Here is a 114,557-nt window from a genome sequence, read left to right as displayed (position 1 = left end):
AACGTGGCGCGTTGTGCCGGGCGCTCCGCTCTGGCCCTTCCCGCTCATTTACGAAAGTCCCATGAGGGTGATCAGGTCATAGGCCACATGGGAGGCGGCCACCGCGGTGATGTCGGCGTGGTCATACGCCGGAGCAACCTCAACGACGTCGGCGCCCACCAGGTTCATGCCGCGCAGGCCCCGCAGGATTTCCAGCAGCTCGCGGCTGGTCATGCCACCGGCTTCAGGGGTGCCGGTTCCGGGGGCGTGGGCAGGGTCCAGGACGTCAATGTCCACCGAGATGTACAGAGGACGGTTTCCGATCCGGTCCCGCAGCTTGGCAACCACTTCATCCACGCCCTGACGGAAAACATCGGAGGACGTCACGATGCCGAAACCAAAGCGGCGGTCATCCTCCAGGTCCCGCTTGCCGTACAGCGGTCCGCGGGTACCCACGTGTGAAATAGCTTCGGTATCGAGGATTCCCTCCTCCACCGCCCTGCGGAACGGAGTACCGTGCGTGTATTCAGCACCAAAGTAACTGTCCCAGGTATCCAGGTGGGCATCGAAGTGCAGCAGCGCCACGGGCTGGCCTGCACGCTCGGTGGCTGCACGCAGCAGCGGAAGGGCAATCGTATGGTCTCCGCCCAGGGTGAGGAGCTTGGACCCGCCCGCGGTCAGATCCAGCGCGTTTGCCTGGATTGACTCGATTGCTTCATTGATGTTGAACGGGTTGACTGCCATGTCACCTGCGTCCGCCACCTGCAGGTTCTCGAACGGCGAGGCATCCTGCGCCGGGTTGTACGGACGCAGGAGCCTGGAAGCCTCACGGACATGGTTGGCCCCGAAGCGGGCGCCCGGACGGAAAGAGACACCGGTGTCAAAAGGCACTCCCACCACGGCAACATCAGCGTGCTGCACCTGGTCCAGCCTGGGCAGGCGGGCATAGGTGGCAGGTCCGGCATAACGCGGCACCAGCGCCGCATCAACAGGTCCGAGGTTGCCGTTGGCGGTAATGCGCGGCGGGTTCTGCATGCTGTTTCTCCAAATCCGGGCCGGCCGGAATCCGGCCTGCCCTTGGCTACGCACCCGGCACACCGACTTCCGGCGGTCTGGAATGCGTTGCCTGTTAGGCATCAAGTGTTTCCCATGAGGCTAAAGTGGAACGTGGGCCGCCGTCAAGACTAGGCTGTTCCTATGGCGGCTCAACAGCACAGTGCGGACAGTACCTACGACGTCGATGTCCTGATCGTGGGCGCCGGCCCAACGGGGCTGGCCCTGGCGGCCCAATTGGAGAGCTTCGGGACGAGTTTCCGCATCATTGACCGCAGCCTCACACGCTCAGAGCAGTCGCGTGCGCTGGCGCTGCAGCCGCGGACCCTGGAAGCCCTTCGGCCTTTCGGGATCAGCTCAGCACTAACGGCAGCGGGCCATTCCGCGCGCGGACTCCTCCTCCACCTGCCCGATCAGACCGTCCCCGTTGACCTGTCCGACGCAGGCATTGAGGATTCCGAATTCCAGCACCTGCTGTTCCTCTCCCAGGCGGAAACCGAACACGCCCTGGCCGCGCACCTGTCCGGCCGCGGAATCCGGGTGGAACGCGGGGTTGAACTGCAGGATTTGGAATTCCTGGACACGGAAGATCCGTTCGCCGGAGTGGAAGCCAAGATCCAGCGCATGGACCGGGGCATCGAACGCATCCGGGCCCGCTACATTGTTGGTGCGGACGGCGCGCACAGCACGGTTCGCTCCAAGGCAGGCATGGACTGGCGCGGCAGCGGCTATCCCGGCACCTATGTGCTGGCCGACCTCGAAGTTGACGGTGCGGAACCGGGCCACATGCACGCCTACCTCAATGAGGACGGCTTTATGTTCCTGTTCCCGCTGGGCCGCCCCGCAACGTGGCGTCTGATCGCCATGAAGGAGGACGGCGACCCGGCGCAGGCAACGCTGGAGTCCCTGCAGAAGACTGCGGACAAGTTCTCCGGCGGGGCACTGACCCTGCGGGATCCCCAGTGGATCAGCGATTTCAAACTCTCCCACCGGATGGCCGAATATTTCCAGAACGGATCCGTCTTCCTGGCCGGGGATGCCGCCCACCTCCACTCCCCCGTTGCCGCACAGGGCATGAACGCCGGCATTCAGGACGCCTTGAATCTTGGCTGGAAACTGTCGCTGGGCGCACGCGGTCTTGCTTCCGAAGAGCTGGTGGACAGCTATGACGCGGAGCGGCGTCCCGCGGACAAAGACATACTGCAGTTCACCGACCGCATCTTCCGCCTGGCCTCGTCCAAGAACGGCCTCCTGAAGCTGCCCCGCACCAAACTCCTGCCGACCCTTGCCCCCAAGGCTTCCGGGTCTAAAGCGCTGCGTTCACGGTTGTTCCGTACGGCTTCCCAGCTGGATACCCAGTACCGCGGCAGCGACATGGTGGACACCGGAGACAGCCGCCTTCCGGCATTCCTGACCGCCGGACCAAAGGCCGGAGACCGGTTGCCGGACGCGGTGGTCCTGGAACACGGACGCGAGCGGCGCCTGCATGAAATCCTCGCAACGCCGGGCTTCCACATCCTCCTGTGCGGTCCGGGGTGGCCGGCGGACACCCAGCTGCGAATCCATGACGCCCTTGGGCGACTCTCCCCGTGGCTCAGCGTCCAGCGCCTGAATGTGGGCAGCCGGCTGGCAGCGGCGGATCCCTCGGAAATCCAGGACGTGAGCGGACTGGCCTTTGAACGCCTCGGACTCAGCGTCCGGCGTCCGGAAATCCTGGTGGTGCGTCCGGACGGACACATCGGATTCCGTTCCCAGGGGACAGACGTCACCGGCGCAGTCCAGTACCTGGACCGGCTGACAACTCCGGCCGCGGGCAATCTGGCCGCCGCAGTCTAGTCTGTCCGGGTCAGCTCGCCGACGGACTAACCAGCGTCCACAGCACCACGGCCTCTTCATCCGCAGGATTGCGCCATGAGTGCGGTTCCTGGCCGGGAAAGGTTACGGTGTCTCCTTCGGAGAGTTCCATGGTTTCTCCGGCAAACTCCAGCACAAAGCGCCCGCGGGCAACGTGGAGTACTTCCACGTCGCAATCCACGGAGTAGAGCTCAGTCTCCCCGGAGCCCCTGGGCTCAATGACTGCGCGGATGACCTGGATTCGGCGTTCGGCACGCGGCGTCACCAGCCGCTCCGTGATCCCCGTGCCGCCCAAATGCACTGACGGTGCATCGCGCCAGCGCGTCAGCTCCGTTGCCGGTGCAGTGAACAGGTCTCCGATGGAGATCGACAGCACCTGGCACAGCGTGAGCAGGGAAGCCACCGACGGCGATGTCAGGTCCCGTTCCACCCTGCTGAGGAACCCCTTCGTGAGACCCGTGGCACCGGCCACCTGCTCGATGGTCATCCGGCGGGCCTGCCGTGCCAGGCGGATCCTCGGCCCGATGGCCACCGGGGCATTGGAGGGCTCTACTGGCAAGGCCTTCATGACGGAAAATGTCCTCTCATTTCTTCTTACCTGCGGAAAAGCCGCCGGTTCCCTCTTCCGAGCATATCGACTGCGGCCCAGCGCCCAGTCCCGCCCTGCGCGGCACCAAGTAACAACTGCCGGAATCATTGACGGCGGCACCGCACTGAATTAGCCTACGGGACAACATAAGTTTACTTGGGGGCATTTTGCTGCCAAGTCTGGCGCAACGGCAGGAATTTCATGGAACACCTGAATACCGTCATCGTGGTGGCCTACCTCGCTGGCATGCTGGCCTTCGGCTGGTGGGGAAAGTCCCGGACCAAGAATGTCAGCGACTACTTGGTGGCCGGCCGCCGTCTGGGCCCGGTTTTCTACACCGGCACCATGGCCGCCGTGGTCCTGGGCGGAGCCTCCACTGTGGGCGGAGTGGGCTTGGGCTACACCTACGGGATCTCTGGAATGTGGCTGGTGGTGGCGATCGGCGCCGGGGTGCTGCTCCTGAGCCTGCTTTTTGCCTCCACTCTGCAAAAGCTGAAGATCTACACCGTCTCGCAGATGCTCACCCTGCGCTACGGAGTCCGGTCCACGCAGGTCTCCTCCATCGTGATGCTCGCCTACACCCTCATGCTGTGTGCAACGTCGACGGGGGCCTATGCGACCATCTTCGTGGTCCTCTTCGGCTGGGAGCGGTGGGCAGCCATCGCCGTGGGCGGCGCAGTGGTGCTCATCTACTCGACCATCGGCGGAATGTGGTCCATCACCCTGGCCGACATGGTCCAGTTCATCATCAAGACCGTGGGCGTTTTTGCCCTGATGCTGCCCTTCACACTCAACGCGGCAGGCGGCCTGGACGGCATCCGGGAGCGCGTGGGAGCCGAGTTCTTCAGCCTCACCGGCATCGGCGCCCAGAGCATCATTACGTACTTTGTGGTTTACACCCTTGGTTTGCTGATTGGACAGGACATCTGGCAGCGGGTCTTCACCGCCCGCACCCCGCTGATCGCGCAGTGGGGCGGCACCGCTGCAGGCATCTACTGCATCCTGTACGGGGTGGCCGGAGCAGTGATCGGCATGGCCGCCAGCGTGGTCCTGCCCGGCGTGGCTTCCAAGGACGACGTCTACGCCGATGTTGCCATCAACATCCTTCCGGTGGGACTGGGCGGCCTGGTCCTCGCGGCGGCCGTCGCTGCCATGATGTCCACAGCCTCCGGCGCACTTATTGCCGCCGCTACCGTGGCCCGTACCGACGTCGTTCCCTTTGTCACCGGTTGGGTCCGCGGACGCGGCACCGCTGCACCCGCTGAGGCAGAAGGAAACCCCGAGCACCTGGTGGCTCAGAACCGGGCCTGGGTGTTGGGCCTGGGCCTTGTGGCCATCGGCCTGGCCATCGCGGTCCAGGACGTGGTGGCTGCCCTGACCATTTCTTATGACATCCTGGTCGGCGGCCTCCTCGTGAGCATCCTCGGCGGGCTCACGTGGAAGCGGGGCACCGGATTCGGCGCGGCGCTGTCCATGGCCGCCGGCACCGTGGTCACGCTGGGAACCATGGTCTTCCTGGAAATCACTGCGGAACAGCAGTACGACGGAATCTACGCCAACGAACCCATCTACTTCGGGCTGCTGGCCTCGGCCGTCGCCTACATTGCCGGTTCGCTGCTCACGCCTCGCACCGACGACGTCGTGATGCGGGCCTGGGAGGACCGGGTAGCCGGCCGCTGGACGGACACCGACGCCGAGACCGCACCGGTAGCCTGAGGCGCCGCCCCCTGCACGGCTCGCCCAGGCCGAAAATCAGTCCTGGGCAGCCGCGCCGGCGGATTCCGCTTCCTCCGGCTCGGGGAGTTCGGGGACTTCCTCCGGATCGCCGTCGTCCTCTCCGATCCAAACTTTGATAATCGCCCAGGAAACCGCAGCGATGGGAACGGAGAGGATGGCGCCAACAATTCCGGCCAGAATTGTGCCGGCCGTCAGCGCCAGCAGAATCACCAGGGCGTGAATACTCAGGGTTCGGCCCATCACTACCGGCTGCAGGAAGTTTCCCTCCAGCTGGTTCACGGCAATAATCACGATCACCACGATCAGCGCCACCAGGGGCCCGTTGGCCACCAGGGCGATCAGGGCCGCCAGCACGCCCGCCGCCGTGGCTCCCACCAAAGGAATGAAGGAGCCGACAAATACAATCACGGACAGCGGCAGTGCCAGCGGCACCTGCAGGATGAACAGAGCCGCGCCGATGCAGATCGAGTCCACGGCGGCCACAATGGCCGTGCCCCGGACGTACCCGCCCAGAACCTCCATGGCCCGGGTACCGGACAGGCGCGCCTTCTGCAGCCGGTCCCCGTGGAACCAGCGCAGGACAAATGCCCAGATCTTGTCCCCGTCCTTCAGGAAGTAGAACAGCACCACGGCCAGCAGGATGAACCCCGTGATGAAGTTTGTGGCCGCACCAATGCCGGCCAGGGCGCCGTTACCCACAGCCGAGCTGGTGGCAAAGCTGATCGCGGCGTCACGGGCGTTTTCAATTGCGGCGGTGTCATGCGGGATGGGGCTGTCCTGAATGAATTCATACAGCTTGTTGAACCCGTCCACGGCCTGGTCCACCAGCGAGCTCCACTCGCTGCGGATGGCAAAAACGATGCCGGTGATGAGTCCGCCGAACACGATGAGCAGGAGCAGGAAGGAAACCCCGGTGGCAAGGGCGCTTGGCCACCCCTTGCGCCGCAGCCAATTCACGAACGGGGCAATGGCTGCGGCCAGAATCAGGGCGAGCAGCACGGGAATGACCACGAGGGTGATCTGCAACAGCCCATAGATGGCGACCACTGCGAGGACGAGCACCAGAAGGATCTGGGCGGCGCGTTGGGCAGCGTGGCCCAGGGAGCCGCTCCAGTACCGCTGAGGTGGTTCCCCCACGGGTCCGCGGTGCTGGGGGGACGGTGTTGTGGACATATCCTTGGTCTTCCTGTTGGCGGAACCGGTGAAGGAATTACTCGGGTGTTGCCTCTACTGTGTTGCCGCTACGGTGCAGTTGTGCCGTCGGTCGAGGCAGCGGACTCGGTCAGGCTGTCCCGGACGTGCCGGCGCAGCACCTTGCCGATCAGCGAGCGTGGCAGATCGGGAATCTGAACGATCCGGCGCGGCACCTTGTAGGCTGCCAGCTCTTTACGGACATACTCGCGGAGATCTTCGGGCTTGAAGTGTGCATCCTCCTTGAGGACCACGGCGGCTACGACGTCCTCTCCGCCGCTGGGCCTGCCAATGCCGACGACGGCGGCTTCGGCAATGCTGTCATGGCGCTTCAGCGCTTCCTCCACCTCGGACGGGGAAACGTTGAAGCCGCCGGTAATGATCAGTTCCTTGATCCGGTCGCGGATCGTGACGAAGTGATCCTCGTCCACGGAAACGATGTCACCGGTGCGGAACCAACCGCCGTCCAGCAGGGCCGCCTGGGTTTCCGTCGGCTTGTTCCAGTAGCCCTGGAAAACCTGGGGGCCGCGGATCAGCAGCTCGCCTTCCTGTCCGGCCGGCCGGTCCACGGTGGGGTCCTCCGGATCCACCACACGGATATCGGTCAGGGGGAACGGCACCCCCACCGTTCCGGGCTTCCGGGTGGGTCCCATCGGGTTGCCGATGGCAACCGGTGACGTTTCGGTCAGCCCGTACCCCTCGATCAGGTAGCCGCCGGTGGCTTCCTCCCAGGCCTGGACGGTTGCAGGCGGGAGGTTCATGGCGCCCGAAATCGCGAAGCGCACGCCCTTCAGGGAAACTCCCTTTTCCTTGGCCCCGGCGGCAATACGGTCATAAATCGGCGGAACGGCGGGCAGGAAGGTGGGCGGCGACTTCTTTGCGGCGTTCAGCACCAGGTCCACATCGAATTTGGGGAACAGGACAAGCTTCGCACCCAAGCTCATTGCGAAGGTAAGGCACAGCGTCAGGCCGTAGGCGTGGAACATGGGCAGGACGGCGTAGAAAGTTTCCTTGCCCGGGCGCAGCCCGGGCACCCAGGCCCTGCCCTGCGCGGCGTTGGCCATCAGGTTGGCGTGGGTGAGCATGGCACCCTTGGGGGCGGCCGTGGTGCCGCTGGTGTACTGAATTGCTGCGAGGTCCGATGCCGCAGGCCGGGGATGCCGGCGCCGCAGCGGACGGTGGTCCAGCAGCTTTTTCCAGGCGACGACGTTCCGCGATCCGCTGCGGGGCGTCCTGGAAACGGTCAGGGCCTCGCGGGCCTTGCGCGCCGCCGGAACCGGAAGCTTAAGGGCCAGCCGGTTTTTCAGCGGCATGCTCTCGATGAGGTTCACCGACACGATGCTGCGCAGCGGGATGTCCGTCGGCATCGCCTCCAGCCGATCCACCGCCTTGTCCCACGCCACAGCAACCGTGGCACCGTGGTCCTCGAACTGGTGCCGCAGTTCCCGGTCCGTGTACAGCGGGTTGTGCTCCACGACTACGGCTCCCAGCCGCAGGATCGCGTAGAACGCCACGATGTGCTGCGGGCAGTTCGGCAGCACCAGCGCCACGCGGTCGCCCTGCTTTACGCCCAGCTTCTTGAGTCCGGAGGCTGCTTGGCGGATTTGTTCGCCAAGGGCTTGATAACTGGTGGTCGCTCCGAAGAACTCGAGGGCGGTTTTGGAACCGTATTTGCGGATTGACTGCTCCACCATGTCCACCAGGGACCCATCTGGCAGGGACAGGTTTGCGGGAACCCCGGCGCCGTAGTGGCGCGTCCAGGGCCGTGGGTATTCGGCAGGGACTGTTGGTGTATGCGTAGTCACGTCCTCGACTTTAGCCGTTGGCCGGAGAGCTCCCGTCCCACGCCCTCCCATTCCGACACCATTGTCTGCTGTTGCCTGCATCCTGTCTTCCTCGGGTTGCACTTTAGTTCTCCGCTACACTGATAGGTCGAAGGGGAGTAGCTCCGGCCCTCCCGCAGAATCCATAGTAATGAACTCAGTCAGCTGTCATTAATTGCCGCTGGTTGACGCGTTCACCGGATCCGCGGAGCAGCCGAGGTCTGTCGACATACTGGCCGCCATGTGGCCCGGCATACCACCCGGTGTGTTCAACGCACGGGCGAGCGAGACCTTCGGTCAGTTTCGCCATCAGCTGACCGGAGCCTCCCCAAACGCTCCGGTCCACGTACCAGGAGCAGTGTTGAACACCCACCCCGAAGCCGAGCGCTCGCCCCAGCCCCGGCCGCCGTCGTCGTCCGACCTCAAACGGTGGCGTCAGTACCTTGCCGACGAACGAGCGGAAGCCGACACTTACCGTTACCTTGCCGAACGCCGCGACGGCGAAGAACGCGACATCCTGCTGGCCCTGGCCGAAGCAGAAGGCCGCCACGAAGCCCACTGGCGGGAGCTGCTGGGTGAAGAGGCCAACCGGAGAACCCGCGCGTCCCTGCGCAACCGTCTGCTCGGATTCCTGGCCCGGCGGTTTGGATCGGTGTTTGTCCTGGCGCTGGCCCAGCGGGCCGAAGGCCGCTCCCCCTACGCTCAGGATCCCAACGCCACGAGCGCCATGGCCGCCGACGAACAAATCCACGAGGAAGTAGTGCGGGGCCTGGCCACCCGCGGCCGCAACCGGCTCTCCGGCAACTTCCGGGCCGCTGTGTTCGGCGCCAACGACGGGCTGGTGTCCAACCTTGCCCTCGTGATGGGCATTGGCGCCACCGGCGTGTCCAGCGGCTTCATCCTCTTCAGCGGCTTGGCCGGCCTCCTGGCCGGCGCGCTCTCCATGGGAGCGGGCGAATACGTCTCCGTACGTTCCCAGCGCGAACTCCTCGAAGCATCCCGTCCCACCCAGATCACGCTGGCCGCCGCCAAATCCCTTGATATTGATGCCAATGAGCTGGTGCTTGTCTACCGGGCGCGGGGCATGTCTCCGGAAGCCGCAGAACACCGTGCGGCCGAGCGCATGGGCCTGTACAGCTGCGACTGTGACCCGAGCTTCTCGCTAAATCCCGAAGCTGCCGTGGAGGGTGTGGACGAGCATGAAACGGTGGGCACCGGAATCGGAGCCGCAACCTCCAGCTTCTGTTTCTTCGCTTCCGGCGCCATCATCCCGGTCCTGCCCTACATTTTCGGGCTCACCGGACTGACCGCCGTCATCATGTCCTGCGTTCTCGTAGGCCTGGCCCTGCTCATCACGGGCGGCGTGGTGGGTTTGCTGTCCGGCGCCTCACCCCTGAAGCGGGGACTGCGCCAGCTGGCGATCGGCCTGGGAGCAGCCGGCGCCACGTACCTGCTGGGCATGCTGTTCGGCACCGGCGTGGCCTAGGCTTCCCCCATGAATACTTCTGTGCCCCTCCTCCCGCTCCGCAGCGGCGCCCTCATCCCCCAGATCGGGCTGGGAACCTGGCCCCTCGACGATGATCAGGCGGCGAGTGCCGTGGAAACCGCCATCAGTCTGGGCTACCGGCATTTCGATACCGCAGAGAACTACCGCAATGAGAGGGGTGTGGGCGAGGGCCTGCGCCGCAGCGGCCTGGACCGCGCAGAAGCTTTCATCACCACAAAGTTCAACAAGGAATGGCACAGTTTCGACGGCGTTCGCCGGGCAGTGGAGGCGGCCACCCAACGGCTGGGAACGGACTATGTGGATTTGCTGTTGATCCACTGGCCCAATCCCGCACAGGACACTTATGTGGACGCTTTCCGAGGTATGCGGGCCGTCCAGGAGGAAGGCCTGGCCAAAGCCGTAGGCGTCTCCAACTTCAAGCCCGCCCATCTGCAGACGCTGGCCGATGCCGGTCTGGTTCCGGAAGTGAACCAGATCCAGCTTGACCCCTACCGGCCGCGCAGGGATGTCCGGGAGGCCAATGCCAGGCTCGGGACGGTGACCGAGGCATGGAGCCCGCTGGGCAAGGGCAGCCGTCTGCTGGAGGATCCCCTGCTCGGCACACTTGCCGCCAAATACGGCAAGACACCGGCACAGGTGGTGCTGCGCTGGGATATCCAGTCCGGCATCGTGACCATCCCCAAGTCCGCCAACCCGGAACGGATGGCGCAGAATCTGGACATCTTCGATTTTGAGCTCGATGACCAGGAGATGACAGCGCTGGACACACTGGAAACCGATGCTCCAGTGACCGATTCGGACGTCTTCGGCCACTAGCTCCCGGGGTTTTCCACAGGCGGGAAGCTCCCGTATCCGAGGCTAACCGGACCGGTTAGATTGAGCTGACCGGCCAGCCGCCGGGCATCGGAAGGGGAACTCGTGGCCGCCTACAACATTGACACCGCTGCGGTCATGGCTGCCCTGCAGGACACGGAAGCAGAGCTCGCTTCGCTGGTCACCCAACAAACAGATCTCCAGGGCGGGGTGGACGCGGTCACAGCCTCGCTCGGCGTCAGCCCGGTGGCACGGGCTTTCACTAACTTTGCGGCCGAAACGCTGTTCCATGACCTCCGTTCCGGACTGGTCAGCTCGGACCGCGCCGTTCGGTCCGTGAAGGCAGCGGTTGCCGAGTACGTCGCCGCCGATGAGGAGATGCGCAGGCGCGCTGAGGCAGCGGCAGCAGCTGTGCCGGCCGCCGGTTCCGGCAACCCGGGGAAAACGCTGCCCGCTGTCTTTCCCGGGGCCGTGCCGGAGGTGGGGCCGGAGGTGGGGCCGCGTGTCGAGCCGGATCGAGGTTCGGTGGTTTCGCCCGCTGTGCCCTTGCCCCGGCCTTTGCCGTCACCGCCCCCGGGCAAAGAGCCGGAGCCGGAACGCGGAGCTGTTGTGCCTCTGCCCGGACCGCCGCCCTGGAAGCCCGTCTGGCCGCGGAAGCCCCTTCCTGTCCTGCCGAACCCGCTGCTGAGAATCCCGTACTGGTGGATGCAGCTGCCGTGGTGGCGGCGTCCGCCGTGGTGGCTCGGCCCGCCACGGTGGATGCGTCCTCCGTGGTTCCCCGGGCTGCCCCGGTGGCCCCACGGGCCCGGCATACACAGATCTCCCTGGCTCTGGGGATTCTGGCCGGTGCCGGGCTGCCCCTGTCCGCATCGGCTGCCGGACATGGGCTTCCTGCCTCCTCCGGATTATTACTACCCCCTGGTCCCGCTGGAGGTTCCCCGGGTGGGCACAGAGCTGCCCGTCGCGCAGATGCTGATTGGCCGCCAGACCATACCCGCCGACGCCGAGACTCCGGCTGACTACGATGCCGGCCCCGGCAGCCGAAAGTGGGGACTGACATGAGCACCTCCATCGACCTGACGGCTACGGCGGGCTTGCCGGCCCCCTCGGAGCTTGAGGAAAGCGCCGCGGCCATCCTGCACCGAGGTTCCATCATCAACGATTCCCTTCAGCGGGCGCATGCCAGGTGGTCGCTTTTGGCCGATGCCTATGAAGCCCCCGAACAGTTTCAGGTCCGCGGCGGCATGGACCTGCCCCGCACCGCAGGGGAAGCAGTACTGCAAGCCGCCTCCCATGCAGCCTCGGCACTGAGGGCCTTCGCGGGCGCTGTCGAAGAAATCCACCGGAAGCGCCTTGAGCTCCAGGCCGAAGCCGGTGAGCTTCTGGAGGAGAACAACTGCCCCGCACCAACCGGCGCTTTGCCTGCCGGAAACGTCCCGACCAGTCTTCCCGCGCTCCTTCTGCAGAGCAGAGCGGACCAATTGGCCCTGGAGCTGAGCGCCGCTGAAGATGAGTGCATGCGTGCCTTGGCACGGTTGGAGCGCAGCCACGGTGCCGAGCGGCGGGGACTGTAGCGGGCGGGGTTCCTGCCTCTGATTTACCTGAGCTCCCGATCACAAAGGTGATGTGTGTTTCCACACCCCGCCCCCGGCCGAAATCGGCACAGGTCCGCGGTTGTGCGCCTTTGTTGGGCAATTTCCGGACAATTTTACTCCTGCGCAATTTGACTTGAATGTACAACCGGGAAAGCCTAAGAAGGACTACGCATCACTACGTATCAGGTGCGGAAGAAACGCAGAAGAGGGGCAGCGTCGCTTTCATCACCCGGTAAAAGCCATGCCCGCAGAGTTTATGCCTGCAGATTCCGGGACCAGCCGCCTCATCCCAGCCGCCCGAAATATCCTTACGAATACCGGGCATTCTTCCGTTAATATCTAGGAAGGCCTATGGCTAACACGACTGAAATTCCGCCCGCCATCCCGGGGGAAGACGCCCTGATTGCAGAAGCTGATCCGGACCAGGAACTGCTCCAGCAGCTCCTGGAAACCGAACGGGCGCATGAAGCTGCCCGCCGGGCCGACGTACCGGCCAAACTGGACAAGGTCCTCTTCGGAATCACCGGTGCACTGGCCATTGCCTTCATCCTGTGGGGATTCGTGGGCGGTGATTCGCTGGCCACGTCGTCCCAGACTGCTCTGGACTGGGTCATGGCCAACACCGGCTGGCTGTTTGTCCTGCTGGCGTCCTTCTTCGTGGTTTACGTCCTGTGGCTCGCCCTGGGCCGTTTTGGCAACATTCCGCTGGGCAAGGACGATGAGGAACCGGAGTTCAAGACACTGTCCTGGATCTCCATGATGTTCGCTGCCGGCATGGGCATCGGCCTGATGTTCTACGGCGTTGCGGAACCGCTGTTCCACTACGTTTCGCCTCCCCCCGGCACCGTGGACGGACAGACTCCGGAAGCCCTGCGCACCGCCATGGCCACTTCAATGTTCCATTGGGGACTGCATCCCTGGGCCATGTACGCAATTGTTGGCATCGCCATGGCTTACGGCAGCTACCGGCTTGGACGCAAGCAGCTCATTTCCTCCACCTTCACCTCCCTCTTTGGCCGGGCACGGGTTGACGGTCCACTGGGCAAGCTGCTGAACGTTTTTGCCATTTTCGCGACTCTCTTCGGCACCGCGGCCTCCCTTGGCCTGGGTGCACTGCAGATTGGCAGCGGCATGGAATCAACCGGCTGGGTCGACACCGTCGGCGCCCCCATCCTGGTTGGCATCGTCGCGATCCTGACGGCGTGCTTCGTAGGCTCAGCCATGTCCGGGATCTCCAAGGGCATCCAGTGGCTCTCCAACATCAACATGGGCCTTGCACTGCTGCTGGCGATCGTCGTTTTTATCGCCGGCCCCACACTGTTCATCCTTAACGTGATTCCCTCCGCCATTGCCGACTACGCCGGCAACATGGCCGAGATGGCGTCACGCACCGAGGCCGTCGGCGACGAATCCATGCGTGCCTGGCTCTCCGGATGGACCATCTTCTACTGGGCCTGGTGGCTTTCCTGGACGCCGTTTGTTGGCATGTTCATTGCCCGCATCAGCCGCGGGCGGACCATCCGGCAATTTGTCAGCGGCGTCCTGCTGGTTCCTTTCGTGGTCACCGTCCTCTGGTTCTCGATTTTCGGCGGCGCCGCCATCGGCACGTCCCAGACTGCCGCTCCGGGCGAGGCAGATGCCCTGACGGCGGCTGCCGGCTCGGACGCAGCCCTCTTCGAGCTGTTTGCCCTGCTGCCCATGCCCAACCTGATTGCTGCGGCCGTCGGTATCCTGGCCATGGTGCTGGTGGGCATCTTCTTCGTCACCGGTGCGGACTCCGCATCCATTGTGATGGCATCCCTGAGCTCCAACGGGTCTGACAAGCCGGCCCGCGGCGTCGTCATCTTCTGGGGTGTCCTGACCGGTGCGGTGGCGGCGGTCATGCTCCTGGCGGGAGACGACGCCGATCCGTCAACGGCGCTGGCTGCCCTGCAGCGGATCACCATCGTGGCGGCGCTGCCGTTCGCGCTCGTCATGCTGCTGATGACCGTTGCCCTCGCCAAGGACCTGACCCGCGACCCGATGGCCCTGCGGCGCCGGCTGGCCAGGTCAGTGGTTGAACGGGCTATCGCCTCCGGTGTGGATGAGCACGGCGGATCGACCTTCGATCTGTCCACGCATGAGCACGAGGCCACCACGCACGACGCCGCCACCCCCGCCCCCGTGCCCGCGCGTTCAGCGCAGGCCGGAACGCCAGCGGGCGACGGCGGACCGCTGCGCCCGCGCAGCTAGCCAGCCGAAGCTGGGGCCCGCGCAGCATTATTCTTGAGAATGCTGCGCGGGCCTCTGCTGTCTCGGCTGGGGGGCAACGCCTCATGTGAAGGCGGAAGAGTACTTGACGACAGAACCTGGCTGAAGACTCCCCGGCAGCGGGAACCGCTAATTCCCCCAATTTGGCCCCACTTTGACCGTCTTCCTTGCGGTACCTCAATCCTCTGCATAGCCTCCCACAAGTTACCGAATGGTAACTCGCTCCACGCCATGCTTTGCGACAATCACGCACAGAGACAATGAGGTCCCTATGAGGAAGCATCTTGGTATTCTGGCCGCAGCAGCAGGACTGCTGGGCTCATCCCTGGCAGCGGCTCCCGCCGTCTGGGCGGCACCGGTTCAAGCAGCCGCACCCGCCGTCCGCACCGACGTCGTCATCACGAGTTTTGACGGCACTCCCATCCACACCAACTTCTTTCCGGCCGCGGGTCTTGCCTCCGGCCAGCAGGCGCCCACTGTAATGGTCGGGCCCGGGTTCGGGCTTCCCGGCGGACGCCTCCCCGTCACTTCCACCAGCACACTCATCGGTTCCATCGGCATCGCTCCCCTGCGCGATGCCGGATATAACGTGGTGACCTGGGACCCGCGCGGCTTCGGCCTCAGCGGCGGCGAGGCCTACATCAACAACCCGCAGTACGAGGGCCGGGACGCCCAGGCCATCGTGGATTACATCGCGGCCCAGCCCGAGGCCCGCCTGGATGCCCCGGGGGATCCGGTGCTTGGCATGGCAGGTGCTTCCTACGGCGGCGGCATCCAATTTGTCCTGGCGTCCCAGGATCCGCGCGTAGACGCCATCGCCCCCACCATCGCCTGGAATGACCTGACCACCAGCCTGTACAAAGAAGGCTCGTTCAAGACTGGCTGGGGTGCGTTGCTCTGCACCGAAGGCACCGCGCTGGGCCAACTGGGTTCGCTCGTTGGCAACCAGGGCGCACTGTCCGCGCCTGTGCGCAAAGCCTGCAAGGAGGGGCTGACCTATCCGAACCGGCTCAGCTCCGAATCCGTGGCGTACTTCGCCTCGCTCACCCCGGACGAGATGTTCACGTCCATCACGGCACCGACCCTGATCATCCAGGGCACCGCGGATACCCTCTTTACGCTCTCCGAAGCCACCCGCAACTATGAACTGATCAGCAGCGCCGGCACCCCCACCAAGATGCTGCAGTTCTGCGGCGGTCACGGTCTGTGCAACTCCACGGCCGGACCGGACCGCATCACGCCTGCGGTGCTGAACTGGTTCGGCAAGTATCTGCAGGATGCACCGGTGGATACCGGAGCGGCGTTCGAGTTCATCGACCAGTTTGGCGTGACCCGGGCGGCTCCGGGTTATCCGGCAGCCACCGGGTCGCTGACCGGGTCCGGCAAGGGGCCGCTGCTGCTGACGCCGGCTGCCCTCAGCGGCGCGGTTGTTGCGGCGGCCGTGGCGCCGTCGGCCGTCAACGTGCCCATCAGCGCGCCGGCGGTGACGACGTCGGTCTTTGGAGCTCCGCAGCTGACCCTGACCTACCGCGGATACGCACCCCAGGGGAACACCCATGTGTATGCGCAGATCATAGACAGGGCCCGGGCGTCGCTGGTGCTGGGCAACCAGGTCACCCCGGTTCCCCTCATCCTGGACGGCCGGGAACGCACGGTGACAGTGCCCTTGGAAGAGGTGTCCTACACCGTAACGTCCGCCAGCAGGCTGGTGCTGCAGGTGACGCCGGCAACGTCCGTCTACGCACTTCCGAAGGCGACGGCCCTGACCAGCTTCACGGCGTCGGTCACGGTGCCGACGGTTGGCGCTTACCCTGTGGTTCCCTAGGTCTTCTGTCCTGCCATGCGGTAACAGCGGCAGAGGACTCTGCCGCTGTTACCGCATCTGACACTTCAGCCGGGCCCCGGCTACTTGGTGCCGGCGGCGCGGAGCTGTGCTTCCACCTGCTCCAGGCTTCGTCCCCGGGTTTCGGGCATGAAGTGCTTCACGAACACAATCGCGCAAAGGCCCAGCGCCACGAAGATGAAGAACGTAGTGGATATTCCGAGGCCGGCCATCAGCATGGGGAAAGAGAAGCCGACGGCGAAGTTCGCCATCCACTGCACGAAAACGGACAATCCCATGCCCAGCCCGCGGACCCGCAGCGGGAAGATTTCGGCGATCATCAGCCAGGTGACCGGAGAGATGGAACCCTGCTGGAAGGCCAGGAACAACACCGTCAGGGACAACACCACGAAGCCGCGGGCCGTCCCCTCGGGCATCGTAATGGAGGCGACGCCGATGAGCAGCAGCGTCGTGGAGGTGCCGATCAGGCCGGTGATCAGCATGGGACGGCGGCCCACCCTGCCCAGCAGCCAGATGCCCAGGATCGCGGCGGCCACCGAGACGACGCCGTTTGCGATGTTGGCGGTCAGCGCGGCTTCGGTGCCGAATCCGGCGTCGGCGAGGATCTGCGTCCCGTAATACACGATGGCGTTGACTCCGGTGATCTGCTGGACCACGGACATGCCCATGCCGATCAGCAGCACCCGGAACAGCCAGGGTTCGGCGAAGTCCTTGAAGGAACCGCGCCGGGTGTCTTCGCCGGCGCCCAGGGCGCGGACGCCGTCGTACTCGGTCTGCGCGTCTTCAGTGCTGCGGATTTTCTGCAGCACCGCCATCATCTGCGGGTAGCGTCCCTGCGCGGCGAGCCAGCGCGGGCTTTCCGGCACAAACTTCATGCCGATCCACAGGGCGATCGCCGGTAGCGAGGCCACGGCCAGCATCCACCGCCAGACGTGGGTCTCCCCGCCCCATGCGTTGCCGATGCCGGCGTTGACCGTGAAAGCAGCCAGCTGCCCGGTGACGATCATCAGCTGGTCCCGCGTCACCATTTGTCCGCGCCGGTCAGCGGGAGCAATTTCGGACAGGAACATGGGCACGACGGCGGATGCTCCGCCCACGGCCAGACCCAGCACCACGCGGGCCACCACCATCAAACCCACGGTGGGGGCAGCCGCTGTACCGAGGGCACCGGCGAGGAAGACTGCGGCCAGGGCCATCAACAGCCGGCGGCGGCCGAACCGGTCAGCGAGCTGGCCTGCGGCCAGGGCACCAAAGGCTGCTCCGAAAAGGAGGCTTGAAGTAATCAGGCCTTCCGTGAACGGGGTCAGGCCCAGATCCTCCGTCATGAAGGGCAGCGCCCCGTTGATGACACCGGTGTCATAGCCGAACAGGAAGCCACCGAGGGTGGCAATCCAGGAGGCACGCCCCAGCACACCGCGGTGGCGGTTTCGGCCCTGCCGTGCGGAGGAGGCGGGGGTAAGAGTTGTGGACATCACGTTCTTTCTGGATATAGCCAAGCGCACAAAAACCCCCGCCCGCCGGAAAGTACTCCGGCGGACGGGGGCTGATGCGTGCGTGTTAGAGCGCTGCGTAAACTTCGCGCAGCAGGGTGGCGGTCTCGGACGGCGTCTTGCCGACCTTCACGCCGGCAGCTTCAAGAGCTTCCTTCTTGGCCTGAGCGGTTCCTGCGGAACCGGAGACGATGGCGCCTGCGTGGCCCATGGTCTTGCCTTCGGGAGCGGTGAAGCCGGCCACGTAGCCGACAACCGGCTTGGTGACGTTGGCCTTGATGAACTCGGCGGCACGCTCTTCGGCGTCGCCGCCGATTTCGCCGATCATGACGATGGCCTTGGTCTCCGGGTCAGCTTCGAATGCGGCCAGCGCATCGATGTGCGTGGTGCCGATGACGGGGTCGCCGCCAATGCCGATGGCGGTGGAGAAGCCCAGGTCACGCAGCTCGTACATCATCTGGTAGGTCAGGGTGCCGGACTTGGAGACCAAGCCGATCGGGCCCTTGGAGGTGATGTTGTTGGGGGTGATGCCAACCAGTGCTTCGCCCGGGGTAATGATGCCGGGGCAGTTCGGGCCGATGATGCGGGTGACCTGGTTGCCGTCGGCATCCACCTTGGACTGGGCGTGGGCCCAGAACTCAGCGGAATCCTGGACGGGAACACCTTCGGTGATGACGACGACGAGGCCGATGCCGGCGTCGATCGCTTCCATGACGGCGTCCTTGGTGAAGGCCGGCGGCACGAAGACGATGGAGACGTCTGCGTTGGTCTTGTCCATGGCCTCGGTGACGGTGCCGAAAACGGGCAGTTCCACGTCGCCGTGGGTGACCGTGGTGCCGGCCTTGCGGGCGTTAACGCCGCCGACAACCTGGGTTCCGGCCTTGAGCATCAGGGCGGTGTGTTTGGTTCCTTCGCCGCCGGTGATGCCCTGAACGATGACCTTGGAGTCCTTGTTCAAAAAGATAGACATAAGGGGATTCTCTTTCTAAAGGTTCGACAGGCTCTGGATCAGCGAGCGGCGTAAGCGAGCTCGGCAGCCTTGTCGGCGCCTTCGTCCATGGTGGTGGCCAGCGTGACCAGCGGGTGGTTGGCTTCGGCGAGGATGCGGCGGCCTTCTTCGACGTTGTTACCGTCCAGACGGACGACCAACGGCTTGTTGGCTTCGTCGCCCAGGATTTCCAGGGCCTTGACGATGCCGTTGGCGACGGCGTCACAGGCGGTGATGCCGCCGAAGACGTTCACGAACACGGACTTGACCTGCTCGTCGTTCAGGATGACGTCCAGACCGGCGGCCATGACGGATGCGGAAGCTCCGCCGCCGATGTCCAGGAAGTTGGCCGGCTTCACGTTGCCGTGCTTCTCGCCGGCGTAGGCGACGACGTCGAGCGTGGACATGACCAGACCGGCGCCGTTGCCGATGATGCCAACCTGGCCGTCAAGCTTGACGTAGTTGAGGTCGTTGGCCTTGGCCTTGGCCTCGAGCGGATCGGCAGCGTCCTTGTCTTCCAGCGCGGCGTGGCCGGGCTGGCGGAAGTCTGCGTTTTCATCCAGGGAAACCTTGCCGTCGAGGGCAACGATGTCACCGGCGCCGGTGCGCACCAGCGGGTTGACCTCCACCAGGGTGGCGTCTTCCTTGACGAAGACATCCCACAGCTTGAGGATCGCGTTGACGACGCCTTCGCGCAGCTCCGGCGCGAAGCCGGCGGCGTCGACGATCTCTTCGGCCTTGGCCTGGTCGATGCCCACGGCGGGGTCAACGGCAACGCGGGCCAGGGCGTCGGGGCGCTCTACGGCGAGGACCTCAATTTCCATGCCACCTTCCACCGAGCACATGGCCAGGTAGTTGCGGTTGGCACGGTCCAGAAGAACGGAGAAGTAGAACTCCTCGGCAATGTCAGCGCCCTGGGCGATCATCACGGTGTTGACGGTATGGCCCTTGATGTCCATTCCGAGGATGTCGGAGGCGTACTGGAACGCCTCGTCAGCGGTCTTAGCGACCTTGACGCCGCCAGCCTTGCCTCGGCCACCGACCTTGACCTGTGCTTTGACGACAACTACGCCGCCAATCTTCTCGGCTGCAGCTTTTGCTTCTTCAGGAGTGTGCGCCACGATTCCGGCAAGCACGGGTACACCGTGCGCCTCAAAAAGATCGCGCGCCTGATATTCAAACAGGTCCACGGGCTAGTGTCCTTCTACGTCGAAGTAGGTTTACATTCGATCAAATGATCGCAGAAGCAGATGCATGTAGCCGGTCTGCCTCTCTGGAACTTTAGTCGCTCAGCGCTCAATGCCGTCCATAGACTACCGCTTTAGTGATTAAGCGCACAGTTCTATGGTTTGTAGAAATCCGCTGCCGTGGAGTATGAGGCGCAGATTACTTTCCCCTAAGACTCCTTTGTCAACGGCGCATACCTCAGCAGCAGGCGCTTCTCGCCGACGTCGAACTTCACCTTGGCGACGGTCTTGTCGCCGGAGCCTTCCACCGCGAGCACCGTTCCGTGCCCGAAGGATGTGTGGTTGACCTTGTCCCCCGGCGCCACTGAAATGACTTCCTTCTGCGGCTGCACCCGCCCAATGGCCTTGGCAACGGGAGCAGCGGAAATGTTGCCGCCGGTGCCGGAGCCCGACGCGGACCCTGCACCCCAGTGCGAGCCGCCGTACCGGCTGGACCCGGCTCCGGAGCTCCCGCCCCAGGCGGGCCGTTCCATCCCTTCGCGCTTCCACTCGATCAGTTCCCCGGGGATCTCCCCGACAAACTGGCTGGCGGGGTTGTACTGGCTCTGCCCCCACATGCTCCGCACTTCAGAACGCGTGATGTAGAGGCGCTTTCGGGCACGGGTGAGGCCCACGTAAGCGAGCCGCCGTTCTTCGGCCAGCTCCGCAGGGTCGGTGGCCGAACGCTGGTGCGGGAAGAGCCCCTGCTCCATGCCGGTCAGGAAGACCACCGGGAATTCCAGGCCCTTGGCGGTGTGCAGGGTCATCAGTGTTACCACGCCCTGGCGGCGGGACTCCTCGACGGCGGCTGCCACTTCCTCGGCCGAGCCTTCCGGCGCGTCTGGGATGGAGTCGGCGTCCGCCACCAGGGAGACCTGCTCCAGGAACTCCCCAAGCGAGCCCTCGGGATTGTCCTTCTCATATTCGCGGACCACTGCCACCAGTTCGGCAAGGTTCTCCACCCGCGATTCATCCTGCGGGTCAGCGGAGGAACGCAGCTGGGCCAGATAGCCAGTCTGTTCAAGCACGGCTTCCAGGGCGGCCGCGGCACCGGAGCCGGACGCCACCTCGGACAGGTCATCGATGAGCTTGACGAACCCGTTGACTGCGTTGAGTGACCGGGTGGCCAGCCCCGGGGCCTCGTCCGCCCGCCGCAGGGCTGCCATGAAGGAAATCCGTTCCCGCTCGGCCAGGGCCGCTACGGCATATTCGGCGCGGTCGCCGATGCCGCGCTTGGGCTCGTTCAGGATCCGGCGCAGGTTCACGACGTCGTCTGAGTTCACCAGCACGCGCAGGTAGGCCAGCGCGTCCTTGATTTCCTTGCGCTCGTAGAACCGGGTGCCGCCGACCACCTTGTAGGGCAGCCCCACGCGGACCAGGACGTCTTCGAGGGAACGGGACTGTGCGTTGGTCCGGTAGAACACCGCGACGTCGCCCGGGCGCAGACCCTCTTCATCCTGCAGCCGATCAATTTCCTCGGCAATGAACCGGGCTTCTTCGTGTTCGTTTTCGCCCACGTAGCCAACAATCTTTTCGCCGTTGCCCTCGGCCGTCCACAGGCGCTTTTCCGGCCGGTTCGGGTTGCGGGAGATGACGGCGTTGGCTGCGTTCAGGATGGTTTGCGTGGACCGGTAGTTCTGTTCCAGCAGGATGGTGCGCGCTGTTGGATAGTCCTTCTCGAAGTCGACAATGTTGCGCACATCGGCTCCGCGGAACGCGTAAATAGACTGGTCCGAGTCACCGACCACCGTGAGCTCGGCCGGCGGGATGTCCACCGTGTTGTGTTCACCGGGCACACCCACCAACTCCCGCACCAGCGCATACTGCGCATGGTTGGTGTCCTGGTACTCGTCTACGAGGATGTGGCGGAACCGCCGGCGGTAATACTCGGCTACGCCGGGGAACGCACGGAACATGTAGACCGTCTGGGCGATCAGATCGTCAAAGTCCATGGCGTTGGCCGACCGCATGCGCTCCGTGTAGCCCTTGTAGACATCGGCGACTGCCTGCTCAAACGGATCGGAGTAGTTGGCCGAGGCGGCAAAGGACTCGTCGTCGATCAGTTCATTCTTCAGTGCGGAGATCTTGTGCATGATCATTTTGGGCGTGAATCGCTTGGGGTCCAGGTCCAGGCCCTTGGCCACCAGCGTGATCAGGCGCAGTGAATCCGCTGAGTCATAGATGGAGAAATTGGAGTTCATGCCCACGGATTTGGCCTCGCGGCGCAGGATGCGCACGCAGGAGGAGTGGAACGTGGAAATCCACATGGTCTTGGCGACGCCGCCAACCAGCGTTTCGATGCGCTCGCGCATTTCCGCCGCGGCCTTGTTGGTGAACGTAATCGCCAGGATCTGGCCGGGGTTGGACCGTCCCGTGGCCATCAAATAAGCAATCCGATGGCTGAGCACCCGGGTTTTGCCCGATCCCGCTCCGGCCACGATCAGCAGCGGTGAGCCGGCATGCTTCACTGCTTCTTCCTGCTGCGGATTCAGGCCCTGCAGCAGGTCCGCTGCCCGCTTTTCATCAACGCGCGACGGCGTGTGCGGGCGTTCGACGTCGCCGCGCCCGTTCTGCGAAGGAGAGTCCGCGGCGGAATCGGCGGCGGCGGTACCTGGCTTGCCGGCGTCGGTCTTGGCGGCTGAAAAGTACGGATCAAAAAGATAGTCCATGGTGCTCTTAAGTCTAGGCGCTGGCGCCGACCATTCCGGCGCTGGCCTTTTGCCGTGGTGGGCTGCGCCTGGCCGGCCCCGTTCAGGCCCGTATGAGCGCGCCTTCGATTTCGCGTACCGCCGACGCCCTACCCGCGATGTGCCACCGGAAACCGTTCACCTCAACCACGGCCGTGCTTCCGCCGGCGGCCCGCACAATGGCCTTGCCCGGCAGCCAGTCCCACTCCGGGCAGCTGTGCTGGAACCAGGCTCCCAGCCGGCCTGACGCTACTCCCCCGAGGTCGCAGGAACCCGAGCCGAGCATGCGGATGGTGGCAGCCCGGGAGGCCGCAGCGGTCCAGGGACCGGCCACTTCGGGGCGGAGCAGCCAGGTGGGATGCAGGTAGGTTCCGGCGCTGAGCCGGTCCAGGGATGCGTCTTCCAGCGGCGGAACCGGATCACCGTTGAGGGTGGCGGGGTGTCCCTCGCCGCCGAGCCACAACCTGTCTTCCTGCGGCTGGAAAATGGCTCCCAGCAGAACGTCAGGATCACCGTCCAGTGATTCCGGCTCGTCCGCCTTCAGGGCAATCGCGGAACACCAGTACGTGGATCCGGCAAAGAAGTTATAGGTCCCGTCCACGGGGTCGATCACCCAGGATCTGCCGGAGGTGCCCGTAACGCTGGCACCTTCCTCCCCCACTATTCCGTCATCGGGGCGGAGCTCGCGGATCCGCTCCACCACCAGCTTTTCAGCAGCATGGTCCGCCGCGGTGACGACGTCGGACACGGTGGTCTTGGCGGTTGCGGTCAGTCCCTCCGAGCGCATGCGCAGGGCCAGTGCCCCGGCATCGCGCACCAGGGAAGCCGCCAGGGAGAAATCTTCGTTCGTCGCGTGAACACTCATTCGGCCAGCCTATCGGGCGCCATCACCTAACCAAAGGAGCAGCTGCCGGCGGCCGGCCGGCTCAGGCTTGCGCGGCTGCGGCGGCGGGTGTTTCCGGGAATCCGTCCGCTGTAGCGGCGGGCATGAGCGGCGCGGCGGGTCCGGCGGAAGGCTCCGGGACGGCAGCGTGCGGTGCCGCAGCTTTTCCGGCCCGGCGGACCGCGCGCATGATGGGCCGCTCCAGCCAGATCCAGGAGCAAATAGCCGGCAGGAACGTGAGGACTCCCGCAATGATGATGTAGGCGGGCAGCCCCCGTTCATGCAGCCCGTACAGCGCCAGCAGCTGCTGGACCGGGAAGGCATAAATGTAGATGCCGTAGGACACGTCGTTTTTCTTGACCAGCTGCGGCGAAGGAAGCCACAGCGAGATCCACAGGAGCCCGTAAGCGATGAACGCCCCGGAGGCGCCGCCGCCCCAGGTCGGAAAGAGAGCGGTGAGGACCGCAGCGGCGGCCAGCGAGAGCACTGCCGGCACCCAGTGGATGCCGATCCGGTGCTTCCAGACGTAGACCAGGGCACCGCCAAGGAAAAACGGCAGCAGATGCATCAGCATCGTGAACTCGTAGTTGCCCTGCGCGTACGGGGCAATGCGCGTCATCGCGACGTTGGCCGCCACGCTCAGGACGAACAGGACAGTGATGGGCCACGGAGACTTGCGCACCAGTGCAAACAGACCGATAAAGGCCACGATGATGTAGCAGCAGAACTCAAAGTAGATGCTCCACAATGAGCCGTTCCACACTCCGGCGTAGGGAACCGCGGCAGGGGTTCCGGCAACGTCGTACGCGTTCATCCGCAGTCCCAGATTGGTGAATACGTAGTTAAAGGGTGTGGTTCCGGTGCCGAAGAAGCCGTCCAGGGAGCCGTTCGCCTTTGCATAGCCGATGGGCGCAAAGACAGCCGCCACCACAATCAGGCAGACGACGAATGCGGGCACGATGCGCGCGATGCGGTGCACGAGGTAATCGCCCAGGCTGTGAGTGAAGCGGCTGTGCGTGATGAGGTACCCGCTGATGACGAAGAAACCTGCAACGGCCCAGCCGCCCAGCGTATCCCCCGCGAAGGACGGCGAGTTTTCAGTCCCCGAAAGCGGCCAGGCATGGTGCACGAGAACGGCAACGGCGAAGATCAGCCGAATCAGGTTCAGGCTGTTATTCCGTGCATCAAACGGCTTGCCGATCCATAGGCTGTCGGCAGCCCGGTAATTTCCCAACATGGCCTCCAGCGGCGTTGACAACCTGCCAATGCTATCTGACCGGTACAAATCCGAGGTGCAGAGGACTCCGTGGCGGTGCAGGTTTTCAGCACGGCCGCTGCGCACTGCGGCCATACTGTTAAGCATGGGAAAAACTCCGGCACAGCGGGCCGCCAAGCACGGCGAGAATGCAGTCGCCCCGCCGCATACAGCGAATATGGCCACTCCGCCCTCCGGGCAGCAGGCCAAGTCCAACGCCAATCTGATCCTGGTGGCGGCGGTTGCCACCACTTTATTCATGTTCTTCTACCTGCACCTGCTGGTGCTGGATCAGATGACGCAGCTCTCCGGTGGCATGGCCATGCCCGATTCGCTGGTGGGCGGCTACAGCATGGAGTACCTGGCGGACCTGCGCTCGGTCATGGACGCCGATGCCCTCGGCCAGCTCAGTTATGTGCACAAGACAGCCGGCACCATCTTTCCCCTGATCTTTGGCTTCACCTGGCTTCTGATCATCGGGCTGAATGCCCGCGGACGGGTCAAACGCTGGATTCTGTGGGCTGCCCCCATCCTCTTTGTCATTGTGGATCTGTGGGAAAACGTTGCCATTGACGCGGCTCTTGGCGCGGACACCCTGACCAGTGCCGATGCGACCCTGGCCAGCGCCCTGACGATTGCGCGCTGGGTCCTGTTTGCCCTGAGCCTGCTGGCATCGCTGGTTGCCGTGTTCAGCAAACGCCGTCCCCCCGCGGCGGACAGCCAGGCTTCGACGAAAGCCTAGCCGCCCACGATCGACTTCAAGCAGAAAAGTGCCTGTCCGGATAGTCCGGACAGGCACTTTTTTGTTTCTTACGGGTGAACCGTCAGCGGGTGGTTGCCCGATGTGCGCCGGCGGGTGCAGGCAGGGACTCCGATCCCGAATCATCACTCGAGGCAGGTGCCTCGTGCCGGCCTCCCGTGCCGGCTTTGCCTGCCGGATTGGACGGCCACCAGAACTTGTCGCCCAGGATGAAGGTCAGCGCCGGAACGATGACCGTGCGCACCACCAGGGTGTCGAGCAGGACGCCGATCGCCACGGTGATACCCACCTGGGTCAGGGTGACCAGCGGCAGCACGCCAAGGACAGCGAAGACGGCAGCGAGCAGGATGCCGGCACTGGTGATCACGCCGCCGGTGGAGCGAAGGGCGCTGAGCATGCCCTGCTTGGTGCCCATGGTCATGGCGTTCTCTCGGGCCCTCGTGGTCAGGAAGATGTTGTAATCCACACCCAGTGCCACCAGGAAGATGAACGAGTACAGCAGCGTGAGCGTGTCCAGGGCCGGGAAGCCCAGCACGTTCACGAACAGCACCCAGCTGAGGCCGGTGCTGGCAACGAACGTCAGGAGCACTGAGGCCACCAGGAGAACCGGAGCCACGATGCTGCGCAGCAGGACCAGCAGAACGAGGAACACCAGGATGATCACCGAGGTGACCACCAGGGTCAGATCATGCTGGTTTGCTGACAGCTGGTCCACGCGTTCGGCGGCTTCCCCGCCCACCAGCGCTTCATATTCAGGGGTTTCCGCCAGATCGTTGCGCAGGTCTTCAATGAACGCGTTGGCCTCGGCAGTGCCGGGCTCGTATTGGTCTACAACGTCGATGCGGCTCACACCGTTGTTTTCGGAGACCACGTCGGCGCTGGACACGCCTTCAACAGCGGCGAGTTCTTCCGCCGCGGCTTCCGCGGAATCGGTATTCACCAGGACAATGACCGGCGAGGTGGACCCGGCGGGGAAGCCTTCGGCAAGGGTTTCGGCTGCGGTGACGGCCTGCGGCTTCTCGGTGAACTGTTCGTTCTCGCTGAGGCCGATCTGGACGTTGAACAGGAGTGCGCCGGCCGCCAGCAGGACGACGACGGCGGTGCCGGCGATGCGCTTGGGGGCACGGGCCGTGGCCTCTCCGAGCTTCCCCCAGAATTTGCCTTCGCGGGCTGCGTCGCCGACCTTGGGCACGAACGGCCAGAAGAGCTTCCGGCCGAGCAGCACCAGAGCTGCAGGCAGGATGAACAGGGCACTGAGGATGGCCAGCACAATGCCGGTGGCTGCGGAGAAGCCCAGGCCGCGGTAGCTCAGGGTATCGGTGAAGAGCAGCACCAGCAGGGCCAGGATAACCGTGCCGCCGGAGGCGATGATCGCTTCCCGGGTGCGGGTGAGCGCTTTGCCCATGGCCTGGTACTTGGACTCGTGGATGCGCAGTTCTTCGCGGTACCGGGCGATCAGCAGCAGGGCGTAGTTGGTGGCAGCACCAAAGACCAGCACGCTGGTGATGCCCACTGCGGACGGATCAACGTCGATTCCCACTACCGGCGCCAGCAGGTCCACCACCTTCAGTGCAGCCTGTTCGATGGTGGCCACCACGGCCAGGGGAACCAGCCAAAGCCACGGTGACCGGTAGGTGATGAGCAGCAGGAGCGCAACGACGCCGGCGGTAACGGTCAGCAGAATGAAGTTTGCTCCGGAAAAAACACCGGCCAGGTCAGCAGTGAACGCCGCCCCGCCGGTCAGTTCAGCCTTGATGCCTTCGGGGGCGGCATCCGAAATGCTTCCGCGGAGGCTTTCCACCTCGGCGGCAACGGCATCGCCGTCGTCCGCGGCCGCTTTCAGGGTGACCGGAACCAGACCGACCAGCTTGTTTTCCGACACGATCGGCGGCACCTGCGGAGGCGGGCCAACGGCCCCCAGCTCCGTGGCAGCGGCATTAATCTCTGCGATCGCGGCCTGATCGGCGTCGGTCAGTTCGCCGCCGTCCTCCCGGGACACCACGATCAGTGCGGTGGATGTCTGCGCATCGGGAAACTCTTCGAGGAGTTCGTTGACCTGCGTGGTTTGGTATTTGTCACTGAGGCCTCCGACGGTGGAGGCCTCGTTCTCCTGCGCCGGCAAAGCAAAGAGGCCAATGACGACCGCAAGGCTCAGCAGCAGCGTAATCCAGGCCGCTTTGGCCGACTTCACTATCCCTGCGTACATGCTCGCTCCTGGTGCACTAAAAATTGTCTCCAGCAAAAAGTATCTCACTTATAGAGATACTTCAATGTCGAGTTACAGTAGGACCGTGGAAGAAATAGACCTGCGGCGCAACATCATCAACGCCATCCGCGGCATGAGCCTTGACGGGCAGCGCGTGGCGGATACTTTCGCGCACCGGCACGGACTCAATAACACCGACATGCGGGCATTGACCCTCATCATGGAGGCTGAGCTGAAGCATGAAGCTCTGACGGCCGGCCGGCTAAGCGCCAAGCTGGGCACTTCCACCGGAGCCACCACTGCGGTGATAGACCGGCTGGAACGGATCGGACACATCCACCGCAACCGCGACCATGCGGATCGCCGGAAAGTAACCCTTCATTTTGAACCGCTGGCGATGCAGCTCGCGGGGGCGTACTTCGGGCCGCTCGGAGCGCTCACCGACGAGGTCATGAACCGGTACACCACGGAGGAACTGGCAACTGTCCACCGGTTCATGGAAGACATGCGCTCTGCCTATGCTGCTCATCAGGCCGCGTTGGCCGATCCTGTTCCGCCGGCGGCAACAGAGCCCGCCGAACAACACGGACCGTAATGCCTGCAACAACACCGCCGCGGAAACAGGTAAGCTGATAACCGCCTGCCGGCCAGTCCGGCAGTCCGCCCTCGTAGCTCAGTAGGATAGAGCGGCCCTCTCCTAAAGGGCAGGTCGTCGGTTCGATTCCGGCCGGGGGCACTTTCTATGCCCGGACGCTTTTTCTGCCCGGACACTTCTGCCCGGGCATATCCTCAGGATGCCGTCGGGCGCTTCCCCGCCGACACAGCGTCCACATCCGCGGCAGGCGTTGTTTCCACCGCGAACTGCGTGCCGTGAAGCTCCGCATAGCGTCCCCCCAGCGCCAACAGCTCAGTGTGGGTGCCCTGCTCCGCGATGAGGCCTCCCTCAATCACCAGAATCTTGTCCGCGTTGCGAATGGTGGACAACCGGTGCGCAATGACGACGGCGGTGCGGCCTTCCAGCGCTTCCCCGAGGGCAGCCTGCACGGCGGCTTCGGACGTGGAGTCCAAAGCCGCAGTCGCTTCGTCCAAAATGACGATCCGGGGCTGGGCCAGCAACAGACGGGCGATCGTCATCCGCTGGCGCTCTCCGCCCGACAGCCGGTAACCGCGCTCCCCCACCATGGTGTCCAGACCGTCGGGAAGGGAGCGGATCAGGTCCTCGAGGCGGGCGCGCCGCAGCGCATCCCACACCTGTTCCTCGCTGGCTTCCGGATTGGCCAGGAGCAGGTTGGAGCGGATGCTTTCATGGAACAGGTGCCCGTCCTGGGTGACCATTCCCAGCGCCTGCCGGATGGAAGCGAAACTGACGTCCCGGACATCGGTGCCGGAAAAGCGCACGGCCCCGGAATCGACGTCGTACAGCCGGGAGAGCAACTGGGCGATGGTGGATTTGCCGGCACCGGAAGTGCCCACCAGGGCAACCGTCTGGCCCGGCTCCACCCGGAACGAAATGCCGTGCAGCACTTCTTCGCCGCCGCGGGAATCCAGCACCGCAACATCCTCCAGCGACGCCAGCGACACTTTGTCCGCCGTCGGATAGGCAAAGCGGACGTCGTCGAACTCCACAGCCAGCGGACCCTCCGGAACCGGAACCGGGTTCTCCTTCTCGCGAATCAGCGGCTTGAGGTCGAGGATTTCGAAAACGCGCTCGAAACTCACCACCGCGCTCATGATTTCCACCCGGGCATTGGCCAGCGACGTCAGCGGTGCGTAGAGCCGGGTCAGCAGGAGTGCAAGCGTCACCACATCGCCTGTGTCCAGCCGCCCGGTCAGGGCAAAGTAGCCGCCCAGCCCATAGACCAGGGCCAGAGCCAGGGCGGAAACCAGGGTCAGAGCAGTGACGAAAACTGCCTGCATCATGGCCATTTTCACGCCAATGTCCCGTACCCGGGCTGCCCGTACCAAGAACTCGGTGGATTCCTGCTCAGGCCGGCCGAACAGCTTCACCAGCGTGGCACCGGGTGCCGAGAACCGCTCAGTCATCTGCGTGCCCATGGATGCGTTGTGGTTGGCCGCCTCACGGCGCAGCGAAGCAAGTTTTCCGCCCATGCGGCGGGCGGGGATCAGGAACACCGGCAACAGCAGCATCGCCAGGACGGTCACCTGCCAGGAGGTGTTGAGCATGACGATCAGAGTCAGGACCAGGGCCACGACATTGCTGACGACGCCGGAGAGGGTTCCGCTGAAGGCCTGCTGGGCTCCAATGACGTCATTGTTCAGCCGGCTGACCAAGGCACCTGTCCGGGTGCGGGTGAAGAAGGCGATCGGCATTTTCTGCACGTGATCAAAGACGGCGGTCCTTAGGTCCAGGATGACCTGCTCACCGATCCGCGACGAGAACCAGCGGGTAGCCAGGGACACCGCAGCATCCGCCACCGCCACTGCCCCGATGAGCGCCGCCAATTGGATGACCACGCCCGTCGCCGAGCGCGCCACGATGGCATTGACAACTTCTCCTGCCAGCACCGGCGTGGCAACTGCCAGAAAAGCACCAAGGGTGGACAGCAGGATGAAGCCGATCAGTTGCTTCTTGTAGGGAGAAGCAAACGTGACTATCCGCTTGAGGGTTTCCTTGGAGATCTTGTTGGTGCTGCCCTTGGCGGTGGAGATTTTATGGAGAGAACTCCAGGCCGCGCTTTCCATGCTCATGATCTGTCCTTATGTTGTTGACCCTCTCCAGCTTAAGCCTCGGCACTGACACCGGATGCCGGTCCAATGTCCCGGACAGCGTCTCCAACCCGGAGCCCGATGGAACCAAAACCCCGCAGTGACGGCAGACACACCAATAAGTGTGCGCGCTGGTAGGATTCCTTTCGCCGGGTCCTCCTCGGGAGCTCGGCACACAACGAAAGGCATCCATGCCCACGGCTCTCCTACCGCTGCCGGAAACCTCCGGTGATGCCGGTGAACAGTGCGCGGTAGTGGGCGTCCGCAGCGCTGATCTCCGGGACAAAGCGGAGGCCGTCCTGCTGGCAGCGGGCCTCGTTCCGGTGCATGTGGAGTCTGAGCACGAAGTCGTCTGCGCCATCCTTGAACGCGATGTGGTGCTGGCAGTTGTCGACGCGGAAATGCTGGCGGCAACAGGGCCTGAACACCTGAGCCGGCTGCGGCAGGAACCCTCCGTGGCCTCGCTGCCGGTCATCCTGCTGGCCGGCGATGAAGAGCTGGACATTGAAACAATGGTCCAGCTGAGCATCACCCACTTTGCAGCCGGCAACGTCCAAAGCACGGATCTGGCCAACCGCGTGGCCCTTATTCTGGCAGGCACCCGGGCCACCCGCCGCCGCAAGGTCGCCGCGGCCCGTCTCCGGGACAAAGCCCGGGCCGTGTCCGCCGCGCTGCGGGGAACCAATGACCCCCAGAAGATGGCTGCCCTTGCCGTTCAAGGTCTTGGCGAGGCGTTTGGTGCCTGCCACGTCAGGATTGAGACGTTCCAGGACGAGCGTGTTCCCGAGGTGGCAGCGTCCTGGAGCATGGCCCGCGGAACAGCCGGCCTTCCGCCGCTTCCCCTGACCGAAAGCTCAATCCTCAGTTCCTCGTTATGGGATCGTGAAGCTGTTCTTCGGATCGAGGACCACCTCTGCTCCGACGATCCCGAGAGCGACATGTTCCCGGCCCGCGTACCTGCCGCTGTGCGGACATCGGTCTTTGCTCCGCTGGGCCACGGGGATCAGGTGCTTGGCTATGTCTGGATTGCCGGCACCACCGGACCCAGGAGGTGGAGCCGGACAGAGCTTTCCCTCATCCAGCACGTATGCGGGAATCTGGCCCACGGACTGGTGCAGGGGCACGTCATTACGGCCCAGCGTGAGGTGTTGGCGCGGCTGCGGGAACTCGATCGGGCCAAGACTGACTTCGTTGCCACAGTGAATCACGAGCTGCGGACCCCGCTAACCTCGATTACCGGCTACCTTGAGCTAATCCTCGAGGGCTCCGGAGAAGACATTCCGCCGAAAACCAGGCAGATGCTGGAAATAGTTGGGCGCAATGCCGCCAGGCTGGATCAGCTCATTTCCGATCTGCTCACCATTTCACGCACGGATGCCCATGCAGGTCTGGCGTTGGAGGACCTGGACCTCCGTGAACTGCTGGATACCGTGGCTGCGTCCCTTGCTCCCGCTGCCGCTGCCAGCGGGATTACGCTGCAACTCGGGCTGCTGCCGGCGGCGCATGTGGTGCGGGGGGACAAAGCCCAGCTGGAACAGGTCTTTACGAACCTGTTGTCGAATGCCGTGAAGTTCACCCTTCCCGGCGGGACTGTTAGCGTGTGCAGCAAAATGGTGGCCATGGACGCCGGACGCCAGATCAGGGTTCAAATTGTGGACAACGGCATCGGCATCCCGGAAGCGGACCTGCCCAAGCTGTTTCGGCGCTTTTTCCGGGCCTCCAACGCCACCTCGGCCGCCATCCCCGGCACCGGCCTTGGCCTGGCTATCGTTCAGGACATCGTGCTCCAGCACGGCGGGGAGCTGGACATCGATTCAACCCTGGGCCGCGGCACTACGGTCACGGTCCAGATCCCCGCCTGCTGACCGGTCTTTCTCAGGCGAGGATCCGTTCCGGATACGAATAGCAGTTCAAGGACGATCCGCGGCTGAAACCAACCACGGTCATTCCGGCGTCCTGGGCCAGTTCCACCGACAACGACGACGGCGCACTCACCGCCGCCAGCACCGGAATCCCGGCCAGCTGCGCCTTCTGCACCAGCTCAAAGGATGCCCGGCCGGAAACCTGCAGCACGGTCCCGCGCAGCGGCAGCATTCCGGCGCGCAGGGCCCAGCCAACCACCTTGTCGACGGCGTTGTGGCGCCCAACATCTTCACGCAGGCACAACAGCTCACCTTGGACGGTGAACAATCCGGCGGCGTGCACGCCACCGGTGCGGTCAAAGACCTTCTGTTTCTGCCGGAGCTGTTCCGGCAGCCCGGCCAGGATCCGCAGCGGCACCCGGACGTCGTCGTCGCCCACCGAAAAATGGGACGACTTGCGAACCGCTTCTATGGAGGCGGTGCCGCAGATACCGCACGAACTTGAGGTGTAGACGTGGCGCTCCATCGTGGTGTCCGGCAGGGCGGTGCCGGGCCGCAACTGCACGTCCACCACGTTGAAGGTCTGCTGCCCGGAGTCGTCGACGCCGGCGCAGTAGCGCAGGCTGACCAGCTGTCCCGGTTCCCAGATGATGCCCTCTGAAACCAGGAACCCTGCAACCAGGTCGAAATCGTCGCCCGGCGTCCTCATCGTCACGGTGAACGAACGGCCGCCCACCCTGATCTCCAGCGGCTCTTCGCCGGCCAGTACGTCCTCGCGCTTGGTGACTGTTCCGTCCGTCCGGAATTTCGTAATCTGACCGCGTCTGGTAACCCGTCCCATACTCTCTCCTTAGACACACCCGCTTTTAGCAACCGGTTTATCCAACCACTGCCTGCTCTTCCACCGTGGCGGCTGCCCGTCCGGTGTGCCGCACCTGCCCTAACGTGCCGGAGGCTGCTCTACCGTCCAGGGCAGCGGCAGCGCGGTAACGGCTTCGTCAGTGGTGCACCCTGCCTCTGGGACCACCATCACCGCATCAGCGTCCGCGATCCCCCGAAGCATTCCCGATCGGAAGTACGGCGACGGCACCGCCCTGCCGTTCTCGATCCGGCACGGAATAAGCCGCGTCCGTCCCGGCAGCGGCTCGATATCCACTCCGGCGAGCACATGCCGTTCGGGCGGGAGCGGAGCGCCGCGGAGCCCGTCCAGAAGCGGCTGGAGGACGGTGAAGACCGCCATCATGGCAGCGAGCGGATTGCCGGGAAGCGCCACAAGCAAACGTCCGTCGGGAAGGCGTGCCAGCATGGTGGGGTGTCCGGGGCGCATGGCGATGCCGTCGATCAGCATCTCAGCCTGCATGTCCTCCAGCGCCTGGCGCAGGTGGTCGGCCTCAGACCGGCCGGTACCTCCGGTGGTGATCAGCACGTCTCCGGAGGACATCGCGATGGACATCTCGTCCGTGGCGTCGGAGCTCAATGCCGCCACAACGTCTTCATAACGGTCCGAGAGACGCCTCACCACATCCATGCGGCCGCCCAGCATGGTCACCAGCTGGGGCAGCTGGGGGCCGAAAGTATCCCGCACCTGGCCGGCTTCCGGAAGCCCGTACTCAATGACTTCATCACCGGTCAGCAGGAGGGACACCCGGGGAGGGCGCAGCACCGGCAAGGTGTCATGCCCGCACACAGCTGCCAGGGCAATGTGTGCCGGGTTGAGCACGGTGCCCCGTGTAATGGTGACTTCGCCGGCCGCCGCCTCTTCCCCCGCCGGCCGGATGTGCTCGCCGACGCTGGGTTCGTCTCCTCGGGCGCTGGAGCTGAGGGTGAGCTTGTCACCGCCGGAGACAACACCGCTTTCGGAGCGAAGCACACTGCTTGCACCGGCAGGAATCATTCCGCCGGTGAGGATGGCCACGGCCTGTCCGGGCTGCAGCGGGCGGCGCCCTGATTCCTTGTGGATCTGCCAGCGCTCCGCCCGGGGTTCTTCGTGGGTCACCAGCTGCCAGGGCGGCGGACCGGATACGGCCCAGCCGTCCATCGCAGAGGAAGCATAGTGGGGAACCGGTTGCAGCGCCGTTGTATCCAGCGCGAGGATTTGCCCCAGTGCCTCGGCCAGCGGGACTGTTTCATAGGGAAGCGGCCGTCCTGCGGAGTATGCGGAGCTACGGGCATGTTCCCACGCTGCGTTCGGCTGCAGCGGAAGTATGACGGGCGTTGAGTTGTCAGTGGTCATCAGTATCTCCGGTTTCACCGTAGTTTTTGCATTCTCGGGCAGCCACGCGCATCGCTGCGCCCATGGCGGCGGCGTCGTCGGCCTGGCCGCTCCCGGCCGCCAGGCCTGCCGCGAATCCCGCAATGAAGGTGGTCAGCGGAGCAGCCGGGCGGACTACGGTGTGCGCTGCAACGGAGGCCAGCTGCAACACTGCGCCAACATCCACTGTGGTGTCTTCAAGCTCCAAGGAGGTGAGCAGTCTGCCGCACCACGCTTCGAGTTCCTCTTCCTGGCTTGCCATTTCCTGCTCCTTTATCGGCGCATATCTGCACGCTAATTCAACGCCGCGGGCGCATCCGGGTCCCCGGCGGTTCCGGGTTTCACTGACCAGCGGCCCGCGTCCTCCCAGGTGTCAATGTCCGCTGTGCTGTGGGGCGGCACCGCAACGTTCCTCCATTGCACCCTAGCAAGGAGCCGCTTCATTGAAAGGTTTTCCAGTCCGCCAGGCCTGTCGAAGAAGCTGACGGCGGCACCCAGGGCAGCCGTTCGATACAGTCCGGCCAACGGCTGGGATCTTCCGGATTCGTCAACGCAGAGGAGGGATTGGGGCGGTCGGCTTCCTTCAGGACTGTCGTCTGCCGGGTTGCCTGCTTCTAGGAGGAGCGCCGTTACTGCCGCAGAGATGAACGGCATGTCGCAGGCAAGGACCAGCGTCCATTCGGGCGGGGTTGCCCCCGTGAACTCATCCCGTGACGCCAGCGCAGTCCATGCTGCGGCTACGGCGGCTGCCGGGCCCGAGAACGGCGGGTCCTCCCGGACCAATTGCGCAGGAACACCGGATGCCTCCACGGCAGCGGACAGCTCCGGCGGCCCCGCTACGGCGCAGCTGCGTGCCCCGGACGCAGCCTCCAGCGCAACTGCCAGAAGCGTGCGGCCGGAAGACTCCAGCAGAGCTTTCGGTGTTCCGCCGAGCCTGGAGGATCTCCCGCCGGCAAGAATAATGGCATTGTGTCCGGCCAGATGGCCCGACCCCCGGGTATTGGGCTCCATCAGGCTGCGGTGCCGGCATCGAGGAACTGATTCCATTGCGGTGCCGGCCGTTCCAATTCGCGAATTTGCCAGCGTGCTCCCCGCGGCGGCTGGGGCCGGAACCTAAGCTGCCATCCCAGCTGGGTGAGGGTCCTGTCGCCTTTTGCATTGTTGCACCGCAGGCAGCATGCAACCAGGTTTTCCCAACTGTCCGCCCCGCCCCTGGCCCGGGGAAGGACGTGGTCCACGGTGGACGCAGCCTTGCCGCAGTAGGCACATTGGTGACCATCACGGCGCAGGACTCCGCGCCGGGTGGCAACGGTGCCTTCCCGATACGGAACTTTCACATATCGGTGCAGCAGGATCACTGATGGTCGAGGAAGGATTTCCGTGGGCCCAACCACTGGTTCGCCGTCTTCTGCAACAACGCTTGCTTTTCCTGCCAACACCAGCACCAGCGCCCGCCGGAAGCTCACTACAGCCAACGGCTCATACCCGGCATTCAGAACGAGAGTGCGCATAGACGTTTTCCTCTTCGCCTGCGGTCCGTCGGCGGGGCCAGACCCGTCGACGGATGAAGGGACTTCGGATGATCTATGGAAAGGGTATGCCCCCATCCGGGTCTTCGCCATTTCCGGCACCAGCCGCAGGTTTAAACGCGTCAAGGGTTCCCCCCGAAGGAGGAACCCTTGACAACTCCGGAGTATCGGAGCGTGCGCAGAGTGTTTTACGGGCCCTCTAGCGGACCCGGATGTACACGCCGCCCGAGCCGAGCTCGGCCGGAGCGACTACCGTGGAGTTTCCGTTGAAGCCGCCGTGGATGGCCTGGCCGTTGCCCACGTAAACAGCAATATGGGCCATACCCATGCCACCGTCTGCGTAGTAGATCAGGTCGCCCGGAACAGCCTGTGAGGCGCTGACGGTGCTGCCCAGGGACAGGTAGCCTGCAGGCCAGTCGTGAAAACTGATTCCTGCAGCAGCCAGTGAGTTGGTAACCAGCATGGTGCAGTCCTGCGACACGCCCAGCTGGGCGTAAGCAGCCGCTGCAATGATGGAAGCCGTACCGGAGGCCGCCGGAGCGCTGTCCTGAACCGGAGCGGGGCTGGCCGAGACGGCAGGCTGCGCACCGTAGCCCGCAGGAGTTGCATCCTGCAGCGGGGCGGCTGCCTGGGACTGCTCTGCCGCGGGCTGCCCTGCCTCGGACTGCCCTGCCTCAGACTGCCCTGCCGGTGTCTGCAGCGCAGTCTGGGACTGCACTGCGATCTCAGGCTGCACTGCTTCAGGAGCCGTAATGACACCGGCAACGGCCGGACGGTCAAAGTTCACGGAAGCAGTGGAAGGAACCGTCAGTTGTGCGGCAGCGGTCAGGTCCAGCGTGCTGGTCTGAACGTCGCGGGCAACATCGGAACCTGTCGCGTTGGCTGCGACACCGGAAGCCAGGACCAGGCCGGATGCGGCAACAACAACAGCCGCCTGCCGTCCCATGGTTCCGGCGTTGGCGGACACTGCCTGGGCAAGTGCACTCAGCGGGGCGGTGCGTTCCACCGGTGCCCGGTGACGGGCACGCTCAGTTGTAGAAGTCATGCGAGTGAAGTCTCCGTTATCTGCAACTGGGCTTAGCTGACGCGGACGAAGCTTGCGCCGCCGAGGTAGGACAGCGGGTGCAGAACGGTGTTCATACCGTCGAAGCCGCCGCTGATTACCTGACCGTTGCCCACGTAGATTGCTACGTGGCCGGAGGTGATGACGAGGTCGCCCGGCTCGGGCGAGCCGACAACAGAGCCGTATGCGAAGAACTGTGCGGGAGCCAGGTCGCCAACCGACTTGCCGACCGAACGCAGTGCATTCTCCACCATGGCGGTGCAGTCCTGGGCAACGCCGATCTGCGAGTAGGCGGAGGCTACCAGGGCCGCGCCAATACCGCTGGCTGCGGGAGCAGGAGCCGAAGCAGCTGCGGGAGCCGGGGTGTTGACGGCCGGAGCCGCTGCCGGTGCCGCGTTGGTGGCGGCCGGGGCTGCGGGCTGGGCCTGAACGGCTACGGCCTGCTGCGCCTGAACGGCGGCAGCCTGCTGGGCCTGAGCTGCCTGCTCCTGGGCTACGGCGGCGGCAGTCGCTGCTGCTTCTTCCGCAGCAACCTGGGCACGGTATTCAGCGCCGGACACAGCGGAGACCGGCTCAATGGTGGCCAGTTCGAAGGGTGCCTGTGCGGAGACCGAAACGGCGCCGGTGGTGGTTACGGCACTGAGCGGCGTGGCCTCGAGTGCCTGACGATCGGTGCTGACGGCTGCCTGGGCGGGAAGACCAGCGGCCAGGACGAGTCCTGAAGCAGCGACGACGACGGCTGCCTGGCGGCCGATGGTTCCCACATTGGAGGTGACGGCCCGGGACAATGCTGAAATTGGGCTCGACTGGACGGTGGCCGCGCGACGGCGGCCGTGAGCTACTGATGACACAAGTTTGCCTCTCCCAATGCCTGCGAGGTGAGCTGTCGGATTCGGATGGGAGTCACCCGGTTGCCGGCTGTGAAGCCTGGCAACTTAACCCCAAGGGCTTCTTGCGAAGCCCGAATTTGGTTCCCCCGCCTCTGCCATGCGATGTTGCGAACGGACCTCGGACAGTGGCAGAGCTCGGCGATCTGTTAGAGGGTGCCCGATCTTTAGGTCGATCAGGCACGAGGATGACCTTACAACAACATTTGGCCAATGTCACGTTCAGGTCACGGAATGGTTATCCTGCGGTCACAGCCAGCCCAGCGGGTCAACAACTTCGCCGTTCACCATGACCTCAAAATGCAGGTGGCAGCCCGTGGAAGCACCGGTGGTACCGCTGGCCCCCACCAGGTCTCCCCGCTCCACGGTGGCTCCCACAGCAACGGCAAGGCTGGACATGTGGTTGTAAGTCGTTTCAACACCGTTACCGTGGTCCACGACCACGCGGTTGCCGCCACCGTAGGCGTGCCAGCCCGAGAAGGTCACGGTCCCGGACGCAGCTGCCGTGACGTCAGTGCCGCAGGCGGCCGAGAAGTCCTGGCCGCGGTGCATCTCGCCCGCGGTGCCCGTGATCGGGCTGACACGGTAGCCGAAGCCCGACGTTTCAACGAGGTCCGCTGCCAGCGGCTTCGCGAGCGTTCCCTTGGCCGCGCCTGCAGAGACCTCCGAACCCGAGGCAACAACCACGTGTCGGAGTTTGGCTTCTGGATCGAATTTGCTGCTGAGCGCGGCGCGTTCAAAGCTGACGGCTGCTTCGGGGTCAGCCGATACCACCGGGGCTTCAACCGCAACAGACTGCAGTTCCTGCACGGGCTCGCTGACGGCGGCGGTGGTGGGGATGGCAACGGTGAGGATCAGGCCGGAGGTTGCCGCCGTGATGGCTACCTTTTGTGCGGTGTCGCCTAGGGTGTGGTTCTTGGTTTCTGCGCGGCGGCGGCCGGAAGTCTGGCCGTTCCGGGGGCGTGGAGCCGGGGCCGGAGCAGACGCGCGGCGCCTGCCCGGGGCAGCATGCTTCGACAAGGTATACCTCTCTCATATGCCTGCGAAGTTAGCTGTCGGATTCGAGTAGAGAAACTCGGCCCCGCACTCACCACCGGCCGCACCACTGGTGCGGCCGCTGTGCTGATGCTGGAGGCTTCACCCCGAGGCAGCCTTGGCTGCCGATTGATGGGTCCTCCGCCCCTGCCTGAAAGTCTGAAATTCCGGGCCAGTGGCAGGGTTCGGCGTAAGGCCCGGATAACGGTGTTATTTCAACGTCAGTAAGTCACTATAGGTTAAGGAAGCCAAAAGAGACCATTCCGTTATCCAGCGGTGGAAACAAACACGTGGTTGGCTACCTCTGGAGGAAGCTCGAGTGCCCCTTCAATTCCTGGTACGCGCACGGAGATGTAGCCGGCCACCGTCTCGGCGGTAAGTTCCGCTCCCGGGCGCAGCCCTGCCTCATCAAGCTGAACGAGCAGCTCGGGTTCCACCTGGACCGGCTCGGCAAGACGAACCAGCTGCAGCTTGGTTCCGGGCTCAGTCGCGGCAACCGCCGCAACCAGGTTGATGACTCCGTGGTGGAAGAGTTCGGCGGCTACTCCGCCAATCTCTTCCAGGCCCGGGATGGGGTTTCCGTACGGCGATTCCGTGGGCCGGCCCAACAATTCGTAAAGGCGCCGCTCCACCCGCTCGCTCATCACGTGTTCCCAGCGGCAGGCTTCATCATGCACATACGCCCAGTCCAAGCCGATCACGTCTGAGAGCAGCCGTTCCGCCAGACGGTGCTTACGCATCACTTCTGTTGCCCGGCGCCGGCCCAGTTCGGTCAGCTCGAGATGCCTGTTCCCGGACACCACCACCAGTCCGTCCCGTTCCATCCGGCCGATTGTCTGGGAAACCGTTGGCCCGGAATGGCGCAGGCGTTCTGCGATCCGCGCCCGGAGCGCAACGATGTTCTCCTCTTCAAGCTCCAGGATGGTCCGCAGATACATCTCAGTGGTATCAATGAGGTCCGTCATGGCAGGGCCGCTCCTATGTATTCGAGGGAAGATCAGGAGAACAACGGCGGGACGCCGCCGCCACAGGTGATTACTGCCAATACGTTACTTCATTGACCCACAGGGCGGATAATTCCAGCAGTGTCCGGCACCTTGCTGAGCGAGTTCACAAATGGCCCGGACACGGCACGGTGGGGCAGAATAAAAGGGCATATCAGAGCACCCTGCCTACCGCTTGGAGCGATACCCCATGGGCGAAACCGCCGCGCTTACGATTCCCGCCGAACTACTCCCCCGGGACGGGCGGTTCGGTGCCGGCCCCTCCAAGGTGCGCCCGGAACAGATGGAAGCACTGTCCCGCGCCGGCTCAAACCTGCTCGGCACCTCCCACCGCCAGGCACCCGTCCGGAATCTTGTGGGGAGCGTCCGGGAGGGACTCTCCAGCCTTTTTCGCGCACCGGACGGCTACGAGGTGGTACTTGGGGTAGGCGGTTCCACCGCATTCTGGGATGTGGCGTCCTTCGGCCTGGTTCGGGAAAAAGCACAGCATTTGTCCTTCGGCGAGTTCGGTTCCAAGTTCGCCGCGGCCACCAACAAGGCTCCGTTCCTCGCGGAGTCCTCCATCATCAAGGCTGACCCGGGAACCCGTCCCGAGGCTGTCGCTGAGGCCGGAGTGGACGTTTACGCCTGGCCCCAGAATGAAACATCCACGGGCGTCGCCGCACCGGCCCGGCGGGTTCAGGGCGCCGACGCCGATTCACTGGTCCTCATCGACGCGACCTCTGCCGCCGGTGGCTTGGATGTGGACCTGGCGGAGTCCGATGTGTACTACTTTGCTCCGCAGAAGAACTTCGCTTCCGACGGAGGGCTGTGGCTGGGCATGTTTTCCCCCGCAGCACTGGAACGGGCAGCGCAGATCAATGCAACGGACCGCTGGATTCCCGATTTCCTGAACCTGCAGACGGCCATCGACAATTCCAAGCTCAACCAGACCTACAACACGCCGTCGCTGTCCACCCTGGTCACGCTGAACGCGCAAATCGAATGGCTGAACGCAAACGGCGGGCTGGACTTCGCCACCGCGCGCACAGCGGACTCCGCCGGCCGGATCTATGCCTGGGCGGAAGCTTCCCCGGTGGCCACTCCCTTCGTGGCCCGGCCCGAGGACCGCTCCAATGTCATTGCCACGATTGACTTCGACGACAGCATTGATGCGGCGGCAATCGCAAAGACGCTGCGCGCAAACGGCGTCGTCGATGTGGAGCCTTACCGCAAGCTCGGCCGCAACCAGCTGCGGATCGCGACGTTCGTGGCCATCGAGCCGGACGACGTCAGTGCGCTGCTGCAGTGCATTGACTACGTCATCGAACACACCCGGTAGTTCCCCCGGACAGCGCGACAGCCAACCAGCAGGACCCGGCCTTTAGACCAGGCCCGGGTCCTGTTCTGTCTCACTAGTGGTCATGTGGAGCCGCCGGGGAAGGGCGCGGTCGTAGTGAATCCGCAGGTGGTGCGCCCGCCATGCCCAGACGAAACCCACCACGGCGGTGATGAGCCCGGAAGCGGCGGCAACGCCCAGGCTCCAGCGCGGCCCAAAACTGTTGGAAACCCAGCCCACCAGAGGAGCGCCAATGGGGGTCCCTCCCATGAAGATGGCGAAGTACAGCGCCATCACCCGCCCGCGCATCACCGGGGTGGTGGTCGTTTGGACATAGGCGTTGGCGCTGGTCATTAGGGTGAGCGCAAAGAGTCCCACCGGAATGAGGGACACGGCAAACCACAACAGGGTGGGCGCTGAGGCTGCCACCAGGCAGGCTGCACCAAAAGCCCCGGCCGCGCCGAAGACAAAACGCAGCCGCGGTTTGTCCCGCCGTGCCGAGAGCAGCGCCCCGCACACCGATCCAATGGCCATGACCGAGTTCAGCAAACCGAAGACTCCGGCATCCTGGCCAAACTCGGTGCGCGCCATGGCGGCAATGAAAACGGCGAAGTTGAGCCCGAAGGTCCCCACGATAAACACGGCCAGAAGCACCATCATCAGGTCGGGGCGAAGCCGGACGTACCGCAAACCCGCCCTGATGCGTCCCTTGCCCGGAGCCGCTTTGGGCAGGACCCTCAGTTCACTGCTGCGCATCTTCAGCAGGGCGATGACCATGGCTGCGAAGGTGAGGGTGTTAATAAGGAAGACCCAGCCCGGGCCTACCGCAACCGTCAGCAGTCCTGCTGCGGCGGGGCCGACCATGCGGGCACCGTTGAAGGAGGCACTGTTCAGGGCAACGGCGTTGGGCAGGTCTGATTCACCCACGACTTCCGAAACGAAGCTTTGGCGGGCCGGCGCGTCCACGGCGGAGACCACACCCAGCGCAAGCGCAAAGGCGTAGACGTGCCACAGCTGGGCGGCGCCCGAAAGCACCAGCACCCCCAGCCCCAGGCCCAGAGCGGCCATGGCCACCTGAGTGAAGACCAGCACCTTGCGCCGGTTGTAGGTGTCGGCAATCAGTCCGGCCCAGGGAGCCAGCACCAGCTGGGGACCGAGCTGCAGGGCCATGACAATGCCCATCGCGGCGGCATCCTGGTCCGTGAGGATGTCGTACACGAGCCAGTCCTGGGCGGTCCGCTGCATCCAGGTGCCGATATTGGACACCAGCGCACCCAGGAACCAGATGCGGTAGTTAAAGAACCTCAGCGACCGGAACACAGCTCACCACCGGCCAGACAAGACTTGATGATTTCCCCCGGACCCACTGGTTTAACGATCCTCCTGCGCTGCCCCGTCCTGGCCGGTGCCGTCCCCGGCACTGTCTGCGGCATCGTCTGCTGCGTTGCCGTCGCCGTCGGGCTGTTCGCGTTCCTGCGCCGCACGGGCGGCTTCCTCAGCGGCAACGTCCTCCGGACGCAGCCGTTCCGACCACGGCAGCCATTCCGGAGCCAGAACAGCATGTTCCGAGGGCAGCAGGCCCACCTCACACACCGTCGCCGCTTTGCCCCGCGGCACCCGGGCCACCGTGGCATACCAGTGCCAGCCGTTGTAGCCGGGGCGCAGGGACTCAAAACGGTGCGTTACCAGGCGCTCCGCGTCGGGAAACGCACCGATGTAGGACCCGATCTGCTCAGCCGGGACAACTTCGAGAAGTCCTGCACGGGCCGTTTCAACGGCGGCTGCCAAAACCGCGTCCGGCTTCGATGGCCGGCGTACGCGGCGGGGGGCCTTGGCAGGTGACTGGGTTCCGTCGGCAGCAGCTGCCGCGGAAACCGTTTCGGAAGATTCTGTTGCGCTAGTGCTCATGCAGCGAGTCCGCCTTATACGTCCAGGTCATCGGCAACGGCACGCAGAACGGCCGCCACCTTGGTGGCATGCTTCTTATCCGGATACCGGCCCTTGCGCAGGCCGTTCGAGACTGCATCCAACAGTTTAATAAGGTCTTCGGTAATGATTGCCATGTCATCCGCGCTCTTGCGCGTGGCCCGGGCCACCGAGGGCGGAGCTTCCAGGATCCGGGCCGAGAGGGCCTGTGGCCCCCGCCGCCCGTCGGCAACACCAAACTCCATGCGGGTACCGGGCTTTACCTCGGTGACACCGGCCGGAAGCGCCGAGGCATGAAGAAATACTTCCTGGCCCTCGTCTGTGGCCAGAAACCCAAAACCTTTACCAGTGTCGAACCACTTGACCTTGCCGATGGGCACTTCGGTTACCTCGTTCTTAGCTGTTGAGTGCAGCAGATGCCTGCCGCATTGTCCGCATCCCGTAATTTCGTCCGCGTGCAGCACTGGTGCGCGGCAGCTGTTTCCACTTAATGCGGGCCTGCCAGATACTACGGGAGAGATACTACGGGGAAGTCTGTTCCCTTTAGAATATCCCGCCCGGGTAATCCTTCTCCGTGCCCAACCTTTGGAGGGCACCGTTTCCGCTGTTAGCGTTAAAGCCCATGGACACCCGCACGCCTTCGCCCGGCGAGACACCGCAACGCACCGCCCCCCAGAAGTCCATTTTTCGACGGGTGCTCTCGGGCACGGCCGCGATGCTGGCTGTCCTGGGTCTGCTCTGCCTGGGAGTTGTTCTCCTCTCCGCTCTTCGCGGTGAGAGCGTCTGGCCCGGCTTCGCCGCGGGGGCCATCTATTTGCTCCCGGCGGCATTCCTCCTGATGGCAGGCCTAATAATTGACGGAATCCGCCGCAGGCGACGCGGCTAAGCCGTTTGTTTTGGTTCCTGGTCGGGTAACGTGGAGACGATGTCCGCGATCCGAGCTTTAGCCGAAGATCTAGCTGCACGCAGTGACGACCAACTGCGTGAATTGCTTGCGGCCCGACCAGACCTGGTCCTGCCTCCGGTCCCTGATTTCCAAGCCCTTGCGGCCCGTGCGTCAACACGGATCAGCGTCCAGCGCGTGCTGGAAAAGCTCACCTCCCCCGAGCTGCAGGTCCTGGAGGCCGTGGACCTGACGACCAATGAAAACTCGCACCTCAGCACCACGGCGTCGTGGCTGAAGAGCGCCATAGCCGGGTCCACCATCAAGGCCCTGGACGCCATCCTTAACCACCTGCACGCACTTGCCCTGCTGCGCCGCGCCACTCCGCACCCCGGAGCGCCCAAGGCCGACGCCGGACGCCGCTTCTATTTGCCGGTCTCAGTGCTGGGGGAAGCGCTGGGCGCCTACCCCGCGGGGTTGGGCCGGCCCTATTCCACGCTTGCAGTCCACCAACCGGAATTCGGCCAGCGGCTCGTGGGCATTGTGGAGGGACTGCGCCAAAGCGGCATTCCCATGGAAAGGGCCGACACCCCTGCCACCGCGGCCCACTCGCTGCACCACCTGGTTTCGGATCCGGCCGGCTGGAGCATGCTGATGGCCGATGCGCCGCAGCAAACCCTCGACCTCCTTCGACGGTTCAAGTACTCCCCGGTGGGTACCATCCCCAAAAAGGCCGCGCTGGGCCGTGCCGTGCTTGATAATCCTTCCCCCACACCCGTGGAGTGGCTGGTGGCCCGCGGACTTCTGGTTCCACTGGATGCGCTGCATGTGGAGCTTCCCCGCCCCGTGGGCCAGGCCTCCCGGGGTCACGTCATTGTTTCTGATTTCAAGCTTTCACCTCCCGTTCCGGCAACCCGGCGTGTCTCCAACAACGTGCGGGATAATGCCGCTTTCGGGGCAGTGGCCGAAACCCTGCGGCTGGTCACCGAGCTGCTGACCCTTGCCGCGTCAACACCGATCAGCACACTGCGTTCAGGCGGAGTGGGAGTGCGGGAGGTGCGCCGGGTTTCGGAAGCACTGCGCGTTGATGTGCCCTCCACCGCCTGGCTGCTGGAACTGGCCGCACTGGCCGGCCTGTTGTCTCTGGACGTCACCACCTCCCGCTGGTGCGTCACCGAGGAGACCTGGCTGACCCTGGACCGGCATGAGCAGTGGAAGCAGCTCGTGAGCGCATGGCTGGAGGCAGACCGTGCTCCCTCCCTGGTGGGCAGTCCGCTGCCCGGCGGCGGAGCTGTCAACGCCCTGGCAGCCGAGGCATCCCGTCCCGATGCACCGCTGGTGCGCAAACGGTCGCTGGAGATGCTTGCCGCCATGCTGGAGGAGGACACCGCTGAGGAAGGTTCCACGGGAGCCCTTGACGGAGAATCCCTCGTGGGTGCCTTGACCTGGCGCCAGCCCCGGCTTCAGCGCCGCTTTGCGCGGCTGGTGCCCGGCATCCTCAAAGAAGCCGCCCAGTTGGGGTTGCTCGGATCGGGGGCCCTCACCGGCCTGGGCGCCGCCGTTGCCGCCGGCGACTGGGACACTGCGGTGGAACGCCTGCGCAATGCGCTTCCGGAACCGCTGAACTCCTTCCTGCTGCAGGCGGACCTGACGGCTGTCGCTCCCGGATATCTGGAGCCCGGCGTCGCCCGCAAGCTCGCTTCCATTGCTGTGGCTGAGGGCCAGGGCCCTGCCACCATCTACCGCTTCAGCGCTGACTCCATCCGCCGCGCCCTGGATGACGGGCAGAGCGCCGCGGACATCCTGGACTTCCTGCGCCGGCATTCAGCCACGGAAGTCCCCCAGCCGTTAAGGTATCTGGTGGAAGACACCGCCGCCCGCTACGGACGGCTCCGGGTCGGTGCCATGGCTTCCTACCTCCGAAGCGACGACGAGGACGGGCTCTCCGGCCTGATGGTCGATCCCGGCACAGCAGCCCTGGGTCTGGTGCGGCTGTCGCCCACCGTCATCGGCTCCGTGGCAAGCCCGCAGGAGCTCTCCCATACCCTGCGCGAGCTCGGATACACGCCCGCGCTGGAGGGCCGTGCCCGCCCGGTGGCCGGATCCCACGCGCATCCGCCCATCACCGTACCGGCGTCGTCGCGCACCCGGCTCAATCCCTGGGAACTGACGGACGAGGATATTGCGGACCAGCTGGCAGCCCTGCGCGGCTCCGGACCCCCCGTCGCCGGACGCAGCGAGAGCCAGCCCCTGATCGGGTTGGAAATCCTCCGCGAAGCCATCCGCACCCGCAGCTCGGTCCGGATGGGTGTCGTGGACAGCCAGGGGAATCAGCGGCAGGAAATTTTCGTTCCCTTATCAGTCACCGACGGACGGGTGCGGGTCTTTGATCCGCGCCGGGACGTGGAGAGAGTGGTGTCGGTGCACCGAATCATGGATGTCGAAATAGTGGAGGATACCCCGGCGCATGGCTGACGGACCATTGATTGTCCAGAGTGATAAAACCATTCTGCTGGAGGTGGATCACGCCCAATCGACAGAGGCACGGCACGCCATCGCCGCCTTTGCCGAGCTTGAAAGGGCGCCTGAGCACATCCACAGTTACCGGCTGACGCCGCTGGGCCTGTGGAATGCCCGGGCCGCGGGGCTCGACGCCGAGCAGGTCCTTAACACCCTGCTGACCTACTCCCGCTTCCCGGTGCCGCACTCGCTGCTGGTGGACATTGAGGAAACCATGTCCCGCTACGGACGGCTGCGGCTGGAGAAGGACCCCCAGCACGGCTTGGTGCTGCGCACCAATGACTACCCGGTGCTGGAAGAAGTGATGCACGCCAAGAAGATCCAGCCGCTGCTCGGTCCGAGGATCGACGGCGAGACCGTGGTGGTGCAGTCCTCCATGCGCGGACAGCTCAAGCAGCTGCTGCTGAAGCTTGGCTGGCCTGCCGAGGACCTGGCCGGTTATGTGGACGGCACCCCGCACCCCATCATGCTCAATGAAGACGGCTGGTCGCTGCGCCCGTACCAGAAGCTCGCCACGGAGAACTTCTGGGCCGGCGGATCCGGCGTCGTCGTCCTGCCCTGCGGCGCGGGGAAGACGCTGGTGGGCGCAGCGGCCATGGCCACCAGCTCAACCACCACCCTGATCCTGGTCACCAACACGGTCTCGGCCCGGCAGTGGAAGGACGAGCTGCTCAAGCGGACGTCGCTGACCGAAGATGAGATTGGCGAATATTCCGGGGCGGTGAAGGAAGTCCGGCCGGTCACCATCGCCACCTACCAGGTGCTCACGCTGAAGCGCGGCGGACTGTATCCGCATCTCGAGCTGCTGGATGCCAATGACTGGGGCCTGATTATCTATGACGAGGTGCACCTGCTGCCGGCGCCGATTTTCCGGATGACGGCGGATCTGCAGGCCCGCCGCCGCCTGGGGCTGACCGCCACACTGGTACGCGAGGACGGACGCGAGGGTGAAGTCTTCTCGCTGATCGGCCCCAAGCGCTACGACGCGCCGTGGAAGGACATTGAGGCGCAGGGCTACATTGCCCCGGCCGAATGCGTCGAGGTCCGGGTGGATCTGCCCCGCGATGAGCGGGTGGCCTACGCCATGGCAGAAGACGCAGACAAGTACCGCCTGTGCTCGACATCGGAAACCAAGACCGGCGTCGTCGAACAGCTGGTCCGCCGCCATGCCGGCGAGCAGACCCTGGTGATCGGGCAGTACCTGGACCAGCTGGATGAGCTGGCGGAGCGCCTGGATGCCCCGGTCATCAAGGGTGACACTCCGGTGAAGGAACGCCAGCGGCTGTTCAACGAGTTTCGGGACGGCACGCTGACCACCCTGGTGGTTTCCAAAGTTGCCAACTTCTCCATCGATCTGCCGGAAGCTTCAGTGGCCGTGCAGGTGTCCGGGTCCTTCGGTTCCCGGCAGGAAGAGGCCCAGCGGCTGGGCCGGCTGCTGCGGCCCAAAGCCGACGGCAAGGCGGCGCACTTCTACACGGTGGTGGCCCGGGACACCCTGGACCAGGACTTCGCGGCTAAACGGCAGCGTTTCCTCGCTGAACAGGGCTACGCCTACTCCATTCTCGACGCCGCGGACATCGAGAAGCCGGTTTAGACCCCAGACACCAGACACCAGCTCGCAGTCAGCAACTGTCGGGCCTACCTACAGACAACGCACAGCTAAATGTAAGAAACTGATTGAGTGAATAAATCATCCGGACCTGAAGCCCGTCTCCTGGTCGTTGACGACGAGCCCAACATTCGCGAACTCCTTTCCACCTCCCTTCGCTTCGCCGGTTTCGACGTAGTAGCCGCCGGAAACGGGAGGGAGGCCCTTGCCGCTGTGGAGGAGCATGCCCCGGACCTTGCCGTCCTGGACGTCATGCTCCCGGACATGGACGGTTTCACGCTCACCCGGCGCCTGCGGGCGGCCGGCCGGCATTTCCCGGTGGTTTTCCTGACGGCCCGGGACGACACCGAGGACAAGGTCACCGGACTGACCGTAGGCGGGGATGACTACGTCACCAAGCCGTTCAGCCTCGACGAAGTCGTGGCACGCATCCGCGCTGTGCTGCGGCGGACCCAGCCCCTCGACGACGACGACGCCGTCCTGCGCGTCGATGATCTCGAGCTTGACGATGACGCGCATGAAGTCCGGCGCGGCGGGGTCACTATTGATCTCTCCCCCACCGAGTTCAAGCTGCTCCGTTACCTGATGCTTAATCCCAACCGGGTATTGTCCAAAGCCCAGATTCTGGACCATGTCTGGGAGTACGACTTCAACGGCGACGCCTCCATCGTGGAGTCCTACATTTCGTACCTGCGCCGCAAGATTGACCGCAGCCCGGACGCGCCCGCCCTGATCCAGACCAAGCGCGGGGTTGGTTACCTGCTGCGTACGTCGGAGAAGCGCTAAGCCTTGCTCCGCCGCTGGAAATCTGCCTCGCTGCGCACCCAGCTCGTAGCCATTATGGCAGTCCTGATGGTCATCACCGTCACCATTACGGGGTTGGCCACCATCTATGTACTGCGCCAAATCCTGGTGACGCGCCTGGACGCGGAAATCGATGACAACGCGCCGGCCGTTGCTCGCTATCTCGTCTCGGAGGGCCAGAACGGCGACGCGTCGCTCTTCCAGTTCTACGGTCTCTACCTCCGCGATGACGGCAGTTACGGCCCGGAAACCCACAGCGATCCCCACGATGACAGGCCCAATGTGCCGCATTACACCGCTCAGGAAGTCCTGGAGCTGGAACAGGCGGGGAAGACCGTGCCCGGCACCGCGCCGGGCAGCAAGGGCTGGCGGTTGAAGGTATTCGCGCTGGAGAATGTTCCGGGATCCGTTGTGGTGGCACTGTCGCTGGATTCCGTTGCCACCACAGTCGATGAAGCAGCATCGCTGGTGTTCTCGGTGGGGCTGCTGGGCACTCTGGGTGCCACCGGGATCGCGTACTGGGCAGTAACCCGCCAGTTCCGCCCGCTCAGCCAGGTGGAAAAGACGGCGGCAGCCATTGCCGCCGGGGATCTGTCCCGGCGCGTGGATGTGGGCAACCCGGCAACCGAAATCGGCAGGCTCTCGCGGTCCCTCAACGCCATGCTGGCCCATATTGAAACGGCGTTTGCTGCGCGAACCAAGTCGGAACAAAAGATGCGCCGTTTCGTCCAGGACGCCTCCCACGAGCTGCGCACCCCGCTGGTGACCATCCGCGGATTCTCTGAACTCTACCGCCACGGAGCCCTGCAGAAACCGGAGGAAATCGGCGCCGCCATGGGCCGCATCGAGAGTGAGGCCAAGCGGATGGGCCAGCTGGTCGAAGACCTGCTTACCCTGGCCCGAATTGATGAACAGCGCCCGCTGGAATACGCGCCCGTGGACCTGATGCTTCTTGGGAATGATGCGGCCATGGACGCGCGCGCCAGCGCGCCGGGACGTGACATCCGTGTGGTGGGCCTGGACGGGCAGCAGCCGCGTCCGGCCCCCACCATCGGTGATGAGGCCCGTCTGCGACAGGTTGTGGCAAACCTGATGACCAATGCGCTGCGCTACACTCCTGACGGTTCTCCCATCGAGATCGCCGTGGGGGTGGCTCCGGTTATCCACAACCGTTCCGACGCCGTGCTGGAGGTTCGGGATCACGGACCGGGCATCTCGGAAGAAGATGCGGCACGGGTCTTTGAACGCTTTTACCGGGCCGATTCCTCCCGGTACCGCGAAACCGGCGGTACCGGCCTTGGTTTGGCTATTGTAGCCGCGCTGGTGGCGCAGCATGACGGCACTGTCCGCCTTTCCGAAACTGAGGGCGGCGGCGCCACGATGTCCATCCGCCTGCCCTACCGCGCTCCGGAGGAGTTCGACGACGACGCCGGGGAGCGGGCGGACAACGCCTAGTCCGGGTTGCCGGCCCCTCCACAGGCGGTGCCGGCGCGCGGCTGGGCCGCAGCTGCCCACAGCCTCCAGCGGGCGGTCGCCCTCAATTCCCCGACCGGCCTAGTGTCAAAAGCTCAATGACCAACGGAACAGCTTTTGAACGGAGACAACCATGGCACTGGTATCAGTGGACAGCGAGATCCTGGACGCCAAGAGCGCCGAGGTGCGCGGAACCATCGACCGGCTCCAGTCAGACATCAACCGTATGCAGTCCGGCCTGCAGGCTCTAAGCGAGTCATGGCAGGGACAGGCCTCGGCCAACTTTCAATCGCTCGTGGCTGATTGGCGGAGCACACAGGCAAAAGTCGAAGAGTCCCTGGCAAGCATCAATCTGGCACTCGGACACGCCTCGTCCCAGTACGCCGAAACTGAAGCGGCAAACGTCGCCCTGTTTCGGCACTGAGACGCCTTGTATCGGCGCTGAGACGGGCAGTTCCCAACAACAGGAAGGCGCGGCACCCGCAGGTGCCGCGCCTTCTCAAAACCGCGTCATGGTGATCCGTCCCGCCGGCTCATGGCGGCCCTTGGGAACGAATCGGTGGGTTGCTAGAAGCCGCCCATACCGCCCATGCCGCCCATTTCGTCGCCGCCGCCCATTGCCGGCGCAGCCTTTTCAGGCTTGTCGGCAACAACTGCTTCGGTGGTGAGGAACAGGCCGGCGATGGAAGCCGCGTTCTGCAGTGCAGAGCGGGTCACCTTTACCGGGTCGTTGACTCCGGCAGCCAGCAGGTCTTCATACTCGCCCGTAGCAGCGTTCAGGCCCCAGCCCTCGGGCAGGCCGCGGACCTTGTCGACAACGACGCCCGGCTCCATGCCGGCGTTGAAGGCGATCTGCTTCAGCGGAGCGTCGATGGCAACGCGGACGATGTTGGCGCCCGTTGCTTCGTCGCCCTCGAGGTTCAGGTTTGCGAAAGCCTTCAGGCCGGCCTGGATGAGGGCCACGCCGCCACCGGCGACGATGCCTTCTTCAACGGCAGCCTTTGCGTTGCGGACAGCGTCCTCAATGCGGTGCTTGCGCTCCTTGAGCTCAACTTCAGTTGCAGCGCCGGCCTTGATGACTGCAACGCCGCCGGCCAGCTTGGCCAGGCGTTCCTGCAGCTTCTCGCGGTCGTAATCGGAATCGGAGTTCTCGATTTCGGCGCGGATCTGGTTGACGCGGCCCGCGATTTCCTCGGGGTCACCGGCGCCTTCCACGATGGTGGTCTCGTCCTTGGTGACTACCACCTTGCGGGCCTTGCCCAGCAGGTCCAGCGTGGCGTTTTCCAGCTTCAGGCCGACTTCCTCGGCGATGACCTGGCCACCGGTGAGGATGGCAATGTCAGCCAGCTGGGCCTTGCGGCGGTCGCCGAAGCCCGGAGCCTTGACGGCAACGGACTTGAAGGTGCCGCGGATCTTGTTGACCACCAGGGTTGCGAGGGCTTCGCCTTCGACGTCTTCGGCGATGATCAGCAGCGGCTTGCCGGACTGCATGACCTTCTCGAGAACGGCAACGAGGTCCTTCACGTTGGAGATCTTGGAGTTCACGATCAGGATGTACGGATCTTCCAGGACCGTTTCCTGGCGCTCGGCGTCGGTGACGAAGTAGCCGGAGATGTAACCCTTGTCGAAGCGCATGCCTTCGGTGAGCTCAAGCTCCAGGCCGAAGGTGTTGGACTCCTCGACGGTGATAACACCTTCCTTGCCAACCTTGTCCAGCGCCTCAGCGATCAGATCGCCGATCTGCTGGTCACCGGCGGAGATGGAAGCCGTGGCAGCAATCTGCTCTTTGGTCTCGATTTCCTTGGCGGAGGCGAGGAGTTCGGCCGTGACAGCTTCGACAGCCTTCTCGATGCCGCGCTTCAGGCTCAGCGGGTCGGCGCCGGCAGCAACGTTGCGCAGGCCTTCCTTGACCAGTGCCTGGGCGAGGACCGTTGCCGTGGTGGTACCGTCACCGGCAACGTCATCAGTCTTCTTGGCAACTTCCTTGACCAGCTCTGCGCCGATCTTTTCGTAGGGATCGTCGAGCTCGATCTCCTTGGCGATGGATACGCCGTCGTTCGTGATGGTGGGGGCGCCCCACTTCTTCTCAAGGACAACGTTGCGGCCACGCGGGCCGAGGGTAACCTTCACGGCGTCGGCGAGGATGTTCAGTCCGCGCTCGAGGCCGCGGCGTGCCTCTTCGTCAAATGCAATGATCTTGGCCATAACGGCTTTCGTCCTTCCGGAACAGTCATGCTGGGTGCTTAGATGTTGCATTCCAGACTGCGGTGCCCGCGACGGACGGGCCAACAGGAGCGATCTCTTTACGCTCCCGCAGGCCCTCACCTCAGTGGCTTGCTCTTTCACTCAACGCCGACCGCTTTTAGCAGTCATACGGCAAGAGTGCTAAGTCAATAATTAGCACTCCCGCACACTGAGTGCAAGCGATCACGGCTCGGTGCTTGGCGCGTCACAGGCAACAGCATCCACGGGTTCCGTTTCCGTGTCCGCAGGGCAGTCATAGGATTGGCGGCCCGGCACCGGCAGCTACACGGTGCGGACGTCCTCAGCCTGCGGCCCCTTCTGGCCTTCGCCGATGTCGAACTCCACGCGCTGGCCCTCTTCAAGGGTGCGGTATCCGGATGCCTGGATTGCCGACCAGTGCACAAAAACATCCGTCTGTGCTTCGTCCACGGTAATGAATCCGTAGCCTTTTTCCCCGTTGAACCATTTGACGATCCCCTGCGCCATGTGCGTTTCTCCCACCTTTTTTGCGAGCGAAAGTCCAGCCACGGTGATCATGGCGGAACTGGCCGCGGCACACAGAGCAGTCCGGAACGCGGAGCTGTTTCTGCCGGCTCCGGATCCTGCGCGGTACGGCTGGCACTCACTGTAGCCAGTGCAGGCCGGAGCGCCCGGTGCTGTGCAGGATTGTTATGGAGTATTTACGCAGCAGGAGGCAGTTTGGCTGCTACTGGAATCCCGGGCCGGGCACCACGGTGACCAGCGTGAAGTCCGGCGACTGAACGACGGTGGGAATCCCAAGCAGCTGCGACAGCTCCTGGGCATTGGGCAGCTGGTCCTCGGTGCCGTAGAAAATGATCGATCCCTGCAGCTGCTGTCCGCCCCAGTTGGCAACCTGCGCCGTAGTCCAGCCATCGGCTCCCAGCCGGGCTGACACGCTGGCTCCCAAACCGCCGATTCCGCTTCCGTTCAAGACCACTACGGGCTGGCTCCGGTCCGCTGCGGCAGGCGTGGGTGAAGGTGTGGGGGAAGGTGTGGGTGCGGGTTCAGCACTCGGTGCAGCGGTGGCGGACGGGGTTGGTTCCGTACTCTGCCCGGGTTCAGAGGCCTGCGGTTCCGGGGATTCCACGGAAGCGGAGGAATCTGCGGCAGGCGCCCTGTCGCCGTCGTCCGTTCCGATGCCCAGGCGGGGAAGGACAAAGTAAGCCGCCACCCCAAGCACCAGGGCGAGTACGCCAACGGTGATGATTAGGCCGAGTCCGCTTGAGCGCGAAGGGATCAGCCGTTCCCGGTGAACGCCCTGGCGCGACGACGTTTCGGGAACCTTGTCGAACTCATCCCGGGGGTAATTGCTCATGGTGAGGTATCAGTCCTTGGTCTCAGGTGGCGCCGGTTTAGACGTCAGAGCCTGAACGACGGGCGGTGCGCGCGCGCTGACGGGTTGTTCGTAGTCTACGCAGTCTCTTGACCAGCATAGGGTCGTGAGCCAGGGCGTCCTCGGTGTCGATCAGCGCATTGAGGACCTGGTAGTAGCGTGTGGCGGACATGCCGAACAGCTCGCGGATGGCTTGTTCCTTCGCGCCGGCGTACTTCCACCAGGCCCGTTCCAAGGCCAGCATCTGCTGTTCCTGTTCCCCCAGCGGGCTGTCGGGGTCAACCGCGCCGTCAAGCGAGAAGGCTTCGGTTGTTTCGGCCACAGAATGCTCCCAGATAGTTGACGGTTTCACCACCCATGTTAGTTGGTGAATAACAGCTCTGTCATTTGCGTCTTCCGCCCTACCGGAATAGCCCGTTCCCCTGCATCCGGCCTACGCTGGATGGGTGAGTTCAAGCGACCCGACGCTCTTTCCTCTGCCGCACGAGCTGCCCGGCGACAAACCGTTCCCGTTCGCCGCCCCCGCAGCGCTCAGTGATGTCATGGCTCCGGACTGGGCCTGTGCACTGGGTCCCGCTGCCCAGGACCTGCACCGGATAGCTGCCGGACTCCAGGAAGAGCGCGCGTCCGGACACACCGTCCTGCCTGCGCCGGAGAACATCCTCCGGGCGTTTTCCCGTCCCCTTGCAGACGTCAAAGTCCTGCTGATCGGCCAGGACCCGTATCCCACTCCCGGCCATGCCGTGGGACTGTCCTTTTCCGTGGACCCTGCAGTGCGTCCGCTGCCGCGGAGCCTGAACAATATCTATAAGGAACTTCACGCGGACCTCGGGATACCGCCCAGCATCCACGGTGACCTTAGCTGCTGGTCAGACCAGGGGGTGCTGCTGCTGAACCGGGTGCTGACGGTTCGTGCCGGCAGCGCAGGGTCCCACCGCAAACGAGGCTGGGAGCAGATTACCGAGCTCGCGGTCCGGGCCCTGGTTGCCCGGCGCCTGGCTGACGGGAGCCGGTCCCCGCTGGTGGCCGTGTTATGGGGCAACGACGCCCGTTCAATCGTTCCGCTGCTCGATGATGTCCCGAGGATCGAATCCGCCCATCCCAGTCCGCTCTCCGCCTCGCGCGGATTCTTCGGCTCACGTCCCTTCAGCCGGGTTAACGAACTGTTGCAGCAACAGGGCGCCTCGCCAATTGACTGGCGGCCGGCGCGATACGGTAAAGAAAACGTCCTTTGATCTAGGAGAACCACATGCCTGACCCTTCCGCGCCCGCCGCAAAGCCAGCGCAGGATGTTCCCCGCCGGGCCCGTCCGCTGTTGGTCCTGGAGGTTCTGCGGACGGAGCAGCTGACTCCCCACATGGTTCGGGTGATTGCCGGCGGACCCAATTTCTCCCGATTTGCGACCAATGGTTTTGCCGACTCATACTGCAAGATCTGGTTCGGTCCGGACGGTAAGCCGCTGGACGGAACAGCGGAGCTCGAAGCACTCCGGGAACAGTTTCCCCGTGAACAGTGGCCGGTGTCGCGCACTTACACCATCCGCAGCGTCGACTCGGCCGCCGCAGAGATCGCCATCGATTTTGTGGTCCACGGAGACGAGGGGCTCGCCGGACCCTGGGCCGCCCGGGCCGCGGCCGGTGAGACCCTCTCCTTCACCGGTCCCGGCGGGGCCTTCAATCCAGACCCCGACGCCGGCTGGTACCTTTTCGCCGCCGATGAATCCGCGCTCCCGGCCACGGCTGCCGTGCTGGAATCGCTGCCCGCGTCCGCCGTCGGGCAGGTCTTTCTGGAAGTGGGCGGGCCCGAAGACCGCCAGCCGCTGAAGACGCCGGAAGGTATCTCAGTGACCTGGCTGTACCGCGGCGACCTCCCGGCAGGAAACACCGGCCTGCTGGCAGCCGCTGTGGCCGATGCGCCCTGGACCAGCAACGATGTGCAGGTCTTTGCCCACGGTGAGCGCGAAGCGATGAAAGCGCTCCGGGATGTCTTTTTTGGCCTCCGCGGCTTGGAGCGCCGGCAGGTTTCTCTGTCCGGCTATTGGGCGGCCGGCCGGACAGAGGACGCGTTCCAGGCAGAAAAAAGGACCCCGGTCGGCAAGATCCTCTAGATCCTGCTTTCCGGGGCCCTCGGTCCGGCGCTCTTTCTTCCTGCCTAACGTCCAGCCTGTCTAACGTCTAGCGGCGCCGGTTCCGGCGGTCGTTGCCGGAGAGGTTCCGGGTCAGCGGGCGGGCCAGATTGTCTCCAAACACCACGCCGCCGGCGATCGCAAGAATAATCGTGAGGGCGTTGAAGATGCCCACCGCACCAACGGTGATGTCGTCGGAGCCGATGCTCAGCCCGTACATCGCCCGGAAGATGGACAGCCCCGGGAACAGGAAGAGCACGGCCGGCACCGCCACGATCAGCTGCGGGGCACCCATGCGCAGGGCAATCATCCGTGCCAGCATGCCAATGAAGATGGCGGCAACGGCCGGTGTCAGCCGGGGGCCCACGCCCACCAGCTCCGCGAGCTGGAATACAAGGAAGCCGGCCAACCCGGTCAGGACCGTGGGGAGCACCAGGTTCATGGGCGACTGCTCCACCACGCAGATGGTCCCGAGCGCCACGGCCAGCAGCACCAGGGTCACTGCAAACGGATACTGGGAGCCCACCACCTGCGTCACATCCAGACGCGGCACACCCAGCAGCGCCCCAACCACCAGTGCGACGGCGATGCCCGCCACCAGCGCGCCGAACGTCAGGAACGCGGACAGGAAACGTCCCGATGCGGTGACCGGGAACCCGTTGATCGCATCCTGTACAGCTGAGACGAGGCGGCCGGTGGGCAGGAGCAGAAGGATGCCTCCGGCAACCACGATGCCCGGCGAAATGGGCACGTCCATGGACCAGAAGAGCATGGCAAGGGCCGTGACCAGGAAACCGCTCGCGGCCGTGGTGAAGAAGTCCGGAACACGCCAGCGCCCCAGCACCCGCTGCAACAAGCTGACCAGGAAGGTACTGACGAAAGCCACTAGGGAGGCCAGCGGGCCGCCGCCGATGAATCCCACAATCGCCGCCGCGAAGGCGCCGGTGGAGAAGGTCACGGCCCAGCGCGGAAACGGCTTTGGCCGGTGCATGATCTCATTCAGCCGGTTGGACGCCTCGGCGCGGGAGACACCGCCGTCGATAATGTCCGTGACCAGCTGGTGGACCAGGCCGAGGCCGGCATAGTTGTTGGTCCAGGAACGCACGACCCGCATGACGGTAATGGGGGTCTGGTCCTTGGGCGAGTAGTTCAGCAGAACGGACTGGTTGGTGATGTCCACTTCGATGCTGTCCAGGCCAAAGGCAGCGGTGACCGCGATGATGGCGGTCTCCACTTCCAGGGCGCCGGCACCGTAACGGAACATGGTTTCGGCAAGCCCCAGCGCCAGATCAAGCGTTTTCCTTGCGGAGGCATCCGGCCCGGCGGTGCGCACCAGGGGGTTCGCATACGGCGAGCCTGCCAGCCGCTCCACAATGGACATGGCCTGGGTGGGGGGCGTCTCACCCTGGACCAGGCGGCGCAGCATCCTTTTGGCAGCAGCCGATGAGCGGTCCTGCCGCTGGGCGCTGGCGCTGCCGGGATGGTGGTGGCTGCCGGGAACGGTTTTGCGCGCCCGGGGCTTCCGCGGCGGCTGGCCCGCCGGCGTGGTCTGTCCGGAGCCCAGCCCGCCTGAAGACCCTTTCGGCGACGTCTGCATGACGGACGTTGTGGGGGGCGGCGGTTTGGGCTTTGTACTGCGCAAGCCGACGCCGGCAGGACCTGTGGGCAGACCCGCGGCACCTTTCGGTGCCGCTTTGGGTGCCTTCGGCGCCTTCGGTGCTTTGCCTGGTACCGGCTGCCGCTCCGGCTGATTCTTGCGTTCCGGCTGGTTCTTGCGTTCCGGCTGATTCTTCCGTTCGGACCCGGCAGGTCCGCCCTGACGAATGACCGGGATCAGTCCCACCATTGGGTCGGGATTCTGCGCAGGCTCTTGGCGGTCTGCATCGGACGTGTTCTCCAAAGGACTCACCCTTTCGCCTCTGTTGGCCTGATTCCGTTCAGGCGCGCTTCCTGTTTAGTAGAACGGCTGCTGATGCCGGCGCCAGTAAATCTGCCGCGCCACGCGTTCGCCGATGGTGTTCCAAATCTTGTACCGCAGCGGATCCAGGACCAGGTCATAACACCCCACGAAGTCCGTGACGGTCTTGGAAAAACTGGTCTTGAAGAGGCCCAGGCCGTGGTGGGGATGTTCCTTGTTCTTCAGCTGGTCGCTGGGGGGCGTGCCGCAGAAGTCATACTGCTCAATGCCGAAGTCTTCCTTCAGCTCGTTGATCGCGGTCCACTGCACCAGATGGGAGTCTCCGTACTGGTTACGCCGGGGCTTGGACCCGCCGTCCTTGTAGGTTCCCTTCTTGCCGTAGGCGATGACAAATGCACCCACGGTGGGTTCGCCCTCTTCAAAGGCGAAGTAGAACCGGCCCTGGCCCGCCGCCACGAAGTTGGACCAGAAGCGGTGGTAGTACTCATAGGAGCGCATCCGGGCCGAAGAACGGTCCTCGATGTGGCTCATGAGCCGGTACATGATGCGCATATTCTCTTCGGTCGGCTCGACCCGCCGAACGTCGGCCCCCTCGCGGATGGCCCGGCGGACCGCGTTGCGTCCGCGGGAGGAGAGGTTTTTCAGCAGCTGCTCGGTGTCCGGTGTGGTGTCCAGCAGGGCCGTGGAGTCATTGGGCTGCAGGTTGAAGGTCTTCACCAGGCCGGCACCCTCGAACTGGGCACGCACCTCGGGGCTGTCCACAATGTCAGGTTCCACCTTGACGGCGAACACGTTCCTCTTGGTTTCTTTGATAAACCGGCGCAGCGCATCGAGGACCTCGGGGACGTGGGCCGGCTCCGCGACGTCTGGGCCCTTAATGAGGTACCAGAGGCTGCCCAGTCCGGGGACCTTCTTCTCTATGGCCAGGTTGTACGTCGTGTAACCGCGGCCCGTGAACACCAGATGGATGGGATTCCAGCCATGGCGGGACTTAACCTCGGCGTAGGAGGCGGACTGCAGCACGTTCCCGCCGCACGGGTTGGACTGCACGTGGCTGTCCCACTTTTCCATCTCGTCGGCGGTGGCCAGGCGTGCACTAAAGTCTCGCAAAATACCTCAACTAATCGCTTGATCGCTTGATCGCTTGCACCATTGCGGGTGATCCGGAGTGGTTCCGGAAAAACGCCCGGGGAACCGTCCCTCAGTCTATCTGCTGGTGTCATGACTGGATGAAATCCGGGGGCTTCGACACTGTGAGATCACTTTCCCAAGAAGCACCGGTCCTTCCGGAACAAGATGGCTTGGCCGGATGGCCCGTGCCGCTAGACTAGATGCAAATACATGAACTTTTGAGGGAATGGCGGGCTTCATATGGGACGGCAGCTGGAACTGGGACTGGATACCTTTGGTGACGTCACCTCGGACCCGGACGGGGAGCGGCTTCCGCAGCACCAGGTGCTGCGCAACGTAGTGGCCGAAGCCGTCCTGGCGGATTCGGTGGGCATTGACTTCATCGGAGTCGGTGAACACCACCGCGAGGACTTTGCCGTTTCAGCACCGGACGTGGTCCTGGCAGCCATTGCCGGACAAACCAGCCGGATCCGGCTGGGTTCGGCGGTCACCGTCCTGAGCTCCGACGATCCGATCCGCGTCTTCCAGCGCTTTTCCACTCTGGATGCAGTCTCCAACGGCCGAGCCGAAGTGATCCTGGGCCGCGGTTCCTTCACGGAGTCCTTTCCGCTCTTTGGGCTGGATCTGGCACAGTACGAGGAGCTCTTCGAAGAAAAGCTGGAACTCTTCACCCGGCTGCGCAGCGAGAATCCAGTGACCTGGAATGGCAGCACCCGGGCACCCCTGCAGAACCAGCGGGTGTATCCCCCTACGGCGTCAGGCGAACTCCCGGCGTGGATCGCCGTCGGCGGCACGCCACAGTCCGTGGTGCGGGCCGCCCATTACGGACTGCCCCTGATGCTCGCCATCATCGGCGGTGAACCGGCGCGCTTTGCCCCGTTCGTGGATCTGTACAAGCGGGCCCTTTCCCAGTTCGGCCGTCCGATGCTTCCGGTGGGAGCCCACTCCCCCGGTTACGTTGCCGCCAGCGACGAGCAGGCACTGGAGGAAGCCTGGCCGCATTTCGAGCGCATGCAGAACAGGATCGGCCGCGAGCGCGGCTGGAGCCCCACCACCCACAGCGACTACCTGGCCTCCGCCGGCCCCGACGGCGCACTGTTCATCGGTTCCCCCGAAACGGTCGCCGCCAAGATTGTCCGGGTGGCCAAGGAACTGGACCTGAGCCGCTTCGACATGAAGTACAGCCTGGGCACCCTCCCGCACGAAAACCTGATGAACTGCATCCGGCTCTACGGCACGGAAGTTGCGCCACTGGTCCGCGAGCAGCTCGCGGCCACGGATTCGCGGGACTGACGCTGACCGGAAAGCTGACACTGACCGGAAAGCTAAGCCGATGCCGGGAGGAACCAGCGGGTTCGGGGTATTGCCTCGGCTAGCTGCGCCGCCTGGTCCATGATCTTCCGGTCCTCCCCCGTGATGCGTTCCTGTTCCTGCCGCAGATACTCCCGCCACGTGGCGACGTCGTAAATCTCGCGGAACTGCCGGGAATCCGTCACCGAATGCACCAGCTCCCAGTCCCGGGCACCGGTGCGCATCCTGGCCAGGCGCACCTCATGCATCAGCTGCACAAACTCGGCAGCCTTTTCGGGGGCCAGCTCGTAGGCCGTGAGGATGGTGACCGGACCGTCGTTGGGCGCGGGTTCCTGAGCAGCTTCGATGCCCAGGTCCGCCTCAGCGACGCTCCGGTCCAGCCGGCCGGTGCGCGGCAGCAGCGGCAGTACGGCCACGCTCAGTCCTGCCGCCACCAACAGGGTTCCGGCCGCCACCAGCACCGGGGTGTAGCCGAACGCAGTGGCGAAAGAGCCCCAAACGGCGGCGCCGATGGCCTGGGACCCGGTGGTCACCATCAGGTAGACCGACAGCCCGCGTGCCCGCACCCATTCGGGCAGCGTGAGCTGCATGGCGCTGTTGAGGATCGAGAAGGTGGCGATCCAGGAAATTCCCGCAAGGACCAGCAGGATGGCCAGCAGGACTGCCGGCAGGAAACCGGCGCCGATGATTGCCGCGCCAAACACAACGGCGGACAGGCCCAGCATCAGGTTGTCGTGGACCCGGTCCTTCACTCTGGGAAGCATAATCACGCCCATGACGGCGCCGATGCCGATCGCTCCCAGCAGCACTCCGTAACCGGTTGACCCGAGCCGGAGGTGCCCGTTCGCGGCCACCGGCAGCAGCGCATACAGTGCACTCGCGGGTGCCATGAAGAGAGCGGTCCGGAGCAGGATGCGGCGGATGCGCGGCGCTGCCCGAATGTAGCGCATGCCGGCAGCGAGCGCTTCCCCCATCCGTTCGGGATCATCGGGTTCCGGGGGCGCCCGCCACACATATACAGCCACTGCGGTACCCAGGAATGAGACCGCATTGAGGCCGAAGACAAAGGCCGGACCGAACAGGGAGATGAGCACGCCGCCCAGCGCCGGGCCCACCGCCCGTGCCCCGTTGACTGCCATGCTGCTCAGTGCTGAGGCCGCCCGGATTTCCTCCCGTGGCACCAGGTCGGGATTGATGGCCTGCCATGCCGGCTGACTCAGGGCCACCCCGCAGCCGATGAGGAAGGTGTACAGCAGGAGGGAATCAGCATCCAGCAATCCCAAGGCTGCCACCAGGGTCAGCAGACTGGCGGCACCGGCGGCAAAGAGATTTGCCCCGAGGATCAGGCGGCGGCGGTTGAAGGCATCGGCAAGGAAACCGGCGATCAGGCCAAGCAGCAGGGACGGCGCCAGATTGGCGGTCTGCACCAGGGACACCAGCGCAGGATTGGAGCTGTTTTCCACCAGATACCACTGAGCTCCCACCGTCTGTATCCACGTGCCGACGCTGGAGCCGATATTCGCCAGCCAGAGGATGAGGAACGCCCGGCGCCGCAGGGGCGCCCACGGTGATTCCGAAGCCATCAGAGCGCCTCCGTCCGGACGGTATAGGGTGCGGGTGCCGGCAGCGGGTCAGACCACGCGGGGAAATCCCGCCCACGCTTTGCGGAACCGTTTCCGTGCCCGCTCCCCGCGTTTCTCCTCCAGCGCATGCAGCAGCCCGTACGTGAACCCGTTCTGTCCCGCGCCTGAACTCCCCGCACCCCACCGGCTCAGATACTCCCGGCTGACCACGCTGTCCTGATGTTCGCCCAAGATCTTCTGCAGATGTTCGGCACCGGCGATCAGTTCGGAGGACCCCTTGGTTCTCACCGGCTGAGCAACCTCAGCGGCATAGCGCAGGCGTTTGGCGTCCTTGCGCGCCTCGTGCAGGAACTCGGACTGCTGTTCCTCACTGCCTGCCCTGCGGGCTTCCCGAACCGCCTGATGAAGGCGCTTGCGGTCCCGCTTCAACATGCGTCCGGCACTCGGAGCAGCAGGCCTGTCCGCTTTCGGGGTGAATCCGGGGGCGGTCACCAGGGATTCCAGCTGTTCCAGCAGCCGGAGGTACCGGACGCCGTTGAGCGCCTTCATGGCGACGGTGTGCGCTGACTTGTACTCGCCGAGCAGTTCTTGATCGATGCGCTGCTGCACCGGCCCCATCACCAGTTCAGCGGGCTGGTCCGCCACCAAAGCGTCCAGCCGTGACCGCATCACCTGCGCATCCCGTGCTTCCCCCAGGATTCCCGCCAGCCATTTCAATTCGTCCCGCACTTCACGCGCCGGCTCCGGGGCCACAAAGCTGCGGTAGCTGCCCAACGCCGATCGCATCCGTCTGGTGCTGACCCGCATCTTGTGGACGGCATCCGCCTCGTTGGCCCGCATCCTCGGATCCTCGGCCAGCATGGCGAGGAACTGCCCGTGCAGGTAGGCCTGCAAAAGCAGCCCGACAGGGCCGCCGGGCTTCGGCGATGCGGGCTGTTTCGCAGCCACTCGCACGGCCATCTGCGCGGCAGACTGCGCGGCCTTGGATGCCCGCGCAGGTTCCTTCGGAACGGATTTTACTGCGGCGGGCTTTGTAGTTCTGGACCGCGGCTGTCCCGGCTTCGTGCGCCCGGACTTCGCCTGTGCAGGCTTTCCCCGTGCAGGCTTTCCCTGTGCAGGCGCGGATACTGACGCTTCGGAAGTGGTTGTGGGCTTATTCGTGGTGCCGGATCGGGGTTCGTGCTCCTGGATTTCCGGCTCCTGAGCGGTAGGCATGGCTCAGTATAGGACCGGGAAAGCGGTCCTAGGCAGGGGGTTGAGCCCGTGCAGCGGTCCGGAGGGCAAGTCCCCTGTTATTTGGCCGCGGGCCACCGGTAGCATCGCCGTTACCAGCGGCAGGACGGCTGCGCAACAGCTTCAAACCTGCAGAGCATCTTCAAACATGAGGGCCGGGCATGAGATACAAGAAACTGGGCAACTCGGGAGCCACGGTCTCCGCGGTTGGGCTGGGGTGCATGACCTTCGGCAACCCGCAGCACGGAATGCACGGCTGGACGCTTCACGAACCGGAGTCCCGGGCCATCCTGCGCCGGGCGGTGGAGCTGGGGATCAATTTCTTTGACACCGCCAATGTCTACTCCTCGGGGGACAGCGAGCGCACCCTCGGCGCCACCGTCCTGAAGTACGTGCGGCGGGAAGAAGTGGTGATCGCCACCAAGGTGCACGGAGAAATGTCGCCCGGTCCCAACGGGTGGGGGCTCTCCCGCAAGCACATCCTCTGGCAGGTGGATGAAAGCCTGAAACGCCTGGGCACCGACTACATCGATCTTTACCAGGTGCACCGCTGGGACGCTTCCACTCCACTCGAGGAAACACTGGAAACTCTGGACGGCCTGGTGCGGGTAGGAAAAGTCCGTTATCTGGGGGCCTCCACCATGCACGCCTGGCAGTTTGCCCGGGCGCTGACCCTGCAGCAGGCGCACGGATGGTCCCCGTTCGTCACCATGCAGGCCCACTACAACTTGGTCTATCGCGAGGAGGAGCGGGAAATGCTGCCCCTGTGCGTTGCGACAGGGACCGGAGTGCTGGCCTACTCGCCGTTGGCCCGGGGCAGGCTGGCACGACCGTGGGATGACGTCACCCGGCGGCAGCAGCAGGATGAACGGGGCCACTCGCTCTATGCGGGCTCCGAAGATGCCAACCGGGCCGTCGCCGACGCTGTCCTCCGGGTGGCGCTGCGCCACGGCGTTCCACGCGCACGGGTGGCCCTGGCGTGGGTCTTGGCCCACCCGGTGGTGAGCGCGCCGCTGGTTGGTGCTTCCGACGTCGGGCACGTGGATGATGCGGTGGCCGCCCTGGACCTCCGGCTTTCGCCGGAGGACCTGGAGGAGCTGGAGCAGGGCTACACCCCCCGCCCGGTGGTGGGCTTCTAGCCCTTCACCGCCCCGGAGGTGAGGCCGGAGGAAATGAACCGCTGCAGGAACAGGAACAGTGCCATGACGGGCAGCGCTGCAAGAACCGCGCCGGCGGCGAACACGCCCCAGGTGCGGGACTGGCTGTCCCCAACGAAGGAGTAGAGGCCCACGGCCAGGGTTTGGGCGTCCGGATCGTTCAGGACAATGGAGGCGATCAGGAATTCGCCGGTGGCCGTGATGAAGGACAGCAGTCCCACGATGGCCAGAATGGGAGTGACCAGCCGCAGGATGATCGTGAAGAAGATCTGGACGTGGCTGGCGCCGTCGATGCGCGCCGCCTCGTCCAGGGACTTCGGCACAGTATTGAAGAACCCGTACATCAGATAGGTGTTCACGCCCAGCGCTCCGCCGAGATAGACCATGATCAGGCCGGTCTGGCTGCCCAGGCCCAGCCACGGCACGACGTCGGAGATCCCGCTGAGCAGCAGGAAGATCGCCACGACGCCGAGCATCTGCGGGAACATTTGCAGAAGCATCAGGCTCATCAGCCCGAACCGGCGTCCGGTGAACCGCATCCGGGAGAACGAGTAAGCAGCCAGAGCGCCGAGGAAGACGGTCCCCGCGCTGGTAATCAGCCCGACGATGAGCGTATTCATGAACCACTTGGCGAAGGGCTTCTGCGGATCCGAGAACAGGTCGATGAAGTTGTCGAACGCGATGGTGGTGAACAGGCCGTTGGCCGAGACCAGCGTTCCCGTGGGGCTCAGCGCGGCTGAGAGCACGTAGGCCAGCGGGAAGAGCGCAAACACGCCCATGACCACGCCCACCAGGTGGCGCCAGCCCTTGTCCCGGAACCAGTGTCCAAAGCTTTTGCGCGGCTGCCCAACCGGGCCGGTGCCTGCGGTGCGTTCCGCGGCGCCCTTGCCTGCCGGGGTCAGAGTCGAATTGCTCATGAGTTCACTTCCTCCAGCGCCTTGGTCTGCCGGAAGCTGACCGCTGAGATGACTGCAACGATGATGAAGATGATGACCGCCAACGCGCTGGCCAGGCCGTAGTCACGCCCTGAGCCCTGCCCGAACGCCACCTTGTAGACCAGGGTGATCAGCAAATCCGTGGCGCCGATGTCCATGTTGGTGTCGGAGAACCGCGGCCCGCCGCCGGTGAGCATGAAGATCACGTTGAAGTTGTTGAAGTTGAAGGCAAAGGTGGAGATCAGCAGCGGAGCGGTGGAAACCAGCAGCAGCGGCAGCTTGATGGAACGGAAGATCCGCCAGGCCGAGGCGCCGTCCATGCGTGCCGCCTCGTTGACGTCCTCCGGCAGTGACTGCAGGGCTCCGGTGCAGACCAGGAACATATAGGGGAAGCCGAGCCAGGTGTTTACGAGCAGCACGCTGAATTTGGCCAGCCAGGGATCGGTCAGCCAGGGGATGTCCGCTCCGCCGAAGAGTGCTTCGTTGATGAAGCCGAATTCCTGGTTGAGCATTCCGGACCACACCAGTCCGGCCAGGAACGCCGGGAACGCGTAGGGCAGGATCATGATGGTGCGGTAAATCTTCTTGCCGCGCAGGTTCGGGTGGTTGAACGTCAGCGCCAGGAACAGGCCCAGTCCGAAGCAGAGCAGCACCGATCCCAGGGCGAAGGTGAAGGTCCAGAGGATGACGCTGACCAGCGGGCCGCGCAGATCCGGGTCGGTGAAGGCCGTCTTGAAGTTGTCGAAGCCCACGCCCACCTTCCAGCCGGTGGCCAGGCGTTCGCCGTCGGACGAGACATAGGAGCCTTCACCGCCGTCGGCGTAGACCACGCCGGTTTCGGTGTCCGTGAAGGTGTCAGCTGCCTCGTCGTAAACCAGGACCGGCTTGAAGACGTAGGCGTTTGAACCGTCGGCGGTCTGCAGGATGCCGTCGTCGAGGTCTTCCGAAAGCGGAACCTTGATGGCGGTGATGTCCTGCTGGACGGACAGCAGTTCGTTGAAGTTCAGGGTCCGGTAGCCGTCCGCGCCCACGGCTTTGCCCGTGCCGCCCATTTGGGCGTCCTCGACGTCTTCCAGCGGTTCGCCGGTGGTGCCGATGCGCACGCCGCCGTCGGGATCGGTGACCAGCAGAGACAGGACGTCGTCCTTTTCCACCACTGACACCTGATAGGCCGGCGAATCCGGAACGCGCTTCTGCGCGCTCATGGAAATGGAGGAAATGGCATCCTCCTTGGTGCTGTTGTGCCCGTCGCCGTAGTTGGTGAACGCCACGTAACCGCTGTACACCACCACAAAGACTTGGAAGATCAGCAGGAACAGGACACCGGGGGCCAGGTACTTGGCCGGCAGGCCGCCGCGGCGCAGGTAGATCCAGTTGATGAGCACCGTTACGGCGGCGGCAACGGCGAGAATCAGCCATTTCTCATTCATGAACAGGGCCATAAGGACGTATACGGCGAACGCATCCGTCAGGCCCAGGAGCAGGATTTTCGCGAGCAGGCCTGCTGTTGAATCCGGGCTGCGGCGGGGTTTTTTCTGCGCTGCGGGAGTGCGGGAGCGGACAGGGGTGTCCAGCTGGTCAACCATCGGGGTTCTCCTTGAACCGGTTCGGGCCGGGACGCCGCTCAGAAAACTGGCGGCGTCCCGGCCCGGATACCTTGTCCGCCGGCGAAGGCGCCGGCGGACGTGTCTATCTCAGGTGCGGCTGATGCCGGACTACTTGGCGATCTTGGCTTCGACGTTGCTGACCATCTTTGCCCAGGACTCTGCGGGATCGCCCTGGCCCTTGATCAGGGCGAGTTCGGTGCCGCCCCAGTCAGCCCAGACGGCGCCCATTTCCGGAATGGCCGGCATGGGGACGCCGTCGGCGCCGATCTTGCCGAAGGCATCGACGATCGGATCTTCTGCAGCCTTCTCAAACGAAGCGGTCAGGGCCGGCGGACGTCCGCCGCCTTCGAACATGGCGTCCTGCACGGCCTCGGTGGTCAGGTAGTTCAAGGCAAACTCAGTGGCGGCCAGGGAGTTCTGGCTCTTGGAGCTGATGAAGAAGCCGTTGACGCCGATGAAGGGCTGGGCGGGCTGGTCACCGGTGGTGGGAAGCGGGTCGACGACGACGTTGATTCCGGCTTCCTGGGCCAGCGGCACGTTCCACGGGCCGGTCAGGAAGTACGGGGAGGCCCCGGCGTTGAACTTTTCCTTGGCGATGTCTGCGGTGATGTTGGAGTTCAGGATGCCTGCTCCGCCCTCGCCCCATTCCTTCACCTTGGCGGCGAAGGCCGCGCCGTTTTCGTTGCCCAGCTCCAGCTTGGAGGCGTCGTAGCCGCCGGTCTCGTCAGTTCCGAAGACGGGTACGCCCATGGAAGTCTGGAACGGGTACAGGTGGTACGGATCGCCCTGCTTGGGGTCCATGCCCACCAGGAACGGGAACTCGGCACCCTTTTCGACGGCAGCCTTGCCGTTGGCGATGACTTCGTCCATGGTGGTTGCCGGTTCGGGAACCAGGTCGGCGTTGCGCAGCAGGCCAATGTTTTCGATGGAGTAGGGAACGCCGTAGGTGCTGCCCTCATACGTCATGGCTGCGACGGAGGATTCCTGGAAGTCTGCCGCCTTGTCGCCAAGCTCGATCGGCGCAATCACGCCGTTCTGGACGAACTTGCCCAGCCAGTCGTGCGGGCCGACGATCAGGTCCGGGCCCTTGCCGGTGGGAACCTGGGTGATGAAGTCATCAGAGACCTGCTCGAAGTCCTTGGTCACCAGCTTGATTTCGATGCCGGTGTCTTCCTTGAACTGAGCAGTGACGTCAGTCAGGGCCGGAGAACGCTCAGCGTCAACCCACATGGTGAGGGTGGTGGCGCCGGCGCTGGCCAGGTCCGTGGAGTCCGAGCTTTCGGCAGCGTCGCCGCCGCCGCAGGCGCTGAGGACAAGGGCAGCGGTGACCGAAACGGCCCCGAGAGCGAAGGAACGGCGGCCAAACGCCGTCGTACCCGTGGTGTGCACCTTCATTGGTGTACCTCTCCTAGATTTTCAATGGTGTCAGGCTGTCTCAGGCAGCGCCCGAGTCCTCCCTGAGCTGTGCAGCGCAGGGAACAGGAGCAAACGGAGAGTCTCCGTCGGGACCTAAGTATGGAGAAAGTGTAAGCGCGTACACCGTGTGCGTCCAATCACAGATTTGGATCACAGTGCATGACCGGGTGGGGAACCGTTTCCGCATCGCCTACCGGGAGAATGACTTCGAATTATCAGCACTCTTAGCGTCGGAACGTACTGTGTAAGCGTTTTCATTTATCGCCGTCCGTGCCCCTAGGATGGCACCCATGCTCAGCGACGTTATCTCCAGCCCTGGCCCCGATGCCAACCCCGCCCTCGTCCCCCTTCACGCTGCCTCCAGTGAGCATGACCGCCAGTGGTGGCGCTCGTCGGTCATCTATCAGGTCTATCCGCGCTCCTTCCGCGATCTGAGCGGTGACGGCATCGGCGACCTGCCCGGCATCACCGCCGAGATGGCGTCGCTCGCCGAGCTGGACATTGATGCGCTGTGGCTTTCACCGTTCTACCGGTCTCCGCAGAATGACGCCGGGTACGACGTCGCCGACTACTGCTCCGTGGATCCCCTGTTCGGAACGCTGGACGATTTCGATGCCCTAGTTGACGCGGCCTCCGGCCACGGCATCCGGATCATCGTGGACCTGGTGCCCAACCACTGTTCCAACGAACACGCCCTGTTCCAAGCGGCGCTTGCGGCTCCGCCGAATTCCCCCGAGCGTGACATGTTCATTTTCCGTGACGGAACCGGTGAAAACGGTGACGCTCCGCCCAACAACTGGCAGTCCCATTTCGGCGGATCGGCCTGGACCCGCACCAACAACACGGACGGTACCCCCGGCCAGTGGTACCTGCACCTGTTTGATTCGACCCAGCCCGACTTCAACTGGGATAACCCTGCCGTTCGCGCGGAGTTTGAGCGCGTGCTGCGCTTCTGGCTGGACCGCGGCGTTGGCGGTTTCCGCGTGGACGTTGCCCATGCCCTCATCAAGAAGTCCGATCTTCCGGACTGGGGCGGCCGTGCTGACGGCTGCTCCTCCGAAGGTTTCCCGGGACACGAGGCTCCGATGTTCGGCCAGCCGGAGGTCCACGACATCTTCCGTTCGTGGCGCAAGCTGCTGGACGAGTACGACGGCGAACGCGTCCTGTGTGCCGAGGCCACCATCGATCCGCTGGACCGTCTTTCCGACTGGGTACGCTCCGACGAGATGCATCAGACCTTCAACTTCGCTTACCTCAACCACGAGTGGAACGCCGGTGCCGTGCGCCACGTCGTCGGCTCCTCCCTGGAGGCCTTCGACAAGGTGGGTGCGCCCACCACGTGGGTGCTGTCCAACCACGACGTCGTCCGCCATGCCACACGGTTCGGCATCGAAGGCCACCAGGAGCGTCCCGGTGACGGTCTGGGCCCGGAGGATCCGCAGCCCAACTACGAACTCGGGCTGTCCCGTGCCCGCGCCGCAACGCTGCTGATGCTGGCCCTGCCCGGCGGCGTCTATTTGTACCAGGGTGAAGAACTGGGCCTTCCGGACCACACCACCATGCCGCATGACTTCCGCCAGGACCCCAGCTATCACCGCACGGGCGGGGCTCGGCTGGGCCGCGACGGCTGCCGTGTTCCGCTGCCGTGGCACGCGGCGTCGGACGGCTTCGGCTTCAGCAGCACCGGCGCGGCTTGGCTCCCCCAGCCTGCCGACTGGGCCTTACTGGCCCGGGACGCCCAGCGTGAGGATCCGGCATCAACGCTAAACCTGTACCGCAGTGCGCTGGCGGTCCGCCGGGAGTATGCCCTGGGCGCCGGTTCGCTGGCGTGGTGGCCCGACGTCGACGGCGAATCAGTTGTTGCCTTCCTCAACGGCAATGTTCTGGTGGTGCTCAACATGGGCAGCGAGCCTGTTGACCTTCCTGCGGGCGAGGTGCTGGTCGCCAGCGAAGCGGGGGCTGCCGCCGGAGGAATCCTGGCGCCCAACCACGCCGTCTGGCTCCGGCTAAGCTAATTCCTGCGGCACCGGGCCTTGGCCCGGTGCCGCAAAAATGTTTCACTGCCGGCTTCCGGCCGGCCCGTTTGACTTGGCCGGCCAAGCCGCCAGCCCCGCAGAAGCCGATCCGAGGAGAACCGTGGCAGGCATCAAAGATGTGGCCGCACGTGCCGGAGTTTCATCGGCAACGGTCTCTCGCACCCTCAGCGGCAACGGCAAAGTGTCCGAATCCACCCGCCGCAGGGTCCAAGCAGCCGCCGATGAGCTGGGATACGTCCTGTCCTACAACGCGTCGTCGCTGGCCTCGGGACGAAGCCGCAACATCGGAATTGTCATGCCCACCGTGGGTCGCTGGTATTTCTCCCAGGTTCTCGAAGGTGCTGCTGCTGCGCTCATTGATGCCGGCTACGATCTCACGCTGTACAACACCAGCGACGGTCCGGGTCACCGCGAGAGCGTGTTGACGGAGATGCTGCGGCGCAAGAGGCTCGACGCCGTCATTGCGGTGGCCCTGAAACTCACCGACGAGGAACTCGCCCAGCTGCATGCTGTTGGCAAGCCGATTGTCGCCATTGGCGGCCCGCTGCCCGGGACCCACACCATCCGGGTGGATGAAGCCAGCATTTCCATGCTGGCCACGGAACATCTGGTTTCGCTGGGCCACACACGGATTGCCCACATCGGCGGCGGTGAGGAACTCGAACGCGACTTTCGGCTGGGGAGCACCCGCCGGGACGGCTACGAGCGGGCAATGGCACGGGCCGGGCTGGAATGCCTGCACATCAACAGTCCTGACTTTTCAGTGGCCAGCGGCGTGGAGGCCGCAAAGAGTCTCCTGGCGGCACCCCACAACCCTCCCACAGGCATCTTCTGCGCCTCGGATGAACTTGCCATCGGGGCTATCCTCGCCGCCAGGGGACTTGGGCTGCGTGTTCCTGAGGACTTATCCGTCATCGGCATTGACGGCCACGAACTGGGGGAGGTTTTCGGTTTGACCACCATCAGCCAGGATCCGAAGGGCCAGGGGGCCGCCGCCGTCGCAGCGGTGCTGTCCCTGTTGGCAAAGAAACCGCTGGAAGCCGACTGGATCCAGCGGTTCTACCCCACCGACTTCGTTGTCCGCTCCAGCACCTCGGTCCCCTCCGAGCTCCGCCGCTGAACGGTTCCTTTGAGTGAGCGGTTCCTTTGACGCCTGGGGTTCCACCCTCGTTATGCCGTGAAAACCGTGCTTGACTTGAGCGTCAACCAACCCAGTTCTGCTGCCCGAGGAATACCGCCGCACCCATGACCCTTTTTCTCTGGATCCTGCAGATAGTCCTGGCCCTCATGTTCGTTGGAATTGGAGGGCTGCGCCTGACCCGCCCTGCGTCCCGTCTGAGGAAGCTGCCTTGGACTGACGGGTATGCCCCGGGGACCATCCGCGCTCTGGGGGCAGCGGAACTTGTTGCCGGCATCTGTGTCCTGGCTCCCGGGATACTGGGGTGGTCTCCTCTTGTGACAGCCGTAGCTGCAGGCTGTTTGGCCGCGCTGATGACCTTGGCGGTGCTGATGCACCTGAGGCAGGGCCAGCGGCAGACCGCAGTACTTCCGGCTATCCTGCTGGTAATGGCCGGAATGGTGTTGTGGGGCCGGTTGGACCAAATGATGTGACGAACTGACTGATTGATGTAGGTGGAGTGGCATGCCGGACGTGGCTCAGGCCGTAGCGGAACTTTACGCACTGATGCCCGATACGTTCACCTCAGCCAGAAACAATTTGGCTGCAGAAGCCGCGAAAGCGGGGAACAAGGAGCTGGGCAAGGCGCTGCGGTCATTGCCCAAGCCGTCTGCCGGGGCCTGGCTGGTCAACATGTTGGCCCTGCACCGCTCTGAGCTCATCTCGGAAGTCTTGGAGCTGGGTGCTGTGCTGCGCGAAGCCCAGGATGACATGGACCAGCAGCAGCTGCGGCGGCTCAGCGGGGAGCGTCAGCGCCTGCTGCGTTCTGCCGCCCGAGAGGCCCGCAGCCTTGCTGAGGAGCTTGGCCGCCCGGTCAGCGCAGCTGTGGGTGCCGAGGTGGAACAAACGTTGTGGGCGGCCATGACCGACGCCGATGCTGCCGCGGCTGCGGCCAGCGGCCAGCTGGTGCGCGCGCTGGAAGCCAACGGTTGGGATCCTGTGAACGTGGACGGATCCGTAGCGGATCCGTCATCAGTCCGGCCCCTCTCTGCCAGCGGCGGCCAGCAGCGCAGGTCTGCGTCCAAGCCCAACACTGGAGCCGGTGCCAGCGGGAACCAGTCCGCCAAAAAGAAATCTGCCGTTAGTGCTGCGGCTGCACGGGCACTCCGGGCGGCCAAAACATCCTTGGCGGACGCCCAGCGCGATGCTGAACAGGCCGAGGAAACGCTGCGGGCTGCACAAGAAGAAATCGACGCCGTCGCCGCCCGCCGTGACGAACTGACTGATGAAATTGACGACCTGCGGGACCGGATCCGCGAGCTGGAACACGAAGTAGCAGCAACCGATCGGCGCTCCGGCACGCTGGAACGGGCGCGAGACGGCGCCCGCCGGACAGCCCGGGCGGCACGCCGAGCGGTGGAAAAGGCACAAACCAAACTTGAGGAGCTGGGTTAGCTCCCCCTTCTGACCGCCTGCACCAGCCGTGCGCAGCTCGACCCATCCGGGCGCAGCTCGGCCCAGTTGCGGCCATCTTGTCTGGTCAGAAGGGTGGTGGATCCTCACCATAGCCAGGGAGCTCGTCGGCGGAGATCCAGCCCGACATCCGGCTTACTGCAGGTTTCGTGGCTTCCACTCCGGATCCCGAGCTGGGTCGCGTGCTCAGCCCTGCGGCCAGGGTCAGGTGTGGATCGGTGCGGTAGGTCCGCCCGCCCGGCGAGGTCCACTCAATAATTCCGGGACTGTGTTGTTGTGCTTTCCAGAAGCCCCGGGACTTGAACATGTGATGCCGCTTGCAGAGATGCTCCAGGTTGTCATGATCGGTGGCCCCGCCGTGGGACCAGGGTTTGGTGTGGTCTATTTCGGCGATGACGGCGTTGGTCCGGCATCCCGGGAACCGGCATGTTCCGTCCCTGGCCCGCAGCCATCGCTGCAGCCCGGCCGGGACTTTCCGCCGCCGCCCGACCCGCAGGATCTCCTCAGTGTCCGGGTTTCGTTCCACCGGTGTCCAGTGCGCTGCCTGCCGGGCCAAACGCCGGGCAGTTTCGGGGCTGATCGGCCCGTATCCGTGCAGTTCGGCAGGCTGTTCATCAGCACCAAACAGGGTCTCGGCGGTGATCAGGACCAGGATCTCGGTGCGTGCCCGTGCACGTGCCCGGGCATGGTTGTCCTTGGTACCGCGGCCGCTGTCCCTGTCCCTGTCCCTGACCCTGTCCCTGCGGTCCCGGTCTCCCGGGCCGTTGCCGTTGTGGCCGGCTTGGGTGTTCCGCCGGCCATTGTCGCCAGAGCCCGGGTTGCATCTGTCCCCGTCACCGGTGTCCACCTCGCTGGCAGGCCCACTTCGTTCGAGGTCATAACTGTCCGTTGCATCCTCATCACCGTCGAGCAGGTCAGCCAGAATGTCGGCCCGCAACTGATCCACTCCCCGCGGATCCCCCGCACCCTGCTCACCCCGCGCCGCCGTGGTCAGCTGCGTATAAACCAGCTGCGCCCTCGCTGCCGGCAACAACGCCGACAACCACGACATCCCGTCCTCTTCCGGCACCAAACACACCCGCCGGCGTTCAAAAGCACTCTTATGCCGGACCGGAACGGTTTCCGGATACCGGCCCTCCCGCAACCTTCTGGCCTTCACCCGGAACTGGGACGACGTGTGCCCCGCACCAGCAGCCTCCAGCAGGGAAGCCTCGAAGGCGGCCAGTTCGGGTTCTGGGACGTTCTGGGACTGGTCCAGCACCGTCTGCACATGCCCGTAACCCAGGCTCCCGTCCTCCAGCCGGGCCAGGGTTGCGGTGTGGGTGGTGCATAACCGTCCCGCCTCACTCATCAGCATCTTCGCGGTGTTCGTGGGCAGGCGCAGGATGGCTGCGGCTTCCTCCGCCGCCAGACTGAAGGTCAGGGCCGGATCCTCCCGGCCAACATCTTCGAGCAGATCATCACGGAAGAGGATTTCCATCCGGTGCAGCACCTTGGCCTGCTGGGCCTGCGCCCACCGCACCAACGCATCCAACCGGGACAACACCACACTGGCTTCATCCTGGGTCAGGGACTCCGCACCCTGCAGGACCAACGAACCGGTAAGCCCGTCCCGGTAGGCCGGATCCATGTGAACGGTTTCGGGATCCCTCGGGGCACTGTCCGGCTCAGCGTTGTAAATCGACCGGCTGGACACAGCAGCCTGGCCTGCGCCGGATGCTTCACCGGTGCCGCCGCGTCGAAAAGATCCGTTCTGATCCATGGCTTCAGGCTTTCACCTGCCACCGACATTTCTGTCCCGAAAACAGCCCCAAAAACCCCAAAACAGGCCACTTTGGGACGTTCCAAATACTCGACTTTTTCACGTGGGCTACCTGCGCCAAGGTCGGTTTACCTGCACGGCCCGGACCTGTCCCGACGCTCCCGCGGAGCGAGAAACCCTCCGGAACCCGTAAATACGTCCAACAAATTCGCCCTAATTATTAGCGTGCACCGGTGGTACGTTCGGAACCCGACAGACATTAAGCCTTCTTTGGAGGAACCATGACTGATCACGTAGCGCCCGTCAGCGATTGCTCCGTTCACAGCTGCGACTACAACCACGACGGCTGCACTGCCTATGCCATCACGGTGGGCGGAGCCCCCGACCATGCCAGCTGCTCCACCTTCATTGACACCACCGAAACCGGTGGTCTGCCCAAAGTTCTGGCCTCCGTGGGCGCGTGCCTGCGGAGCGAATGCCAACACAATGACCACCTGATGTGCACTGCCCATGATGTCAAAGTCGGCCCCGGAGCCGAGTCGGCGGATTGTTTGACGTATCAGTCCCGCTGACAAACGGGCACCTGGCCTCCAACTCGGCCGGATAAGCCCCGCCGGACAGGCGTCCCCACTGAACAACGCAGAAACCCACAACACCGGCGCAAATCCTTGAGCGCTGCACAGAATGTGACCCAAGCCTCACAAACCCTGTAGCGTTGGTGGGCATCAACCTGCCTTGAAGGAGAACAATGCCCGGCTTGGACACTGCTTTGACACCTCTGCGCTTTCTCGAACGCGCAGCTCAGGTACACCCGGAAAAAATCGCTGTAATAGACGGTGACCGGACCCTGACCTACCGGGAGCTCGCAGCGACGGTCACGAAGACGGCACACGCGCTTCGCGCATCCGGCCTGGAGGAGGGCAGCCGCGCGGCATTCCTTGGCACCAACTCAGCAGAACTGCTGATCGCCCACTACGCCGTCCCCCTTACCGGCGGCGTCATCGTGCCGCTGAACACCCGGCTGTCCCCGCCCGAAGTGGCCTACATCTGCAACCATTCCGGAGCCACCCTGCTCTTCGGCGACCCGGACCTGCTGCGCGGACTCGGCACCCCGGAACTGGAAACGGTCACCGAAGCTTTCTCCTTCCCGCTCCAGGACGGAACCTCCGACACTGTGGAGGGAACGACGTCGTACGCTGATTTCCTGTCACGCGGAACCGACATTCCTCTCCCCTGGGAAGTCGCAGACGAAAACACTGTCATCAGCCTCAATTACACCTCCGGCACCACCGGCCGACCCAAGGGCGTGATGTACACGCACCGCGGGGCCTACCTAAACTCGCTCGGCGAGGTCCACCACCAGGGCTTCGGTGCAGACACTACCTACCTGTGGACGCTGCCCATGTTCCACTGCAACGGTTGGTGCACCACCTGGGCGCTGACCGCAGCATCCGGTACCCACGTCTGCCTGCGCGCCGTGCGCGGCCCGGAAATCTGGCGGCTAATCGACACCCACGGCATTGACCATCTGGCTGGCGCACCCACCGTACTGAGCGCCATTGCCACCGCGGAGGAAGCCCACACCCTGGAACACCCGCTGACCATCGTCACCGCCGGCGCTCCCCCGAGCCCCACCGTCATCAACAAAATCCATCAGCTGCAGGCCACCGTGGTGCATGTCTACGGCCTCACCGAGTCCTACGGGCCGTACGCGGTGTGCGAGCCGCAGGCTGCCTGGGCGGACCTGGACGCGGACGCGCTGGCCAAGAACATGGCACGCCAAGGCGTGGGCATGCTGACTTCCGAGCGCCTGCGCGTGGTCCGCGACATGCCTGACGACGACGGCGGGCTGGCCGACGTGGCCGCGGACGGTGTCGAGATGGGCGAGATCGTGATGCGCGGGAACTCTGTGATGAAGGGGTACTACCGCGACGACGAGGGGACGGCAACAGCTTTCTACGGCGGCTGGTTCCACACCGGAGACCTGGGGGTCATGCATCCGGACGGCTACGTCCAACTGCTGGACCGTTCCAAGGACGTGGTGGTGTCCGGCGGCGAGAACATTTCCACCATTGAGGTGGAACAGGCGCTGGCCAGCCACCCGGCTGTGGCCGACGTCGCCGTGATCGGAATCCCCGATGAACGCTGGGGTGAGCGGCCCAAGGCTTTTGTGGTGCTGGCCCCGGGCCGGGACGTGACCGAAGCGGACCTGCTGAAGCACGTCAAATCCCAGATTGCTTCCTACAAGGCTCCGGGCAGCGTGGAGTTCATTATTGATCTGCCCAAGACATCCACCGGGAAAATCCGCAAGAATGAACTGCGGTCCTCGGAATGGGAAGGCCGCGAAGCGCGTATTAACTAGGGCACTTTTTGAGCGAACCGGACCGCAATCCGTAACGGGTAAGGAGAACACATGGCCGCCGTCGTGCTTGGCTGGAATCCGGCCACTGCGTTTGGTGCCGGACCCGGCCGCGCAGACTATGCCATGGCTGCGGCGACGGTGGACCGCACGGGACTCTTCGGGATCCGCTGGAGGGTGGGACGCGGACAGCAGATGGCGCGCGGCACCGACGTGTGGCTGTTCGCCCAGGGCCGGCACGGCCGCGGGCTGCTGGGTCACGGGGTGGTGGCCGCCGCGCCCCAACCGGGCGCGGCACTGCCGGCCCGGTTGGGACTACTGGCCGGAGTCGTTTTTGACCTGCTGCTGCCCCCGGGCGATGCCCTGCCGGCTGAGTTGCTGCAGGAGAGTGTGCCGGACCTGAACTGGAACGCCGTGCGCAGTACGGGAACCGTTGTTCCGCCCCCCGCAGAAGGGCAGATGCGTGCCGCATGGACGTCATATCTGAGGTCGCGGCCGGTCCCCGAGGGCTGGCTGGGGGCTGTGGACCCCACCATTCCGCTGCCGGGAAGCCTTCCTCAGGACACCCTGCGCGAAGTAGCGGTGAACCGCTGCGAGCATGACCCCGAGGGTGTGCAGCGGTGTGTCGCTTTCCACGGAACATCGTGTGCCGCGTGCGGCCTGTCCATGGAGCAGATGTACGGATCGGCGGGAGCATCCTTCGTCCAGGTGCACCACATTGTTCCGCCGTCAGCCATCAGCCCTGATTATGTTCTGGATCCGGTATCCGATCTGGTGCCGATGTGCCCCAACTGCCATGCCATTGCGCACCGGGGCGCCCCCGACCCATACACTCCGGCGGAACTGCGGCAGATGCTGGCCTCGGCAAGGGGTGCACAGCCGTTCCGCAACTCCATTCCCGGCACGGTCCCCACACCGGAACAGCTGGATGCCCAGGCTGACGCTGCACGTCTCAGGGATACGTCCCTGCCTCCCAAGGACACCCAGTAGAATCGGTAGCCCCATGAGCATTCCCGCCAGCACCCCCAAATCAGTCCGCGTGGACGCCTGGCTGTGGGCCATCCGTGCCTACAAGACCAGATCCGCCGCCACCGCTGCCTGCCGCGCCGGCCATGTCAGGTTGAACGGCAACCCGGCCAAGGCCGCCCAGCAGGTCCAGCCCGGAGACACCATCAGGGTCCGCCAGCCCGGTTATGAACGCATCCTGGAAGTCCGACAGCTCATTGCCAAGCGGGTGGGTGCGGAGGCTGCTTCCCATTGCTTTACCGACCACACCCCTCCCCGTCCGGTGGGACCCGCGCTGGGTGTTCCGCTTCGGGACCGCGGCGCCGGACGTCCCACCAAGAAAGACCGCCGGGAAATCGACCGGCTGCGCGGCGACCGCTGAGCTGGAAACACGCCCGCGGAAGTTAGCAGGATCAGGCCGGGTCAGGCAGGACCGGACCGGAGGCAGGCCGGATCGGGCCCGGCGCAGACGCGGATTAGGCCGGATGCCGCCGCAATTGATCGTCCACAAAGCGCGGAGCTGCAGCAATAATTCCGGCTACGGCCATGACGGCAGCTGATGCAATGAGGATGAGCAGCGGAACCGTCCAGCTGCCCGTAGCCTCGTGCAGGGCACCGATGGCAAACGGGCCTGCCGCTGCCAGCAGATAGCCCACCGGCTGGCAGAACCCTGACAGCTCCGCGGTCACCCGGGGATCCCGGGAACGAGCCGTGATCAGGGCCAGCGCCGTGGGGAACGCAAAGCCGCCGACTCCGAGCAGAAGCGCCCACATCCACGGCACCGTTGCGGGGGCCAGCAACAAACCCAGATACCCGGCCACCACCGCTGCTGCCAGACCTGCAATGTAGAAGTGCAGGCCCGGAGCCCGCGCCACCAACGCCGGCATGATTAGGCCCCCGGCTATACCCAGGGATGCAAGGATGGCCGCCATCAACCCGGCCTGAGCCTGCTCCAGTCCGGCGTCGCGGTAAATCTGAGCCACCCAGCCAAACTGGACGTAGGCGTGCATGGACTGCACACCGAAGTACACGCACAGAGCCACAGCGGTCCGGGAAGAGGTGATCCGCAGCCGGTCCCTCGGTGCCGACGCATCCTCCATATGCACTGCTGTTCTGCGGTTGCGCACGGAGACCAGGATCCAGGGAACAAACGCCGCCAGGGCCGCCAGCCCCCATATCCTGAGGCTGAGCTGCCATCCCCCGGAATCCGAGGCGGTCAGCGGCGCTGCCACCAGCAGAGGAAGCGTGGCTCCCGCCGCAAGGGTTGTGCCGTACACCGAATTCAACAGGGCAGTTCGGGACCCGCCGTGGCTCTTGATGAAGGCCGGGACCAGGATATTGCCCATCGCCATGCCGGCGAACGCCAGCACCGTCAGAGTCATGAACAGCACCGGGGAAAGCGCTATCGACCGGAGCAGCAATCCGGCGGAAACCAGCCCCAGCCCCAGGGTGATGGTCCACGCGACACCAGCCCTGCGCGAGACCGTCACGGCAAGGGCTCCCACCACCGCGAAGGTGAGGCCCGGCAACGCGGTCAAAATCCCGGCCTGGACCGATCCCATGCCAAGACCCGCCTGGATCTCGGCAAGGACCGGCCCCACCGACGTCGCACCCGGCCGCAGGTTCACTGCCACCAGGATGACGGCGACGGCCGCCAGCCACAGGGGCAGCGGCACGGTGCCTTTACGTTGGGCTGCAGACCGGCCGCCGAATTCGCTCATCTGAGCGTTTCTAGCATGTCTGCCGGAAAACAGCACGCCGGCTGTGTGCCGCGGGTGTCCGTTCGCCCCTTACGCCTGTGCAGCCACCGCCGGGCGGCTGTCACCGGTTTCCACAAACCGGTGGTGCCAGGACAATGACTCGTCCAGCAGGTGCGGAGTGTGCTTGCCGAAGCTCTCGCGGCTGGCCCGGTCGAAGTAATCCTGCAGCAGGGGCTGGAAGTCCGGATGCGCACACTTCTCGATGATGGTACGGGCCCGCTGCTTGGGCGACAGCCCGCGAAGGTCCGCCAGGCCCTGCTCGGTCACGATCAGCATGGTGTCATGCTCCGTATGGTCCACATGGCTGACCATGGGCACGATGCCGGAGATTTTCCCGCCCTTGGCTGTGCTCGGTGAGAGGAACGCGGACAGGAAGCCGTTGCGGGCAAAGTCGCCGGATCCGCCGATGCCGTTCATCATGGCCGTGCCGGCCACGTGGGTGGAATTCACGTTGCCGTAAATGTCCGCCTCGATCATGCCGTTCATGGCGATGCAGCCCAGCCGGCGGATGAGTTCGGGGTGGTTGGAGATCTCCTGGGTGCGCAGGATGATGCGCTTGCGGTAGAACTCGATGTTGGAGTTGAACTCTTCGATTCCCGCAGGGCTCAGCGAGAAGGACGTCGCGGACGCCACGCGGATCACCCCGTCGCGGATCAGGTGCAGCATCCCGTCCTGAATGACTTCGGTGTAGGCAGTCAACCCGGTGTACCCCGAGGTCGCCAGCCCGCCCAGGACGGCATTGGCGATGTTTCCTACACCGGACTGCAGCGGCAGGAGCTTGTCGGTCAGCCGGCCGGCTTTGATCTCGTCCCCGAAGAAATCGATCAGGTGCCCGGCGATCTGCGTGGAGGTTTCATCGGGTGCAGCGAAGGGAGTCATGCGGTCCGGAGCATCGGTTTCCACGACGGCGAGGACCTTGTCCGGATCCAGCCGCAGGTAGGGCTCGCCGATCCGGTCATCCGGATTGACCAGCATGATGGGCTTGCGGTGCGGAGGCAGCGCCGTGCCGTAGTAAACGTCATGCATGCCGTCCATGGCAGCGGCCTGCTGGACATTCACTTCCAGGATGATCTTGTCTGCCTGCTCAATCCACGTCTTGTTGTTGCCAACCGACGACGACGGAATCAGGGAGCCGTCTTCATTGATGCCCACCACCTCGATCACCGCCAGGTCAATGTGGCCGTAGAAGCCAAACCAGGTGTACTGAGCCACGTGCCCGAGGTGGATATCAATGTACTCAAGTTCGCCGTCGTTGATCCGCTTCCGCAGGGTGGGATCCGACTGGTACGGCAGACGCAGTTCCATGCCGCCGGCCTTTGCGAGCACGCCGTCGAGCTCGGGAGCGGTGGAGGCACCGGTGAGTACTTTGATCTGGAAATCTTCGCCGCGGGCGTGGGCTTCTTCCATTTGGACGGCAAGCGCCTGCGGGACGGCTTTGGGGTAGCCGGCGCCGGTAAACCCGCTCATCGCCACGGTCATACCCGGCTTGATGAGCGCGGCCGCCTGTTCTGCGGACATTCTGCGCTCAAGCAGTCCTTCATGGTGAATGCGGTCGTGCATGGTGGCCTTTCTTAGATGGGACCAACCAACACTATCGGTTGTGAGGCGTGGGTCATATTTACGCGTTGGTTGCACCACTCCGACGGGTGCCCGCCGGGGCGGTGCAACCGGCACGGTCTACTGTTCCGGCGGCATCGGCGCAGGCTGCCGGGACGGCGTCTGCCCTGCACCACGACGTCCGGACGTGCCTCCGGGCGCGGCTGCGCCGGCCAGCGGGGCAGAGGTTCCGCCCATCAAATCAACCAACTTGGCAGTGTTCTGAGAAACCTGGATGGTGGCCAGAATCCACTCGCAGGAAATCCGAGTGGCTATCAGCAGGAAGAAGGCAACCACCGGGCCCAGGATCAGGACCAGGAAGCCGCTCAGGAAACCATCGTCGAAAGCTCTGATGAGCAGAACCAGCCAGAACAGGGCCAGCAAGCCCACGGACAGTCCGTAATACAGCTTGATCAGAATGGGTGCCGAAAACTTCTTAAATGACGGATCGAAAAAATTGATCATGGTGTCCCCCTGAGACTTTGCGAGTTGCTGTGAGCACTTCGCGGTCAACCGCCGCGGCTGCGGCGGCCGATTCAGCGTAACCGAATTAAGACCCGGCAACTTCGATGCCGCCCTCATCCGAGTGGCGGCAGGGGACGACGACGGCGGGGTCCCCGCCTGGACGACCTACATCCGCTGGCTGCCGTGCTGCTGGATCTGTTCCAGAACGCTTTCCAGCTCTGTGCTCAACGCGGCCAGGGAAGAGGTGCTGGTTTCAACGGAAAGGGCAGTCACCAGCTCGGTCTGGCGGTGGCGCAGCTGATCGAGCGAAGGCAGTGAACCGTTGGTTTCCATGGCCTCATCCTACAAACTGCGCAGTTACACTTCCCTGCAGAGAGACAAATATTATTTTGGCGGACAATCAGGAGGAACCATGAGTACGCCCACGCCCGAAGTCCTGGAGGAATGGCGCCGGTTCCGCAGCGCGCGGGATGCCGAGTTGGCGCAGCAGCACGGCTGGCTGACCCTGACGTCTCTGCAGTGGCTGACGGTTGAGCCTGCGGCGGTGGAGCATCTTCCGGGCCTTTGGGCTGCGGACGATGCTGCGGCAACCCTGTCCGCCGCCGCCGACGACGGCCTGACCCTCGCCGAAACAGGCGCCCCGGTGGACGGCACTGTCACGGCATCCCTGGCGGACGAGGAGTCACTTCTGTGGGTGTATTTCGGCGGTTCCGACGGCCGGCGGATAGCCGTGGAGCTGGCCCGGCGCGGCGGCCGCTACGCCATCCGCACCCGCGACGCCGCCTCGGCCGTGTTCACCGATTTCGACGGCGTGCCAACTTTCGATTACCGTCCCGATCTGGTGGTCCAGGGCCGCTTTGAGGCCTATCCCGAGCCGGTGGAGGTTCCGATCCGCACCGCGCATCCCGCCGTCGACGGCGTGCACCTCACCGTGGGCGAACTCGTGGTTCAGCTGCCCGGAGAGGAGCACGAGTACCGGCTGCAGGTCAGTGCCGAGGGAACCGGCCGGCTGGCCCTCACCTTCCACGATGCCACCAACAACCAAAGCACTGCCGGATGGCGCAAAGTCGTCTTCGACGCGCCGGCACCGGGCACGTCTGCCGTCACAGTGGACTTCAACCGGGCCGTGAACTATCCCAGCGCCTTCACCGCGTTCGGCACCTGCCCCATGCCGGTGGGCAGCAACATCATCGGCATACCGGTGGAGGCCGGCGAAAAGACCCCGGAACGCTGACCTAAAAGCTGGGAAGGCCCCGCCCATGATTTGGCGCTGCACATGACCACGGAACCAGTCAGCCCCATGCCAAACCGGGCGCCAATGGGCACCGGGCTGCAGCAAACCCGGATTGCGGCCGTGCTTGCAACCAATTCCGCACCCGACCAATACCGCCCGGATTTGTCTCAGGTTGCGGCCGCTGCGGACACCCTCGTGGCTAACGGCGTGCGCTGCCTGGCCCTTACCCCGGCGGGGAACACTCTCAGTGCACTTGAGCATCTGGCCGGCAGGCTGCCGGACGGCGTGGACCTGGGACTCGCTGCGGTGCTCGCGCCCGAGGGCGTTGTCCGGGCAGCCAACGCCGGGGCACGCTTTGTCATGTCCCCTCATGTGGCGCCGGACGTGGTCCATGCCGCCCGCGGCTGCGGACTGGCCAGCTACCCCGGAGCGATGACGCCCAGCGAGGTTCATCTTGGCTGGCGGACGGGAGCCACCGCCGTGCAGCTGTTTCCCGGCGCACCCGTGGGACCTGGCTACCTCGCAACCCTTCGGGGGGCGCTGCCGGACATCCCAGTGATTCCCGGAGGAGGAATCGCTTTGGATGACGTCACCGGCTGGCTGGCCGCCGGCGCCGCTGCGGTTGTCCTGGGACGGTCCCTGGTGGGCGATGCCCTTTTGCCAGGCGGTGATCTGCAGTCCCTCGGCGTACGGACCCGCCTGGCCTGTGCCGCAGCGGGGAACGCGCCCGGCTGAGAGCGCATTGCTGAGATCATGGGAAGAACACACTTCAACAATCTTCACCGGAAATGAGTCCGCATGACACTCAAAGAGCAGCTCCAGTCCGACATGAAAACCCACATGAAAGCCGGTAACCGCACGGCGCTCATGACGGTCCGCAACGTCCTCGGCGAAATTGAGACCCGGGAAAAGTCCGGCAAGACACCGGTGGAACTGGACGATGCGCAGGTGGTTTCGCTGCTGCAGAAGGAAGCCGCCAAGCGCCGTGACACCGCCGGCATCTACCTGGAGGCCGGGGAAAAGGAACGCGGCGCCGCTGAAATCGCCGAGGCCGAGATCATCGAAGCCTACCTTCCCGCCCCGCTGACCGCCGCTGACGTTGAAGCCATCGTGGACGAAGCCGTGGCCGAGCTGACGGCGGACGGGACGGTACTGACCATGCGCCAGATGGGTGCGGTCATGAAGCCGGTCACCGCCAAGGTTGCCGGCCGTTTTGACGGCAAGGCAGTCAGCGAGATCGTCCGCAGCCGCCTCTCCTAACCCCTGACGCCGGTGCCGGCGCCGCGGCCGCCGTTTTATCCGGCGGCCGCGACAAACGCTGTGGCCGTATTGGGTGCGATCTCCGTCATCCCTGCGTCTACAATCAGCGGACCGACCCCCGGCGCTTGCGCCAGCGTCTCGAACTCGGCGCCCGCGGCCAGCCGGACGCCGGCCCGGCCGGCGCCGTCGTCATACCAAGCAACGCGTTCCTCCGCGGACAGCGTCAGGTACCAGGCCATCAGGGCATGCGCGGCCTGGGCACCCGCCTTGCCGGTGGACATTTCCAAGTCCGCGTTCACAATGATGAGCGGCGTGCCCGGGCTGGCGGGCGCCGGTTCGCCGTCCGGCAGGTGCGTGCCCGAAACCTGCAGCGCACGCAGCTTCTTGGGCATCTCCTCATAGCTCACAGGTTCAAAGGCCACTGCCTTCGCCCGGCCGACGGCGACGGTTCCGGACGGCGCGGAAGCCGCCATCTTCTCGAACATCTTCGGTCCTGCGCGGCGGACCGACTTCGTAAACCGGCCATACACCCAGTTGTCCCAGGCGTCGTCCTCCGTCCGCCGGGCATAAGCGCTCACGCTCGCCGCGGCTGCAGCGGCAACTGCATCGAGGTGGGCCGCGGGGTCTTCCTTATCCACGAGCAGAACGATCGGCTGGACGGTGTCACTGGGTTGCATGCCTTTAGTTTTTCACGGCTGCGGCACAGGTTTTTCGCTACCCTCCTTATCCGCGCCGGAACCTCAGGGTGACGATTTCAAACGGCCGAAGCATCAGCGTTACCGGTTCCCCTGCTCCGGTCCGGCCAGTGAGCGGTGACCCGGGGGCCAGCGGACGCTCCAGCAGATCCGCAGCAGCAACGGTGTCATAGGCAAACCCCACGCGGACCGCCGCACCGGCACGGCCGCCGTGCGCCTCATACAGCCGCACGATGACGTCTCCGCTGCGGTCTTCGGCAAGCTTGACCGCTTCCACCACCACTGCAGGGTTGTCCACGGCAACAACCGGGTCCGTCCGCGTCCGTGAGACCCCGCGGATCCCGCGGAGCGGAAGATTCAGGCGGTACCCCTCGGCGAGCGCGTCCGCAATGCTTGCGGCCGGCCGCAGGGAAAACCGGAAAGTGTGCCGGCCCTGATCGGCCGAGGGATCCGGGAACAGCGGTGCCCGGAGCAGGGAAAGCCGGACCGTGGTGCAGCTCTTGCTGCCCACCAGGTCACGGAAGGTGTCATGGCCGTAGGTGGAATCATTAGCCACCGCCACCCCGTAGCCGGGCTCTCCCACATGAATCCACCGGTGTGCCACTGTTTCGAAACGTGCCGCGTCCCAGGAAGTGTTGGCGTGTGTAGGGCGGTACACATGGCCAAATTGGATTTCCGAAGCCGCCTGGGCTGCGTGCACGTCCAGTGGGAAGGCAAGTTTGAGCAGCTTCTGCTGCTCATGCCAGTCCACCTCCACCTCCAGATCCACGGCTGTGCCGTCGGGACTGAGGGAGATCCGCTGGGTGACCGCCGAGTTCCCGAAGGACCGCGTGATTCGAAGCGTACGGCCCCCGCTTCCCTCCTCGATCTCCATGGCATCGGGCTGCATCAAATCCGTGGTGCTGTATTTGTAATGGGCATCCAGGTCCCAGGCATCCCACTGGTTGGGCGTGTCCCGGAAGAGCTGGAACAGGTTCCCCGGCCGCCCGGGCAGGAAGGCATCGCGGCCGCCGGGAAGGTCCGTCAGGGAACGGAACAGCCCCTCCCGGTCCACGACGAGACGCAGCCGGTCGCTGCCGATGGTCCAGCCCTCTGCGGAACGCTGCCAGGTCCACGGGGCCGGTTCCGGCGCCGGTCCTGCGCCGCCGGCCGGCACCCGGGCCTGGGAAAACGGGCCGGCATTGAGCGCTGCCGCCGAGTCGCCGTCGCCCAGCAGCGCCCGCGCCGAGCCCTCGATCAGGGCCTCCAGCCCGGCCGATACCAGTGCATAGTTCCGCTCGGCCTCCTGATGGACCCAGGCAATGGAGGAGCCGGGCAGAATGTCGTGGAACTGCTGCAGCAGGACGGTCTGCCATGCCTCTTCCAAAGCGTCGTAGGGATAGTCCGCGCCGGTTGCCAAGAAGGCAGCTGTTGCCCACAGCTCCGCCTCGCGCAGCAGATGCTCGCTGCGGCGGTTGCCCTTCTTGGTGTTGGCCTGGCTGGTGTAGGTGCCGCGGTGGAACTCCAGATACAGCTCTCCGGACCAGACGGCCGGCTCCGCCAGCTCGGCCTGGGCCACGGCAAAAAAGTGCACCGGGCTGGACAGTTTTACGGTGGGTGATCCTTCCAGCGAGGCGGTTCGGCGGGCAGCAGCCAGCATCTCCCGCGTTGGCCCGCCGCCGCCGTCGCCCCAGCCAAACGGGACCAGGGAAGTATTCGCAAACCCCTTTTCCTTGTACTGCCGCTGGGCTCGGGCCAGTTCCCGCCCGGACAGTTCGGAATTGTAGGTGTCCACCGGCGGGAAATGGGTGAACAGCGTGGATCCGTCAATGCCCTCCCAGCGGAAGGTGCTGTGCGGCACCACGTTGGTCTCATTCCAGGAGATCTTCTGGGTCAGGAACCAGCGGCAGCCGGCCGCCCTGGCGATCTGTGGAAGTGCCGCCGAGTATCCGAAGGAGTCCGGCAGCCACACCACTTCTGATTCCACCCCGAAGTTCTCCAGGAAAAATCTTTTCCCGGCCAGGAACTGGCGGGCCAGCGCCTCGCCTCCGGGCATATTGGTGTCTGCCTCGACCCACATTCCTCCGACGGGCACAAAACGTCCTTCGGCCGCCTTTTCCGCCACCCGGGAGAACAGGTCCGGGTAGTACTGCTTGAGCCACGCGTACTGCTGTGCGGAGGACGCCGTGAAAACGAACTCAGGATCCTGTTCCATCAGGTCCAGCACATTTGCGAAGGTGCGTGCGACCTTGCGCACCGTCTCCCGCACCGGCCACAGCCAGGCGCTGTCGATGTGGGCGTGCCCGACGGCGTGGATGCGGTGTGCGCTGGCGTTGGCGGGTGTGGACAGCACTTGGGCCAGCTCCGCCCTGGCTGCCGTTGCGGTTCCGGCCACATCCGACGGGTCGACGGCGGTGACCGCCCGTTCCATGGCCCGGAGGATGTCATACCGCCGGGGAAGGTCCATCGGCAGTTCATGCATCAGGCCGTTGAGGGTCCAGAAATCCTGCGCCAGGTTCCAGGCCTCGACGTCCAGCAGGGCGGCGTCCGCCCCGCGGAAAACATACAGCGGGTTCCCGCCCGCGGTCGCCGGATCGCCCAACGGTGTTGGCGCGTAGGTGAAGCCGGAAATGATGTTCGGATTGGATGCCGCTTCCACGTAGAACTCGAAGGGCTCACCCGGCAGCTGCCGCAGCGGTACGTACAGGTTCCGCGGCTCCACCGCCTTCACAATCTCCCCGGACGGCGTGTACACCAGTGCTTCCGCCTCAAATCCGGGGCCGTTGCCGCTGAAGCCCAGGTCGATGAGCAGTTCCGGCCGGCCTGCTCCGGGTCCCCGCCATTCCAGCGGAACCGTACCGGAGATGCGGAACCAGGTGGTTCCCCAAGGGGCGCCCCACGCCTGACCGGCTGCAAAGGGCAGAAAGTCCTGGCTGATTGCCTGGGCAAAAGGAACCGGCTCCCCCGGTGCTTCCCAAACTGCCAGCTCCGCCGGCCTCCGGTCCCGCCACAGGCTTCCGGGCAGCCGTTCCCGGAGGAACCTGTTGATACGTGCTTCCACCAGTTCACGGTTGTCGTGCACGTGGCACCTACCCTTTCATTGCCCCGCTGAGCGCAAAGGAACCGCCCATGGCACGGGAGAGGATGTAGAGGACAATCACCGGCAGGGAATAGAGGATGGAAAAGGCTGCGAGTTCCCCGTATGCCACCCCGCCGTACTCGTCGAAGAAACGGAAAATGCTCACAGAGGCAGGCTGTTTGTCCGCGGCGAACAGCAGGATGAAGGGAACAAAGAAGTTTCCCCATCCCTCCAGGAACACAAAGATGAACACCACGGCGAGACCCGGACGCATCAGCGGAAGCACCACGTAGTACAGGGCCTTCATTGAGGAGGCGCCGTCAATCCAGGCCGCTTCCTCCAAGCTGATGGGCACGGAGTCCATAAAGTTCTTGGTCATCCAGATGGCGATGGGCAGGAATGTGGCTCCCATGAACAGAATGGTCCCGCCCAGGGAATCGAGCAGGTTCAACTGTACAAAGAGGCTGTACACCGGAACCATGATGGCGGTGATGGGCAGGCAGGTGCCGAAGAGGACGGTGTACATAAAGGGTCGCTTGAAACGCATCTGATAGCGCGACAGCGGATAGGCAGCCAGCACCGCGGCCACCACGGTGACCGTGGCGGATCCGACCGCCAGGATGAAGCTGTTCAGCAGCGGAATGAAGGTTTGCTGGGCGTTCATGATGGCGCTGAAGTTACCCAGGGTGAGCACCGGGGCGGTGAGCTCATACGTAGCGTCGGCGTTGACGGAGGCGGTCAGCAGCCAGGCCAGCGGCAGGAGGAAACACGCGGCCAGCAACAGCAGCACTGCGTTGGAGATCTTCGCACCGGAGCTCTTGCGGGCGGAGGAAACCGAAACGATCGCCATGTCTACTCCTTCCGTTCGCGCAGCATGCGGATGTAGGCAATGGAGAAAACGGCACCAATCAGGAGCATCACCACTGCGATGGCCGTGCCGTAACCGATGTCCCCGTACTGGAAGGCCTGCTCATAGGCCATGATCGGAAGTGTGGTGCTCGCATTGAGCGGTCCTCCCTGGGTGACAACGTAAATCAGGGTGAAGGTACCCAGGGTCAGGAGAGTAATCAGCATGAGGTTTGTCGCGATGCTGCGTTTGATCATGGGAAGAGTGATGAACCGCAGGCGGGCAAGCCCTCCGGCACCGTCAATGGTGGCTGACTCCGTAATGTCCGGTGGGACGTCGTTCAGGGCTGCCTGGTAGTTCATCATCGAAAAAGCGGTCCCCCGCCAGATGTTGGCCAGGATCAGCGCCGCCATGGGGTACTCGTACAACCAGTCCACGGCAGGGATCCCCAGCAGCCCGGTCATCTGGTTCAGCATGCCGTCCCGAAAAAAGAATGCGTACGCAATGAAGGCCGCAACAATCTCGGGCAAAACCCAAGCCGCCACCACACAGGAACCCACGAAACCGGCAACGGCCTTGTTGGCCCGCTGCATGACAAGAGCAAGGGCCAGGCCCAAGCAGTTCTGTCCGATAACCGCCGAGGCGAACACAAACAGGAAAGTGAGCCACAGCGAGCGCGGAAACAACGGGTCCGTGAAAAGGGTCCGGTAGTTTTCGAACCCGATCCACTCCGGATTCTTTGCGCTGGCCCCCGTCAGACCGGCGTCCGTAAAGGAACCGTAGAAGGCCCAGAGGATGGGGCCGCCCAGAAAAACCAGCAGCAGGGCCACCGCGGGCAGCAGGGGCAGCAGCCTGCCGAGCTGTCGGCGCGCTGAAGGCGGACGGGCCCGGCGGGCATCCGGCCGGCCGCTCACGGGGCGGGAGCGGCCGGCCAGAGACGTACTGGACATGCCGAGCTACTTCTCAACCACGAATTCGTCACCGACTATCTTGGTCAGTGTCTCGTCATAGGCGGCCGCCGCCTCTTCCGGAGATTTGCCGCCGGCCACCACTTCCTGGGTGGCTGTGAGGACAGCGGCATCGATCTCGGCGAAATCGGACGTTGCCGGGCGGTAATTGCTGACGTCAAGCACCTCCGTGACCTCGGAGGCAAAGGGGTTCATGTCCAGGTATTCCGGGGCCTCTGCGACGTCGGTCCGTACGGCAATCTTGGAACTGTCCACGGTGTACTCCAGGGAGTTCTCGTAGCTCAGGGCCATTTTTACGAAATCAGCGGCCAGCTCCGGCTCTTCTGTTCCGGCCCCCACCGCCAGGGTCCACCCGCCGGACATGCTGACTGCACCGGGCTCCTGCCCGTTCTGGGTGGGAAACGGTGCCGTGGCCATAACCTCGCTGTACTCGGGCCATTCAAACTGTCCTCCCGGCTGCCAGAACTGCGGCGCATAGGAGCCCTCCACCGTGGCACCCATGCGGTCCTGCGGAAGCATCTCTCCCACGATGGGCTGCCAGATATTCGCATCCAGGGCCTGCGCCGGGGTGACCGCCAGCCCCTCGTCATAAATGGTCTTCAGAAACGCAAGGGAATCGATGAAGCCCTGGGACCCGGTGACCCATTTCTGCTCGTCAGCGTCATAGAGGGTTCCACCTTCAGTCCCGTAGAGGAGCTCATAGAAACTCTGCATGGTGCCGGCATACATGCTGAAGGGGATGACATCGGGGTTGGAATCCTTCACGGTGCGTGCCATGGTCAGGAGGTCATCCCAGCTTTCCGGCTGCCACGGAAGCTCAATACCCGCTGCACCCAATACATTCTTGTTGTACCAAATCACGCGGGTGTCCGTTTCCAGCGGGATCGCATAGGTGCCGCCGTCGTCGGCCAAGCCCGCCTGCTTGGCCGTTTCGTTGAAGCTGTCCCAGTCCTCCCAATCGGACAGATAATCGTCCAGCTGCAGCACATAGCCCGCGTCAACGTCAGCACGGAGCTTGAAGGAATCCTCCACAAAGACATCGGGAGCGGTGTCAGGTGAGCGCTGGGACAAGGCCAGTTTGGTGGCATAGTCCTCATCGTTTCCCTCAATGGGCGCCAGCTCAACCGTTACACCCTCGTTGGCCGCTTCAAACTCCTCTTTGACGTTCTCCATCAGGGCTACCAGAGGGGCCGCGTCGGCGTTCTTGTAAACGATCCTCAGGGTCTGCGAGCCGTCAGCTGTATCGTCTCCGGAGCAGCCGGTCAGCGCCAAACTTATTGCCGCGGCTGCAATCACGGTCTTGGTTATCCCTCGCATGGTTCTCCTTTGATCCACGGGTTCCACGGCGGACCCGGCCCGTGGTGCGCCCGACGCTAGTACACCGCCGGGCTTTCCTCAATCATTGACACATCGGCACCGGTGTCGGGAGGCACAGCATGGGACGTTTGGTGTACACCTGCATTACTTCGCTTGACGGTTACGTCGCTGATGAGGACGGGCAGTTCGACTGGAGCATGCCGGACGAAGAAGTTCATGCCTTCGTCAATGATTTGGAACGGAGGATCGGAACTCAGCTCTACGGACGAAAGCTGTACGAGGTGATGTCTGCGTGGGAGACCATGCCCGTAGCCGGGGAGCCGGCCGTGATTCAGGATTACGCCGGCATCTGGAAGGCTGCGGACAAGATCGTCTTTTCCCGCACGCTGCCCGCCATCAGCACCTCCAACACCCGGTTGGAGCGGACCTTCGACCCTGAGGCCCTACGCCGGCTCAAAGAAAGTGCCGACCGGGATCTCACAGTCGGCGGCCCCACCCTGGCGGCACAGGCGCTGCAGGCAGGGTTGGTGGACGAGCTGCACCAGCTGCTCTCCCCCGTCGTCGTCGGAGGCGGGAAGCCCTTCCTGCCGGACGGACTGCGGCTGGACCTTGAACTGCTCGACGAGCGCCGGTTCGGCAACGGGGTGGTGTTCCTGCGCTACGGCATCCGGCAGGCCGGCTTCACAGGTTAGGGATGCAGGGCGTCAGAAGCTGACGGCCGCCGTCATCTCATTGACAAATGCCTCGGTTTCAACGGCGTTCCGGAAACCGTAGGAGACCTCGCGTACCGCTTCCTCCCGGGAAGCCGGGACGTTGTGGTACTTGAGCGCTTCGAAGCTCCCGGCCTCCGTCACCGGCTCCACCAGCGAACGGTGCTTCAGATGGGGAAACTGGCGCAACGTCGGATCGATCCGCCATTGGGCCGTCTCAATCCAGAAGTGATCCCCCATGCCTGAGCTACCGCTGGCCACGCGGATGTCCTCAATGCCCGCGCCCGCCATCAGCCAGGCCAGTGTAAAGGATGCCGGTGCACCCAGTCCGGACCCGTAGGGGATGTGGGCCTCAGCCACGGCCGCTGTCTGCTCCGCAAGTCGGGTGGCTTCCTGGTGGCTGAGTGTTCGCATGTTTCCATAATCCCAGCTGGAGGCGGACAGAACCTATTTGGCCGTTCAGCCGCGCTCATGAAAGAGCTTTCCTCCTGCCGGACCTGCGGGAGCTGCGAGCTCTGCCTCAGGGCCCGCGGCGGTTGTACCGTTGAATTATGAGCGACCGCGACACCCACCGGCGGCACAGTTCCCATCCGACCGGCGCCATCCCTTCGATCCCCTCAGGAAAGAAGGCCGAGGCGCTGTGGCGAGCCATGCGGCAGGAACACGGCCTTTACACTATCTCCGAAGCCGCTGAACGGCTCGGATTCGGTTACGGACCCAACCTCCGGGCCGGACGGCTGACCGGCAAAGGGCGGGTCCTGGCAGTGCAGCGCGGTGGAACATTCCTGTATCCGGGTTTCCAGTTTGACGAACCCGGCGGCCGCACCGTCCCGGCGGTCAAGGACGTAGTCCGCATGGGTCGTTGGGCCGGCTGGAAGGACGAGCAGGTTGCCCTGTGGTTCTACAGCCCCAACCCTTCCCTGCAGGGCAAGCGCCCGGTTGACGTCCGTGACGATGAGGAAAAGCTGATAAGCACCGCTGAGAAGGACATGGGCGGCCAACCCGGCGCGAGCGCACCCCAGGCTTCTTAGGCGGGCCAGCGGCCGGTCTCAAACAGCTTCGTCAGCAAAGCCGCCGCGGGCGCCGGATCCAGTCCCCGGGAAGCGAGCCACTCGTCGTCGCCGTAGGAGGCGGCGTACCGGTCCCCCGAATCACACATCAGCGAAACGATGCTCCCCGCCCGGCCTTCGGCCTCCATCTGTGCTCCCAGCTGCCACACTCCCCAGAGGTTGGTTCCGGTGGAGGGCCCGGCGTGGAGACCTGCTGTTTCCCGCAGGTGCCGCGCCGCGGCAACCGATGCGGCGTCCGGCACCTGGATCATGTGGTCAATGACCGCGGGCACGAAGCTGGGTTCCAGCCGCGGCCTGCCGATGCCTTCGATCCGGGACGGACCGCCGACGGCGGGAGCCCCCGGATTACGCCAGGCCGGGAAGAACGCCGAGTTCTCCGGGTCCACCACGGCCAGCCGGGTTCCATGGCGGTGGTACCGGATGTAGCGGCCGATCGTCGCACTGGTGCCGCCGGTTCCTGCGCCCACCACAATCCACTCCGGCACCGGGGAGTCCTCGAGTTTCAGCTGACCAAACATGGATTCGGCGATGTTGTTGTTGCCGCGCCAGTCGGTGGCACGTTCGGCGTAGGTGAACTGGTCCATGTAATGGCCGCCGGTGCTGCGGGCAATCTCTTCGGCAGCCGCATACACCTGCGACGGATCATCCACGAAGTGGCAGGTGCCCTTGTACTGCTCGATCAACGCGATTTTCTCAGCACTGGTGCTGCGCGGCATAACGGCCACAAACGGAAGGTCCAGCAGCTGTGCGAAGTAGGCCTCGGACACGGCGGTGGACCCGCTGGAGGCCTCCACGATGGTCATGCCCCGGGTGATCCAGCCGTTGACCAGCCCAAAGAGGAACAGTGACCTCGCGAGCCGGTGCTTGAGGCTTCCCGTGCGGTGGGTGGACTCGTCCTTGAGGTACACCTTCACTGACCAGCCCGCCGGAACAGGAATCTCAAACAGGTGGGTGTCGGCAGAGCGGTTGCTGTCGGCCTCGATGCGCCGGATGGCGTCCTCGGACCAGCGGCGGTTGGGAGTCGAGGAAACAGTCACCCGATTCAGCTTACAGGCGGCCCCTGCAGCTGCCCGAGTTTGTCCGGGTTCCGCATTGCGTAGATCTCCTGGACCTGTCCGTTCACCACGCTTAGCTGGAACACGGTGGTGACGCTTCCGCCCTCCCGGAAGGCGACGGCGGGCAGCCCGTTCAGTTCCACGAACTCCGGCAGGACACCGGCCGCATACTTTGAGGCCAGCCCAAGCATCAGCCGGGCAACCTTCTCCGGTCCGGACACCGGCTTGAGTGCGGCGCTGGCTTTGCCTCCGCCGTCCGAACGCAGCACCACCTCCGGGGCCAGCACGTCCAGCAGCGCCTGCAGCGATCCGGTCAGGGTGGCTTCCAGGAAGCGTCCGACGGCGGCCCGGTGCTCGGCGGGATCGGGCTGGGTCTTCGGTGTGCCCCGCTCCACCCGCTCCCGTGCCCGGTGCACCAGTTGCCGGACAGCAGGCTGCCCGGACTCCAACGCCTCTGCAATTTCCGGATAACCAAACCCAAACACGTCATGCAGGATGAACCCCGCGCGTTCCGGTCCGCTCAGCGTCTGCAGGACCACCAGCATGGCGGTGGAGACTTCGGCTGCGGTCAGGGCAGCGGTTTCCGGAGTGGCGGGGCCGTCTGCGCCGGCGCCGGTGCGGAGCGGCTCGGGGAGCCACTCCCCCGGATAGTCCTCACGCCGCCGGGCTGCGGAGCGGACGGTGTTCAGTGCCTGCCGGGTGGCGATCCGCGCCAGGTAGGCCCGGGGGTTGCGTACCGGATCGGGGACCGTCCGCCACCGGAGATAGGTTTCCTGGACAACGTCCTCGGCATCCGCCACGGTCCCGAGGACGTCGTAGGCGATGGTGAACACCATGCCGCGGTGGGCGAGGAAATCGGCGTCGCGGCTCACCGCCCGGCCGGCGCCTGAGCCTGCTCCGCCGTCGTCATCCGCGGACCTTTGGGCCATGTGTATGCTCCGCTCCGTTTGATTTCGCTGCGGATCCAGCGCAGCGTCATCCGGCAGATAATCTCCTTCTGGACCGCCGCCAACCTGCCGCGCAGGTGAACGCGGACCGGGGTGTCATCCGCCCGGACAAACTGGACCAGCCCGTCGCTGCGGCCCAGACTAACGCACTGGCCGCCGAAACCGCTGTCATGCCGGATGCCGGGTGCCCCATCCATTCCGCGCAGGATGTTTCCCGCCGCGTCAGCACCCATGGGCATCGCCGCCGCGCAGCTCATCCGCAGGTAGGCGTACTCCGGGCTGGCAATCACGGCGGCGTCACCGGCCCCGTAAATCCGATCCTCCCCGGGCACCTGCAGATTCGGATCCAGCAGCAGACGGCCTTCCTGATCAACCGGCAGCCCACTGGCCGAGGCGAGATCCGGAACTCCAAAACCCGTGCACCAGAGCACCACATCGGCCTGAAGCCGCAGATGCGGATCACCGGACCCGGATACCCGCACGCCGGACTGCAGTTCCACTGCTGTGCGGCGAAGGCTCCGTTCCAGACCGCGGCGGGCGGACGCTGTCACCTGTGGGAGGGGAACACCGTCCGTGTGCAGGCGTACGTGCAGGTCTCCCCGGTGGGCGGCAATTTCCGCCGCCGTTTCGACGGCGGTCAACCCGGCGCCAACCACCGCAACCCGGCCGCCCGGGGCCAGCGCCTCGAGTGCCCTGCGGGTGCTTTCGGCTCCCTCCAGCTGTTGGACGGTGAGCGCACCGTCCGGAACCTTCAGGGCCCCTGATCCCACTGCGTAGACCAAATAGTCGTAGTTCAGCAGCATCGATGCGCACCGCCGTGTCCCGCACCCGTCGGATGGCCGGATGCAGCACGGTTTCAAAGGAGGCGGTGGCATCACTGCGGATTCCGGCGGCATACTCATGCAGCCGGATCCGCTCCACGAAGCGCTCTCCCGGGCTTACCAGCACGACGTCGAGTCCGGGCCGTGCTGCGGCGGCGAGCCGATTGGCTGCCATGACTCCCGCGTATCCGCCGCCCAGGACAACTGCTGTGGTTCCCATGTCCTTCTCCTGTCCCTGAAACCTGCCGCTCCGGCTCGCGGCCGGCTCACACATAGGACACCGGACGGGCCGGGTTTGTGACAGCCCGCATTTGTGACAGCAGGGAGGCCCGCACCGGGGCCAGCGAGATCGGGAGCAGCGCCGGGTTACCTGCCCTGCAGCAGTTCCGCCAGCCGGTCCAGCTCGGAGGAAGTCTCCAGGACCATCTTCTCGGCGGTAGCCAGCAGTCCCAGGATGTTTTTGGGGCTCGCGTCGTCGGAAGCGTGATGCGTGCCTGGAAGGAGGCTGGTCTGGATCCGGACGTAGTCCTCGCCCAGAAGCTGGCGCAGGCTCTCACGGACCAGCTGTCCCGGCCCTTCGTAGACCATGGAAAAGTCCCGTTCCATCCCCTGCACGTCTGCGGTGCTGCTGGTTTGTTCCGAGCTCAACAGCAGACCCGAGGAGGTTTGGCTGGTTCCGGTGCCCAGCGAAACCAACAACACGCCGTCGTCGGCCCCAGCCAGGGACCGGCCCAGCGTGTAGGCCACCAGTGCCGGATCATCAGCCGCAAGCCCGCCGTCCACCAGCTCGCGCGCCTGCCCGCCGGGGTCTGTGAAGGTGACGGGCGGGAAAAACCGCGGCAGCGATGCCGTGGCCCGAGCAGCAACCGCCATGTCGGCATCACCGAGCTGTGACTGGTCCAATCCCCCGCCCGCGAAGTGCAGAGCCTGTGTATGGACGAGATCGCACGTCACGACGCCCACTGGCCGGTAAGCCTCGGAGAGCTTGGTCCGGCCCATGACCTGATGCAGGAACTCCTGCAGCGGTGCGGCGGAGTAGGCAGCTGTTCCCGGTGCGGCCTTGGGGCGGGCTGCGGTATGGCGAGGGAAGATCTTCTTGACACTGCCCAGATCCAGATGCCGGAGGTCGGCTGCACTGTACGGAGCCCCGCCGTCGCGGGGGCAGGCCAGAGCCAGGGCAATCATGCCCCCGACGGAGGTGCCCACAATGAGGTCAAAGAGGTCCGCAGTCCGCTGACCCGAGCGCCTTTCCAAGTGGGTGAGCCAGATGACCGGAATGATCCCGCGGACCCCGCCGCCGTCGATCGAGAGAATGCGCAGCATGGCGGCTCCTAAGGGGTGCGGGGTAAGTGCCAACGTGCGGTTAAGCCTTCTCCCGGGGGTGATCAGGGTCAAGGTCCACGCACGTTGGCGCTGTCCGGAAAGGTGTCTTGCTCTCACAGCATCCCTAGCCCGGCGTGCCTTCCCTGTGGCAGGGTGTCGGCATGGGCGAAATGATTGAAATGGGCACAGGTTCCTCCGCGGTTCACTCCTACGTTTCCCGGCCGGAGGGAGAAATTCGGGGCGGCGTTATTGTCATTCACGAGGCGTGGGGACTGGTTGGGCAAATCCGCAGCGTGGCGGACCGGTTTGCCGAACAGGGATACCTTGCGGTTGCCCCCGATCTGCTGGGCGAGAACGGCATCACTGATGACGTGGCCACGGAACTCGGTGAGCAGCTCTTCAACCCGGATCCGGAGCAGCGCCACGCGGCGCAGCCGAAGCTGCGGGCTCTGATGTCGCCGTTCCGCAGTCCGGACTTTTCAGCCCAGGCCTCGGCACGGGTTTCCTCCTGCTTTGAGTATCTGGAGTCCTCCCCCGGCGTCCACGGACAAATCGGCGTCGTTGGCTTCTGCATGGGCGGAACCTTCGCGCTCTCCCTCGCCGTCCAGGAGCCGCGCCTGAAGGCCTGCGTGTCCTTCTACGGCCGGGCCGATTATTCCGTCGCCGAGCTGGCCGCCATCCGCTGCCCGGTCCTGGCGTTTTACGGCGATCAGGACACCGACCTTGTGGAAACGCTCCCCGATTTGGGTGCAGCCATGACCGAGGCAGGCATCGACTTCACCGCGGATGTCTATCCGGGCACCGGCCATGCGTTCTTCAATGACACCAACCGGTTTGCTTACGACTCGGACGCCGCCGACGACGCCTGGGCCCGCACGCTGGAATTCCTCGCCCAATCGCTGAGCCAGGACCGTTAGGCCTGTAGTCAGCGCCAGTAATTGTTGGCGGCCGCAATGGTGGCGAACTCAATGGCCACCACATGACCAGCGGCAATCAGGCCGTCAGGGTTGTTCATATAGGCGTCGCGGATAATTTTCTGCACGTGGTCATCGGGCTGAATGGCGAAAGAGGTCTGCATTGCCAGACCGAGGGCAAGCCGTCTCCCGTCTTCGGGGCTGGCACAGATAAGGGTGTTGTTGGGAACGAGTTCCATGGTGTCCGTCCTGTCGAGTTAGACAGTGGCCCTCCCCGCACCACTGGTGCTTCCGGTTTATGCCGCTATCCGACTCATTGTCCGCGGTTGGTCCCGGGGCGAACAAGGGCAGCGCACGCAGGCCCGCGCGCCATTGCTGAGGTTGAAGGGCCAACGGCGTTAAACGCACGACGGCGCCGTCCCGGACCCTGAAAGCGGTCCGGCGCGGCGCCGTCGTGCGTTGTTCTGTGCTGATCTCCCGAAGGAAGCGGCCAGCCTTAGAGCTTGGAGGCAACCAGCCCGGTCAGGTCCACCAGGCGGTTGGAGTAGCCCCACTCGTTGTCGTACCAGCCGACAATCTTGACCTGGTTGCCCATGACGCGGGTCAGGCCGGAGTCAAAGATGCAGGAGGACGGATCGCCCACAATGTCGGAGGAAACAATCGGATCCTCGGTGTAGGTGAGGATGCCGGCCCAGCGCGGGTCCTGTGCGGCCTTGGCGTAGGCGGCGTTGATCTCCTCGACCGTGGCTTCCTTTTCCAGCGTGACCGTCAGGTCGGTGACCGAGCCGGTGGGAACGGGAACGCGGATGGCGAAGCCGTCCAGCTTGCCCTTGAGCTCCGGCAGGACCAGGCCGATGGCCTTGGCAGCACCCGTGGAGGTGGGCACCATGTTCAGGGCTGCGGCGCGTGCACGGCGCAGGTCCTTGTGCGGGCCGTCCTGCAGGTTCTGGTCTGCAGTGTAGGCGTGAACCGTGGTCATGAGGCCCTTTTCGATGCCGAAGGCGTCGTTGAGGACCTTGGCCAGCGGGCCCAGGCAGTTGGTGGTGCAGGATGCGTTGGAGATGACGTCGTGGTTCTCGGCATCGTAATCTGCGTCATTGACGCCCATGACCACGGTGAACGCATCGCCCTTGGCGGGTGCGGAGACCAGGACCTTCTTGGCGCCGGCGGTGATGTGCTTTCGGGCGTCATCGGCGTTGGTGAAGAAGCCGGTGGACTCGATGACGATGTCAACGCCGAGTTCGCCCCAGGGCAGGTTGGCGGGATCGCGCTCGGCCAGGACCTTGATGGTGTGACCGCCAACCACGAGGTTGCCCTCCTCGACGGAGACCTTTTCGCTCAGGCGTCCGGCAACGGAGTCGTACTTCAGCAGGTGCGCCAGCTGGGCGGGATCGCCGAGGTCGTTGACTGCAACAACCTCAAAGCCTTCGCCGTGCTCCAGTGCTGCCCGCAGGAAATTGCGGCCAATGCGACCAAAACCATTAATTCCGACACGTACCGTCATGGGGCCTCCTCAGGCTCGATCAGGATTAGATTTAGACACTAAATTTATTACCTTCTACAATTATGCTGTTATTACCGCCACACGTCAAAAGGCATCCCATGGACCCCTCCGCAAATACCCCCCAGCTTCTGCGCCGCACTAACCTCCGGGCGGTGCTGGAAGTGCTGCGGTCAGCCTCGTCCGTGACGGGCACCGACCTGATCGAAGCCACCGGGCTGACGCGTGCCACGGTGATCGCCGTGTGTGATGACCTGGTCGCCCGCGGCTGGGCCCGGGAAGCTGATTCCCCGCGTGCGGAAGGACAAAAGGGGCGGCCTGCACGGCGCTTTGAGTTCAATGAAAATGCCGGCTATGTCCTGGGGCTCGACGTCGGCATCGCAACTATCCGAGTCCTGGTTGCCGACCTCGCCGGAACCGTCGTCGGCGGTGCGGAGGCCCAATTCCCCCGCCACGGCGGTCAGCCGGATGCCCGGCGGCGGATATTGACGGACGCGGTGGACAAGGCGCTTGAGGACGCCGGCATCACCTCGGCAAAGGTGTTCTGCGTTGGTACGGGTGTTGCCGCGCAGGTGGCCGGCGACGGCGTCGTCGTTCCCGGCCAGCCAATGGCACCCCTGTTTGACCTCGGCCTGCAGCGGGAATTCGGCGAGGTCCGGGGCTGGCCGATGCTGGTGGAGAATGATGCCAAGCTGGCGGCGCTTGCCGAGCGGTGGCGCGGTGTGGGCGCGGGTGAAAAAAACCTCGCGGTGATCCTTGCCGGCGAGCGCCTGGGCAGCGGAATCATCGACGCCGGCAGGCTGCTGCACGGCGCCCGCGGCGGAACGGGTGCGATGGGCGGGCTGGAACTGGTCGAGGGCGTCGGCAACGAGGACGGCATTGCCAAGCTGGCACGCCTCTGGGGCAGCGCCGCCCTCAAAGAAGGGCATGACGGGCGAATCCGGGACCTCGTGGGGCCGAAAACCAACCGCGCGTCGGCCCGTTATGTCTTCGAGGCGGCAGCCGACGGTGATCTGGTGGCCCAGGACATCCTGGACCGGATTGCCCGGCGCATGGCCCGGGTACTGGCCCTTGTTTCGTCCTTCTTTGATCCCCGCCTGATCGTCATCGGCGGTGCCGTGGCAGCATCGGCCGAGGCATTGCTGCCGGCCATGACCCGGGAACTTGCCGGCTATGTGGCGGAGCCGCCGCGGCTGGCCGTCTCAAACATGGGCAAACTGCTGGTACCAACCGGTGCCCTGCGCCTGGCCCTGGACTATGTGGAGGAGCACCTGCTGGAACTGGTGCCGCAGGTCCGCCGTCCCGGCTGAACTGCTGGATGAGCAACACCGCTGCCGGAGGGCTCCGAGGCGGCACTGACCTTAATCAGTGCCGGGTTCTTTGCCAGGTCGCGGCCCAGGTCGCTGGTAACGGGTTCAGCCCTTCAAGCGGCTGCAGCCAGCTCACGGGTCAGCCGCGCGGCTGAGGCTGTGGTGAAGTGCTCCCCCAAATAGACATCAGATGACGTTTATTAGTTTCCTGGCGCTGCCCTGGCGTCGAGCCGGCGGACGGACTCCTGCACGGCGCCGTGCAGCATGATCTCCAGATCGCCGACCACGCTGTAGGGATGTTCGACCATGCCGTCCGCGACCCATCGCAGGACCACGGCGAGCACGGCCGAGGTGTAGAAGTCGACCACCAGGACGCGGTCCTGTGGCCGCGCCGGCCCGCCGCCGTTCCGGTCCATCACGGCCTCAGTGATCGGTCGCATCTGCCGAAACAGGAAACGCTCGAGCCCGGGCTGGCCCACCCCGTTGAGGACACCGAGCGTCGACGAGCGGTTATCGCGCATGTACAGCATCAACCGCACAAGTCCGTCAGCCCATCCCACCTCAGCCGCAAAAGCGCGGACCCGGCGGGCAACTTCGGTCTCGAACACCCAGCCCGCGAGATCCCGCACATCGGTGAAGTGGTAGTAGAACGCCTGCCGCGTCAGTCCGCAGTCGCGCGTTAGTTCCGTGACCGTCACTTTGTCCAGCGGCTCGGTGTTCAGCCGGGCCTTGAGCGCGGCAGCCAAAGCCGCTCGCGCACTCGCGTGACGCTGCGCGTCGGTGCCCTCATCGGTCATGCCTGACGGTAGCACCGGGCGCTTTTGGACACATCGCAACAGGTGTCTAATGACCGCGCGGGGCGGCCTTTTTTACTTTGGAATCAGACGGCACGCATGCGGCGGGCCAATAAGGAGAGGTCCCTAGATGTTCTTGTACGAATCGATTCCCTGGTATTCCTGGGCGATGTTCGGCGTTGTCCTGGTTGCCCTCATTGCGCTTAACGAAGTGACGCGGCGCTGGAAGTGGGCCGGTCTGGCCTTCTTCGTGGCGCTGCCCATCCTCCTGACCGTGTTCGTGTGGCCCACGACGGCCGGAGAAGGGTCGTCCACAGGAACGTGGTTCCACTGGGTGAAGGTGTACTCGGCACTTCTAGGGTGCCTGGGCTTCATGCTCATCCGGTACGTCCCGCGATTGGCGAAGAACCGCTGGATGCTGATGTTCCCTGCACTGATCCTTGCGATCAACATCGCCGAGGCGGTCATCCGAGACTTTGAGGTGGCGGGCCTGCAGGGCATGCACGACGGCGTTTTCATGGTCGGCGGTCCGTGGAACTACATGAACGCCATCGCCGGCATCCTGAACCTGCTCACCATCTGCGGCTGGACGGGCATCATCGTCTCCCGCGACAAGTCGAAGGACATGATCTGGCCCGACATGATGTGGTTCTGGATCATCGCGTACGACCTGTGGAACTTCGCCTACGTTTACAACTGCGTCGGTGACCACTCGTTCTACGCCGGTGCGGCGCTGCTCATCTCCTGCACCATCCCCGCGTTCTTCCTCAAGAAGGGTGCATGGCTGCAGCACCGCGCCCACACCCTGGCATTGTGGATGATGTTCACGATGGCGGTCCCCACATTCGTGAGCACGTCGCCGTTCGCCGTCGAGTCCTCGCACAACCCGACCGCGCTGTTCGTCGTGTCGGCCATCTCGCTGGCGGCCAACATCGCCGTCGCGGTCTACCAGGTGTTCACCATCGTCAAACAGCACCGCAACCCGCTGCGCGACGAGTTGTACACCCACCTGCCTCAGTACCAGGAGGTGCGCGACGCCAACCTCCCCGGCGAGTCCCCGGCTGCCCTGCCCGGGTCCCCGGGAACGGGCCGGCCGGTCACCGTCTAACCCCGCCGGCCGCCGCTCACTGCGATAAAGAAAACTCCTCCTGCTCAGGTGCTATGCCTGAGCAGGAGGGGTTTTTGTGGGCCCCCTGCCGGATTCGAACCGGCGACCCACTTCCGTTTACGTTCTGGGTACAGCTGAACGTGGGCTACGGTGTGCGTACATGACCTGCTCCGAATAGCTAATGGCTCGACGGAAGGACAAATGAAATGGGTGTTATCGCAGGCTGGACATTGACCGTGTTCCTCATGATTCTCCTGATTGCCGCGGTGATCTTCGGGATCGTCTACGTCGCACGCAAAGGTGTGCCGCAGCGCGCTGTCAGGCGCACAGCCCGCCGCAAGGAATGATTTGACGCTCAGAGCCCCCGTTTCGGCCGGGGCTTGTCATGCCCGGTTTAGCGGCTGCCCATAAAACAATTCACCTACGAACTCGAAGGCGGAGCCGTACCAAGGGAAGTGCCTGTTCATCGCCACGGTTCCGGCTCCCATCGGCCTGGTCTACAGTGACGATGACTGCCGATAGGTTGAAATCCGGCAGGTGGGTTGACGGCCTGAAGTTTACCGCCAGAGGAGCAGGAGGCAACATCATGGAGGCAACACCGCTGATCATCATCGCCATTCTGGGACTGTGCCTAGGCGTGCTCTTGGCAACGGTCCGGATCCCGGAAATCCGGTGGGTTCCGTTTCTTAGCCTGATCCTGCTGACTATCGGAGCCGTGCTTGCCATCCAAAGAATCTGGGAAGTCAACATCCTCGGCGGGTTGGTCCTGCTGCTCGGTACCCTGCTCGGTTCCTTCTTCTACTCCGGCAAGCTCTGGCAGCGGCTCGATCTGGAGCCGGGGGTTTCGTACCTGCAATGGGCCCGGCGGTACCTCCTGCATCAGGGTTACCTGCGCGGCCTGTACCGCACAGAGCGCGCCGAACCCCTGGCACCGGCTGATTCAGAAGCATCACGCCAGCCCCTGTTGTAAGCGTGTCGTGAGCCTTCGAATGCCATAGAAAAACCCCTCCCGATCAGCGTTATGCCTGATTAGGAGGGGTTTCGTGGAGCCCCCTGCCGGATTCGAACCGGCGACCCCCTGTTTACAAGACAGGTGCTCTGGCCAGCTGAGCTAAGGGGGCGGCGCCGGCCTAAGCCGGCTAACCGCCGTCGTCGTGCTTCAAAAGCCAAACACGGCAACTGCGCTAGTCAAGGTTAGCCCAGAGCGCCCGTTCCCGCGAAACCAGGAGGCGGTTCCGCGCGAAACGGGCGCACCGGGGGAAACCGGAACGGGTTACTTGGTGGCCTCAATGGCAGCTTCAACAGCGGCAGTGAAGTCATTGGGGTTGCTCTCCGCACCGTTGACATACACGGTGGGAGTTCCGCTGACGTAGTCCACGCGGGCCAGGCGGTCCGCATAGTTCACGAAGGCGCGGAAGCCGTCATTCTGGATGCAGTCGGACGCATCGCCGGCACCCACGGACTCGGCCATGTCAGCCAGCTCCGCGTTCTTGATCTCGCCGTTGTCGTAGTTGGCAAAGATGGCGCTCATGAAGTCCCAGTAGGACTCCGGGTTGGTGTCCGCCACGCAGGCTGCGGCATTGGCGCCGCGCGAGGAGTAATTCGTGGGTGATCCGCGGTCCAGGAACGCTACGGTGCGGTACTCAAAGGTGACCTCGCCGGCGTCGAGCCAGGTGGCGATCTGCGAGTTGTAGGCCTTCTCGAAGTCGGCACAGTGCACGCAGTTCACATCCACGTAAGCCACGATTGGCACCGGCTGGCCGGCTTCGGCTGCTTCAATGCCCGGGGGAACGGGTGCGTCTTCCTTGGCGTCGGACGGAGCCTCCGGCAGTGAGGCAACGTCAACGCTGAACGGCTCGGTGGGCTCCAGCGAGGTGGTGGACGTCACCGTAATGCCTCCGTATTCATTCGCGTTGGCCGGAGATTCTCCGGTCTGGGCGTCCGCTCCGTTGCCGCTGCGCACGGAATTGATCACGATCAGCGCCACGATGACGATGACCGCCACCACGGCAACCACCACGCCCCAGCGCACCAGGAGCTTGTTGCGCCGCTCCTTCTTCTTCTGGGCTTCACGCAGGGCACGCGCCTGTTCGCGCGCAGCAGCCGTGCGATCGGCCTTGCTGGGCTTGGGGTTCCGCTCAGTCATAGTTCCTCATGTCTCTCTCACGCCTGCCCGTTTGGGCATGCGGCCGGGCAGCAACAGTTTAGGCCACCGGGGGTGTCCGCCCTTACTTTCAACGGCCTGTACAGGCATAAAGTTTCCAGCCTTGGATAGAGTGGCCTAAATACATAAGCCAAACAAGGGGTGCATATCGTGAACGCTGCTGCCGCTGATTCCGCAGGACAGAATGCCACGGACGGGTATGGCGATTTCGATTTCATCGTAGTTTCCAACCGACTTCCGGTGGACCGGGTAAATACGGACGACGGCGAAAGCTGGCGGCGCTCCCCCGGCGGGCTCGTCACAGCGCTGGCCCCGGTGATGGCCAAGGCCGACGGCGCGTGGGTGGGCTGGCACGGAGCTGCCGACGAAGAGCTGGACGAGTTCGATCATGACAACATGCATCTGCTGCCGGTTCCGCTGAGCGCATCCGAAGTGGAGCTGTATTACGAGGGCTTCTCCAACGCCACGCTCTGGCCGCTCTACCACGACGTCATTGCGCCGCCGGAGTTCCACCGCACCTGGTGGGATTCCTACCGGACCGTCAACCGCCGCTTCGCCGACGCCGCTGCCACCATGGCCGCCAAGGGGGCAACCGTGTGGGTCCAGGACTACCAGCTGCAGCTGGTGCCGCAGATGCTGCGCAGGGACCGTCCGGACCTGAAGATCGGCTTCTTCAACCACATCCCCTTCCCGCCGCTGGAGATTTTTGCCCAGCTGCCCTGGCGCCGCAACATCATTGAGGGCCTGCTCGGCGCGGATCTGATCGGCTTCCAGCGTCCCTCCGATGCCAGCAACTTCCTGCGCTGCGTGCGCCGCTTCGCCGGCCACACGGTCCGCCAGCAGCAGGTGCACGTCACCAATGAGGACGGAGTGTCCTACGTTTCGCGGGCCGAGTCCTTCCCGATTTCCATTGACGTTGAACAGATCACCGAGCTGGCCAAGCGCGAGGACATCATCGAGCGGTCCAAGCAGATCCGCAAGGAACTCGGTGATCCCAAGACCGTCCTGCTGGGCGTGGACCGGCTGGATTACACCAAGGGCATCAGCCACCGGCTCAAGGCCTACGGGGAGCTCCTCCAAGACGGCAAACTCAACGTCGCGGACGCGTCGCTGATCCAGGTCGCAAGCCCCAGCCGCGAGCGCGTGGAACAGTACCGGCTGCTGCGCGAAGAGGTTGAGGGCACAGTGGGCCGGATTAACGGCACCTACGACACGATGGGCAACACCGCCATCCGCTACCTGCACCACAGCTACCCGGTGGAGGAAATGGTGGCGCTGTACCTCGCCGCCGACGTCATGCTCGTCACCGCTCTGCGCGACGGCATGAACCTGGTGGCCAAGGAGTATGTGGCCGCCCGCATCAACAACACCGGTGCGCTGGTGCTGAGCGAGTTCGCCGGTGCCGCTGACCAGCTGCGGCAGGCGGTACTGATGAATCCGCACGACATCGACGGGGTCAAGGAATCCATCCTGACGGCGATCAACATGCCGGAGCGCGAGGCCCAGCGCCGCATGCGCCTGATGCGCCGGCAGGTCCTGCAGAACGACGTAGAACGCTGGTCGAAGAACTTCCTCAGTGCCCTGCAGCAGGGAGAAAACGAGGCAGCACAGTGAACAACCTCCCCGAAGATCTGATACAGGCGCTGGCACGGGTGGCGGACACGGAAACGCTACTGGTGGCGCTGGACTTCGACGGTACTCTCGCGCCCCTGGTGGAGCACGCCGACGACGCCCGTCCGCTTCCGGCATCGGCTGCGGCAGTGGCCGGGCTGGGAGAACTGCCGGACACCTTTACCGCTTTGATCTCCGGACGCGCCCTGGACAGCCTACGCCGGACCGCCTCCCCCGAGCCGGAAACCCTGCTGATCGGCAGCCACGGCGCAGAGGCCTGGACGGGACCCAACGCCGAACCGCTGCGTCTGACACCGGAGCAGGCGGACCTGCTGGCGCGGGCACGCGAAGCGGTGGAAAGGGTAACCTCGTCCCATCCGGGCACCTGGCTGGAAGCAAAGCCGGCCGGCGTCGTGCTCCACACCCGCAGCGCACCGGATGATGTCGCCTCAGCCGCAACCGATGCAGCCCGGCGGGGACTTGGCGCACTGGACGGTGTCCAGCTCACGGACGGCAAGCGGGTCCTGGAAGCCTCCGTTGTCCATACCAACAAAGGGGAAGGAATCCGCGCCCTGCGCGAACTCACCGGTGCGACGGCGGTGCTGTTCGCCGGCGATGACGTCACCGACGAGCACGGCTTTGCAGCCCTGGAATCCGGGGACCTGGCCATCAAGATCGGCCCCGGGGACACCCGTGCCGCCTTCCGGGTGGACTCCCCGGCTGCCTTCAGCTCGGTCCTGGCGCACCTGCTGGAACTTCGCCGCGCACACAAATGATCCGCCGCGGGACGGGTGTGGCATACTGACCCTGTGACCGCGGCCACAACCGCTGCCACCTGCTGTACAACTACATAAGCACTTCACAACGGATCGTCGGGCACGTACCTGCCCGTGAAGGAGAAATATCATGGCAACGGTAACGTTTGACCAGGCCACTCGCCTGTACCCGGGCACTGACAGGCCCGCAGTTGACAACCTCAGCCTGGAGATCGCCGACGGCGAATTCCTGGTGCTCGTTGGGCCTTCCGGCTGCGGCAAGTCAACCTCCCTGCGCATGCTCGCCGGACTCGAAGACGTCAACTCCGGCCGCATTCTTATCGGTGACCGCGACGTCACGGATGTCCCGCCCAAAGACCGTGACATTGCCATGGTTTTCCAGAACTACGCCCTCTATCCCCACATGTCCGTAGCGGACAACATGGGCTTTGCCCTGAAGATCGCAGGCATCGGCAAGGAAGAGCGGATGGAACGTGTCCGCGATGCCGCCAAGCTCCTGGACCTCGAGGACTACCTGGACCGCAAGCCAAAGGCACTCTCCGGCGGCCAGCGCCAGCGCGTCGCCATGGGCCGTGCCATTGTCCGTAACCCGCAGGTCTTCCTCATGGATGAACCGCTGTCCAACCTGGACGCCAAGCTGCGCGTACAGACCCGCACCCAGATCGCATCGCTGACCCGCCGCCTGGGCGTCACCACCGTTTACGTGACCCACGACCAGGTTGAGGCCATGACCATGGGTGACCGCGTGGCTGTGCTCAAGGACGGCATCCTGCAGCAGGTGGACACCCCGCGCAACCTGTACGACCACCCCAAGAACGTCTTCGTGGCCGGCTTCATCGGCTCCCCTGCCATGAACCTGCTGGAACTGCCCGTTGTGGACGGCGGTGTTGCCTTCGGCGGCGCCATCTACCCGGTCGCCAGCTCGGTTCTGGGCGCGGCCGCAGGCAACACCGTGACCGTCGGCGTCCGGCCTGAGGACCTGGAGATCGTTGACTCTTCCGGCTCCGGCCTGAAGGTGGAAGTTGACGTGGTGGAGGAGCTTGGCGCCGATGCTTATGTTTACGGGCACACCACCCTCGACGGAACTGACCGGGACATGGTGGTCCGTGTTGACGGCAGGCGTCCCCCGATGAAGGGCGACACCCTGTTCGTCCGCCCGCAGCAGGGCCATGTGCACCTGTTCGACACCAGCAATGGAGAGCGCCTGGCAGACCAGGCCTAGTTCCGCCGCCGAATATGCGGTGGCCCATGCGACTGTTCTAGACTCGTTTAAGGGGCCACCGCATTTTCTGTTTAACTACAGCTCCGTTTCAGCAGAACGTTCGATGAAGGCGTGTGCTTATGTCCGAACCCGCAGGTGCCAAATGGCGCGATGAACCAACAGACTGGGAGCAGCAGGGCAAACTGCCCCGGATTCATCTCTCGGCCCCTCAAAAGGCACTCGCGTCCCTGAACATTACCGCTGCTTCGATGGACCCGGGGCTGCTGGACCTGCCGTGGCATTTGCCGCTCGAAGAGTGGCCCAAGGATAACCTTGCGGCACTGCCCCGAGGCATTTCCCGCCACGTCGTCCGCTTCGCGCGAATGAGTGACTCGCTGATCGCCATCAAGGAAACCAGCGAGCACGTGGCCCGGCAGGAATACCACATGCTGCGCAAGCTGCGCAGGCTCAATGTTCCGAGCGTTGAACCGGTGGCTGTCATCACCGGCCGCTACGATGTAGACGGCCAGGAGCTGCAGCCCGTCCTCGTCACCAGGCACCTGCGCTTTTCCCTGCCGTACCGTGCCGTCTTCTCCCAGACGCTGCGCCAGGTCACCCTGACCCGCCTCATCGACGCCCAGGCCCTGCTGCTGGTCCGGCTTCATCTGGCAGGCTTCTACTGGGGTGATGTGTCATTGTCCAACACGCTGTTCCGACGAGATGCCGGAGCGTTTGCCGCCTACCTGGTGGATGCCGAGACCGGAGAGCTCTATCCGGAGCTCTCCCGGGGCCAGCGCGAATACGACCTGGAGATTGCCAGGGTGAACATCGCCGGCGAATTGATGGACCTCGCAGAGGGCGGGCTGATCGAAGAAAGCGTCGATCCGCTCGCCACCAGCGAGCGCATCATGAACAGCTACCGGAACCTCTGGGCAGAACTCACGGAGAAGGAATCCTTCGAACTCGGCGAACGCTGGCGGGTCAATGCCCGCATCCGCCGCCTGAATGACCTGGGGTTCGACGTCGACGAACTCACCATCAACACCACCGCCGACGGCACCCAGGTCCAGCTCCAGCCCAAGGTGGTCGACGCCGGCCACCACCAGCGGCGCCTGCTGCGCCTGACCGGTCTGGATGCCCAGGAAAACCAGGCGCGCCGCCTGCTCAATGACATGGATTCCTACCGGGCTGACAACCATCCGGAGCTGGACGAGGAACTCAGTGCACATCTGTGGGTCACCCAGGTCTTCGAACCCATCGTAAAGTCCGTGCCCCGGGAACTTGGCAGCAAGCTGGAACAGGCCGAAGTGGTGCACGAGGTGCTTGAGCACCGGTGGTACATGTCGGAAAAGGAAAACCGCAACGTCCCCATGGCAGAGGCCGTGCAGTCCTATCTGGACACCGTGCTCCGCCACCGCCGGGACGAGGCAGCCATTTTGCTGTCAACTGACACCAGGACCATGAAAATACTTGAGGCCGGCGGCGCACCGGACTGACGTCGGGCGGCACCCGCGCGGCATCGTTGTTGCGGCCTGTGGCCCAGTTCATGGCAGCAGGCGCAGCTGTTGCGTTTAATAGTGTCGATGGAACTTATTAAAAACCTTCCCGAGACAGGAGGATCCTCCTCAGAGATGTCCGCATCAGCAGTTTTCCCTTCCCAGGGAGGTGCGCTGAGGACTGTTCCGGTCCATGACGGCCAGCCTGGCAGCGAGTGGTGGCGTTCCTCGGTGATCTACCAGATCTATCCACGGTCCTTCCGGGATCTGCGCGGTGACGGGGTTGGCGACCTGCCCGGCATTACCGCGGAAATCCCGGCCCTGGCTGAACTCGCGATCGATGCCATCTGGCTCTCACCCTTCTATCGGTCTCCACAGAAGGATGCCGGTTACGACGTCGCAGATTACTGCTCGGTGGACCCGATCTTCGGCACCATGGAGGATTTCGACGCCCTGGTGGCCAAAGCCGGCGAGTATGGCATACGGGTCATCGTGGATCTGGTACCCAACCACTGCTCCGACCAGCATCCCCTGTTCCAAGCAGCACTCGCCGCGGAGCCCGGGTCGCCGGAGCGCGACATGTTTATCTTCCGGGACGGAACCGGCGAGAACGGCGAAAATCCGCCCAACAACTGGCAGTCCCACTTTGGCGGACCAGCGTGGACCCGGATCGCCAACCCGGACGGAACCCCGGGCCAGTGGTATCTGCATCTCTTCGACACCTCCCAGCCGGACTTTAACTGGGACAATCCTGCGGTCAGGGAAGAGTTTGAGCGCATCCTGCGGTTCTGGCTAGATCGCGGCGTGGGCGGTTTCCGGGTGGATGTGGCGCATGCACTGATCAAGAAATCCGGGCTGCCTGACTGGGGCGGGAAGGCCGACGGCGCCTCCTCCGAAGGTTTCCCCGGATATGACGCGCCCATGTTTGGCCAGCCGGGCATCCACGACATCTTTAGGTCCTGGCGGAAGCTCCTTGACGAGTACGACGGCGACCGTGTCCTGTGCGCCGAAGCCAACGTTGACCCGCTGGACCGGCTGACGGACTGGGTCCGCTCGGATGAAATGCAGCAGGCCTTCAACTTTGCGTATCTGACCCATCCGTGGAACCCCGAGAAGTTGCGGGAGATTATCGATTCCTCACTGCGGGCCTTCGACAAGGTAGGCGCTCCCACCACTTGGGTGCTGTCCAACCACGACGTCGTCCGGCATGTGTCCCGCTTCGGCCTGGAAGCCAATAATCTGCGCAGCGGTGACGGCATCGGGCCCAACGACGCCCAGCCGCACTATCAGCTGGGTGCGGCGCGGGCACGGGCTGCCACCATGCTGATGCTGGCATTGCCCGGCGGAGTGTATCTGTATCAGGGCGAGGAGCTCGGCCTCCCGGACCATACCTTGATGCCTGACGAGTTCCGGCAGGATCCCACTTATCACCGCACAGCAGGGGTTAGGGTGGGCCGCGACGGCAGCCGCGTGCCTCTGCCCTGGCGAGTACACGAACCGTCCTTCGGGTTCAGCTCCTCAGGACAAACCTGGCTGCCGCAGCCGGGCTACTGGGGCCGGCATTCACGGGACATCCAGCGCAGGGACCAGTTCTCGTCGCTGAACATGTACCGCACGGCACTGGAGATTCGCCGTGAGCTGGCGCTGGGCGCCGGGTCGCTCGCGTGGTGGCCGGAGCATGACGCCGAAGGCCTGGTGGCCTTCGTCAACGGAAACGTCCTGGTCGCCATGAACATGGGAGACAACCCAATCCAGCTGCCGGAGCTCCCGGTGCTTGCCATGAGTTCGGCTTCCGCTCTGGAAGGAACCAAAATCCGTCCGAACTGCACTGTGTGGCTTCGACTGGCCTAAGGTGTCGCAGGAGACACAGGGTACTGCCGGGGGGATGCTCTCAGCTGGTGAGGATCGCTTTCCCCGGGTTGAGGATCCCCGCCGGGTCAAACACCGCCTTGATGCGGCGCTGCAGTTCCAGGACTTGTTCCTGCTGCTCCTGCGCCAGCCAGCGGAGCTTGAACTGGCCCACCCCGTGTTCACCGGTGATGGTGCCTCCCATCGCCAGGGCAAGGGCTATGGATTCATCGAGGGCAGCGTCCAGCCGTTGGAGGCCGGTGCTGCCCTCGGTTTTGTCCACCCAGAAGGTGGGATGAAGATTTCCGTCTCCCGCATGTGCCACCACTTTCAGCCGCACCTCATGCTCGCGTGCCATGCGGTTCAATTCGGCGATATAGGAGACCAGCCGGGAGCGCGGCACCGCAACGTCCTCCCCCACCCGGTGTTCGGTGTGGATGGCGTCTCCGCGGCTGTGCCGGCGAAGGTCAACCAGTTGCAGTGCCTCCTCCGATCCCTCCAGGCTGATCTGCCCGCCCAGCTCGCCCAGCACTGAACGCACGACGTCGGCCTCGGCCGCGGCGCCGTAACCGTCCGTTTGGATGAGGAGCAGAGCAGCGCCGCGGGAGCGCAGGTTGGAGCCGTGTGCGGTGTTCAGCGCCACCATGGTCTCGGCGTCGAGCAGTTCCATGATGGCCGGCTGGACCCGGGCGCGGCCCACCGCCAGCACCCCGGCTGCAGCGCTTTCGATGTCAGGGAAGAATCCGGCGATCGTGCAGACATCCACGGGGAGGTAGCGCAGCCGCACGGTTATCCCCACCACTATTCCCAGTGTCCCTTCGGAGCCGGTGAAAAGGCTGGTCAAGTCGTACCCGGCCACCCCCTTAAACGTTTCCTGGCCCGTGCTGATGAGCGTTCCGTCGGCCAGGACGACGTCGAGGGAGAGGACAGAGTCCCGTGTCACGCCGTATTTTGCGCAGCGCAGCCCTCCGGCGTTGGTCGCAACATTTCCGCCAACGGTGGACACGCGGTAGCTTGCGGGATCAGGTGCGTACATCAGCCCGAATTCGGCCGCAGCAGCGTTGAGGTCTGCGTTGATGACCCCCGGTTCCACTATGGCCAGTTCATCCTCCGGCCGAATTTCGAGGATCCTGTTCATCCGCTCCAGGCTGAGGACAATGCATCCGGCTGTGGCATGGGCTCCACCGGACACCCCGGTACCGGCACCGCGGGGAACCACTGTGGTGCCGGTACGCGATGCCCAGCGCAGAATCTGCTGGACCTGCTCAACGGAGCGGGCCCACACAACCGCCAAAGGGTTGACGTACTCCAGGACCGGCCCCTGATCGCTTCCATAGGCTGCCAGCGTCTGAGGCGCGGTGTCCATCTCGATGCCGGTCAGGGAGCGGGATAGGTCAAGAAGCGTGTCTGCGGTCATATGAGGATGCTACCGGGCACCCATGAAGCGAGCGTAACGGTCCAAAACCTGCGGCCAGAATACGGAGAACTCATCCTGAGTCTTCACCGGATCCGCCACCATGTTGAAGCCGGAATGCGTGAGGGTGACAAGGGTGCTTGTCCCGTCTGCTGAACTGAAGCAGATCTGCACCGAGGTTGGGGTCTGCGGGCTATGCCGCACCATCCAACCCAGCAGAAGCTGAGAGTCCTGCACTCTTTTGGCCACCGTCGCCCACACGGCAGATTCTCCCGCTGGGCCGGTTTCCGTCAGGGCGTCCGATTCGAACTCCGGATGAGTGCCTTCGCCAAATTGCGTGTGCTCCTCCGGCCACCACAGGTGTACGTATTCAGTGAAACCGTTGAAGGCCTCGTGCAATTCGCGTGGAACTCTCCGTTCCACGACGATGTCCGGCACTGAAATAGTTTCCTTTGCCGGCTCGGGCGGCTCAGCGTGTGAAAAGAGAGAGGAATTCATCATCCAAGCCTAGCCCCGATGTCCCTGCTGGCCGCCGGCCGGCAACCGCTGCGCAGCGCCGTGGGCAAGGGCTCTGGAGGCCGTTGTTAGATAGTCGATGGGTTAGATAGGCCTGTTAAACAAGGGCTGGGTTAAACAAGTTGGGCCCCGCAACCATGCGGGGCCCAACTCTCTTCACCAAATATTGTCCGGCGGTGACCTACTCTCCCACACCCTCCCGGATGCAGTACCATCGGCGCAGTGGGTCTTAGCTTCCGGGTTCGGAATGGGACCGGGCGTTTCCCCCACGCTATGACCGCCGTAACCCTACCACCCGCACCACCGGCCAAACTGCTCCTGGTGGAGGGGAAAACAATGGGTCACAACCAAACACGTTCAACCGTGCCTGTCATGAAAAAGTATCCACGCGT

At 64.4% G+C, this 114,557-nt stretch carries 102 protein-coding genes, 2 tRNA genes, 1 rRNA gene and 2 riboswitches (1 of these 107 running past the window's edge); of the genes, 46 read left to right on the top strand and 59 right to left on the bottom strand.

The window, feature by feature from the left end; translation table 11 throughout:
- Together CXR00_RS17195 and speB are read right to left on the bottom strand one after the other, a co-directional pair.
- Positions 1-48 carry the beginning of a thiamine pyrophosphate-binding protein gene (locus CXR00_RS17195; protein WP_104056151.1) on the bottom strand. 1,710 nt of this gene lie to the left of the window's left edge, so the window shows 48 of its 1,758 coding nt (coding positions 1-48); its start codon is at positions 46-48; its stop codon lies beyond the left edge, outside the window.
- Complete coding sequence (speB, locus tag CXR00_RS17190; RefSeq protein WP_104056150.1) at positions 49-1,014, bottom strand: agmatinase; 966 nt, start codon at positions 1,012-1,014, stop codon at positions 49-51.
- Positions 1,015-1,176: 162 nt separating this feature from the next.
- On the opposite strand from speB, the gene CXR00_RS17185 reads away from it, so the two are divergent.
- Positions 1,177-2,868, top strand: coding sequence for an FAD-dependent monooxygenase (locus CXR00_RS17185; protein ID WP_104056148.1), 1,692 nt, complete (start codon positions 1,177-1,179; stop codon positions 2,866-2,868).
- 10 nt (positions 2,869-2,878) lie between these two features.
- On the opposite strand, the gene CXR00_RS17180 is transcribed toward CXR00_RS17185, so the two are convergent.
- Positions 2,879-3,454 carry a helix-turn-helix domain-containing protein gene (locus tag CXR00_RS17180; protein ID WP_104056147.1) on the bottom strand — a complete coding sequence of 192 codons (576 nt, stop codon included), beginning with the start codon at positions 3,452-3,454 and terminating at the stop codon, positions 2,879-2,881.
- Between the two features lie 222 nt (positions 3,455-3,676).
- Between CXR00_RS17180 and CXR00_RS17175 the strand changes: the two genes are divergently transcribed.
- The gene (locus CXR00_RS17175; protein WP_104056145.1) at positions 3,677-5,191 is read left to right on the top strand and encodes a sodium:solute symporter; all 1,515 of its coding nucleotides are present in this window, start codon (positions 3,677-3,679) and stop codon (positions 5,189-5,191) included.
- Positions 5,192-5,227: 36 nt separating this feature from the next.
- On the opposite strand, the gene CXR00_RS17170 is transcribed toward CXR00_RS17175, so the two are convergent.
- Together CXR00_RS17170 and CXR00_RS17165 are read right to left on the bottom strand one after the other, a co-directional pair.
- On the bottom strand, positions 5,228-6,385 hold the full coding sequence (locus CXR00_RS17170; protein ID WP_104056143.1) for an AI-2E family transporter: 1,158 nt from the start codon (positions 6,383-6,385) through the stop codon (positions 5,228-5,230).
- A gap of 68 nt (positions 6,386-6,453) precedes the next feature.
- Positions 6,454-8,208 (bottom strand): long-chain-fatty-acid--CoA ligase, encoded by a 1,755-nt coding sequence (locus CXR00_RS17165; protein ID WP_258060572.1) that lies wholly within the window; start codon positions 8,206-8,208, stop codon positions 6,454-6,456.
- A gap of 379 nt (positions 8,209-8,587) precedes the next feature.
- Between CXR00_RS17165 and CXR00_RS17160 the strand changes: the two genes are divergently transcribed.
- From CXR00_RS17160 to CXR00_RS17135, 6 genes are all read left to right on the top strand, one after another.
- Positions 8,588-9,712, top strand: a complete 1,125-nt coding sequence (locus CXR00_RS17160; RefSeq protein ID WP_207348529.1) for a VIT1/CCC1 transporter family protein — start codon at positions 8,588-8,590, stop codon at positions 9,710-9,712.
- A gap of 9 nt (positions 9,713-9,721) precedes the next feature.
- Complete coding sequence (locus tag CXR00_RS17155; protein WP_104056141.1) at positions 9,722-10,549, top strand: aldo/keto reductase; 828 nt, start codon at positions 9,722-9,724, stop codon at positions 10,547-10,549.
- A gap of 102 nt (positions 10,550-10,651) precedes the next feature.
- Complete coding sequence (locus CXR00_RS17150) at positions 10,652-11,608, top strand: DUF6507 family protein (RefSeq protein WP_104056139.1); 957 nt, start codon at positions 10,652-10,654, stop codon at positions 11,606-11,608.
- Positions 11,605-12,120, top strand: coding sequence for a hypothetical protein (locus tag CXR00_RS17145; protein WP_104056137.1), 516 nt, complete (start codon positions 11,605-11,607; stop codon positions 12,118-12,120). Before CXR00_RS17150 ends, CXR00_RS17145 begins: the two co-directional genes overlap by 4 nt.
- 372 nt (positions 12,121-12,492) lie before the next feature.
- Positions 12,493-14,373: a BCCT family transporter gene (locus CXR00_RS17140; RefSeq protein WP_104056136.1), complete on the top strand. Its 1,881-nt coding sequence runs from the start codon at positions 12,493-12,495 to the stop codon at positions 14,371-14,373.
- A 289-nt stretch (positions 14,374-14,662) separates the two neighbouring features.
- Positions 14,663-16,216 (top strand): alpha/beta hydrolase, encoded by a 1,554-nt coding sequence (locus CXR00_RS17135; RefSeq protein WP_219816046.1) that lies wholly within the window; start codon positions 14,663-14,665, stop codon positions 16,214-16,216.
- An 80-nt stretch (positions 16,217-16,296) separates the two neighbouring features.
- Here CXR00_RS17135 and CXR00_RS17130 read toward each other — a convergent pair whose 3' ends face one another.
- The 6 genes from CXR00_RS17130 to CXR00_RS17105 form a co-directional block, all read right to left on the bottom strand.
- Complete coding sequence (locus CXR00_RS17130; protein WP_104056132.1) at positions 16,297-17,706, bottom strand: sugar porter family MFS transporter; 1,410 nt, start codon at positions 17,704-17,706, stop codon at positions 16,297-16,299.
- A gap of 85 nt (positions 17,707-17,791) precedes the next feature.
- Positions 17,792-18,694 carry a succinate--CoA ligase subunit alpha gene (sucD, locus tag CXR00_RS17125; protein WP_104056130.1) on the bottom strand — a complete coding sequence of 301 codons (903 nt, stop codon included), beginning with the start codon at positions 18,692-18,694 and terminating at the stop codon, positions 17,792-17,794.
- Between the two features lie 38 nt (positions 18,695-18,732).
- On the bottom strand, positions 18,733-19,902 hold the full coding sequence (gene sucC, locus CXR00_RS17120; protein WP_104056128.1) for an ADP-forming succinate--CoA ligase subunit beta: 1,170 nt from the start codon (positions 19,900-19,902) through the stop codon (positions 18,733-18,735).
- A 206-nt stretch (positions 19,903-20,108) separates the two neighbouring features.
- Positions 20,109-22,607, bottom strand: coding sequence for a DNA helicase PcrA (pcrA, locus tag CXR00_RS17115; RefSeq protein ID WP_104056126.1), 2,499 nt, complete (start codon positions 22,605-22,607; stop codon positions 20,109-20,111).
- 82 nt (positions 22,608-22,689) lie between these two features.
- Positions 22,690-23,490: an inositol monophosphatase family protein gene (locus CXR00_RS17110; RefSeq protein WP_104056124.1), complete on the bottom strand. Its 801-nt coding sequence runs from the start codon at positions 23,488-23,490 to the stop codon at positions 22,690-22,692.
- 61 nt (positions 23,491-23,551) lie between these two features.
- On the bottom strand, positions 23,552-24,871 hold the full coding sequence (locus CXR00_RS17105; protein WP_104056122.1) for an acyltransferase: 1,320 nt from the start codon (positions 24,869-24,871) through the stop codon (positions 23,552-23,554).
- Between CXR00_RS17105 and CXR00_RS17100 the strand changes: the two genes are divergently transcribed.
- A complete protein-coding gene (locus CXR00_RS17100; RefSeq protein WP_104056120.1) occupies positions 24,870-25,505 on the top strand; it encodes a hypothetical protein in 636 nt (211 codons plus the stop codon). The two genes, CXR00_RS17105 and CXR00_RS17100, sit on opposite strands and share 2 nt — an antisense overlap.
- Before the next feature lie 82 nt (positions 25,506-25,587).
- Here the strand turns inward: CXR00_RS17100 and CXR00_RS17095 are convergent, their stop codons facing one another.
- On the bottom strand, positions 25,588-27,729 hold the full coding sequence (locus CXR00_RS17095; RefSeq protein ID WP_104056118.1) for an MMPL family transporter: 2,142 nt from the start codon (positions 27,727-27,729) through the stop codon (positions 25,588-25,590).
- Positions 27,730-27,814: 85 nt separating this feature from the next.
- Here CXR00_RS17095 and CXR00_RS17090 point away from each other — a divergent pair, with 85 nt between their 5' ends.
- Positions 27,815-28,324, top strand: coding sequence for a MarR family winged helix-turn-helix transcriptional regulator (locus tag CXR00_RS17090; RefSeq protein WP_219816045.1), 510 nt, complete (start codon positions 27,815-27,817; stop codon positions 28,322-28,324).
- Between the two features lie 67 nt (positions 28,325-28,391).
- Positions 28,392-28,465 (top strand) — tRNA-Arg (locus CXR00_RS17085).
- A gap of 53 nt (positions 28,466-28,518) precedes the next feature.
- On the opposite strand, the gene CXR00_RS17080 is transcribed toward CXR00_RS17085, so the two are convergent.
- Positions 28,519-30,438, bottom strand: a complete 1,920-nt coding sequence (locus CXR00_RS17080; protein ID WP_104056114.1) for an ABC transporter ATP-binding protein — start codon at positions 30,436-30,438, stop codon at positions 28,519-28,521.
- A gap of 209 nt (positions 30,439-30,647) precedes the next feature.
- On the opposite strand from CXR00_RS17080, the gene CXR00_RS17075 reads away from it, so the two are divergent.
- Positions 30,648-32,321, top strand: coding sequence for an ATP-binding protein (locus CXR00_RS17075; RefSeq protein WP_104056111.1), 1,674 nt, complete (start codon positions 30,648-30,650; stop codon positions 32,319-32,321).
- 10 nt (positions 32,322-32,331) lie between these two features.
- Here the strand turns inward: CXR00_RS17075 and fdhD are convergent, their stop codons facing one another.
- From fdhD to CXR00_RS17035, 9 genes are all read right to left on the bottom strand, one after another.
- On the bottom strand, positions 32,332-33,159 hold the full coding sequence (fdhD, locus tag CXR00_RS17070) for a formate dehydrogenase accessory sulfurtransferase FdhD (protein ID WP_104056109.1): 828 nt from the start codon (positions 33,157-33,159) through the stop codon (positions 32,332-32,334).
- A gap of 99 nt (positions 33,160-33,258) precedes the next feature.
- Complete coding sequence (locus CXR00_RS17065) at positions 33,259-34,551, bottom strand: molybdopterin molybdotransferase MoeA (protein WP_104056107.1); 1,293 nt, start codon at positions 34,549-34,551, stop codon at positions 33,259-33,261.
- On the bottom strand, positions 34,541-34,831 hold the full coding sequence (locus CXR00_RS18440; protein ID WP_219815636.1) for a DUF6457 domain-containing protein: 291 nt from the start codon (positions 34,829-34,831) through the stop codon (positions 34,541-34,543). Before CXR00_RS18440 ends, CXR00_RS17065 begins: the two co-directional genes overlap by 11 nt.
- Positions 34,832-34,863: 32 nt before the next feature.
- Entirely contained in the window at positions 34,864-35,580 is a 717-nt protein-coding gene (locus CXR00_RS17060) for a molybdenum cofactor guanylyltransferase (protein ID WP_219816044.1), read from the bottom strand.
- A complete protein-coding gene (locus tag CXR00_RS17055) occupies positions 35,580-36,080 on the bottom strand; it encodes an HNH endonuclease (protein WP_104056105.1) in 501 nt (166 codons plus the stop codon). The genes CXR00_RS17060 and CXR00_RS17055 overlap by 1 nt, the downstream gene beginning before the upstream one ends.
- 217 nt (positions 36,081-36,297) lie before the next feature.
- Positions 36,298-37,143: an NlpC/P60 family protein gene (locus CXR00_RS17050; protein WP_104056103.1), complete on the bottom strand. Its 846-nt coding sequence runs from the start codon at positions 37,141-37,143 to the stop codon at positions 36,298-36,300.
- A 32-nt stretch (positions 37,144-37,175) separates the two neighbouring features.
- Positions 37,176-38,012, bottom strand: coding sequence for an NlpC/P60 family protein (locus tag CXR00_RS17045; RefSeq protein WP_104056101.1), 837 nt, complete (start codon positions 38,010-38,012; stop codon positions 37,176-37,178).
- A 3-nt stretch (positions 38,013-38,015) separates the two neighbouring features.
- A riboswitch (cyclic di-AMP (ydaO/yuaA leader) is annotated at positions 38,016-38,202 on the bottom strand.
- Between the two features lie 95 nt (positions 38,203-38,297).
- Positions 38,298-39,068 (bottom strand): M23 family metallopeptidase, encoded by a 771-nt coding sequence (locus CXR00_RS17040; RefSeq protein ID WP_104056099.1) that lies wholly within the window; start codon positions 39,066-39,068, stop codon positions 38,298-38,300.
- 2 nt (positions 39,069-39,070) lie between these two features.
- A riboswitch (cyclic di-AMP (ydaO/yuaA leader) is annotated at positions 39,071-39,284 on the bottom strand.
- Between the two features lie 65 nt (positions 39,285-39,349).
- Positions 39,350-40,048, bottom strand: coding sequence for a metal-dependent transcriptional regulator (locus CXR00_RS17035; protein WP_104056097.1), 699 nt, complete (start codon positions 40,046-40,048; stop codon positions 39,350-39,352).
- 229 nt (positions 40,049-40,277) lie between these two features.
- Here CXR00_RS17035 and serC point away from each other — a divergent pair, with 229 nt between their 5' ends.
- Positions 40,278-41,408, top strand: coding sequence for a phosphoserine transaminase (gene serC, locus CXR00_RS17030; protein ID WP_104056095.1), 1,131 nt, complete (start codon positions 40,278-40,280; stop codon positions 41,406-41,408).
- 42 nt (positions 41,409-41,450) lie between these two features.
- Here the strand turns inward: serC and CXR00_RS17025 are convergent, their stop codons facing one another.
- From CXR00_RS17025 to CXR00_RS17015, 3 genes are read right to left on the bottom strand one after another with little or no spacing between them, the layout of a single operon-like run.
- Positions 41,451-42,725: an MFS transporter gene (locus tag CXR00_RS17025; RefSeq protein WP_104056093.1), complete on the bottom strand. Its 1,275-nt coding sequence runs from the start codon at positions 42,723-42,725 to the stop codon at positions 41,451-41,453.
- Between the two features lie 51 nt (positions 42,726-42,776).
- Positions 42,777-43,313, bottom strand: coding sequence for a DUF3027 domain-containing protein (locus tag CXR00_RS17020; protein WP_104056091.1), 537 nt, complete (start codon positions 43,311-43,313; stop codon positions 42,777-42,779).
- Positions 43,314-43,327: 14 nt separating this feature from the next.
- The gene (locus CXR00_RS17015; protein ID WP_104056228.1) at positions 43,328-43,711 is read right to left on the bottom strand and encodes a cold-shock protein; all 384 of its coding nucleotides are present in this window, start codon (positions 43,709-43,711) and stop codon (positions 43,328-43,330) included.
- 242 nt (positions 43,712-43,953) lie between these two features.
- Here CXR00_RS17015 and CXR00_RS17010 point away from each other — a divergent pair, with 242 nt between their 5' ends.
- The 6 genes from CXR00_RS17010 to CXR00_RS16985 all read left to right on the top strand — a co-directional run bounded on the left by CXR00_RS17010 (position 43,954) and on the right by CXR00_RS16985 (position 51,044).
- Positions 43,954-44,217: a hypothetical protein gene (locus CXR00_RS17010; protein ID WP_104056089.1), complete on the top strand. Its 264-nt coding sequence runs from the start codon at positions 43,954-43,956 to the stop codon at positions 44,215-44,217.
- Between the two features lie 39 nt (positions 44,218-44,256).
- Positions 44,257-46,689: a helicase-associated domain-containing protein gene (locus tag CXR00_RS17005; RefSeq protein WP_104056087.1), complete on the top strand. Its 2,433-nt coding sequence runs from the start codon at positions 44,257-44,259 to the stop codon at positions 46,687-46,689.
- Positions 46,682-48,328 (top strand): DNA repair helicase XPB, encoded by a 1,647-nt coding sequence (locus CXR00_RS17000; protein ID WP_104056085.1) that lies wholly within the window; start codon positions 46,682-46,684, stop codon positions 48,326-48,328. The genes CXR00_RS17005 and CXR00_RS17000 overlap by 8 nt, the downstream gene beginning before the upstream one ends.
- An 87-nt stretch (positions 48,329-48,415) precedes the next feature.
- Positions 48,416-49,129, top strand: coding sequence for a response regulator transcription factor (locus CXR00_RS16995; protein ID WP_104056083.1), 714 nt, complete (start codon positions 48,416-48,418; stop codon positions 49,127-49,129).
- Positions 49,130-49,132: 3 nt separating this feature from the next.
- Positions 49,133-50,602, top strand: a complete 1,470-nt coding sequence (locus tag CXR00_RS16990) for a HAMP domain-containing sensor histidine kinase (RefSeq protein WP_307859012.1) — start codon at positions 49,133-49,135, stop codon at positions 50,600-50,602.
- A 151-nt stretch (positions 50,603-50,753) separates the two neighbouring features.
- Positions 50,754-51,044, top strand: a complete 291-nt coding sequence (locus CXR00_RS16985; RefSeq protein WP_104056079.1) for a WXG100 family type VII secretion target — start codon at positions 50,754-50,756, stop codon at positions 51,042-51,044.
- A gap of 143 nt (positions 51,045-51,187) precedes the next feature.
- On the opposite strand, the gene groL is transcribed toward CXR00_RS16985, so the two are convergent.
- From groL to CXR00_RS16965, 4 genes are all read right to left on the bottom strand, one after another.
- Positions 51,188-52,825, bottom strand: a complete 1,638-nt coding sequence (gene groL / locus CXR00_RS16980) for a chaperonin GroEL (RefSeq protein ID WP_104056077.1) — start codon at positions 52,823-52,825, stop codon at positions 51,188-51,190.
- A gap of 321 nt (positions 52,826-53,146) precedes the next feature.
- Positions 53,147-53,350 (bottom strand): cold-shock protein, encoded by a 204-nt coding sequence (locus CXR00_RS16975; protein ID WP_104056226.1) that lies wholly within the window; start codon positions 53,348-53,350, stop codon positions 53,147-53,149.
- A gap of 220 nt (positions 53,351-53,570) precedes the next feature.
- The gene (locus tag CXR00_RS16970; protein WP_104056075.1) at positions 53,571-54,200 is read right to left on the bottom strand and encodes a LytR C-terminal domain-containing protein; all 630 of its coding nucleotides are present in this window, start codon (positions 54,198-54,200) and stop codon (positions 53,571-53,573) included.
- Between the two features lie 37 nt (positions 54,201-54,237).
- Complete coding sequence (locus tag CXR00_RS16965; RefSeq protein WP_104056073.1) at positions 54,238-54,540, bottom strand: DUF3263 domain-containing protein; 303 nt, start codon at positions 54,538-54,540, stop codon at positions 54,238-54,240.
- 166 nt (positions 54,541-54,706) lie between these two features.
- On the opposite strand from CXR00_RS16965, the gene CXR00_RS16960 reads away from it, so the two are divergent.
- Together CXR00_RS16960 and CXR00_RS16955 are read left to right on the top strand one after the other, a co-directional pair.
- Positions 54,707-55,453 (top strand): uracil-DNA glycosylase, encoded by a 747-nt coding sequence (locus tag CXR00_RS16960; RefSeq protein WP_258060586.1) that lies wholly within the window; start codon positions 54,707-54,709, stop codon positions 55,451-55,453.
- 14 nt (positions 55,454-55,467) lie between these two features.
- Positions 55,468-56,325, top strand: a complete 858-nt coding sequence (locus CXR00_RS16955) for a siderophore-interacting protein (RefSeq protein ID WP_104056069.1) — start codon at positions 55,468-55,470, stop codon at positions 56,323-56,325.
- A 67-nt stretch (positions 56,326-56,392) separates the two neighbouring features.
- Here CXR00_RS16955 and CXR00_RS16950 read toward each other — a convergent pair whose 3' ends face one another.
- A complete protein-coding gene (locus CXR00_RS16950) occupies positions 56,393-57,769 on the bottom strand; it encodes a threonine/serine exporter ThrE family protein (RefSeq protein WP_237685831.1) in 1,377 nt (458 codons plus the stop codon).
- A 528-nt stretch (positions 57,770-58,297) separates the two neighbouring features.
- Positions 58,298-59,371, bottom strand: coding sequence for a peptidoglycan bridge formation glycyltransferase FemA/FemB family protein (locus CXR00_RS16945; RefSeq protein ID WP_104056067.1), 1,074 nt, complete (start codon positions 59,369-59,371; stop codon positions 58,298-58,300).
- 261 nt (positions 59,372-59,632) lie between these two features.
- Here CXR00_RS16945 and CXR00_RS16940 point away from each other — a divergent pair, with 261 nt between their 5' ends.
- Positions 59,633-60,685: an LLM class flavin-dependent oxidoreductase gene (locus CXR00_RS16940; protein WP_104056065.1), complete on the top strand. Its 1,053-nt coding sequence runs from the start codon at positions 59,633-59,635 to the stop codon at positions 60,683-60,685.
- Positions 60,686-60,717: 32 nt separating this feature from the next.
- Here CXR00_RS16940 and CXR00_RS16935 read toward each other — a convergent pair whose 3' ends face one another.
- Both CXR00_RS16935 and CXR00_RS16930 read right to left on the bottom strand, forming a co-directional pair.
- Positions 60,718-62,286: an MFS transporter gene (locus CXR00_RS16935; protein WP_104056064.1), complete on the bottom strand. Its 1,569-nt coding sequence runs from the start codon at positions 62,284-62,286 to the stop codon at positions 60,718-60,720.
- 48 nt (positions 62,287-62,334) lie between these two features.
- Complete coding sequence (locus CXR00_RS16930) at positions 62,335-63,234, bottom strand: CHAD domain-containing protein (protein ID WP_181032610.1); 900 nt, start codon at positions 63,232-63,234, stop codon at positions 62,335-62,337.
- A 446-nt stretch (positions 63,235-63,680) separates the two neighbouring features.
- Between CXR00_RS16930 and CXR00_RS16925 the strand changes: the two genes are divergently transcribed.
- The gene (locus tag CXR00_RS16925; RefSeq protein ID WP_104056060.1) at positions 63,681-64,658 is read left to right on the top strand and encodes an aldo/keto reductase; all 978 of its coding nucleotides are present in this window, start codon (positions 63,681-63,683) and stop codon (positions 64,656-64,658) included.
- On the opposite strand, the gene CXR00_RS16920 is transcribed toward CXR00_RS16925, so the two are convergent.
- From CXR00_RS16920 to CXR00_RS16910, 3 genes are all read right to left on the bottom strand, one after another.
- Entirely contained in the window at positions 64,655-65,593 is a 939-nt protein-coding gene (locus tag CXR00_RS16920; protein WP_104056058.1) for a sugar ABC transporter permease, read from the bottom strand. The genes CXR00_RS16925 and CXR00_RS16920 overlap by 4 nt on opposite strands.
- Positions 65,590-67,197, bottom strand: coding sequence for an ABC transporter permease subunit (locus CXR00_RS16915; protein WP_104056056.1), 1,608 nt, complete (start codon positions 67,195-67,197; stop codon positions 65,590-65,592). The genes CXR00_RS16920 and CXR00_RS16915 overlap by 4 nt, the downstream gene beginning before the upstream one ends.
- A gap of 129 nt (positions 67,198-67,326) precedes the next feature.
- Entirely contained in the window at positions 67,327-68,613 is a 1,287-nt protein-coding gene (locus CXR00_RS16910; RefSeq protein ID WP_104056055.1) for a maltose ABC transporter substrate-binding protein, read from the bottom strand.
- Between the two features lie 311 nt (positions 68,614-68,924).
- On the opposite strand from CXR00_RS16910, the gene CXR00_RS16905 reads away from it, so the two are divergent.
- The 4 genes from CXR00_RS16905 to CXR00_RS16890 all read left to right on the top strand — a co-directional run bounded on the left by CXR00_RS16905 (position 68,925) and on the right by CXR00_RS16890 (position 73,242).
- Positions 68,925-70,649, top strand: a complete 1,725-nt coding sequence (locus CXR00_RS16905; RefSeq protein WP_181032609.1) for a glycoside hydrolase family 13 protein — start codon at positions 68,925-68,927, stop codon at positions 70,647-70,649.
- Between the two features lie 121 nt (positions 70,650-70,770).
- Positions 70,771-71,790 (top strand): LacI family DNA-binding transcriptional regulator, encoded by a 1,020-nt coding sequence (locus CXR00_RS16900; protein WP_104056052.1) that lies wholly within the window; start codon positions 70,771-70,773, stop codon positions 71,788-71,790.
- A 125-nt stretch (positions 71,791-71,915) separates the two neighbouring features.
- Entirely contained in the window at positions 71,916-72,281 is a 366-nt protein-coding gene (locus CXR00_RS16895; protein WP_104056050.1) for a DoxX family protein, read from the top strand.
- Positions 72,282-72,312: 31 nt separating this feature from the next.
- Complete coding sequence (locus CXR00_RS16890; protein WP_104056048.1) at positions 72,313-73,242, top strand: hypothetical protein; 930 nt, start codon at positions 72,313-72,315, stop codon at positions 73,240-73,242.
- A gap of 85 nt (positions 73,243-73,327) precedes the next feature.
- On the opposite strand, the gene CXR00_RS16885 is transcribed toward CXR00_RS16890, so the two are convergent.
- Positions 73,328-75,022: an HNH endonuclease signature motif containing protein gene (locus CXR00_RS16885; RefSeq protein ID WP_104056046.1), complete on the bottom strand. Its 1,695-nt coding sequence runs from the start codon at positions 75,020-75,022 to the stop codon at positions 73,328-73,330.
- A gap of 281 nt (positions 75,023-75,303) precedes the next feature.
- On the opposite strand from CXR00_RS16885, the gene CXR00_RS16880 reads away from it, so the two are divergent.
- From CXR00_RS16880 to CXR00_RS16865, 4 genes are all read left to right on the top strand, one after another.
- Positions 75,304-75,594, top strand: a complete 291-nt coding sequence (locus tag CXR00_RS16880; RefSeq protein ID WP_104056044.1) for a DUF1540 domain-containing protein — start codon at positions 75,304-75,306, stop codon at positions 75,592-75,594.
- Positions 75,595-75,770: 176 nt separating this feature from the next.
- Entirely contained in the window at positions 75,771-77,384 is a 1,614-nt protein-coding gene (locus CXR00_RS16875) for an AMP-binding protein (protein WP_104056042.1), read from the top strand.
- 51 nt (positions 77,385-77,435) lie between these two features.
- Positions 77,436-78,371, top strand: coding sequence for a hypothetical protein (locus CXR00_RS16870; RefSeq protein ID WP_104056040.1), 936 nt, complete (start codon positions 77,436-77,438; stop codon positions 78,369-78,371).
- A gap of 13 nt (positions 78,372-78,384) precedes the next feature.
- Positions 78,385-78,768: an RNA-binding S4 domain-containing protein gene (locus tag CXR00_RS16865; RefSeq protein WP_104056038.1), complete on the top strand. Its 384-nt coding sequence runs from the start codon at positions 78,385-78,387 to the stop codon at positions 78,766-78,768.
- Between the two features lie 94 nt (positions 78,769-78,862).
- Here the strand turns inward: CXR00_RS16865 and CXR00_RS16860 are convergent, their stop codons facing one another.
- From CXR00_RS16860 to CXR00_RS18375, 4 genes are all read right to left on the bottom strand, one after another.
- Positions 78,863-80,107 carry an MFS transporter gene (locus CXR00_RS16860; RefSeq protein WP_104056036.1) on the bottom strand — a complete coding sequence of 415 codons (1,245 nt, stop codon included), beginning with the start codon at positions 80,105-80,107 and terminating at the stop codon, positions 78,863-78,865.
- Between the two features lie 69 nt (positions 80,108-80,176).
- Complete coding sequence (locus tag CXR00_RS16855; protein WP_104056034.1) at positions 80,177-81,706, bottom strand: acetyl-CoA hydrolase/transferase family protein; 1,530 nt, start codon at positions 81,704-81,706, stop codon at positions 80,177-80,179.
- A 117-nt stretch (positions 81,707-81,823) separates the two neighbouring features.
- Positions 81,824-82,207, bottom strand: coding sequence for a DUF4282 domain-containing protein (locus CXR00_RS16850; RefSeq protein WP_181032608.1), 384 nt, complete (start codon positions 82,205-82,207; stop codon positions 81,824-81,826).
- Between the two features lie 165 nt (positions 82,208-82,372).
- Entirely contained in the window at positions 82,373-82,540 is a 168-nt protein-coding gene (locus tag CXR00_RS18375; protein ID WP_181032607.1) for a hypothetical protein, read from the bottom strand.
- Between the two features lie 79 nt (positions 82,541-82,619).
- Here CXR00_RS18375 and CXR00_RS16845 point away from each other — a divergent pair, with 79 nt between their 5' ends.
- The 3 genes from CXR00_RS16845 (at position 82,620) to CXR00_RS16835 (ending at position 84,701) form a co-directional block, all read left to right on the top strand.
- Positions 82,620-83,441 (top strand): DUF1684 domain-containing protein, encoded by an 822-nt coding sequence (locus CXR00_RS16845; RefSeq protein WP_104056030.1) that lies wholly within the window; start codon positions 82,620-82,622, stop codon positions 83,439-83,441.
- A 42-nt stretch (positions 83,442-83,483) separates the two neighbouring features.
- A complete protein-coding gene (locus CXR00_RS16840; protein ID WP_104056028.1) occupies positions 83,484-84,176 on the top strand; it encodes a bifunctional 4-hydroxy-2-oxoglutarate aldolase/2-dehydro-3-deoxy-phosphogluconate aldolase in 693 nt (230 codons plus the stop codon).
- 63 nt (positions 84,177-84,239) lie between these two features.
- The gene (locus CXR00_RS16835) at positions 84,240-84,701 is read left to right on the top strand and encodes a GatB/YqeY domain-containing protein (RefSeq protein WP_104056025.1); all 462 of its coding nucleotides are present in this window, start codon (positions 84,240-84,242) and stop codon (positions 84,699-84,701) included.
- A 35-nt stretch (positions 84,702-84,736) separates the two neighbouring features.
- Here the strand turns inward: CXR00_RS16835 and CXR00_RS16830 are convergent, their stop codons facing one another.
- Genes CXR00_RS16830 through CXR00_RS16810 form a run of 5 tightly spaced genes read right to left on the bottom strand, consistent with a single transcriptional unit; the run spans position 84,737 to position 91,586 of the window.
- Complete coding sequence (locus CXR00_RS16830; protein ID WP_104056023.1) at positions 84,737-85,378, bottom strand: peptidyl-tRNA hydrolase; 642 nt, start codon at positions 85,376-85,378, stop codon at positions 84,737-84,739.
- Positions 85,379-85,424: 46 nt separating this feature from the next.
- The gene (locus CXR00_RS16825; RefSeq protein ID WP_104056021.1) at positions 85,425-88,457 is read right to left on the bottom strand and encodes a glycoside hydrolase family 38 C-terminal domain-containing protein; all 3,033 of its coding nucleotides are present in this window, start codon (positions 88,455-88,457) and stop codon (positions 85,425-85,427) included.
- Positions 88,458-88,464: 7 nt separating this feature from the next.
- Entirely contained in the window at positions 88,465-89,304 is an 840-nt protein-coding gene (locus CXR00_RS16820) for a carbohydrate ABC transporter permease (protein WP_104056019.1), read from the bottom strand.
- A gap of 2 nt (positions 89,305-89,306) precedes the next feature.
- Positions 89,307-90,251, bottom strand: coding sequence for a carbohydrate ABC transporter permease (locus tag CXR00_RS16815; RefSeq protein WP_104056017.1), 945 nt, complete (start codon positions 90,249-90,251; stop codon positions 89,307-89,309).
- Positions 90,252-90,257: 6 nt separating this feature from the next.
- Complete coding sequence (locus CXR00_RS16810) at positions 90,258-91,586, bottom strand: extracellular solute-binding protein (RefSeq protein WP_104056015.1); 1,329 nt, start codon at positions 91,584-91,586, stop codon at positions 90,258-90,260.
- A 119-nt stretch (positions 91,587-91,705) separates the two neighbouring features.
- Between CXR00_RS16810 and CXR00_RS16805 the strand changes: the two genes are divergently transcribed.
- Positions 91,706-92,278, top strand: coding sequence for a dihydrofolate reductase family protein (locus CXR00_RS16805; protein ID WP_104056013.1), 573 nt, complete (start codon positions 91,706-91,708; stop codon positions 92,276-92,278).
- A gap of 12 nt (positions 92,279-92,290) precedes the next feature.
- Here the strand turns inward: CXR00_RS16805 and CXR00_RS16800 are convergent, their stop codons facing one another.
- The gene (locus tag CXR00_RS16800) at positions 92,291-92,710 is read right to left on the bottom strand and encodes a hypothetical protein (protein WP_104056011.1); all 420 of its coding nucleotides are present in this window, start codon (positions 92,708-92,710) and stop codon (positions 92,291-92,293) included.
- 137 nt (positions 92,711-92,847) lie between these two features.
- Here CXR00_RS16800 and CXR00_RS16795 point away from each other — a divergent pair, with 137 nt between their 5' ends.
- The gene (locus CXR00_RS16795; protein ID WP_104056009.1) at positions 92,848-93,327 is read left to right on the top strand and encodes a hypothetical protein; all 480 of its coding nucleotides are present in this window, start codon (positions 92,848-92,850) and stop codon (positions 93,325-93,327) included.
- Here CXR00_RS16795 and CXR00_RS16790 read toward each other — a convergent pair.
- The 4 genes from CXR00_RS16790 to CXR00_RS16775 form a co-directional block, all read right to left on the bottom strand.
- The gene (locus CXR00_RS16790) at positions 93,324-94,403 is read right to left on the bottom strand and encodes a PLP-dependent cysteine synthase family protein (RefSeq protein WP_104056008.1); all 1,080 of its coding nucleotides are present in this window, start codon (positions 94,401-94,403) and stop codon (positions 93,324-93,326) included. The genes CXR00_RS16795 and CXR00_RS16790 overlap by 4 nt on opposite strands.
- A gap of 5 nt (positions 94,404-94,408) precedes the next feature.
- Positions 94,409-95,350: an RNA polymerase sigma factor SigJ gene (gene sigJ / locus CXR00_RS16785; RefSeq protein ID WP_104056006.1), complete on the bottom strand. Its 942-nt coding sequence runs from the start codon at positions 95,348-95,350 to the stop codon at positions 94,409-94,411.
- The gene (locus CXR00_RS16780) at positions 95,290-96,171 is read right to left on the bottom strand and encodes an FAD-dependent oxidoreductase (RefSeq protein WP_181032606.1); all 882 of its coding nucleotides are present in this window, start codon (positions 96,169-96,171) and stop codon (positions 95,290-95,292) included. The genes sigJ and CXR00_RS16780 overlap by 61 nt, the downstream gene beginning before the upstream one ends.
- Positions 96,172-96,555: 384 nt before the next feature.
- Positions 96,556-97,512 carry a patatin-like phospholipase family protein gene (locus CXR00_RS16775; RefSeq protein ID WP_104056002.1) on the bottom strand — a complete coding sequence of 319 codons (957 nt, stop codon included), beginning with the start codon at positions 97,510-97,512 and terminating at the stop codon, positions 96,556-96,558.
- Between the two features lie 161 nt (positions 97,513-97,673).
- Between CXR00_RS16775 and CXR00_RS16770 the strand changes: the two genes are divergently transcribed.
- Positions 97,674-98,429, top strand: coding sequence for a dienelactone hydrolase family protein (locus tag CXR00_RS16770; protein WP_258060568.1), 756 nt, complete (start codon positions 97,674-97,676; stop codon positions 98,427-98,429).
- An 8-nt stretch (positions 98,430-98,437) separates the two neighbouring features.
- Here CXR00_RS16770 and CXR00_RS16765 read toward each other — a convergent pair whose 3' ends face one another.
- Positions 98,438-98,665, bottom strand: coding sequence for a hexameric tyrosine-coordinated heme protein (locus CXR00_RS16765; protein WP_104056000.1), 228 nt, complete (start codon positions 98,663-98,665; stop codon positions 98,438-98,440).
- A gap of 257 nt (positions 98,666-98,922) precedes the next feature.
- The gene (gene gap, locus CXR00_RS16760; RefSeq protein ID WP_104055998.1) at positions 98,923-99,930 is read right to left on the bottom strand and encodes a type I glyceraldehyde-3-phosphate dehydrogenase; all 1,008 of its coding nucleotides are present in this window, start codon (positions 99,928-99,930) and stop codon (positions 98,923-98,925) included.
- A gap of 98 nt (positions 99,931-100,028) precedes the next feature.
- Here gap and CXR00_RS16755 point away from each other — a divergent pair, with 98 nt between their 5' ends.
- Entirely contained in the window at positions 100,029-101,237 is a 1,209-nt protein-coding gene (locus CXR00_RS16755; RefSeq protein WP_104055996.1) for an ROK family transcriptional regulator, read from the top strand.
- Positions 101,238-101,437: 200 nt separating this feature from the next.
- Here the strand turns inward: CXR00_RS16755 and CXR00_RS16750 are convergent, their stop codons facing one another.
- Complete coding sequence (locus CXR00_RS16750; protein ID WP_258060567.1) at positions 101,438-102,049, bottom strand: TetR-like C-terminal domain-containing protein; 612 nt, start codon at positions 102,047-102,049, stop codon at positions 101,438-101,440.
- Between the two features lie 112 nt (positions 102,050-102,161).
- Here CXR00_RS16750 and CXR00_RS16745 point away from each other — a divergent pair, with 112 nt between their 5' ends.
- From CXR00_RS16745 to CXR00_RS16740, 3 genes are all read left to right on the top strand, one after another.
- Complete coding sequence (locus tag CXR00_RS16745) at positions 102,162-103,139, top strand: DUF5692 family protein (RefSeq protein ID WP_104055993.1); 978 nt, start codon at positions 102,162-102,164, stop codon at positions 103,137-103,139.
- Positions 103,140-103,345: 206 nt separating this feature from the next.
- Positions 103,346-103,486, top strand: a complete 141-nt coding sequence (locus CXR00_RS18370) for a hypothetical protein (protein ID WP_181032416.1) — start codon at positions 103,346-103,348, stop codon at positions 103,484-103,486.
- A 239-nt stretch (positions 103,487-103,725) separates the two neighbouring features.
- Positions 103,726-104,109, top strand: a complete 384-nt coding sequence (locus CXR00_RS16740; protein ID WP_104055991.1) for a hypothetical protein — start codon at positions 103,726-103,728, stop codon at positions 104,107-104,109.
- 74 nt (positions 104,110-104,183) lie between these two features.
- Here the strand turns inward: CXR00_RS16740 and CXR00_RS16735 are convergent.
- Together CXR00_RS16735 and CXR00_RS16730 are read right to left on the bottom strand one after the other, a co-directional pair.
- Positions 104,184-104,260 (bottom strand) — tRNA-Thr (locus CXR00_RS16735).
- Between the two features lie 152 nt (positions 104,261-104,412).
- A complete protein-coding gene (locus CXR00_RS16730; RefSeq protein ID WP_104055989.1) occupies positions 104,413-105,285 on the bottom strand; it encodes a thioredoxin domain-containing protein in 873 nt (290 codons plus the stop codon).
- Positions 105,286-105,453: 168 nt separating this feature from the next.
- Between CXR00_RS16730 and CXR00_RS16725 the strand changes: the two genes are divergently transcribed.
- The 5 genes from CXR00_RS16725 (at position 105,454) to CXR00_RS16705 (ending at position 112,238) form a co-directional block, all read left to right on the top strand.
- Positions 105,454-106,917, top strand: a complete 1,464-nt coding sequence (locus CXR00_RS16725; RefSeq protein WP_181032415.1) for a trehalose-6-phosphate synthase — start codon at positions 105,454-105,456, stop codon at positions 106,915-106,917.
- Positions 106,914-107,690 (top strand): trehalose-phosphatase, encoded by a 777-nt coding sequence (gene otsB, locus CXR00_RS16720; RefSeq protein WP_104055985.1) that lies wholly within the window; start codon positions 106,914-106,916, stop codon positions 107,688-107,690. The genes CXR00_RS16725 and otsB overlap by 4 nt, the downstream gene beginning before the upstream one ends.
- Positions 107,691-107,820: 130 nt before the next feature.
- The gene (locus tag CXR00_RS16715) at positions 107,821-108,912 is read left to right on the top strand and encodes an ABC transporter ATP-binding protein (protein WP_104055983.1); all 1,092 of its coding nucleotides are present in this window, start codon (positions 107,821-107,823) and stop codon (positions 108,910-108,912) included.
- A gap of 119 nt (positions 108,913-109,031) precedes the next feature.
- Positions 109,032-110,387: a DUF4032 domain-containing protein gene (locus tag CXR00_RS16710; RefSeq protein ID WP_104055981.1), complete on the top strand. Its 1,356-nt coding sequence runs from the start codon at positions 109,032-109,034 to the stop codon at positions 110,385-110,387.
- Between the two features lie 135 nt (positions 110,388-110,522).
- A complete protein-coding gene (locus tag CXR00_RS16705; protein ID WP_181032605.1) occupies positions 110,523-112,238 on the top strand; it encodes a glycoside hydrolase family 13 protein in 1,716 nt (571 codons plus the stop codon).
- A 40-nt stretch (positions 112,239-112,278) separates the two neighbouring features.
- Here the strand turns inward: CXR00_RS16705 and CXR00_RS16700 are convergent, their stop codons facing one another.
- The 3 genes from CXR00_RS16700 to rrf all read right to left on the bottom strand — a co-directional run bounded on the left by CXR00_RS16700 (position 112,279) and on the right by rrf (position 114,450).
- The gene (locus CXR00_RS16700; protein WP_258060585.1) at positions 112,279-113,601 is read right to left on the bottom strand and encodes an FAD-binding oxidoreductase; all 1,323 of its coding nucleotides are present in this window, start codon (positions 113,599-113,601) and stop codon (positions 112,279-112,281) included.
- 60 nt (positions 113,602-113,661) lie between these two features.
- Positions 113,662-114,087 (bottom strand): hypothetical protein, encoded by a 426-nt coding sequence (locus tag CXR00_RS16695; protein WP_104055975.1) that lies wholly within the window; start codon positions 114,085-114,087, stop codon positions 113,662-113,664.
- A 246-nt stretch (positions 114,088-114,333) separates the two neighbouring features.
- Positions 114,334-114,450 (bottom strand): 5S ribosomal RNA (gene rrf / locus CXR00_RS16690).
- Between the last annotated feature and the right edge of the window lie 107 nt (positions 114,451-114,557).

This window comes from Arthrobacter sp. 9E16, assembly GCF_002929435.1.
Classification (GTDB): domain Bacteria; phylum Actinomycetota; class Actinomycetes; order Actinomycetales; family Micrococcaceae; genus Arthrobacter_B; species Arthrobacter_B sunyaminii.
This window is presented reverse-complemented; position numbering and strand designations above follow the sequence as displayed.

Coding starts and splice junctions, on each gene's coding strand:
- CXR00_RS16905 (WP_181032609.1), top strand. CDS start 68,925: ATGCTCAGCGACGTTATCTCCAGCCCTGGCCCCGATGCCAACCCCGCC.
- fdhD (WP_104056109.1), bottom strand. CDS start 33,159: ATGGGACGGGTTACCAGACGCGGTCAGATTACGAAATTCCGGACGGAC.
- CXR00_RS16740 (WP_104055991.1), top strand. CDS start 103,726: ATGGAGGCAACACCGCTGATCATCATCGCCATTCTGGGACTGTGCCTA.
- CXR00_RS17145 (WP_104056137.1), top strand. CDS start 11,605: ATGAGCACCTCCATCGACCTGACGGCTACGGCGGGCTTGCCGGCCCCC.
- CXR00_RS16780 (WP_181032606.1), bottom strand. CDS start 96,171: ATGCTGCTGAACTACGACTATTTGGTCTACGCAGTGGGATCAGGGGCC.
- CXR00_RS17065 (WP_104056107.1), bottom strand. CDS start 34,551: ATGACCACTGACAACTCAACGCCCGTCATACTTCCGCTGCAGCCGAAC.
- CXR00_RS16860 (WP_104056036.1), bottom strand. CDS start 80,107: ATGAGCGAATTCGGCGGCCGGTCTGCAGCCCAACGTAAAGGCACCGTG.
- CXR00_RS17155 (WP_104056141.1), top strand. CDS start 9,722: ATGAATACTTCTGTGCCCCTCCTCCCGCTCCGCAGCGGCGCCCTCATC.
- CXR00_RS16805 (WP_104056013.1), top strand. CDS start 91,706: ATGGGACGTTTGGTGTACACCTGCATTACTTCGCTTGACGGTTACGTC.
- CXR00_RS16830 (WP_104056023.1), bottom strand. CDS start 85,378: ATGCAACCCAGTGACACCGTCCAGCCGATCGTTCTGCTCGTGGATAAG.
- CXR00_RS18370 (WP_181032416.1), top strand. CDS start 103,346: ATGGGTGTTATCGCAGGCTGGACATTGACCGTGTTCCTCATGATTCTC.
- CXR00_RS17050 (WP_104056103.1), bottom strand. CDS start 37,143: ATGACTTCTACAACTGAGCGTGCCCGTCACCGGGCACCGGTGGAACGC.
- CXR00_RS16870 (WP_104056040.1), top strand. CDS start 77,436: ATGGCCGCCGTCGTGCTTGGCTGGAATCCGGCCACTGCGTTTGGTGCC.
- gap (WP_104055998.1), bottom strand. CDS start 99,930: ATGACGGTACGTGTCGGAATTAATGGTTTTGGTCGCATTGGCCGCAAT.
- CXR00_RS16920 (WP_104056058.1), bottom strand. CDS start 65,593: ATGAGCAATTCGACTCTGACCCCGGCAGGCAAGGGCGCCGCGGAACGC.
- CXR00_RS17170 (WP_104056143.1), bottom strand. CDS start 6,385: ATGTCCACAACACCGTCCCCCCAGCACCGCGGACCCGTGGGGGAACCA.
- CXR00_RS16925 (WP_104056060.1), top strand. CDS start 63,681: ATGAGATACAAGAAACTGGGCAACTCGGGAGCCACGGTCTCCGCGGTT.
- CXR00_RS17005 (WP_104056087.1), top strand. CDS start 44,257: ATGTCCGCGATCCGAGCTTTAGCCGAAGATCTAGCTGCACGCAGTGAC.
- CXR00_RS16850 (WP_181032608.1), bottom strand. CDS start 82,207: ATGATCAATTTTTTCGATCCGTCATTTAAGAAGTTTTCGGCACCCATT.
- CXR00_RS16730 (WP_104055989.1), bottom strand. CDS start 105,285: ATGACTGAGCGGAACCCCAAGCCCAGCAAGGCCGATCGCACGGCTGCT.
- CXR00_RS17130 (WP_104056132.1), bottom strand. CDS start 17,706: ATGTCCACAACTCTTACCCCCGCCTCCTCCGCACGGCAGGGCCGAAAC.
- CXR00_RS17035 (WP_104056097.1), bottom strand. CDS start 40,048: ATGACGGACCTCATTGATACCACTGAGATGTATCTGCGGACCATCCTG.
- CXR00_RS17135 (WP_219816046.1), top strand. CDS start 14,663: ATGAGGAAGCATCTTGGTATTCTGGCCGCAGCAGCAGGACTGCTGGGC.
- CXR00_RS16710 (WP_104055981.1), top strand. CDS start 109,032: ATGTCCGAACCCGCAGGTGCCAAATGGCGCGATGAACCAACAGACTGG.
- CXR00_RS17100 (WP_104056120.1), top strand. CDS start 24,870: ATGGGAAAAACTCCGGCACAGCGGGCCGCCAAGCACGGCGAGAATGCA.
- CXR00_RS16885 (WP_104056046.1), bottom strand. CDS start 75,022: ATGGATCAGAACGGATCTTTTCGACGCGGCGGCACCGGTGAAGCATCC.
- CXR00_RS16745 (WP_104055993.1), top strand. CDS start 102,162: ATGTTCTTGTACGAATCGATTCCCTGGTATTCCTGGGCGATGTTCGGC.
- CXR00_RS16765 (WP_104056000.1), bottom strand. CDS start 98,665: ATGGAACTCGTTCCCAACAACACCCTTATCTGTGCCAGCCCCGAAGAC.
- CXR00_RS16910 (WP_104056055.1), bottom strand. CDS start 68,613: ATGAAGGTGCACACCACGGGTACGACGGCGTTTGGCCGCCGTTCCTTC.
- CXR00_RS16840 (WP_104056028.1), top strand. CDS start 83,484: ATGACCACGGAACCAGTCAGCCCCATGCCAAACCGGGCGCCAATGGGC.
- CXR00_RS16865 (WP_104056038.1), top strand. CDS start 78,385: ATGAGCATTCCCGCCAGCACCCCCAAATCAGTCCGCGTGGACGCCTGG.
- CXR00_RS17010 (WP_104056089.1), top strand. CDS start 43,954: ATGGACACCCGCACGCCTTCGCCCGGCGAGACACCGCAACGCACCGCC.
- CXR00_RS17055 (WP_104056105.1), bottom strand. CDS start 36,080: ATGCGCACTCTCGTTCTGAATGCCGGGTATGAGCCGTTGGCTGTAGTG.
- CXR00_RS16955 (WP_104056069.1), top strand. CDS start 55,468: ATGCCTGACCCTTCCGCGCCCGCCGCAAAGCCAGCGCAGGATGTTCCC.
- CXR00_RS16890 (WP_104056048.1), top strand. CDS start 72,313: ATGCCGGACGTGGCTCAGGCCGTAGCGGAACTTTACGCACTGATGCCC.
- CXR00_RS16700 (WP_258060585.1), bottom strand. CDS start 113,601: ATGGACACCGCGCCTCAGACGCTGGCAGCCTATGGAAGCGATCAGGGG.
- speB (WP_104056150.1), bottom strand. CDS start 1,014: ATGCAGAACCCGCCGCGCATTACCGCCAACGGCAACCTCGGACCTGTT.
- sigJ (WP_104056006.1), bottom strand. CDS start 95,350: ATGGCCCAAAGGTCCGCGGATGACGACGGCGGAGCAGGCTCAGGCGCC.
- serC (WP_104056095.1), top strand. CDS start 40,278: ATGGGCGAAACCGCCGCGCTTACGATTCCCGCCGAACTACTCCCCCGG.
- CXR00_RS17185 (WP_104056148.1), top strand. CDS start 1,177: ATGGCGGCTCAACAGCACAGTGCGGACAGTACCTACGACGTCGATGTC.
- CXR00_RS16845 (WP_104056030.1), top strand. CDS start 82,620: ATGAGTACGCCCACGCCCGAAGTCCTGGAGGAATGGCGCCGGTTCCGC.
- CXR00_RS17080 (WP_104056114.1), bottom strand. CDS start 30,438: ATGAGCATGGAAAGCGCGGCCTGGAGTTCTCTCCATAAAATCTCCACC.
- CXR00_RS16815 (WP_104056017.1), bottom strand. CDS start 90,251: ATGTCCAGTACGTCTCTGGCCGGCCGCTCCCGCCCCGTGAGCGGCCGG.
- CXR00_RS16985 (WP_104056079.1), top strand. CDS start 50,754: ATGGCACTGGTATCAGTGGACAGCGAGATCCTGGACGCCAAGAGCGCC.
- CXR00_RS17095 (WP_104056118.1), bottom strand. CDS start 27,729: ATGTACGCAGGGATAGTGAAGTCGGCCAAAGCGGCCTGGATTACGCTG.
- CXR00_RS17140 (WP_104056136.1), top strand. CDS start 12,493: ATGGCTAACACGACTGAAATTCCGCCCGCCATCCCGGGGGAAGACGCC.
- CXR00_RS16820 (WP_104056019.1), bottom strand. CDS start 89,304: ATGGCGATCGTTTCGGTTTCCTCCGCCCGCAAGAGCTCCGGTGCGAAG.
- CXR00_RS16880 (WP_104056044.1), top strand. CDS start 75,304: ATGACTGATCACGTAGCGCCCGTCAGCGATTGCTCCGTTCACAGCTGC.
- CXR00_RS17175 (WP_104056145.1), top strand. CDS start 3,677: ATGGAACACCTGAATACCGTCATCGTGGTGGCCTACCTCGCTGGCATG.
- CXR00_RS18440 (WP_219815636.1), bottom strand. CDS start 34,831: ATGGCAAGCCAGGAAGAGGAACTCGAAGCGTGGTGCGGCAGACTGCTC.
- CXR00_RS17110 (WP_104056124.1), bottom strand. CDS start 23,490: ATGAGTGTTCACGCGACGAACGAAGATTTCTCCCTGGCGGCTTCCCTG.
- CXR00_RS17020 (WP_104056091.1), bottom strand. CDS start 43,313: ATGAGCACTAGCGCAACAGAATCTTCCGAAACGGTTTCCGCGGCAGCT.
- sucD (WP_104056130.1), bottom strand. CDS start 18,694: ATGTCTATCTTTTTGAACAAGGACTCCAAGGTCATCGTTCAGGGCATC.
- CXR00_RS16940 (WP_104056065.1), top strand. CDS start 59,633: ATGGGACGGCAGCTGGAACTGGGACTGGATACCTTTGGTGACGTCACC.
- CXR00_RS16755 (WP_104055996.1), top strand. CDS start 100,029: ATGGACCCCTCCGCAAATACCCCCCAGCTTCTGCGCCGCACTAACCTC.
- CXR00_RS16810 (WP_104056015.1), bottom strand. CDS start 91,586: ATGCGAGGGATAACCAAGACCGTGATTGCAGCCGCGGCAATAAGTTTG.
- CXR00_RS16705 (WP_181032605.1), top strand. CDS start 110,523: ATGTCCGCATCAGCAGTTTTCCCTTCCCAGGGAGGTGCGCTGAGGACT.
- CXR00_RS16875 (WP_104056042.1), top strand. CDS start 75,771: ATGCCCGGCTTGGACACTGCTTTGACACCTCTGCGCTTTCTCGAACGC.
- pcrA (WP_104056126.1), bottom strand. CDS start 22,607: ATGGACTATCTTTTTGATCCGTACTTTTCAGCCGCCAAGACCGACGCC.
- CXR00_RS16895 (WP_104056050.1), top strand. CDS start 71,916: ATGACCCTTTTTCTCTGGATCCTGCAGATAGTCCTGGCCCTCATGTTC.
- CXR00_RS16800 (WP_104056011.1), bottom strand. CDS start 92,710: ATGCGAACACTCAGCCACCAGGAAGCCACCCGACTTGCGGAGCAGACA.
- CXR00_RS16855 (WP_104056034.1), bottom strand. CDS start 81,706: ATGCACGACCGCATTCACCATGAAGGACTGCTTGAGCGCAGAATGTCC.
- CXR00_RS16970 (WP_104056075.1), bottom strand. CDS start 54,200: ATGAGCAATTACCCCCGGGATGAGTTCGACAAGGTTCCCGAAACGTCG.
- CXR00_RS17105 (WP_104056122.1), bottom strand. CDS start 24,871: ATGCTTAACAGTATGGCCGCAGTGCGCAGCGGCCGTGCTGAAAACCTG.
- CXR00_RS17060 (WP_219816044.1), bottom strand. CDS start 35,580: ATGGAGCCCAATACCCGGGGGTCGGGCCATCTGGCCGGACACAATGCC.
- CXR00_RS16770 (WP_258060568.1), top strand. CDS start 97,674: ATGGGCGAAATGATTGAAATGGGCACAGGTTCCTCCGCGGTTCACTCC.
- CXR00_RS18375 (WP_181032607.1), bottom strand. CDS start 82,540: ATGGAAACCAACGGTTCACTGCCTTCGCTCGATCAGCTGCGCCACCGC.
- CXR00_RS16775 (WP_104056002.1), bottom strand. CDS start 97,512: ATGCTGCGCATTCTCTCGATCGACGGCGGCGGGGTCCGCGGGATCATT.
- CXR00_RS16795 (WP_104056009.1), top strand. CDS start 92,848: ATGAGCGACCGCGACACCCACCGGCGGCACAGTTCCCATCCGACCGGC.
- CXR00_RS16715 (WP_104055983.1), top strand. CDS start 107,821: ATGGCAACGGTAACGTTTGACCAGGCCACTCGCCTGTACCCGGGCACT.
- CXR00_RS16915 (WP_104056056.1), bottom strand. CDS start 67,197: ATGGTTGACCAGCTGGACACCCCTGTCCGCTCCCGCACTCCCGCAGCG.
- CXR00_RS16935 (WP_104056064.1), bottom strand. CDS start 62,286: ATGGCTTCGGAATCACCGTGGGCGCCCCTGCGGCGCCGGGCGTTCCTC.
- CXR00_RS17180 (WP_104056147.1), bottom strand. CDS start 3,454: ATGAAGGCCTTGCCAGTAGAGCCCTCCAATGCCCCGGTGGCCATCGGG.
- groL (WP_104056077.1), bottom strand. CDS start 52,825: ATGGCCAAGATCATTGCATTTGACGAAGAGGCACGCCGCGGCCTCGAG.
- CXR00_RS16975 (WP_104056226.1), bottom strand. CDS start 53,350: ATGGCGCAGGGGATCGTCAAATGGTTCAACGGGGAAAAAGGCTACGGA.
- CXR00_RS17000 (WP_104056085.1), top strand. CDS start 46,682: ATGGCTGACGGACCATTGATTGTCCAGAGTGATAAAACCATTCTGCTG.
- CXR00_RS16950 (WP_237685831.1), bottom strand. CDS start 57,769: ATGCTGCGCCGCCTGGTCCAGGGTGAGACGCCCCCCACCCAGGCCATG.
- CXR00_RS17075 (WP_104056111.1), top strand. CDS start 30,648: ATGCCCACGGCTCTCCTACCGCTGCCGGAAACCTCCGGTGATGCCGGT.
- CXR00_RS16835 (WP_104056025.1), top strand. CDS start 84,240: ATGACACTCAAAGAGCAGCTCCAGTCCGACATGAAAACCCACATGAAA.